This is a genomic window from Sphingomonas sp. S2M10 (assembly GCF_012650175.1).
Classification (GTDB): Bacteria; Pseudomonadota; Alphaproteobacteria; order Sphingomonadales; family Sphingomonadaceae; genus Sphingomonas.
Genome location: NZ_JAAILI010000029.1, coordinates 1 through 98,530 on the forward strand (window position 1 = coordinate 1; position 98,530 = coordinate 98,530).

Annotated in this window: 100 protein-coding genes and 1 tRNA gene; 54 read left to right on the forward strand and 47 right to left on the reverse strand. The window is 67.4% G+C overall.

The window, feature by feature from the left end:
* Nucleotides 1-10: 10 nt before the first annotated feature.
* The 5 genes from S2M10_RS07535 to S2M10_RS07555 form a co-directional block, all read right to left on the reverse strand.
* Nucleotides 11-784: a hypothetical protein gene (locus tag S2M10_RS07535; RefSeq protein ID WP_168845582.1), complete on the reverse strand. Its 774-nt coding sequence runs from the start codon at nt 782-784 to the stop codon at nt 11-13.
* Nucleotides 785-797: 13 nt separating this feature from the next.
* Nucleotides 798-2,018 (reverse strand): caspase family protein, encoded by a 1,221-nt coding sequence (locus S2M10_RS07540; RefSeq protein WP_168845583.1) that lies wholly within the window; start codon nt 2,016-2,018, stop codon nt 798-800.
* A complete protein-coding gene (locus S2M10_RS07545) occupies nt 2,015-3,139 on the reverse strand; it encodes a hypothetical protein (protein ID WP_168845584.1) in 1,125 nt (374 codons plus the stop codon). The genes S2M10_RS07540 and S2M10_RS07545 overlap by 4 nt, the downstream gene beginning before the upstream one ends.
* A 27-nt stretch (nt 3,140-3,166) precedes the next feature.
* A complete protein-coding gene (locus S2M10_RS07550; protein WP_004211452.1) occupies nt 3,167-4,006 on the reverse strand; it encodes a hypothetical protein in 840 nt (279 codons plus the stop codon).
* 253 nt (nt 4,007-4,259) lie between these two features.
* The gene (locus tag S2M10_RS07555; protein WP_168845585.1) at nt 4,260-4,760 is read right to left on the reverse strand and encodes an N-acetyltransferase; all 501 of its coding nucleotides are present in this window, start codon (nt 4,758-4,760) and stop codon (nt 4,260-4,262) included.
* Nucleotides 4,761-5,270: 510 nt separating this feature from the next.
* Here S2M10_RS07555 and S2M10_RS07560 point away from each other — a divergent pair.
* From S2M10_RS07560 to S2M10_RS07570, 3 genes are all read left to right on the forward strand, one after another.
* The gene (locus S2M10_RS07560) at nt 5,271-6,491 is read left to right on the forward strand and encodes an NADP-dependent isocitrate dehydrogenase (protein ID WP_168845586.1); all 1,221 of its coding nucleotides are present in this window, start codon (nt 5,271-5,273) and stop codon (nt 6,489-6,491) included.
* Nucleotides 6,492-6,671: 180 nt separating this feature from the next.
* The gene (locus S2M10_RS07565; RefSeq protein ID WP_168845587.1) at nt 6,672-8,465 is read left to right on the forward strand and encodes a cation:proton antiporter; all 1,794 of its coding nucleotides are present in this window, start codon (nt 6,672-6,674) and stop codon (nt 8,463-8,465) included.
* A complete protein-coding gene (locus S2M10_RS07570) occupies nt 8,465-8,980 on the forward strand; it encodes a hypothetical protein (protein ID WP_168845588.1) in 516 nt (171 codons plus the stop codon). The genes S2M10_RS07565 and S2M10_RS07570 overlap by 1 nt, the downstream gene beginning before the upstream one ends.
* 9 nt (nt 8,981-8,989) lie before the next feature.
* On the opposite strand, the gene alaS is transcribed toward S2M10_RS07570, so the two are convergent.
* Both alaS and S2M10_RS07580 read right to left on the reverse strand, forming a co-directional pair.
* Nucleotides 8,990-11,641 (reverse strand): alanine--tRNA ligase, encoded by a 2,652-nt coding sequence (gene alaS, locus S2M10_RS07575; RefSeq protein ID WP_168845589.1) that lies wholly within the window; start codon nt 11,639-11,641, stop codon nt 8,990-8,992.
* 76 nt (nt 11,642-11,717) lie between these two features.
* Entirely contained in the window at nt 11,718-12,971 is a 1,254-nt protein-coding gene (locus S2M10_RS07580; RefSeq protein WP_168845668.1) for a Xaa-Pro peptidase family protein, read from the reverse strand.
* Between the two features lie 180 nt (nt 12,972-13,151).
* Here S2M10_RS07580 and S2M10_RS07585 point away from each other — a divergent pair, with 180 nt between their 5' ends.
* Nucleotides 13,152-14,474 (forward strand): dicarboxylate/amino acid:cation symporter, encoded by a 1,323-nt coding sequence (locus S2M10_RS07585; RefSeq protein ID WP_168845590.1) that lies wholly within the window; start codon nt 13,152-13,154, stop codon nt 14,472-14,474.
* A gap of 15 nt (nt 14,475-14,489) precedes the next feature.
* Here S2M10_RS07585 and S2M10_RS07590 read toward each other — a convergent pair whose 3' ends face one another.
* The 4 genes from S2M10_RS07590 to recA form a co-directional block, all read right to left on the reverse strand.
* Entirely contained in the window at nt 14,490-15,116 is a 627-nt protein-coding gene (locus tag S2M10_RS07590; protein ID WP_168845591.1) for a glutathione S-transferase, read from the reverse strand.
* Nucleotides 15,117-15,214: 98 nt separating this feature from the next.
* Nucleotides 15,215-17,302 (reverse strand): catalase, encoded by a 2,088-nt coding sequence (locus S2M10_RS07595; protein WP_168845592.1) that lies wholly within the window; start codon nt 17,300-17,302, stop codon nt 15,215-15,217.
* 42 nt (nt 17,303-17,344) lie between these two features.
* Complete coding sequence (locus S2M10_RS07600) at nt 17,345-17,677, reverse strand: hypothetical protein (protein ID WP_168845593.1); 333 nt, start codon at nt 17,675-17,677, stop codon at nt 17,345-17,347.
* 91 nt (nt 17,678-17,768) lie between these two features.
* Complete coding sequence (recA, locus tag S2M10_RS07605; protein ID WP_064312673.1) at nt 17,769-18,839, reverse strand: recombinase RecA; 1,071 nt, start codon at nt 18,837-18,839, stop codon at nt 17,769-17,771.
* A gap of 139 nt (nt 18,840-18,978) precedes the next feature.
* On the opposite strand from recA, the gene S2M10_RS07610 reads away from it, so the two are divergent.
* Entirely contained in the window at nt 18,979-19,698 is a 720-nt protein-coding gene (locus tag S2M10_RS07610) for an MOSC N-terminal beta barrel domain-containing protein (RefSeq protein ID WP_168845594.1), read from the forward strand.
* A gap of 71 nt (nt 19,699-19,769) precedes the next feature.
* On the opposite strand, the gene S2M10_RS07615 is transcribed toward S2M10_RS07610, so the two are convergent.
* From S2M10_RS07615 to S2M10_RS07630, 4 genes are read right to left on the reverse strand one after another with little or no spacing between them, the layout of a single operon-like run.
* A complete protein-coding gene (locus S2M10_RS07615; RefSeq protein WP_168845595.1) occupies nt 19,770-21,815 on the reverse strand; it encodes a S9 family peptidase in 2,046 nt (681 codons plus the stop codon).
* Between the two features lie 45 nt (nt 21,816-21,860).
* On the reverse strand, nt 21,861-22,316 hold the full coding sequence (locus S2M10_RS07620; protein ID WP_211090922.1) for a DUF2497 domain-containing protein: 456 nt from the start codon (nt 22,314-22,316) through the stop codon (nt 21,861-21,863).
* Nucleotides 22,317-22,356: 40 nt separating this feature from the next.
* The gene (locus S2M10_RS07625; protein ID WP_168845596.1) at nt 22,357-23,910 is read right to left on the reverse strand and encodes a TolC family outer membrane protein; all 1,554 of its coding nucleotides are present in this window, start codon (nt 23,908-23,910) and stop codon (nt 22,357-22,359) included.
* A 17-nt stretch (nt 23,911-23,927) separates the two neighbouring features.
* A complete protein-coding gene (locus S2M10_RS07630) occupies nt 23,928-24,611 on the reverse strand; it encodes a protein-L-isoaspartate O-methyltransferase (protein WP_247650692.1) in 684 nt (227 codons plus the stop codon).
* 164 nt (nt 24,612-24,775) lie between these two features.
* Between S2M10_RS07630 and S2M10_RS07635 the strand changes: the two genes are divergently transcribed.
* Both S2M10_RS07635 and S2M10_RS07640 read left to right on the forward strand, forming a co-directional pair.
* Nucleotides 24,776-24,849 (forward strand) — tRNA-Cys (locus S2M10_RS07635).
* 135 nt (nt 24,850-24,984) lie between these two features.
* Nucleotides 24,985-25,164, forward strand: coding sequence for a RebB family R body protein (locus S2M10_RS07640; RefSeq protein ID WP_168845597.1), 180 nt, complete (start codon nt 24,985-24,987; stop codon nt 25,162-25,164).
* A 108-nt stretch (nt 25,165-25,272) separates the two neighbouring features.
* Here S2M10_RS07640 and S2M10_RS07645 read toward each other — a convergent pair whose 3' ends face one another.
* Nucleotides 25,273-25,665: a glycine zipper 2TM domain-containing protein gene (locus S2M10_RS07645; RefSeq protein ID WP_168845598.1), complete on the reverse strand. Its 393-nt coding sequence runs from the start codon at nt 25,663-25,665 to the stop codon at nt 25,273-25,275.
* Nucleotides 25,666-25,866: 201 nt separating this feature from the next.
* Between S2M10_RS07645 and S2M10_RS07650 the strand changes: the two genes are divergently transcribed.
* The 4 genes from S2M10_RS07650 (at nt 25,867) to S2M10_RS07665 (ending at nt 28,377) form a co-directional block, all read left to right on the forward strand.
* Nucleotides 25,867-26,085 (forward strand): hypothetical protein, encoded by a 219-nt coding sequence (locus S2M10_RS07650; protein WP_168845599.1) that lies wholly within the window; start codon nt 25,867-25,869, stop codon nt 26,083-26,085.
* A 3-nt stretch (nt 26,086-26,088) separates the two neighbouring features.
* Nucleotides 26,089-26,379: a hypothetical protein gene (locus S2M10_RS07655; RefSeq protein WP_168845600.1), complete on the forward strand. Its 291-nt coding sequence runs from the start codon at nt 26,089-26,091 to the stop codon at nt 26,377-26,379.
* Between the two features lie 56 nt (nt 26,380-26,435).
* Nucleotides 26,436-27,866, forward strand: a complete 1,431-nt coding sequence (gene cysS / locus S2M10_RS07660; protein ID WP_168845601.1) for a cysteine--tRNA ligase — start codon at nt 26,436-26,438, stop codon at nt 27,864-27,866.
* A 79-nt stretch (nt 27,867-27,945) separates the two neighbouring features.
* Entirely contained in the window at nt 27,946-28,377 is a 432-nt protein-coding gene (locus S2M10_RS07665; protein WP_168845602.1) for a TM2 domain-containing protein, read from the forward strand.
* On the opposite strand, the gene S2M10_RS07670 is transcribed toward S2M10_RS07665, so the two are convergent.
* The 3 genes from S2M10_RS07670 to S2M10_RS07680 are packed head-to-tail and all read right to left on the reverse strand — an operon-like array spanning nt 28,378 to nt 31,384.
* A complete protein-coding gene (locus tag S2M10_RS07670) occupies nt 28,378-29,619 on the reverse strand; it encodes an adenosylmethionine--8-amino-7-oxononanoate transaminase (protein WP_168845603.1) in 1,242 nt (413 codons plus the stop codon). It abuts the gene before it with no gap.
* The gene (bioD, locus tag S2M10_RS07675; RefSeq protein ID WP_168845604.1) at nt 29,619-30,245 is read right to left on the reverse strand and encodes a dethiobiotin synthase; all 627 of its coding nucleotides are present in this window, start codon (nt 30,243-30,245) and stop codon (nt 29,619-29,621) included. Before bioD ends, S2M10_RS07670 begins: the two co-directional genes overlap by 1 nt.
* Nucleotides 30,242-31,384: an 8-amino-7-oxononanoate synthase gene (locus S2M10_RS07680; RefSeq protein WP_168845605.1), complete on the reverse strand. Its 1,143-nt coding sequence runs from the start codon at nt 31,382-31,384 to the stop codon at nt 30,242-30,244. The genes bioD and S2M10_RS07680 overlap by 4 nt, the downstream gene beginning before the upstream one ends.
* Nucleotides 31,385-31,716: 332 nt before the next feature.
* Here S2M10_RS07680 and S2M10_RS07685 point away from each other — a divergent pair, with 332 nt between their 5' ends.
* Nucleotides 31,717-33,087, forward strand: coding sequence for a 3-deoxy-7-phosphoheptulonate synthase class II (locus S2M10_RS07685; protein ID WP_211090927.1), 1,371 nt, complete (start codon nt 31,717-31,719; stop codon nt 33,085-33,087).
* Between the two features lie 19 nt (nt 33,088-33,106).
* Here the strand turns inward: S2M10_RS07685 and S2M10_RS07690 are convergent, their stop codons facing one another.
* On the reverse strand, nt 33,107-33,622 hold the full coding sequence (locus S2M10_RS07690; protein ID WP_168845607.1) for a PilZ domain-containing protein: 516 nt from the start codon (nt 33,620-33,622) through the stop codon (nt 33,107-33,109).
* Between the two features lie 275 nt (nt 33,623-33,897).
* Nucleotides 33,898-34,329: a DUF488 domain-containing protein gene (locus S2M10_RS07695; protein WP_168845608.1), complete on the reverse strand. Its 432-nt coding sequence runs from the start codon at nt 34,327-34,329 to the stop codon at nt 33,898-33,900.
* A gap of 46 nt (nt 34,330-34,375) precedes the next feature.
* Between S2M10_RS07695 and trmFO the strand changes: the two genes are divergently transcribed.
* Nucleotides 34,376-35,689 (forward strand): methylenetetrahydrofolate--tRNA-(uracil(54)-C(5))-methyltransferase (FADH(2)-oxidizing) TrmFO, encoded by a 1,314-nt coding sequence (gene trmFO, locus S2M10_RS07700; RefSeq protein WP_168845609.1) that lies wholly within the window; start codon nt 34,376-34,378, stop codon nt 35,687-35,689.
* Between the two features lie 215 nt (nt 35,690-35,904).
* On the opposite strand, the gene S2M10_RS07705 is transcribed toward trmFO, so the two are convergent.
* From S2M10_RS07705 to S2M10_RS07720, 4 genes are read right to left on the reverse strand one after another with little or no spacing between them, the layout of a single operon-like run.
* Nucleotides 35,905-37,401 (reverse strand): Ppx/GppA family phosphatase, encoded by a 1,497-nt coding sequence (locus tag S2M10_RS07705; protein ID WP_168845610.1) that lies wholly within the window; start codon nt 37,399-37,401, stop codon nt 35,905-35,907.
* Between the two features lie 4 nt (nt 37,402-37,405).
* Nucleotides 37,406-39,574: an RNA degradosome polyphosphate kinase gene (locus S2M10_RS07710; protein ID WP_168845611.1), complete on the reverse strand. Its 2,169-nt coding sequence runs from the start codon at nt 39,572-39,574 to the stop codon at nt 37,406-37,408.
* Nucleotides 39,571-40,185: a DnaA/Hda family protein gene (locus S2M10_RS07715; protein WP_168845612.1), complete on the reverse strand. Its 615-nt coding sequence runs from the start codon at nt 40,183-40,185 to the stop codon at nt 39,571-39,573. The genes S2M10_RS07710 and S2M10_RS07715 overlap by 4 nt, the downstream gene beginning before the upstream one ends.
* Nucleotides 40,182-41,420, reverse strand: a complete 1,239-nt coding sequence (locus S2M10_RS07720; RefSeq protein WP_168845613.1) for a heavy-metal-associated domain-containing protein — start codon at nt 41,418-41,420, stop codon at nt 40,182-40,184. The genes S2M10_RS07715 and S2M10_RS07720 overlap by 4 nt, the downstream gene beginning before the upstream one ends.
* A gap of 64 nt (nt 41,421-41,484) precedes the next feature.
* Here S2M10_RS07720 and purM point away from each other — a divergent pair, with 64 nt between their 5' ends.
* The 14 genes from purM (at nt 41,485) to S2M10_RS07790 (ending at nt 53,851) form a co-directional block, all read left to right on the forward strand.
* Complete coding sequence (gene purM / locus S2M10_RS07725; RefSeq protein WP_168845614.1) at nt 41,485-42,591, forward strand: phosphoribosylformylglycinamidine cyclo-ligase; 1,107 nt, start codon at nt 41,485-41,487, stop codon at nt 42,589-42,591.
* Between the two features lie 132 nt (nt 42,592-42,723).
* Entirely contained in the window at nt 42,724-43,290 is a 567-nt protein-coding gene (gene purN / locus S2M10_RS07730; protein WP_168845615.1) for a phosphoribosylglycinamide formyltransferase, read from the forward strand.
* A gap of 69 nt (nt 43,291-43,359) precedes the next feature.
* Nucleotides 43,360-43,557 (forward strand): hypothetical protein, encoded by a 198-nt coding sequence (locus S2M10_RS07735; protein WP_168845616.1) that lies wholly within the window; start codon nt 43,360-43,362, stop codon nt 43,555-43,557.
* Nucleotides 43,558-43,598: 41 nt separating this feature from the next.
* Nucleotides 43,599-44,291 (forward strand): endonuclease/exonuclease/phosphatase family protein, encoded by a 693-nt coding sequence (locus S2M10_RS07740; protein WP_168845617.1) that lies wholly within the window; start codon nt 43,599-43,601, stop codon nt 44,289-44,291.
* Nucleotides 44,291-46,567: a patatin-like protein gene (locus S2M10_RS07745; protein ID WP_168845618.1), complete on the forward strand. Its 2,277-nt coding sequence runs from the start codon at nt 44,291-44,293 to the stop codon at nt 46,565-46,567. The genes S2M10_RS07740 and S2M10_RS07745 overlap by 1 nt, the downstream gene beginning before the upstream one ends.
* Nucleotides 46,568-46,630: 63 nt before the next feature.
* The gene (locus tag S2M10_RS07750; RefSeq protein WP_168845619.1) at nt 46,631-46,954 is read left to right on the forward strand and encodes a LapA family protein; all 324 of its coding nucleotides are present in this window, start codon (nt 46,631-46,633) and stop codon (nt 46,952-46,954) included.
* Nucleotides 46,951-47,625: an orotidine-5'-phosphate decarboxylase gene (gene pyrF / locus S2M10_RS07755; protein ID WP_168845620.1), complete on the forward strand. Its 675-nt coding sequence runs from the start codon at nt 46,951-46,953 to the stop codon at nt 47,623-47,625. The genes S2M10_RS07750 and pyrF overlap by 4 nt, the downstream gene beginning before the upstream one ends.
* Before the next feature lie 153 nt (nt 47,626-47,778).
* Entirely contained in the window at nt 47,779-48,285 is a 507-nt protein-coding gene (locus S2M10_RS07760; protein WP_168845621.1) for a GNAT family N-acetyltransferase, read from the forward strand.
* A 17-nt stretch (nt 48,286-48,302) separates the two neighbouring features.
* Nucleotides 48,303-48,941 (forward strand): phosphoribosylanthranilate isomerase, encoded by a 639-nt coding sequence (locus S2M10_RS07765; protein WP_168845622.1) that lies wholly within the window; start codon nt 48,303-48,305, stop codon nt 48,939-48,941.
* Nucleotides 48,938-50,167: a tryptophan synthase subunit beta gene (gene trpB, locus S2M10_RS07770; protein ID WP_168845623.1), complete on the forward strand. Its 1,230-nt coding sequence runs from the start codon at nt 48,938-48,940 to the stop codon at nt 50,165-50,167. The genes S2M10_RS07765 and trpB overlap by 4 nt, the downstream gene beginning before the upstream one ends.
* Nucleotides 50,164-50,976 carry a tryptophan synthase subunit alpha gene (gene trpA, locus S2M10_RS07775; protein ID WP_168845624.1) on the forward strand — a complete coding sequence of 271 codons (813 nt, stop codon included), beginning with the start codon at nt 50,164-50,166 and terminating at the stop codon, nt 50,974-50,976. Before trpB ends, trpA begins: the two co-directional genes overlap by 4 nt.
* The gene (gene accD, locus S2M10_RS07780) at nt 50,973-51,833 is read left to right on the forward strand and encodes an acetyl-CoA carboxylase, carboxyltransferase subunit beta (RefSeq protein ID WP_168845625.1); all 861 of its coding nucleotides are present in this window, start codon (nt 50,973-50,975) and stop codon (nt 51,831-51,833) included. The genes trpA and accD overlap by 4 nt, the downstream gene beginning before the upstream one ends.
* 193 nt (nt 51,834-52,026) lie before the next feature.
* Nucleotides 52,027-53,343 carry a bifunctional folylpolyglutamate synthase/dihydrofolate synthase gene (locus tag S2M10_RS07785; protein WP_168845626.1) on the forward strand — a complete coding sequence of 439 codons (1,317 nt, stop codon included), beginning with the start codon at nt 52,027-52,029 and terminating at the stop codon, nt 53,341-53,343.
* Nucleotides 53,344-53,419: 76 nt separating this feature from the next.
* Complete coding sequence (locus tag S2M10_RS07790; protein WP_168845627.1) at nt 53,420-53,851, forward strand: DUF6628 family protein; 432 nt, start codon at nt 53,420-53,422, stop codon at nt 53,849-53,851.
* 4 nt (nt 53,852-53,855) lie between these two features.
* Here S2M10_RS07790 and S2M10_RS07795 read toward each other — a convergent pair whose 3' ends face one another.
* Nucleotides 53,856-55,178: an MFS transporter gene (locus S2M10_RS07795; protein WP_348770550.1), complete on the reverse strand. Its 1,323-nt coding sequence runs from the start codon at nt 55,176-55,178 to the stop codon at nt 53,856-53,858.
* A 460-nt stretch (nt 55,179-55,638) separates the two neighbouring features.
* On the opposite strand from S2M10_RS07795, the gene S2M10_RS07800 reads away from it, so the two are divergent.
* Together S2M10_RS07800 and S2M10_RS22930 are read left to right on the forward strand one after the other, a co-directional pair.
* Entirely contained in the window at nt 55,639-56,832 is a 1,194-nt protein-coding gene (locus S2M10_RS07800) for an aromatic ring-hydroxylating dioxygenase subunit alpha (protein WP_168845628.1), read from the forward strand.
* 27 nt (nt 56,833-56,859) lie between these two features.
* Entirely contained in the window at nt 56,860-56,991 is a 132-nt protein-coding gene (locus S2M10_RS22930; protein WP_282098033.1) for a hypothetical protein, read from the forward strand.
* A gap of 6 nt (nt 56,992-56,997) precedes the next feature.
* On the opposite strand, the gene S2M10_RS07805 is transcribed toward S2M10_RS22930, so the two are convergent.
* Nucleotides 56,998-57,429 carry a response regulator gene (locus tag S2M10_RS07805; RefSeq protein ID WP_168845629.1) on the reverse strand — a complete coding sequence of 144 codons (432 nt, stop codon included), beginning with the start codon at nt 57,427-57,429 and terminating at the stop codon, nt 56,998-57,000.
* A 126-nt stretch (nt 57,430-57,555) separates the two neighbouring features.
* Here S2M10_RS07805 and S2M10_RS07810 point away from each other — a divergent pair, with 126 nt between their 5' ends.
* Together S2M10_RS07810 and rsmD are read left to right on the forward strand one after the other, a co-directional pair.
* A complete protein-coding gene (locus tag S2M10_RS07810) occupies nt 57,556-59,061 on the forward strand; it encodes a pseudouridine synthase (protein WP_168845630.1) in 1,506 nt (501 codons plus the stop codon).
* Nucleotides 59,061-59,600 (forward strand): 16S rRNA (guanine(966)-N(2))-methyltransferase RsmD, encoded by a 540-nt coding sequence (gene rsmD, locus S2M10_RS07815; RefSeq protein ID WP_168845631.1) that lies wholly within the window; start codon nt 59,061-59,063, stop codon nt 59,598-59,600. The genes S2M10_RS07810 and rsmD overlap by 1 nt, the downstream gene beginning before the upstream one ends.
* A 4-nt stretch (nt 59,601-59,604) precedes the next feature.
* Here rsmD and S2M10_RS07820 read toward each other — a convergent pair whose 3' ends face one another.
* Nucleotides 59,605-60,867, reverse strand: a complete 1,263-nt coding sequence (locus S2M10_RS07820) for an MFS transporter (protein WP_168845632.1) — start codon at nt 60,865-60,867, stop codon at nt 59,605-59,607.
* Between the two features lie 125 nt (nt 60,868-60,992).
* Here S2M10_RS07820 and S2M10_RS07825 point away from each other — a divergent pair, with 125 nt between their 5' ends.
* Nucleotides 60,993-61,166: a hypothetical protein gene (locus S2M10_RS07825; RefSeq protein ID WP_168845633.1), complete on the forward strand. Its 174-nt coding sequence runs from the start codon at nt 60,993-60,995 to the stop codon at nt 61,164-61,166.
* A 55-nt stretch (nt 61,167-61,221) separates the two neighbouring features.
* Here the strand turns inward: S2M10_RS07825 and S2M10_RS07830 are convergent, their stop codons facing one another.
* Together S2M10_RS07830 and S2M10_RS07835 are read right to left on the reverse strand one after the other, a co-directional pair.
* On the reverse strand, nt 61,222-62,862 hold the full coding sequence (locus tag S2M10_RS07830; protein ID WP_211090925.1) for an inorganic phosphate transporter: 1,641 nt from the start codon (nt 62,860-62,862) through the stop codon (nt 61,222-61,224).
* A 62-nt stretch (nt 62,863-62,924) separates the two neighbouring features.
* The gene (locus S2M10_RS07835; protein ID WP_168845634.1) at nt 62,925-63,068 is read right to left on the reverse strand and encodes a hypothetical protein; all 144 of its coding nucleotides are present in this window, start codon (nt 63,066-63,068) and stop codon (nt 62,925-62,927) included.
* A 216-nt stretch (nt 63,069-63,284) separates the two neighbouring features.
* On the opposite strand from S2M10_RS07835, the gene S2M10_RS07840 reads away from it, so the two are divergent.
* A complete protein-coding gene (locus S2M10_RS07840) occupies nt 63,285-65,594 on the forward strand; it encodes a UvrD-helicase domain-containing protein (RefSeq protein ID WP_168845635.1) in 2,310 nt (769 codons plus the stop codon).
* A 9-nt stretch (nt 65,595-65,603) separates the two neighbouring features.
* Here S2M10_RS07840 and S2M10_RS07845 read toward each other — a convergent pair whose 3' ends face one another.
* Nucleotides 65,604-65,945 (reverse strand): WYL domain-containing protein, encoded by a 342-nt coding sequence (locus S2M10_RS07845; protein ID WP_168845636.1) that lies wholly within the window; start codon nt 65,943-65,945, stop codon nt 65,604-65,606.
* Nucleotides 65,946-66,120: 175 nt separating this feature from the next.
* On the opposite strand from S2M10_RS07845, the gene S2M10_RS07850 reads away from it, so the two are divergent.
* The 5 genes from S2M10_RS07850 to cysK all read left to right on the forward strand — a co-directional run bounded on the left by S2M10_RS07850 (nt 66,121) and on the right by cysK (nt 70,994).
* The gene (locus S2M10_RS07850) at nt 66,121-66,642 is read left to right on the forward strand and encodes a glycine zipper 2TM domain-containing protein (protein ID WP_168845637.1); all 522 of its coding nucleotides are present in this window, start codon (nt 66,121-66,123) and stop codon (nt 66,640-66,642) included.
* A gap of 233 nt (nt 66,643-66,875) precedes the next feature.
* Nucleotides 66,876-67,070 (forward strand): YdcH family protein, encoded by a 195-nt coding sequence (locus S2M10_RS07855; RefSeq protein WP_247650693.1) that lies wholly within the window; start codon nt 66,876-66,878, stop codon nt 67,068-67,070.
* 225 nt (nt 67,071-67,295) lie between these two features.
* Entirely contained in the window at nt 67,296-68,690 is a 1,395-nt protein-coding gene (locus tag S2M10_RS07860; RefSeq protein ID WP_168845639.1) for an MFS transporter, read from the forward strand.
* Between the two features lie 64 nt (nt 68,691-68,754).
* The gene (locus S2M10_RS07865) at nt 68,755-70,077 is read left to right on the forward strand and encodes an MFS transporter (protein ID WP_168845640.1); all 1,323 of its coding nucleotides are present in this window, start codon (nt 68,755-68,757) and stop codon (nt 70,075-70,077) included.
* Nucleotides 70,074-70,994 carry a cysteine synthase A gene (cysK, locus tag S2M10_RS07870; protein ID WP_168845641.1) on the forward strand — a complete coding sequence of 307 codons (921 nt, stop codon included), beginning with the start codon at nt 70,074-70,076 and terminating at the stop codon, nt 70,992-70,994. The genes S2M10_RS07865 and cysK overlap by 4 nt, the downstream gene beginning before the upstream one ends.
* Here the strand turns inward: cysK and S2M10_RS07875 are convergent.
* Nucleotides 70,958-71,617 (reverse strand): OmpA family protein, encoded by a 660-nt coding sequence (locus tag S2M10_RS07875; RefSeq protein ID WP_168845642.1) that lies wholly within the window; start codon nt 71,615-71,617, stop codon nt 70,958-70,960. The two genes, cysK and S2M10_RS07875, sit on opposite strands and share 37 nt — an antisense overlap.
* Nucleotides 71,614-73,431: a sodium:proton antiporter gene (locus tag S2M10_RS07880; protein WP_168845643.1), complete on the reverse strand. Its 1,818-nt coding sequence runs from the start codon at nt 73,429-73,431 to the stop codon at nt 71,614-71,616. Before S2M10_RS07880 ends, S2M10_RS07875 begins: the two co-directional genes overlap by 4 nt.
* 165 nt (nt 73,432-73,596) lie before the next feature.
* On the opposite strand from S2M10_RS07880, the gene S2M10_RS07885 reads away from it, so the two are divergent.
* Complete coding sequence (locus S2M10_RS07885; RefSeq protein WP_168845644.1) at nt 73,597-74,943, forward strand: cell wall hydrolase; 1,347 nt, start codon at nt 73,597-73,599, stop codon at nt 74,941-74,943.
* Here the strand turns inward: S2M10_RS07885 and S2M10_RS07890 are convergent.
* From S2M10_RS07890 to S2M10_RS07915, 6 genes are all read right to left on the reverse strand, one after another.
* The gene (locus tag S2M10_RS07890) at nt 74,940-76,742 is read right to left on the reverse strand and encodes an acyl-CoA dehydrogenase C-terminal domain-containing protein (protein ID WP_168845645.1); all 1,803 of its coding nucleotides are present in this window, start codon (nt 76,740-76,742) and stop codon (nt 74,940-74,942) included. The genes S2M10_RS07885 and S2M10_RS07890 overlap by 4 nt on opposite strands.
* 43 nt (nt 76,743-76,785) lie before the next feature.
* A complete protein-coding gene (locus tag S2M10_RS07895; RefSeq protein ID WP_168845646.1) occupies nt 76,786-77,214 on the reverse strand; it encodes a MerR family DNA-binding transcriptional regulator in 429 nt (142 codons plus the stop codon).
* Nucleotides 77,215-77,257: 43 nt separating this feature from the next.
* Entirely contained in the window at nt 77,258-77,626 is a 369-nt protein-coding gene (locus S2M10_RS07900) for a hypothetical protein (RefSeq protein ID WP_168845647.1), read from the reverse strand.
* 73 nt (nt 77,627-77,699) lie between these two features.
* Complete coding sequence (locus tag S2M10_RS07905; protein ID WP_168845648.1) at nt 77,700-78,197, reverse strand: hypothetical protein; 498 nt, start codon at nt 78,195-78,197, stop codon at nt 77,700-77,702.
* Nucleotides 78,194-78,556, reverse strand: coding sequence for a phosphoribosyl-AMP cyclohydrolase (gene hisI / locus S2M10_RS07910; RefSeq protein ID WP_168845649.1), 363 nt, complete (start codon nt 78,554-78,556; stop codon nt 78,194-78,196). Before hisI ends, S2M10_RS07905 begins: the two co-directional genes overlap by 4 nt.
* A 76-nt stretch (nt 78,557-78,632) precedes the next feature.
* On the reverse strand, nt 78,633-78,881 hold the full coding sequence (locus tag S2M10_RS07915; RefSeq protein WP_168845650.1) for a Rho termination factor N-terminal domain-containing protein: 249 nt from the start codon (nt 78,879-78,881) through the stop codon (nt 78,633-78,635).
* Nucleotides 78,882-79,012: 131 nt separating this feature from the next.
* Here S2M10_RS07915 and purF point away from each other — a divergent pair, with 131 nt between their 5' ends.
* Both purF and S2M10_RS07925 read left to right on the forward strand, forming a co-directional pair.
* Nucleotides 79,013-80,476, forward strand: a complete 1,464-nt coding sequence (gene purF / locus S2M10_RS07920; RefSeq protein WP_168845651.1) for an amidophosphoribosyltransferase — start codon at nt 79,013-79,015, stop codon at nt 80,474-80,476.
* A 4-nt stretch (nt 80,477-80,480) separates the two neighbouring features.
* Entirely contained in the window at nt 80,481-81,191 is a 711-nt protein-coding gene (locus S2M10_RS07925) for an SDR family NAD(P)-dependent oxidoreductase (protein ID WP_168845652.1), read from the forward strand.
* 4 nt (nt 81,192-81,195) lie between these two features.
* On the opposite strand, the gene S2M10_RS07930 is transcribed toward S2M10_RS07925, so the two are convergent.
* Nucleotides 81,196-81,690 carry an EF-hand domain-containing protein gene (locus S2M10_RS07930; RefSeq protein ID WP_168845653.1) on the reverse strand — a complete coding sequence of 165 codons (495 nt, stop codon included), beginning with the start codon at nt 81,688-81,690 and terminating at the stop codon, nt 81,196-81,198.
* 59 nt (nt 81,691-81,749) lie between these two features.
* A complete protein-coding gene (locus tag S2M10_RS07935) occupies nt 81,750-82,454 on the reverse strand; it encodes a squalene/phytoene synthase family protein (protein WP_348770549.1) in 705 nt (234 codons plus the stop codon).
* A gap of 75 nt (nt 82,455-82,529) precedes the next feature.
* Between S2M10_RS07935 and S2M10_RS07940 the strand changes: the two genes are divergently transcribed.
* From S2M10_RS07940 to S2M10_RS07950, 3 genes are read left to right on the forward strand one after another with little or no spacing between them, the layout of a single operon-like run.
* The gene (locus S2M10_RS07940) at nt 82,530-84,464 is read left to right on the forward strand and encodes a Tad domain-containing protein (protein ID WP_168845654.1); all 1,935 of its coding nucleotides are present in this window, start codon (nt 82,530-82,532) and stop codon (nt 84,462-84,464) included.
* The gene (locus tag S2M10_RS07945; RefSeq protein ID WP_168845655.1) at nt 84,461-85,033 is read left to right on the forward strand and encodes a TadE family protein; all 573 of its coding nucleotides are present in this window, start codon (nt 84,461-84,463) and stop codon (nt 85,031-85,033) included. Before S2M10_RS07940 ends, S2M10_RS07945 begins: the two co-directional genes overlap by 4 nt.
* Nucleotides 85,024-85,764, forward strand: a complete 741-nt coding sequence (locus tag S2M10_RS07950) for a histidine kinase (RefSeq protein WP_168845656.1) — start codon at nt 85,024-85,026, stop codon at nt 85,762-85,764. Before S2M10_RS07945 ends, S2M10_RS07950 begins: the two co-directional genes overlap by 10 nt.
* 60 nt (nt 85,765-85,824) lie before the next feature.
* On the opposite strand, the gene S2M10_RS07955 is transcribed toward S2M10_RS07950, so the two are convergent.
* From S2M10_RS07955 to eno, 4 genes are all read right to left on the reverse strand, one after another.
* Complete coding sequence (locus S2M10_RS07955; RefSeq protein ID WP_168845657.1) at nt 85,825-87,216, reverse strand: pyruvate dehydrogenase complex E1 component subunit beta; 1,392 nt, start codon at nt 87,214-87,216, stop codon at nt 85,825-85,827.
* Between the two features lies 1 nt (nt 87,217).
* Nucleotides 87,218-88,267 (reverse strand): pyruvate dehydrogenase (acetyl-transferring) E1 component subunit alpha, encoded by a 1,050-nt coding sequence (gene pdhA / locus S2M10_RS07960; RefSeq protein WP_168845658.1) that lies wholly within the window; start codon nt 88,265-88,267, stop codon nt 87,218-87,220.
* A 142-nt stretch (nt 88,268-88,409) separates the two neighbouring features.
* The gene (locus S2M10_RS07965; protein ID WP_168845659.1) at nt 88,410-88,733 is read right to left on the reverse strand and encodes a septum formation initiator family protein; all 324 of its coding nucleotides are present in this window, start codon (nt 88,731-88,733) and stop codon (nt 88,410-88,412) included.
* A gap of 57 nt (nt 88,734-88,790) precedes the next feature.
* Entirely contained in the window at nt 88,791-90,071 is a 1,281-nt protein-coding gene (gene eno, locus S2M10_RS07970) for a phosphopyruvate hydratase (RefSeq protein WP_168845660.1), read from the reverse strand.
* Between the two features lie 113 nt (nt 90,072-90,184).
* Here eno and S2M10_RS07975 point away from each other — a divergent pair, with 113 nt between their 5' ends.
* The 5 genes from S2M10_RS07975 to S2M10_RS07995 all read left to right on the forward strand — a co-directional run bounded on the left by S2M10_RS07975 (nt 90,185) and on the right by S2M10_RS07995 (nt 92,082).
* Complete coding sequence (locus S2M10_RS07975; RefSeq protein WP_168845661.1) at nt 90,185-90,778, forward strand: hypothetical protein; 594 nt, start codon at nt 90,185-90,187, stop codon at nt 90,776-90,778.
* 18 nt (nt 90,779-90,796) lie between these two features.
* The gene (locus tag S2M10_RS07980; RefSeq protein ID WP_168845662.1) at nt 90,797-91,138 is read left to right on the forward strand and encodes a phage holin family protein; all 342 of its coding nucleotides are present in this window, start codon (nt 90,797-90,799) and stop codon (nt 91,136-91,138) included.
* Nucleotides 91,135-91,467, forward strand: a complete 333-nt coding sequence (locus S2M10_RS07985; RefSeq protein WP_168845663.1) for a DUF3618 domain-containing protein — start codon at nt 91,135-91,137, stop codon at nt 91,465-91,467. Before S2M10_RS07980 ends, S2M10_RS07985 begins: the two co-directional genes overlap by 4 nt.
* A 4-nt stretch (nt 91,468-91,471) precedes the next feature.
* On the forward strand, nt 91,472-91,777 hold the full coding sequence (locus tag S2M10_RS07990) for a hypothetical protein (RefSeq protein ID WP_168845664.1): 306 nt from the start codon (nt 91,472-91,474) through the stop codon (nt 91,775-91,777).
* Nucleotides 91,778-91,854: 77 nt separating this feature from the next.
* The gene (locus tag S2M10_RS07995; RefSeq protein ID WP_093295174.1) at nt 91,855-92,082 is read left to right on the forward strand and encodes a DUF4170 domain-containing protein; all 228 of its coding nucleotides are present in this window, start codon (nt 91,855-91,857) and stop codon (nt 92,080-92,082) included.
* A gap of 178 nt (nt 92,083-92,260) precedes the next feature.
* Here the strand turns inward: S2M10_RS07995 and S2M10_RS08000 are convergent, their stop codons facing one another.
* A complete protein-coding gene (locus S2M10_RS08000; protein WP_247650694.1) occupies nt 92,261-92,626 on the reverse strand; it encodes a hypothetical protein in 366 nt (121 codons plus the stop codon).
* An 83-nt stretch (nt 92,627-92,709) separates the two neighbouring features.
* Nucleotides 92,710-94,311, reverse strand: a complete 1,602-nt coding sequence (locus tag S2M10_RS08005; protein ID WP_168845665.1) for a phosphoenolpyruvate carboxykinase — start codon at nt 94,309-94,311, stop codon at nt 92,710-92,712.
* Between the two features lie 207 nt (nt 94,312-94,518).
* Between S2M10_RS08005 and S2M10_RS08010 the strand changes: the two genes are divergently transcribed.
* From S2M10_RS08010 to S2M10_RS08030, 5 genes are read left to right on the forward strand one after another with little or no spacing between them, the layout of a single operon-like run.
* On the forward strand, nt 94,519-95,229 hold the full coding sequence (locus S2M10_RS08010) for a response regulator transcription factor (RefSeq protein WP_168845666.1): 711 nt from the start codon (nt 94,519-94,521) through the stop codon (nt 95,227-95,229).
* Nucleotides 95,222-96,772, forward strand: a complete 1,551-nt coding sequence (locus S2M10_RS08015) for a stimulus-sensing domain-containing protein (RefSeq protein WP_247650695.1) — start codon at nt 95,222-95,224, stop codon at nt 96,770-96,772. The genes S2M10_RS08010 and S2M10_RS08015 overlap by 8 nt, the downstream gene beginning before the upstream one ends.
* Nucleotides 96,773-96,810: 38 nt before the next feature.
* Nucleotides 96,811-97,743, forward strand: a complete 933-nt coding sequence (rapZ, locus tag S2M10_RS08020) for an RNase adapter RapZ (RefSeq protein WP_168845675.1) — start codon at nt 96,811-96,813, stop codon at nt 97,741-97,743.
* Between the two features lies 1 nt (nt 97,744).
* The gene (locus tag S2M10_RS08025) at nt 97,745-98,149 is read left to right on the forward strand and encodes a PTS sugar transporter subunit IIA (RefSeq protein WP_064312096.1); all 405 of its coding nucleotides are present in this window, start codon (nt 97,745-97,747) and stop codon (nt 98,147-98,149) included.
* Nucleotides 98,146-98,418: an HPr family phosphocarrier protein gene (locus tag S2M10_RS08030; RefSeq protein ID WP_141985319.1), complete on the forward strand. Its 273-nt coding sequence runs from the start codon at nt 98,146-98,148 to the stop codon at nt 98,416-98,418. The genes S2M10_RS08025 and S2M10_RS08030 overlap by 4 nt, the downstream gene beginning before the upstream one ends.
* The last annotated feature ends 112 nt before the right edge of the window (nt 98,419-98,530 follow it).

Sequence of the window (98,530 nt, forward strand, 5' to 3'; positions counted from 1 at the left end):
CTCTTCGGCCCTATCGGGCACATCCCGCCCGCTGAGGCCGAAGACAATTACTATGCAGCCCTCGAGAACCTCGATATGGCTGCATAGCCAAATGAAAACTGCCTCCTGAAAACCCGGGGCGCTTCAAAGCAGTACGATCACGCGCGTTCGAGAAAGCGAGCGGCCACGGTCCGACATAAGGCCGCCAACCACCATAGCCCATCGGCCTTGTATCGACCGAGAGGCCAATCGAAAAACGGCGTGGCTGTAAAGGCGCGCTTGTGTCTTCATGCCCAAGAGGCGATTGGCTGTCGTCCACCAACGCAGACTTGTTTGCATGTCCGGATGGTGAACTCAAATCGACATGGTCATCGATGTCGTCGAACCCCGCACCAGCCTCAATGTCGTCATCACCCCGTGGAGAGGCAGCGCGCATCTCCCGTGCCTGCGATCCTGTCGTCGAGAAACCGTCAACGGGCTTCGACCAGACGCTGCCGGAAAACTGCTCGAGCCAATCCCTGGAAACCGATGATGCGGAAAGCTCCGATAGCGCTGGCGCGTCAATTCTGTCGGTAAGGTCATCGACCACGAAGGAATAGAAGGTCGGCGCCTCTCCGAGCGGTTCGATGACAGCCGCATAGGCACCGGGAACCGCGCCCTGGATCAGCACCTCGCGATTCGAGGGGGTGGTCATGCTCTCAGAGCCGACGCCGCGCCTTTCGAGTTGCATCTCACCCTCCGGACCCAGAATCCGAATACGGGCAGCGGCAGCGTCGGGTGGCGCCAGAAAGGACACGGTTTTCAAGCGCTGCCTCCACTCATCGGACATTGACCAGATGATGATAGAGCGACCGATTGGGGCAGAACACCTGCTCGACATCGCGATAGCCGCTACCGTTTGTGAACGACGCGCTGACGAAATGCGGATAGATGCTCGCGCGCATCGGCTGAAGCCAACTGTCCGCGCCCGTCCCGGGACAAGTGTGCAACGTTGCGCCTTGCGGGTCCCGGATACTCACGGTCCCGATCGCAAGCGCCTGTGTCGGGTCGAGCACCACATTGACCGTCACGTGCGGTGGTTCAGGATAGGTCACAATCGCCGCAGTCGTGGTCGGTAGCATCGGCGACACAGGCTCGAAAGGTTGCCGCTGCCAACGTTGCTCAAGTGAATAGAGGCTCTTCAAATCCTCATGAATCGCGATGGGATAGGCTCCCCATTGCGCGGTTCCGGACGGGTTGCGCGCGGATTTTCCACGAAGTGCGCTCAACAAGGTTTGCGTAAAACGACCTCCCGTTGCCGGGCTGTCTTCATAAGTGAAATAGCTGCTCGCGGCCGCCGCCATCAGCGTGACCTTTTCAGTGCCCCCGACAAATGGATTGGAACGAATGAACTTCGCACCGACGCCAGGGTTTTGGACATTCAAGTCCGTTACCATCTCACCGCAGGCATCGACGAAAAGATACGCAGCGGACACATTGGGTGCCTGCTTGAGGCCGACCCCTAGGTCGTACATGTTGATGAATGCTCCCCACGGATTGATCGGATTCTGATTCAGATCAGCCAGGAGCACGAAGGGTTGCGAGGTCACGGCGACGCCGTGCCCGCAGATGAAGACGATCCCGACATTTCCAGCTACGGCATTCAGCCGCGCGAGCCATTGGGTGCCGGCAGCAGTGACATTGGCTGTGTTCGGCACGCCAACCGCAGGATTGCCGCGCGGGTCTCCGGGCGCATTGTCGTTTACTTGCGCTGGCGGGACACGGCCAAGCCAGTCATAGTGACCATGGGCCGGCGCCGGGCCGTTGGACAGCATCTCGATGGAAGCAAGTGGCTGCTCAAGCGCGGCCTCGCCAATCAGCCAGTCGCAGAATGCGGCAGCGCCCGCGGCGGCGCTAGGAAGGTCGCGCACGTCCTTGAGCAATTCGGGCGTGGTGCCGGGCACGAACTTGTCCATCTTGGCGTCTGGATAGGCGCCGACTCCGATGATCAAGGCATGCGTCGCCGGACCATTGACCTGCCGTTGGTAGATAAGCGTCATGCAAGCGCCTGCAGTCGCGACCGCAGACGCTCGAAGAAGCGAGGACGCATGAAATAGCTGGTATGGGCATCGATCACGCCGGTCATCGAACTGAACATGAAATCTTCGACGCCATCGAAGATACCCTGGCAACGGAAGCTAAGGACATCGACAGGGTCATAGACATTCCACCAACGAGCCACCGCTGCCGGCTTTGCTGCCAGCGGACGGCCAGGCGACGGAATCGACTTGTCGCTTGCCGCAAACAGCTTGAGTTCCTCAAAGAAACCGGGTTGCGATCCCACAGTCAGCAGCACGTCGATGGCGAAGCCTTCTGGTAGTCCGGCACCGGCTGGATCTGTCAGGAGATCGTACAGGATGACCCCGCCCAGGCTATGACCGACAACCACCAGCGGCTCGTCCTTTGCGGTTGCATCGGCCCGTGCGGCGAGTAATTCCGCCACCACCCGATGGCGAATATCGGCTCGAACAGCCCCGCCACGTAGATAGACGAACACGTCGCCGATGAACCTGGCTGCCATCGGGTTGAGCTTGTCGCGGGTAAGCCCAAGAACGCCCGATGAAACAAGGTTCCTGCCGCGATCCAGGACAGTGCCGGCCGCCGCCTTCAGGCGATCGAGCAGACCATAGGCCGCAGGAGGCTCGCGCTGAAGGCGCTCTCGCAAGGCGTCGATAAAAGCCGCGTCGGTCATGTCGGGCTTGACCCAAGTCGGGGCAGTATGGACCTCGGCATAGGCGGCGGCCGCCTGCATTTCCGAAAACTCTTCGGGATCGAGTTGGCGGTTTTGCGTCGCTGCGGTTTCAATCAGCACTGCGTAGAGCGTGTCCACCGCAGCTGGAAAATCCACGGCCGCAATCTCTGCGATCGATACACCACCGGTTGCGCCAAGTATCTCGCCGCCTCCCCCGAGACTGAACGGCGTCGGCACGTCGCCACTGCGCGGCAGGCATTGCTCCCCAAATGCGAAGGACGCGCCTAGGTCTCCCCAGAAGGGGTTGCGAATGCCCGCCTCTTTTCCGAGAGCAAGCTTGCGGAACCGATCATCACGGAGCTGGACTTCTGCTGCATATGCCGGAGTTTGCCGCGTAGCGACGCCATGCACGAACACCAATTGGGTCATTTTCTAGCTATCCCGCCTCTTGCTTGGTCAGGCGATCAGTTCACCTTCGCCGAGTTCTGCCGGATCGACCGTCTTGAGTTCTGGAAGCGCACCTTCAAAATCAGCGAACACGACACCTTGCCCCGCGCCGACACCAAAGCTGACCGTACCGGCCTTCACCGGGCGGAAAACGAGATCAAACTCACCATCGTCACCACGATCACCGGCGGAAAGCTCGATCGCCACGAAACCGAAGGCGAGATTCTTATCGCCTTCGTATGTGACGGTCGTGGTCGTCTCCGTCTCCTTGCCAACCGATAGCGAGCCACCGACCAATTCCTTGATCACGGGCACTTCCAGTTTGATGCTGCTATTATCGTGGTTGTAAGCTGTGACCCCCAGCTTCTTTGACGTCACAATCTCAGTGAGTATGTAAAGACGCCCCTTACCGAACAGATATTTCTTCAGGATCGGATGATCCCACCGCACCTTGGACGCCTCCAGATAATCGCCGATCTCGATCGTATTAGCGCGGTGGCGTGTCACCCCAGCGTAACTGAACTCGACTTTGCTGGCGCGCTCATAGGCTGCTTTCACGCCAAGATTTCCGCCCATGGCACCGATGATGTTGCCGAGTATATCGAGTCCAAGCTCAATGGGCAGCTTGCTGCTCTTCTGCCCGTTGATGTTGGCGGCTTCGCCCGATGTGATCTTCGGGAGGTTGCCATCCTGTTCTTCGGTAAGCTGACTCAGCGTACCAATGATTCCGCGAGCACCTTTATATTCTCCAAGCAGGGCCAGAGGCTCCAAATCTTCGAGAGGATGCAATACCACATTGAGATTCAATGATTTCAGATAATTAACCGAACGGTCTGAACAAATACCCATCGAAGCCCCCTACGGTTCATGCCACCGGCCGATCGACTGTCCTGGAAATGCCCCTCAGAATCGATATGGAATCATTCTGGACGTCTATTCTGCCCTATTATTGGGGACACTTCTGCAGAGAAAATTGGCAAAGAATTTTTTCGCGAATGAAGTGATGAGATCGAGGTGCGCCAATGTGGCGCTTTGCCATCACATTCTCAGGATGCGAATTTCCTCGATTCGGACCACCTCTCGCCGGCAGCCCAACTTTCCTTCACTTCCGCTGATCCAGTCCGAACGCCGGATGATGGATAAGTTCTCCGTGAGGCTCGACGCTGTCGAATGGTAAGGCTTGGACCACCTCTGGGGGACAGCCAGCCACGCCCAGACCGGGAAAAGCCCGGAAGCCGAACCGGCTGTAGTAGACGGGATCGCCCACCAGCGCCGCGCCCCTGCTCGACGCCCGAAGTTGGCTAAGGGCTTCCGCCATCAGGGCCGACCCGATACCTTGACGTTGCCTTGAGGGCAGAACCGCAAGCGGACCAATCAGACCCCAGCCGTCCTGCTTCCCCGCCCGTGCTTTTGAGGCGGCCAGAAAGCCGATTATCTCGCCTTCATCCTCCGCGACAAGCGAGAGGACGAGCGCGTCATCGTCCCGCAGTCTCTCGACGATGGCCGCTTCGGCTCCTGTGGATTGGGCAAGCATCTTGAAAGCGTCGGTGACAACGCGACGGATAGCCGGATCGTCACCTATCTTGTCGTTGCGAATCAACATTTGGCTTTTCCTTAGCGATTGTCGAGTTGAGCGCGACGTTCATGCTGCCCGCAGGCATCCGTGTTCATCGCCTCGGTTGGGGGACATGCGAAGCCCATGGTGTGAAAAAAAGAGCATCGACTCCATCAGTTCAAAATTGCCACTGGTAGAAGGGCTGCAGGACTTCGAATTGCCATTTTACCGGGCCCCTTTTTGGGCCCCATTTAGGGCAATGAGGGGGATGCGAGGGGAATCTCGCTATTGCAAAATCAATTACTTAGATCCCCTTCGGTCCCCTCAAATACCTTGCGTCCCGGGTTCGATTCCCGTAGGGGTCACCACGGCTTGACGGCTCGCCGAGCCGCAGCGCGGGTGCTTCACCGAAATCTCCGGATCATCGCGCGGGCGCTGTGTACAGCGCGCGCCGCCTGCGCGATTCCATCGTCGCCGCGGCCATCGCAACCGCTTGATCCCCCCTGCCCTTGCCCCTAGACGCTGCCGGGAACCAACCTGTCTCAGGAAAGCGAGCTTATGGCGAAGATCAAGGTAGCAACGCCCGTCGTGGAGATCGACGGCGACGAAATGACGCGGATCATCTGGGAATGGATCCGCGAGCGCCTGATCCTTCCGTACCTCGACATCGATCTGAAATATTACGACCTCTCGGTGCAGAAGCGCGACGAGACCAACGACCAGATCACCATTGATTCGGCCAATGCGATCAAGCAGTACGGCGTCGGCGTGAAGTGCGCGACGATCACCCCGGACGAGCAGCGCGTCGAGGAATTCAGCCTCAAGAAGATGTGGAAGTCGCCCAACGGCACGATCCGCAACATCCTGGGCGGCGTGATCTTCCGCGAGCCGATCGTGATCTCGAACGTGCCGCGCCTGATCCCGGGCTGGACCAAGCCGATCGTCGTCGGCCGTCACGCCTTCGGCGACCAGTACAAGGCGACCGACTTCAAGGTGCCCGGCAAGGGCAAGCTGACCATGAAGTGGGAAGGCGAAAACGGCGAGACGATCGAGCACGAGGTCTTCGATTTCCCGCAGGCCGGCGTCGCCATGGGCATGTACAATCTCGACGAGTCGATCCGCGATTTCGCGCGCGCCTCGATGAACTATGCGCTCGGCCGCAACTGGCCGCTGTACCTGTCGACCAAGAACACGATCCTCAAGGCCTATGACGGCCGCTTCAAGGACATCTTCGCCGAGGTGTTCGAGACCGAGTTCAAGGACCAGTTCCAGAGCGCCGGCATCGTCTACGAGCACCGCCTGATCGACGACATGGTCGCCTCGGCGCTCAAGTGGCACGGCGAATTCGTCTGGGCCTGCAAGAACTATGACGGCGACGTCCAGTCGGACCAGGTCGCGCAGGGCTTCGGCTCGCTGGGCCTGATGACCTCGGTGCTGATGACCCCGGACGGCAAGACGATCGAGGCGGAAGCGGCGCACGGCACCGTCACCCGCCACTATCGCCAGCACCAGCAGGGCAAGGCGACCTCGACCAACCCGATCGCGTCGATCTTCGCCTGGACCGGCGGCCTCAAATATCGCGGCAAGTTCGACAACACCCCCGAGGTGACCCGCTTCGCCGAGACGCTGGAGAAGGTCTGCATCGAGACCGTCGAGAGCGGCAAGATGACCAAGGATCTGGCGCTGCTGATCGGCCCGGACCAAGCCTGGATGACCACCGAGCAGTTCTTCGAGGCGATCCGCGTCAACCTCGAAACCGCGATGGGCAGCTGGCAGTAAGCCGCTTCCCTCTACGTAAAGCTACGGAAAAGCCCGCCTCTGGCGGGCTTTTCTACTTGCAATGCCGGTCCCTGCATCGTCTCTAGGGGCCATGACCGAGCGAGCTAAACCCGCCACCGGCCATCGGCCTTTCTGTTCCTCCCGCCCTTGCCCCGCGCCGCTTCGCCCCCTGGGTGCAGCATGCTGAACCTTTCCAACCATGGCTTCAGCGACACGCTGGTGATCCTCGGTGCGGCCGGGCTCGTCATCCCCGCCTTTGCGCGCTTCCGCATCAGCCCGGTGATCGGGTTCATTCTCGCCGGGCTGGTGGTCGGGCCGTTCGGGCTCGGCAGCCTCGTCGATCGGGCGCCATGGCTCTATTACCTGACCATCTCCGACGCCCACTCGATCGAGCCCTTTGCCGAGTTCGGCATCATCCTGCTGCTGTTCTCGATCGGGCTGGAGCTCTCGTTCAAGCGGCTCTGGGCGATGCGTTCGCTGGTGTTCGGCACCGGCGCGGCCGAGCTGTTCGGGTCGGGGCTGATCCTCGCCGCCTTGCTCTATCTCACCGGGCTCAGCACCGGCGGGGCGATCGGGCTGGGCCTGGCGCTGGCGCTCTCGTCCACCGCGCTGGTCATCCCGATCGCGGGCACCACCAGTCCGGTCGGCCGCGCCGCCTTTGCGATGCTGCTGTTCGAGGATCTCGCGCTGGTGCCGATCATCTTCGGGCTCGGCGCGCTGGCGCCGACACCGGATGGCGCGGGCGTCACCAAATTGCTGACGACCCTCGGCATCGGCGCGGCGACCGTGGCGGCGCTGTTCGTCGGCGGCCGCATCGTGCTGCCCCGAATGTTCGCGCAGGCCGCGCGCACCAAGAGCCCCGAGCTGTTCCTCGCCGCCAGCCTGCTGGTGGTGATCGTCGCCAGCCTCGCCACAACCGCCGCCGGCCTCTCGCCGATCGTCGGTGCGCTTATCGCGGGCCTGCTGATCGCCGAGACCGAATATCACGGCGAGGTCGAGGCGATCACCGCACCGTTCAAGGGCCTGGCGCTCGGCGTGTTCCTGCTCACCGTCGGCATGCGGCTCGATCTCGGCTTCGTCTGGGAAAATTGGGCGGCGCTGCTCGGTGCGAGCCTGCTGGTGATGGTGGTCAAGGTGGCGGTGACGACGACGCTGCTGCGGCTCTCGGGCGCGCGCATGGGCACTGCAGCGGAAACCGGCGTGCTGATGGCCAGCCCGTCCGAAACCACGCTGATCGTGCTCGGCGTCGCCGGCGCGGCGGGGCTGATCGCGCCGGGTACCGCCGCCTTCTGGAGCGCGGTCACCGCGATCGGCCTCACCGCCACCCCGCTGCTCGCCCAGGCCGGCCGCCGGGTTGCGCGCAAGATCGAGGGCAAGGACGGCGCGCTGATCGCCGACGAGGATCTCGCGGCGGTGGAGGGCGGCACCGTCGTCATCGGGTTTGGCCGCGTCGGCCGCACCGTGGCGGAGATGCTGCGCCGGCACGACAAGCCCTATGTCGCCGTAGACGCCGACATCGACAGCGTCGTGCGCGGCCGCCGCGCAGGCTTCCATGTGCTGTTCGGCGACGTCACCCGCGCCGAACTGGTCGATCAACTCCAGCTCGGGCGCGCCAAGGCGCTGGTGCTGACGATGGACGATCCGGTGCTGACCGTGCGGCTGACCAAGCGGGTGCGCGGCTGGGTGCCGACGCTGCCGATCATCGCCCGCGCGCGCGATGCGGCCCATGCGGCCGAGCTCTATCGCGCCGGCGCCACCGATGCCGTGCCGGAGGCGCTGGAAAGCTCGCTCCAGCTATCCGAGGCGTTGCTGGTCGATCTCGGCCTCGGCGTTGGCCCGGTGATTGCATCGATCCACGAAAAGCGCGACGAGATGCGCCGCTCGATCAAGGAGGCCGCCGGGCTGCAGCGCGAACCGCGTCTCACCCGCTCCCGCCTGAACGCGAGCACCGACCCAACCGAGGCCCTATCCTGATGCTGCTCTCCCTCGTTATTGCCCTGCTCGCCCCCGTCCAGGCCGATGCCGCTACCGATCCGCTGACACCCGCCAGGGCGGGTCGGATCCGGTGCATCGATCCCGATCGTGCCGCGCGGACCTGCGGCACGATCGTCCACTACACGCTTCGGGGCGACGGCGCCTTCGACGCGCAGGTGACCGGCGTGGTCAATCGCGAGCCGTTGATCATCTTGGAGTATTCGACCTTCGGCCAGGTGCGCGACGGCGCGGTGTGCAGCCGCATCCGCCCCGCCGACTTCAACGCCGGCAAGCTGACCAGCAACGGCACCGCACTGAGCCCCGCGCTGGAGACCAACACCCGCCTGAAGCTGATGGACGCGCTCCAGCCGCTCGCCGGGCATGAGCGCTGCTACCGCGACGCCGGCGCGGGCGAGCTGACCGTCAACGTCACCATCGACGGCCTTCTGCGCCCGGAGATGAGTCAGTCGGCGATCTGGGTGCTGCCCGAGGACGGCTACGCCCCCGGGCGCTGACCCTTGCGATCAGGCGGCGACGGCAGCCTCTGCCAGCGCCGCCTTCACCGCCGCGAGCGCCTCGGCACCCTTGGCCCCGTCCGGACCGCCGCCCTGCGCCATGTCCGGACGGCCGCCGCCGCCCTGACCGCCGAGCACCGCCACGGCGACCTTCACCAGGTCCACCGCGCTCACGCCGATCCCGTCGGACACGCCGACCGCGACCGACGCGCGCCCCTCGTTCACCGCAACCAGCGCGACCACGCCGCTGCCGATCCGCGCCTTGGCTTCGTCGACCGCGCCGCGCAGCGCCTTGGCCTCCAGCCCGTCGAGCACCTGGCCGACGAAGTTGATGCCGTTCACATGCTCCGGACCCGCCGGTGCCGCACCGGCACCGCCGCCAAGCGCCAGCGCCTTCTTGGCCTCAGCCAGCTCGCGCTCGAGCTTGCGGCGCTCCTCGACCAGCGCCGCGACGCGCGCCGGCACGTCGTCGGGCGCCGTCTTGAGCACCGCCGCCGCCTCGCGCAACCGCTCGTCACGGGCGTTGAGCCAGAGCCGCGCGCCCTCGCCGGTCAGCGCCTCGATCCGGCGCACACCCGAGGAGACGGCGCTTTCGGAGACGATCTTGAAGATCGCGATGTCGCCCGTCGCGTTGACGTGCGTGCCGCCGCACAGCTCGACCGAGTAGGACACATCCTCGCCCAGCCCCATCGAGAGCACGCGGACCTCGTCGCCATATTTCTCGCCGAACAGCGCCATCGCACCGGCGGCGATCGCGTCGTCGGGGGTCATCAGGCGCGTCTCGACCGTGCCGTTGTGGCGGATCTGCGCGTTCACGTCCGCCTCGACCTGCGCGATCTGCTCGGGCGTAAGCGCCGAGGGATGCGAGAAGTCGAAGCGCAGCCGCTCGGGCGCCACGAGGCTGCCCTTCTGGCTAACATGGGTGCCCAGCCGCTTGCGCAGCGCCGCGTGCAGCAGGTGCGTCGCCGAATGGTTGGCGCGGACCTGGTCGCGATGCTCGACATCGACCGACAGGTGGACGGCGTCGCCCACGGCAACTTCGCCGCTTTCGATCTTGGCATGGTGCGCGTGCAGGCGCCCGAGCGGCTTCGACGTATCGTCGACGAGCGCGCGCAGCTTGTCGCTGGAGATCACGCCCACATCGCCCATCTGCCCGCCGCTCTCGCCATAGAAGGGCGTCTGGTTAGTCAGGATGGTCACCGTGTCGCCGGCGACTGCCTTCTCCACCCGCGCGCCATCCTTGACCAGCGCGACCACCTGGCCCTCGCCCTCGGTGCTGACATAGCCGGTGAATTCGGTGCCGCCGAGCTCGTCGGCAAGATCGTACCACAGCTCTTCCGAAGCCTTTTCGCCCGAACCCTTCCAGGCCGCACGCGCGGCGCGCTTCTGCTCGGCCATCGCCGCATCGAAGCCGGCGCGATCGACGCCGATCTCGTTGGCGCGCAGCGCGTCCTCGGTCAGATCATAGGGGAAGCCGAAGGTGTCGTAGAGCTTGAACGCGGTCGCGCCCGGCAGCGTGTCGCCGGCCTTCAGGCCCACCGTCGCCTCGTCGAGCAGCCGCAGGCCATTGGCGAGCGTCTGGCGGAAACGGGTCTCCTCCTGGAGCAGCGTCGCCTCGATCAGCGGCTGCGCGCGGACGAGTTCGGGGAAGGCGGCGCCCATCTCGGCGACCAGCGACGGAACCAGCCGGTGCATCAGCGGATCCTTGGCGCCGAGCAGGTGCGCATGGCGCATCGCACGGCGCATGATGCGGCGGAGCACATAGCCGCGGCCCTCGTTGGCCGGCAGCACGCCGTCCGCGACGAGGAAGCCCGACGAGCGCAGGTGATCGGCGATCACGCGGTGGCTTGCGACCTGCTCGCCGCTCGCCGAGGTGCCGGTCAGCGCCGCCGACTGGTCGATCAGCGCCTTGAACGTGTCGATGTCGTAATTGTTGTGGACGCCCTGGAGCACGGCCGCGATGCGCTCCAGCCCCATGCCGGTATCGATGCTCGGCCGCGGCAGGTCGCCGATGATCTCGTCATTTTCCTGCACGAACTGCATGAAGACGAGGTTCCAGATCTCGACGAAACGGTCGCCATCCTCCTCGGGCGAGCCCGGGGGGCCGCCATAGATGTGCTCGCCGTGATCGTAGAAGATTTCCGAGCAGGGGCCGCACGGACCGTCCGAGCCCATCGCCCAGAAATTGTCCTTGGTCGGGATGCGGATGATCCGGTGGTCGGGGAGCCCTGCGATCTTCTTCCACAGGTCGAATGCCTGGTCGTCGGTGTGGTACACCGTGACGGTCAGCTTCTCGGCGGGCAGGCCCCATTCCCGGGTGAGGAGCGTCCAGGCATGGGTGATCGCCTGCTCCTTGAAATAGTCGCCGAACGAGAAATTGCCGAGCATCTCGAAGAAGGTGTGGTGCCGGGCGGTATAGCCGACATTGTCGAGATCATTATGCTTGCCGCCTGCGCGCACGCACTTCTGGCTGCTGGTCGCGGTGCTGTAGGGGCGCGATTCCAGGCCGGTGAACACGTTCTTGAACGGCACCATGCCCGCATTCACGAACATCAGCGTGGGATCGTTGTGCGGCACCAGCGGCGCGCTGGGGACGCGGGCATGGCCCTGGCCCTCGAAATAGTCGAGAAACGAGCGGCGGATATCATTGGTCGACGTCATTACGCCGACTTAGGGGCGGAGCGGCGTTCGCTCAAGCGAAACACGTCGATCATGCGGATCGTTCCGCGATCCGGGATCAGCCCATCGGCCGGTCTAGCGCGGTCGGCGGGGTGGAAAACCAGCTCGGCCCCGTTTCGGTCATGTGGAAACAATCCTCCAGCCGCACGCCGAAGCTGCCCGGGATGTAGATGCCGGGCTCGTTCGAGAAGCACATGCCCGGCGCCAGCTTCGTCTTCTCGCCGCGCACCAGGTTGACCGGCTCGTGCCCGTCCAGCCCGATGCCATGGCCCGTGCGGTGCGACAGGCCGGGCAGCTGGTAGTCCGGCCCATAGCCGAGCGACGCGTAATAGCCGCGCACCGCATCGTCGACGTTCCCCGCCGGCGCGCCGAGCTTCGCCGCGGCGAACGCCACCTGCTGCCCTTTTGCGACCGCGTCCCACACCTTGCGCTGCTCTGCGCTTGGCGTGCCATGGACGAAGGTGCGCGACACGTCGGATTGATAGCCCATCACATTGCAGCCGCAGTCCATCAGCACGATCGCACCGTCGCTCACCGGCGAAGGCGTCTTGGTGCCGTGCGGATAGGCCGCGCCCTCACCGACCAGCACCATGCTGAACTCCGGGTCGCCGCCCAGTTTGCGCGTCGCCGCATCCATCAGCGCGGAGACGTCACGCTGGCGCATGCCCGTCTCGACGCGGGCATGGACGAACCGATAGGCGGCGATCGTGACATCGGTGGCGAGCTGCATCAGGGCCAGTTCGGCCGGGCTCTTGATCATCCGGCAGCCGCGGACGACGGGGTTGGCGGAGGTTACGCGCAATCCGTTCTTCTGCAGCCCGTCCACCGCGAAGAAGCGCACCGTCTCCTCGATGCCGACCGGCAGGCCCGCCAGCTTGCGATCCTTGAGGAAGCCCGCCACGATCTTCAGCGGATCCTCGTCCTCCTGCCACACGCGGATCTCGGCGGGGATCGCCAGCGTCTCGCGGGTGCGCGGCTCCTCGAAGAAGGGGGTGACGATGCAGGGCTCGCCCTCGGCGGGCAGGATCGCGGCGGTGAGCCGCTCGCTGCGGCCCCAGCGGATGCCGGTGAAATAGACCAGGCTCGCGCCGGGCTCGATCAGCACCGCGCCGATTCCGTTCGCCTTCATCAGCGACTGTGCCTTGATGAGCCGCGCGCGCCGCTCCTCGGCGCTGATCGGGCGGGCATTGCCGGTCATGTCCTGCAGTTGCGCGAGGTCCGGCTCGGCCGCGCGGACGACCGCGGGAAGGCCCAGCAGCGGCAATGCCGCCATGCCGCCGATCAGATTTCGCCGCGTCGTCGCCCAAGCCATTGTCATGCGCCCCTCGTCTATCGTTCGCCCGACGGGTAGGACGAAGCGGATCGCGGCGGCAAGCGCCATGCGGCGGAAACGGCCGATCCCGGAGCTCCGAACCGCCTCCGCCACGCCCCCGGGCTTGACCCGGGCGCAACAATCCCCTTCCCTCCCGCGACGATTCTTCGGGGAGCATGTGTGGGTAAACGACTAACCTGGTTCATCCTGGCGGCGCTGCTGCTGGGCGGGCTGATCGGCTGGGGGCTGAACCTCGGCTATGGGGGTACCGCGGCGGGCAAGGCGACGCTGGAGTCGATCGCCTATGGCCTGGACATCCCCACCCAGATGTTCCTCCATCTGATCAAGATGATCATCGCGCCGCTGGTGGTCTCCACCCTCGTCGTCGGCATCGCGCACATGGGCGGCGGCGGCGCGATCGGGCGCGTGGGGCTGAAGGCGTTCTTCTGGTTCGTCTGTGCGAGCCTCGTGTCGCTCACCCTGGGGCTGCTGCTGGTCAACCTGCTCCAGCCGGGCACGGGGCTGCACCTGCCGCTGCCGCCCGCCAATGCGTCGAGCGGGGTCGATCGCTCGTCCTTCGATGCCGCCAAGTTCTTCACCCATATCGTGCCGACCAGCGCGATCGAGGCGATGGCGAGCAACGACATCCTCCAGCTGGTAATCTTCTCGCTGTTCTTCGGCGTCGGCATGGCGGCGGTGGGCGACAAGGCCAAGCCGCTGCTGCGCGGGCTGGAGGCGCTCGTCTCGGTGATGCTGACGGTCACCGGCTATGTGATGCTGTTCGCGCCGGTCGCGGTGTTCTGCGCGGTCGCGCGGACGCTGGCGACCAAGGGGCTGGGCGTGGTCGGCGATCTCGCCTTCTTCATGGGCAGCTTCTATATCGGCCTGGCCGCGCTCTGGGCGGTACTGCTCGGTGCCTGCTTCCTGGTGATCGGGCCGCGCACCGGCCTGCTGTTCCGCTACCTCCGCGATCCGATCCTGCTCGGCTTCTCGACCGCCTCGTCCGAGGCCGCCTATCCGCGCACGCTCGACGCGCTGGATCGCTTCGGGGTGCCGCCGCGCATCGCCAGCTTCGTGCTGCCGCTCGGCTATTCGTTCAATCTGGACGGATCGATGATGTACATGACCTTCGCGTCGATCTTCATCGCCCAGGCCTACGGCATCCCGCTCGACTGGGCGACGATGATCCAGATGCTGCTGATCCTGATGGTCACCAGCAAGGGCATCGCCGGCGTACCGCGCGCCAGCCTGGTGGTGATCACCGGCACGCTCGCGCATTTCAACATTCCCGAGGCTGGCGTGCTGCTGATCCTGGCGGTCGACCATTTCCTCGACATGGGCCGCACCGCCACCAACGTGGTCGGGAATGCCGTGGCGGCGGCGGTCGTGGCGCGCTGGGAAGGCAAGCTCGACGCACCCGACGAGGCCGAGCCGAAGGTGCGGCCGCTCCCTGCCGGAGGGCCGCACGATGCCGAGAGGTTCGAGGATTATGCCGGGCGCTGAACGCTCCCGGCCGCATCACGCATAGGCATAAGGCCCGCCCGCCTTCAGCGCGCGCTGATAAGCCGGGCGGGCATGAATCTTGTCCAGGAAGGCCGCGATATGCGGGCGGCCTTCGAGGATGCCCGCGCGCTTGACGGCAGCCTCGATGGGAAAGCTCATCATCACATCCGCGGCGGTGAAGCTATCGCCGGCAAACCAGGGACGGCTGGCCAGCTCGCCCTCGACATAGTCGAAATGCACCTCCGCCATCGGGCGGAACTTCTTGAGGCCGAGCTTGCCGAACAACGGCACTCGGGCAAGCACCAGCATCACCAGCAGCGGCGGCATCAGCGAGCCCTCGGCGTAATGCAGGAAGTGCCGGTAGCGTAGCGCGTCCTCGCGGTTGGCCGGTGCGCCGAGCTTCCCCTCGGCCTTGTCGACCAGATATTGCAGGATTGCGCCCGTTTCGGCGACCACCGTGCCGCCATCCTCGATCACGGGCGACTTGCCCAGCGGATGGACCTGCTTGAGCTCGGAGGGGGCGAGCATCGTCGCCTTGTTCCGCTCGTAGCGCTTCACTTCATACGGAAGCCCGAGCTCCTCGAGCAGCCAGAGCACGCGCTGCGAACGCGAATTTTCGAGATGGTGGACGATCATCGTCAAGTCGGCCCCTCCGGTCGGCGCGGCGTCTGACGCCGCTTGCTGCACAGGCCTGCAGCTTGCGCGACGGCGGGGCGCCGCGCAAGCTGCAGTGGTGCCCGTCAGGCGAGCGTGCGCACCTTGGGTTCGCGGTCCCAGTAACGCTGCTTCGCCGCCTCGACGAAAGCGCCGAGATCGGTGACGCCCTCATCGGGCTCCACACCCGCCTTGTCGAGCAGCGGCTGGGCGGCGGCATTGGCGCCGATCGCCTTGAGATGACCGAACGCGTCCATCACCCACTGGACGGCGGCGCCTTCCTTGACGAGCTTGGCGGCCGCTTCCTCGGACAGGATCACCGCGCAGGCGTCGACCGTCACCGAGGGCTGGCCGAACAGCTGCGCATCGGCGGCAATCTTCGAGCCGTCGGAGAGCGGCACCGCGCCGACCTTGGGCGCTATCGTCATCGTATTGCCGCCGGCAGCTTCGATCGCATCCTTGAGCGTCGCCAGGTCGTCCGCATCGGTGCCGTCCGCGATGAGGATGCCGACGGTGCGGCCTTCCAGCGTGTGCACCTCACGCGGCCCCCGGATGATGCGGAGCGCCGGCGAGGGGTCCATGTCGAGCACCGGTGCCGCAGTCTTCGACGCGTTAGGCAGGTCCATGGCGAGCCCATCGGCGACACGCTGCGCCAGCGTCTCGTCGACGTTGCGCAGATTGGCCATGACCTGCACGCGGATATGCTCGAGGCTGACCTTGGACAGCTCGAACACCAGCGCCGAGGCGATATGCGCCTGCTCGGCCGGATCCATCGAGCGGAAGAACAGCCGCGCCTGGCTATAATGGTCGGCGAAGCTTTCGGGGCGGATGCGGAGCTTCTGGCCCTGCTCCTCGGACGGGAAGGTCTTGTAGCCCTTCTCCGGATCCTCGCGTGCGCCGCCTTCCTCGCCGGCCTTGGCGAGGCTGTTGGGCTCGTAATTGGCGCGGCCCTTGGGCACCGCCATCTGCATATGGCCGTCGCGCTGCTGGTTCAGGAACGGGCAGCCCGCCGCCTCGGCGCGCCCCTTGGCGGCATTGATCGGCAACTGATGGAAATTGACCGAACCCAAACGCGAGAGCTGCGTGTCGGTATAGCTGAACAGCCGGCCCTGAAGCAGCGGATCGTTGCTGAAGCCGATGCCGGGGACGACATGGCTCGGCACGAACGCCGCCTGCTCGGTCTCGGCGAAGAAATTGTCGGGATAACGATCGAGCACCATGCGACCGACGATGCGCACCGGCAGCACTTCCTCGGGGATCAGCTTGGTCGCATCGAGCACGTCATAGGGCTGTGCGTTGGCGAATTCCTCGTCGAACAGCTGCACGCCGAGTTCCCATTCCGGATAGTCGCCGCGGTCGATGCGCTCAAACAGGTCGCGGCGCTGGAAATCGGGGTCGGCGCCGGCGATCTTCACCGTCTCGTCCCATATCGTCGAGGCGAGCCCGGCCTTGGGCTTCCAGTGGAACTTGACGAAGGTGCTTTTCCCCTCGGCATTGATGAAGCGGAAGGTGTGCACGCCGAAACCCTCCATCGTCGCGAAGCTGCGCGGCAGCGTCCGGTCGGACATCGCCCACATGATCATGTGGGTCGATTCGGGCATCAGGCTGATGAAGTCCCAGAAGGTATCGTGCGCGGTCGCCGCCTGCGGATAACCGCGATCGGCTTCCATCTTGGCGGCGTGGATCAGGTCGGGGAACTTGATCGCGTCCTGGATGAAGAACACGGGAATGTTGTTGCCGACCAGATCCCAATTGCCTTCGCGGGTGTAGAACTTGACCGCGAAGCCGCGCACGTCGCGCGGCGTGTCGACCGATCCGGCACCGCCTGCGACAGTCGAGAAGCGGACGAACACCTCGGTGCGCTGGCCCTTCTTCTGGAAGAGATCGGCGACGGTGACGTCTGCGAGACTGTCGGTCACCTCGAAATAGCCGTGCGCGGCCGATCCGCGAGCATGGACGATGCGCTCGGGGATGCGCTCGTGATCGAAATGGTTCATCTTCTCGCGGAAGACTTCATCCTCGATCAGCACGGGGCCGCGCGCGCCCGCCTTCAGCTGGTTCTGGTTGTCGCTGATCGGCGTGCCATGGTTGGTGGTGAGCACCGGATGCTCGGCGTCGGTCACCTGATGGGTTTCGCCACCGGCTGGGGCGTTGCGGTCGTTCTGATCGGTCATGGGATATCCTCGCGAGAGTGCGAGGGACCAACGACCCATGGATCAGGCAGTTGCGCCAGGTTGATAATCTATGTCGTTTTCCATCGCGGACGGGAGGCTTGCTGTCGCCGCCTCAATCAACGCGAGGAGCGCGGGAAACTCCTCTCTGGCCAGCGCACCGAGGCAGACATAGCGGCCGCGCCGCCCCTCGCCCCGCAACAGTCCTGCCGGATCGTACAATATGGCGCCCGCGGCAATGTGAAGCAGCAGGTTGGGCGGATCTGCGACCAGCCGCAGCACCGCCGCGCCCCCATCCGGCGGCGCGTAGAGAAAGATCCGCCCCGCCCCGCGCGCCGTCTCCCGCTCTATCGCCTCGGGCCATGCCGATCGCAGCATGGCCCGGGCAGCAGCGAGCCGGTCGGCGAGATCCGTCGAGCACGTAGCACTGCACGCCCCGAACGCCCCCGCCGGCGCAGCGATCGCCCGATCAGATATCGTCGTCGGGCTCCGGACCGGCCATCAGGCCCTCGGCGACCTGCTCGGTACGACCGCGGATCGCGGCTTCGAGCCGATTGCAGACCTCCGGGTTCTCGCGCAGGAAGTTCTTCGAATTCTCGCGCCCCTGGCCGATGCGGATGCTGTCATAGCTGAACCAGGCACCCGATTTCTCGACCAGCCCTGCCTTGACGCCGAGATCGAGGATCTCGCCGATCTTCGAGATGCCCTCGCCGTACATGATGTCGAATTCGACCTGCTTGAACGGCGGTGCCACCTTGTTCTTCACCACCTTGACGCGGGTGGCGTTGCCGATGATCTCGTCGCGATCCTTGATCTGGCCGGTGCGGCGGATGTCGAGGCGGACCGAGGCGTAGAACTTGAGCGCGTTGCCGCCCGTGGTCGTCTCCGGGTTGCCGTACATCACGCCGATCTTCATGCGCAGCTGGTTGATGAAGATCACCATGCAGCGCGAGCGGCTGATCGAGCCGGTCAGCTTCCGCAGGCTCTGCGACATAAGCCTTGCCTGCAGGCCGACATGGCTGTCGCCCATCTCGCCCTCGATTTCGGCGCGCGGCACGAGTGCTGCGACCGAGTCGACCACCAGCACGTCGATCGCGTTCGAGCGGACCAGCGTGTCGGTGATTTCCAGCGCCTGCTCGCCGGTATCGGGCTGCGAGACGATCAACTCGTCGATGTTGACGCCCAGCTTCTTGGCATAGACCGGATCGAGCGCGTGCTCGGCGTCGACAAAGGCCGCCACGCCGCCATTCTTCTGCGCCTCGGCGATCACGTGCAGCGCCAGCGTGGTCTTGCCCGAGCTTTCCGGACCATAGACTTCGATCACGCGGCCGCGCGGCAGGCCGCCGACACCGAGCGCGATGTCGAGCCCCAGCGACCCGGTGGAAATCGCCTCGACCTGCATCGTCTCCTTCGAGCCCAGCCGCATGGCCGAGCCCTTGCCGAAAGCACGATCGATCTGCGCGAGGGCGGCGTCGAGCGCCTTCTGCTTGTCCGTGGGATTGGCCATATTGCCGTCGATCACCTTGAGAGATGCTGCCATTGGGAAGCCCCGTCGCTAGAGAGTTTGCACGCCGCGTTCAACACTGTTGGGAGTCATGTATCACCTTTGTTCTCATGGAACAAGAGTGGAACGCCCCGGAAAATTTGCAGCGATGCCCCGGGCTGGCTAGCGATGTGCGATGACCATGATCGTCGGCCATGTTTCTGCACTTGCCCGCTTCCCCGTAAAGTCCATGGCGGGCGAGACCCTGTCGGTGGCGGAAATGGACTGGCAGGGCATCGAGGGCGACCGCCAGTACGCCTTTGTCCGCGCGCAGAATGGCACTCGATTTCCGTGGCTTACCGCGCGCGAAGTGCCGGGCATGGTGCTCCACCGCGCCCGCTTCGCCGATCCGGCCGCGCCCAAGACCAGCGCGATCACGGTGGAGGCACCCGATGGCGGCGTTCGCGTGCTGCACGACCCCGGCCTGCACGCGCACCTGGCGGAGGCCGCGCGCGAGCCGGTGTCGCTGCTCCAGGTGGCGCGCGGCGTGTACGACTCCATGCCGGTCTCGCTTCAGACCAGCGCCGGGCATCGCGCCTTGGAGACCGCGCATGGCGACCGGATCGACCCGCGTCGCTTCCGCATCAACGTGACGATCGAAAGCGAACTGGTGCCCGAACAATGGCAGGGACTGCGCCTCGCTTTCGGCGACCCGGGCGAGGACGGCGCGATCGTCCAGTGCGCCGATCCGATCCAGCGCTGCGTGCTGGTCACGATCGATCCGGATACCGGCGCCAAGGACCCGCAGATCCTGCGCACCGTCGCCCAGCGCTTCGCCGCTTGTTACGGGCTCTATTCGGCACCGGCGCGGCCTGGGCTGATCCGGGTGGGCGATCCGGTGCGGGTGCTCGGGTAAGCTGCGGGACCGTCATCCCGGCGGAAGCCGGAATGACGGGAAAAGGAGGGGCCGGAACCCCTCCCTATCGCCTACTTCGCCGCCTTGCCCGTCCACTGGTCCATCCAGCCGAGCACCTCGCCATACCATTGCAGCGAGTTCTTCGGCTTGAGCACCCAGTGGTTCTCGTCCGGGAAGACGAGCAGCTTGGACGGGATCTCGCGGCGCTGGAGCGCGGTGAAGGCGGCGACCCCCTGGGTATAGGGGATGCGGAAGTCCTTCTCGCTGGTGATCACCAACTGCGGGGTCTTCCAGGCGCTGACGTAATTGACCGGGTTCCAGCGCTCGAACGCGGCGGGATCCTCGAAATAGGCCTTGCCGCCATGTTCCCACTCGTCGAACCACAGCTCTTCGGTCTCGTAGGCCATGGCGCGCGCGTCGAACACGCCGTCATGCTGGACGATGCACTTGAAGCGATCGGGCCACTGGCCCTCGATCCAGTTCATCATATAGCCGCCATAGGAGGCGCCGAGCGCGCAGGCCTTGTCGCCGTCGAGAAAGGCGAAGCGATCGGTCGCGGCGCGCAGACCCTTCTTCAGGTCTTCGAGCGGAGCGCCGCCCCAATTGTTGCGGATCGCATCGGTGAAGGCCTGGCCATAACCGGTCGAGCCGTGGAAATCGACCGCGACCACCGCATAGCCCGCGCCCGCGAACACCGCCGGGTTCCAGCGATAGGACCAGCTATTGCCCATGCTGCCCTGCGGCCCGCCATGGACGATGAACGCGATCGGTGCCTTGGCCCCCGTCGCCAGCCCCGCCGGCTTGGCGACATAGCCCCAGACGGTGTCGCCATTGGCGCCGTTGAAGCTGTAGCGGGTCACCTCGGGCATCGCGATGCCGGCCAGCTTCTCGGCGTTGACCGCGGTGAGCCGCGTGCTCTTCTTGCCCTTGAGCCAGAAGAAATCGTCCGGCGCGGTGAGGCTGTTCATCGCATAGACGAGCCCGCCCCTGGTCGGCACCACCGCCGAGACGCTGCCTCTCTCGGTCAGCCGCTCGACCTTGCCCGCCAGCGACACGGCGAAGACCGGCTCTTCCTGCACGTCCTGCGCGGTGACGTAGATCGTCTTGGAATCCGCACCCCAGGCGATCGACGCAACCGAGCGATCCCAGTCCGCGGTCAGCGCGCGAACATCGCCGGTGGCGAGGTTGCGGAGCATCAGCACCTGGCGATCGGCCTCATAGCCCGGCCGCGCCATCGCAAACCAGGCCAGCCACTTCCCGTCAGGCGACGGCGTCGGCAGATTGTCCATGCCGCCATTGCCCTGGGTGAGGTTGACCGGCGCCGACGAACCGTCCGCAGGCGCGGCGAAGATGTCGAGATTGGTCGAGAGCGGTTCGATCCGCCCCGCCTCGCGCAGCGCGAAGTAGATGGTCTTGCCGTCGGCGCTCCAGGCGACTTCCTCGCCGCCGCCCGAGGGCTTGGAGGGCGTGTCACCGACCAGCCCGCCTTCGATCGCGACGCCGTCCCCGGTCGCGCCCTGCGGCCCGAAGGGCAGGACGAAGAGCTGCGAGCGGGTGCCGTCGGCCCAGCTGTCCCAGTGGCGCACGAACAGCTGCTGATAGACGCGGCCCGAGCCGGCGTTCGAATCCTTCTTCTCCATCGCCGGGGCGACCGTGGGCGCGCCCGGCTTGCGATCCGCCCAGACGAGCAGCTTCGACCCATCGGGCGAGACCTTGAAGCCGCTGAAGCCGCCCTGGATATGGGTCAGCTGGGTGGGCGTGCCGCCGGTGATCGCGACGCCCCAAACCGCGTCCTCGCCACCCTTGTCCGACTGGAACCAGACGGTCTTGCCGTCGGCGGAGAATTGCGGCGCGGTCTCGTTGACCAGCGGCTCGGCGGCCAGCTTCTCGGGCTTGGCACCCTTTACGGTCAGGTCGAGCCGCCAGAGGTCATAGCGGCCCTTGTTGGCGGCGAGATCGGTCTCGCGCTGCTGCCAGACGAGCCAGTGGCCGTCGGGCGACACCGCAGGCGCCCCTACGCGCGAAAGGCCGATGACGTCCTGGATGGTGAGGTCTCGCGCCGATGCCGGCGCTGCGATGGCGGCGAGCGCGACGCTCGCGACGAGGAACTGCTTCATGCGCCCGACGATAGCCGGAACGTATCGCCCGATACAATCGGGCGATTATCGGCCGCCGGTGATGCGTGCAATCTCGCGCGCGACAATCTGCTCGACCAGTTGGGGAAGGTTCTGGTCCAGCCAGTCGCGCAGCATCGGCTTCAGCATTTCGCGCACCAGCCCTTCAAGCGTATCCGATCCAGACACCTGCGGCTTCACCACCAGCCGCGACAGCGCCTCCAGCTTCTCGCGGCTTGCCTCGGCTACGCGATCCGAAAGGATCGGGTCGACCGGCCCCGCCTTGGCAGTCGTCACGGGTGCCGGCGCTTCCGCGATCGGCTCGCGCAGTTCGAGCACGTCCTCCGCCGGCGATGCTGCCGCGAGTTCATCCTCCGGCTCCGGCTCGGGCACCGCGCGCAACGGACGCCCGCGAGCGAAGGCGCCGGGCTCGTCATCGGCGATGATCCGTTTGATCGATGCGAGGATCTCCTCCATCGACGGCTCGCTGCTGGCAGTCCCCATCGCGTCCATCCTGGCGTTCGAGCGGTACGAGCGCCCTCAATCAGGGATTGGGACGGTCGCTGTCAACCGAACGCTGCAGCGTCGGGTCCAGCGGCGCGCCGATTACCTCGGCGCCCTGGGCTGGCGTACCACGAGTGCTGCTCGCCACCGGCGCGGGCGTCTTGTCGTCGCGCCAGTCGTTGATGCGGTTGCGCACACGCGTGTAGTTTACCGCCGGATCGTAGAGCAGGCGGCTGTCGAAGCTGAGATCCTTGGCCTGGGCGCGCCCCATCGCGGCGAGCAGGCTGAACCCGGCGACATAGGCATCGCGCTCCGCCGTGACATATTGGACCTGCGAGTTGAGCAGTTCCTGCTCGGCGTTCAGGATGTCGAGGATGGTGCGTGTACCGACGCTGTTCTCCGCGCGCACACCTTCGAGGCTCAGCTGGTTGGCCTGCACCGCGGTGCGCGACGATTCGATCACGCGCAGCGCCGCCTGGTAGCTGGCATACGCCGAGCGTGCCTGCGCGATCACGCCGCGCTCGGTGAGGGTAACCTGCTCGATCGCGGCGCCCTCGCGCGCCTGCGCCTGGCGGACCTGCGCGGCCGGCCGGCCGGCCTGGAACAGCGGCAGCGTCACCTGCACGCCGACGGTGGCGTTCGTGCCGTTCGGATTCAGACCCGCGCGCTGACCAACCTCCCCGACCGAACCGAGATAATTGTAATAGTTGCCGCCGAGGCCCAGGCTCACCTGCGGCAGCCGACCCGCCCGCGCCACCCGCGTGTCAAAGCGGGTCGCGTCCCGCGCGAGCTGCGCGGCCTCGAGAAACGGATTGTTGGCAAGGGCGACCTGCTCGGCGGTCTGCACGTCCTGCGGCAGATTCGGCAGCGGCGGCGGCGGGGCGAGGACGCCGGGCGGCGTGCCCACGACGCGAATATAGGTCTCGCGGCTTCCGATCAGCTGCGCCTCGGCGCTGCGGAGCTGCGACTGGGCGAGTGCCAGACGGGCTTCGGACTGGGCGACGTCGGTCCGGGTCAGATCGCCGACCTGGAAGCGGTCGCGCGTGGCCTGGAGGTTCACCTCCAGGACGTGGACATTTTCCTGGTTGAGCCGGACAATCGATTCGTCGCGAATGACGTTGAGATAGGCCGTTACCGTCTGGGTGAAGATGTCCGCCTCGGTGCCGCGCAGATTGGCACGGCCCGCGTTCACCCGAACCTCGGCGGCACGCACCGAGTTGCGGATACGACCACCATTGTAGATCGGCTGTGAGAGGTTGAGCCCCAGCTGCGCCTGGCGCGACGGCGTCAGCGCCGTCGCGTCGGTATTGTACAGGCTGTCATTGGCGCTGCCGGTGGCGTTCAGCCCTGGCAGCCCCTGCGAACGGGCGATCGGAACATTCTCGTCATTGGCGCGCTGGTTTGCGCGTTCCGATTGAAGATCGGGATTGGTTGCATAGGCTTGGGCCAGCGCATCCTGCAGCGTCGTGGTCGGCGCCGCCGTCTTGGCGCCGGGGGATGGCACGTCCTGGCGACCGCTGGGCGCGGTCTGGGCGAATGCCGGCGCCCCGAGGGAAACGAGGCTCACACCAATGAGCAGAATGTTCAGTCGCATGAGCCCCGCTTTTAAGGTTAAAAGGTAAATTTTCTCGGTTTTTCAAAGCCCGGCAGCGTCGCTACTTCGATGTCGAGGAAGTCGACAAGACCGAAGCCCCCCTCGGTCCGGCGGCCGAGCGCAAGCCGGGTAACGCCGCGGTCAATCACGCCGGTGACGATGCGACCGCCAATCTTCACCTGATCGATGATGGGCTGCGGCAGTTCCTCGACGGCACCGTCGATGATCACGAGATCGTACGGCCCGCGTGCGGCCCAGCCGGCGTTGAGCTGCCCCTGTACCAGTTCGACATTCGCGGAGCCGGCGAGCCCGCCGCGCGCGATCGCGAGCAGCGCAGGCTCCTCCTCCAGCGCGACAACCGACGCGACGAGACCGGAGAGCAACGCCGCAGCATAGCCGCCTGCGGCACCGATCAGCAGGACGTGATCGCTCGGCTGCAGTTCCGCCTCGGTCAACAGCCGGCCGGTGGCCAGCGGCGAATCGTGACGGCGGCCATTGCCCAGCGGCAGCAGCGCGTCGCGATAGGCGAGCGCGCGCTGTTCGGTGGGCAGGAACACTTCGCGTGGGACTTGCGACATCGCCGTCACCACGCGAGGATCGTTCACCGCGTTGGTACGCAGCTGGCTCGCCACCATGGCGTGGCGCATCGCTTCGAAACGGGGCGCTTCGAGGGGCGCAGGGTCGACCATAAGGGCCATCATCACTCCGCTTGTCGCACAACCGTATTAGTTGCGCAATACACTTGTTGCTATCCCGAGGCTTCTATCGCGCCCTTCGGGACTCGCCAAGCGAGCGCGGCGTTATTTTGAAACTGTGTTGACAGGGACCCACCCCCGGGGGCATTGGCCGCGCCTCACCTCCGGTTGGCCCGATGGCGGAATGGTGACGCAGCGGACTGCAAATCCGTATATGCCGGTTCGATTCCGGCTCGGGCCTCCACCTTCCCGAACGACATCCGGATGGCGCGCGTTCTGCCCGCCGTTCGCATCCGCCCCGCGATTCGCGCCGTGCAGTAGGTTGTGGCAGAATCGTTCGGCCAGCGGCTGGCGCCGCGGACACGGAGGGACTTTGCCGATGACCAGCAACGTCGACGACGCAATCACGGAATCGGTGACGCAAGCCAATGTCAAAAAGGGTAGCGAAGCGCCGGCCATGGCGATCGACCCGCATCAAGGCGCGGGTCCGGCGATGGATGCGGAAGCCCTGAGGCAGATGATGGAACAGCGACGCCGGGATGCAGGGCCGCGTGGCTGACCAGATAGGCGCGGTAGGCGCACGTCGCTCGCTTCTCGGATGCACCGCCTATGCGAAGGGCGCCCGCTGCCCCGTGCAGCGGACGCCCTCTCTCTTGCGCGGCCGTGCTTAGCGGCGGCCGCGGCAATCGCCACCGTCGATCGCTCGACCGGCTAGTGCGCCGGCACCCGCGCCGATGATCGTCCCGGTGCCACTGCGGCGATAGGAACTGCCCCGGCCGATCTCGCCGCCGAGCAGGCCACCCGCGATCGCACCCAGAATCGTGCCCGTGGTGCCGTCGCTGCAACGCTGGCGATAATAGCGGTCACGATAAGCGTAGCGCGGACGATCGCCCCGATAGTCGCGGTACTCGCGATAATCCCGATAGTCGCCGCGATAGCCGCGGTCGTAATGGCTGTAGCCGTCGCGATAGCCCCAGTCCTGAGCGGCCGCCGGCGTCGCGGCGATCGAACCGGTCATCAGCGTGGCTGCCATGGTGGCGCCGATCAGAAACTTCTTCATGTCTTCATCTCCTCGCGGTGGCAGCTCGTGCCGCCGTCTGAGGACTGATTCGCACAAATCGACTGTTCCCACCCTGAATGCACCCGTTAGCTCATGTTCAGCTAACCGACCGACCCGGATCGGGACGCGCAGCCGCCATGTCCGCACGGAACCATGACACTTGGGAAACGTTCTTTTGGCCTATTGGAGGGAACCTTCCGCATGTATGATTTCGGCATCCGCCGCGCGCTGACCGGCTATCGCCCGGACTATCGCCCGCACGAGACCAATCCCTGCCCCGGCTGCGGCCAGTCGCACTGGATGGTGGGTCGGATGACGGCAGAATGCGCGTTTTGCGGGACGGCCTTGCCGCTCCACCACGGCGCCGTCGGCGGCAGCGCGCTCCATGCCCGCCCCGCCCATCCGCCACTGGCTGCCTGAACCATGCCGAGCATCGCCTCCACCTCGCCGATCGAGCGAATCGCCCGAGTCATCGCCGCCGAGATGCTCAGCCCCAATGCCGAAGGCGCGGGAGAACTTAGCCGGCCGGTGAGCGAGATTGTCGACACGATCTGGTCGCGCGAAACCGACCGCGCCCTTGCGGTGCTGCGGACGCTGCGCGAGCCGACCCGCACGATGATCGAGGCTGGACGCGCCGCCGGGGACGACCCCGCGCGCATCTGGAGCGCGATGGTCAACGCCGCCATCGCCGAGATGCCCGCGCTAACGGACTGAGCCCGCGCCGGCGTTGCCGGGTTTGTCGCGGGCATTTTGTTCGCTATGCGCGGACCATGCACGACGCACCGCTGACGCTCTACAATTCGCTTTCCCGTTCGCTCGAGCCGTTCCAGCCGCTCGACCCTGCCAGGGGCGTGCGCGTCTATTCCTGCGGACCGACGGTCTACAACTACGCCCATCTCGGGAACCTCCGCGCCTATGTGTTCACCGACACGCTGAGCCGGGTGCTGCGCTGGAAGGGCTATTCGCTCACCCACATCATCAACATCACCGATGTCGGCCACCTCACCTCGGACGCGGATGCCGGCGACGACAAGATGGAAGCTGCCGCGCGCGCCCAGGCAACGAGCATCTGGGACATCGCCGCCCATTACACCGCCGCCTTCAAGCAGAATATTCGCGATCTCAACATCACCGAGCCGAGCAAATGGTCGGTGGCGACCGACCACATCCAGCAGATGATCGCCTTTGCCGAGAAGATCGCGCCCGCGCATTGCTATGAGCTTGAGTCGGGCCTCTACTTCGACATCTCGACCGTGCCCGACTATGGTCGCCTCGCCGGCGCCGCTGATGATGCAGCGGAAGGCCGGATCATGCCGGTCGACGGCAAGCGGCACCCCCAGGACTTCGCCATCTGGCGCAAGTCACCGCCGGGCGAGCAGCGGCAGATGGAATGGGATTCGCCCTGGGGCAAGGGTGCACCGGGCTGGCATCTCGAATGCTCGGTGATGAGCATCCAGTATCTGGGGGCGCCGTTCGACATCCACACCGGCGGCATCGACCATCGCGAGATCCACCACCCCAACGAGATCGCGCAGAATCAGGCGTTCTGCGGCTGCGGCGACACCGGCGCCAAGTTCTGGATGCACAACAACTTCCTGGTCGACCGCCAGGGCAAGATGTCCAAATCCAAGGGCGGGTTCACCACGCTGCAGTCGCTGATCGATGCGGGCGTGCACCCCCTCGCCTATCGCCTGCTCTGCCTACAGGCCCAGTATCGCAGCGAGCTGGAGTTCTCGGCCGAGAATCTCGCGGCGGCGCTCACCCGCCTGAAGCGGCTGGTGATGACGGTGACTGCGCTGCGCGCGCGCGCCGAGGGCGAAGGCACCGCACCGGCGGCATGGCTGGAGAAGCTCGACGCGGCGGTGTCGGACGATCTCAACACGCCCAAGGCACTGCCGGTGCTGGACGAGCTGCTGGCCGACAAGCGTACCTCGCCGGCCGACCGGCTGGCCGCGCTGGCGGAGTTCGACAAGGTGCTGGGACTGCGGCTCTCCGAGCTCAGCCGCGAGGAACTGCGGATGCAGCCCAAGGGCGCGACGATCACGGCCGACGCAATTTCGGACCTGCTGGTCGAGCGCAAGGAAGCCCGTGTCGTGAAGGATTTCCAGCGCTCCGACCGCATCCGCGAGGCGCTTGCTGCGGCGGGCGTCGAGGTGATGGACGGCGATCCGCTCGGCTGGGACTGGAAGCCCGTGCTGTAAGGGCGCCGGGCGCGCGAAATCCGCTTGCGTTACGGCGGCAACCTCCGCCACAAAACGCGACGAATTTGCGGGGGAAGCGATGCGCGGGCAAGTGTTGGGCGTTGATCGGTCGAGCGGGGAAGGCCAGATTTCGGGCGAGGACGGCAGCCGCTATGTCTTCACCCAGGAAGACTGGAGCGACAGCCGCCACCCGGCAGCCGGCGTCAAGGTCGATTTCGATGTCGACGGCAAGCGCGCCCGGCGCATTTTCCGCCTGCTCGACGGCGCGGAAGCTCCCGTGCCGGCGGGCGAGCCGCGCAACAAGGTCGTCGCTGCCGTGCTGGCGTTTTTCCTCGGCACGCTCGGCATCCATCGATTCTATCTCGGCCGCACCGGATCGGGCGTGGTGATGCTGCTGCTCACCTGCACGATCATCGGCGCGCTGGTCACGGGAATCTGGGCGTTCGTCGATGCCGTCCGCTATCTGCTGATGAGCGACGCCGAGTTCGCCCAGCGCTACCCGCGCCGCTGATTATCGGCCGAGAAACGCGGGCACCAAGTCCCAGACCTTGGCAAGCTGGTCCTGCGTGATGCTGTACGGCGGCATCACATAGACCGTGTTGCCAAGCGGGCGCAGGAGCACCCCGTTCTCCCGCGCGAAGGCCATCAGGCGGGGAGCGACGGCAGAGAGATAGCCGCTTTCCGGCTGCTCGATTTCCAGCGCTGCGATCGTTCCCATCCGGCGATGGCCGATGAGGCCGGGCACGCCGGCGAGGCCGTCCATTGCCGCTTGCTGCCAATCGCCCAGCCGGGCAATGCGCTCCAGCACCGGCTCGTCGCGCCAGATGGCGAGGTTCGCGACGGCGGCAGCGCAGGCGATCGGATTTGCGGTGTAGCTTGAAGAGTGAAAGAACATCCTCCCCCGGTCATCAGACCAGTGCGCCTGGAAGATGGGCGCCGTCGCCAGCGTCACTGCAAGCGGGATCGCACCACCGGTGATGCCCTTCGACAAGCACAAGATGTCAGGCACCACGCCCGCCTGTTCGCAGGCGGTGAGCGTACCGGTACGGCCCCAGCCGGTCATCACCTCGTCGGCGAGGAACAGCACCGCGTGCCGCGCGCAGATCGCCCGCATCTCGGCGAGCAGCGCAGGCGGGTAGAACAGCATGCCGCCGGCGCCGAGCACCAGCGGCTCGACGATGAACGCGGCGGCACCGGCGCGGCATTCGGCCTCCAGCGCGTCGAGCGTGGCCTGCTCGGCGCCGGCCGCCGGGTACGGGATGGTGCCGACATCGAACAGCAGTGGCTGATAGGGCCGGTTGAACACCCCGCGCGCGCCGACCGACATGCCGCCGATCGTATCGCCATGATAGCTGTGCTCGAGCGCCAGGATGCGGCTGCGGTCCTCGCCGCGATGATGCCAATAGCCGAGCGCCATCTTGAGCGCGACTTCCACCGCCGTAGAGCCGCTGTCGCTGAAGAAGACGTGTTCCAGCGCGTCCGGCAGGATCGCCCGCAGCCCGGCGGCGACCGCCTCGGCAGGTTCGTGTGTCCAGCCTGCGAAGATGATCTGGTCGAGCTTGCCCGCCTGCTCGGCGATCGCCGCCATGATGCGCGGGTTGCAATGGCCGTGCGTCGTCACCCACCAGGAGGAGATCGCGTCGATGAAGCTGCGCCCGTCGGCGGTGTGGATCAGCGCGTCCTTGGCGTGGCGGACCAGCGGGATCGGCTCGCCCAGCCCGTGCTGGGTGAAGGGGTGCCAGACCGACGACATCAGGCGAAATCCGCCAGGTCGAAGGCGTCGGCGAAGGCTTGCGCCAGCGCCTCTGGGGTGAGGTCCGCCAGCATCGGGAGACGCCCGAGTCGCTTGACCTTGCCGATCGCGGCGATGGTCGCCTCGCTGTCCTCGACGGAATCGCCGACAAAGGCGATGCCGTGGATCGGCACCTCCCGCGCACGCAGCGCCTCGATCGAGAGCAGGCTGTGGTTGATCGTACCCAGGGACGTGCGTGCAACCAGCACCACCGGCTTGCCCCAACGGGCGAACATGTCGGCGTAGAGGATCTCGCGCGTGACCGGCACCAGCGCGCCGCCCGCGCCCTCCACCACCAGCGGGCCATCGACCGCCGGCAGGGCGAGGCGATCGGGATCGATCGTCAGGCCGTCGATTTCGGCTGCCAGATGCGGTGAGCAAGGCGTGATCAGACGATAGGCCTCGGGGAGGATGTGATCGGCCGGCAGCCCGGAGAGAGCCGCCGTACGCTCGCTGTCGCTGCCGTCGTCGAGGCCGCTCTGGATCGCCTTCCAGTACCGAGCGCCGAGCGCGCCGGCGAGGGCTGCGGCAAAAACGGTCTTGCCGATGCCGGTATCGGTTCCGGTGACGATAAAGGTCTGGGTCATGCTGCAACGACTTCGGTTGGGGGGAGAAGGGAGGCCAGCCGCTCCGCCAACGCGGCGATCTGGCTCGGCGACACGTTGTTGGTGATCGAGATGCGCAGCCGCGAGGTGCCCGCGGGAACCGTGGGTGGCCGAATGCCGCGCACGTCGAAGCCGGCCTCCTGCAGCGCGCCCGCAACCGCCATGGTACGCACATCATCCCCGAGGATCAGCGGCAGGATCTGCGTGTCGCCGGCAGGAACGCCGAGCGGCGCCAGCGCGGTCCGGGCGGCCATGATCCGCTCGACCAGCGCGGTCCGCAGCGAAGTTCCCTCGGCGACCATTCGCAGCGATGCCCGCACGGCTGCCGCCATCAAGGGCGAAGGCGCGGTCGAGAAGATGAACGCGCGGCCGCGATTGACAAGAAACTCGCGCACGATTGCGGGCCCGGTCACCAGCGCGCCCTCGCAGCCCAGCGCCTTGCCGCAGGTGTGCAGCGTGACCAGATTGGCGGTCGGGAGCCCATGGGCCAGCCCCTGCCCCTGCGGCCCATAGACGCCGGTTGCATGCGCCTCGTCGACGATCAGCGCCGCGCCCTCCGCCGCGGCCAGGGCCGAGAGCGCGGCGAGCGGCGCGACGTCGCCGTCCATGCTGTACAGGCTCTCCACCGCAATCCACACCCGGCCGCTGCCGCCCGCGCGTCGCCAGTCGGTGATCGCCTCGGCAAAGGCGGCAACGTCGTTGTGCGCCGCCTGCCGCACCTCGGCACGCCCCAGCCGCATGCCCTCGTGTGCGCTGGCGTGGACGAGTTCGTCGAACAGCACGAGGTCGCCGCGCTGCGGCAGCGTGCCGAGCAGCGCCGCATTGGCGGCATAGCCGCTGGAAAAATAGAGCGCCGACTCGCGCCCGAAAAACGCCGCCGCCTCGGCCTCCAGCGCTTCATGCTCGGGATGATTGCCGCGCAGCAGCCGCGAGCCGCCTGAACCGATCGGCACGCCGCGCGCCAGCGCCGTCGCCACCGCCTCGCGCAGCAGCGGCGAGTCCGCAAGGCCCAGATAATCGTTGGAGGCGAAGTCGGCGCCTGCGCGCGCGACCAGGCGACGCCCCCGCCCGCGCGCCGTGAGATCGGCAAGGTCGCGCGCCTGTGCTTCGAATGCATGCATCGCGGGGCGGCTACACCCACCCGCGCCGCTTCGCAATTCTGCATGGAATCGATTACCCTGACCGGGTAAATTTACGCTTGCGTCGCGTTACCCCGTCCGGGTAAGGCCGTCGAATGACGACGTTAGCCGGTTCCAAGATCCGCCAGTATCGCGAAGAACGCACCCTCACCCGCGCAGCCTTTGGCGCCTGGTTCGACACGCCGGGCTCGACCGTGCAAGGCTGGGAAACGGACGGCAAGCGCGCCAATACCAAGGTGATGAACCAGATTGCGGCGATGGGAATCGCCGAGCATGCGGACTGGCACGTCGCCGTCCGCGACGTGGAGAGTGCAATGGCAAGCTGGACCCCCGATAGCTGGACGCGCGCCGAAGCGCGCCAGATGCCGCAATATTCGGACCAGGGGGCGCTCGACGCCGCCACCCGCCAGCTGAGCAGCTATCCGCCGCTGGTCTTCGCCGGCGAGGCGCGCGAACTCACCACCGAACTTGGCAAGGTCGCGCGCGGCGAGGCCTTCCTGCTCCAGGGCGGCGACTGCGCGGAAAGCTTCGCCGAGTTCCACCCGAACAACATCCGCGACACCTTCCGCGTGATCCTGCAGATGGCGGTGGTGCTCACCTTCGCCTCCAAGCTGCCGACGGTGAAGCTCGGCCGCATGGCGGGCCAGTTCGCCAAGCCGCGCTCGGCCGATACCGAGGTGATCGACGGGGTCGAGCTGCCCAGCTACCGCGGCGACAATGTCAACGACATCGCCTTCACGCCCGAGGCGCGGATCCCCGATCCGCAGCGGATGGTGCAGGGCTACAGCCAGTCGGCGGCGACGCTCAACCTGCTGCGCGCCTTTGCAAATGGCGGCTATGCCAATTTGCATCAGGTGCATAAGTGGACGCTCGACTTCATGGGCAAGAGCCCCTGGTCGGCCAAGTTCGCCGATGTCGCCGACCGGATCGGCGAGGCGCTCGATTTCATGGAGGCATGCGGGATCAACCCCGATACCGTGCCGCAGCTCAAGGGCACCGATTTCTACACCAGCCACGAGGCGCTGCTGCTCCCCTATGAGCAGGCGCTGACCCGGCAGGACAGCCTGACCGGCGACTGGTACGATACCTCGGCGCATTTCCTGTGGATCGGCGACCGCACCCGCTTCGAGGGCTCGGCGCATGTCGAGTTCCTGCGCGGCATCGGCAACCCGATCGGGATGAAGTGCGGGCCGAGCCTGGAGCCCGACGCGCTGCTGCGGCTGCTCGACACGCTCAACCCGGGCCGGGTGGCGGGGCGGATGACGCTGATCACCCGCTATGGCCATGACAAGATCGAGGCGGGCCTGCCCAAGCTGGTTCGCGCGGTGAAGCGCGAGGGCCATCCGGTGGTGTGGAGCTGCGACCCGATGCACGGCAATGTCGTCAAGGCGGCGAACGGCTACAAGACGCGGCCGTTCGACCGGATCCTCGCCGAGGTGCGCGGCTTCTTCGCCGTCCACCGCGCCGAGGGCACCTTCGCCGGCGGCATCCATGCCGAGATGACCGGACAGAATGTAACGGAGTGCACCGGTGGCGCGATCGCGATCACCGAACAGGGTCTGGCCGATCGCTATCACACGCATTGCGACCCGCGGCTGAATGCGGGTCAGAGCCTGGAACTGGCGTTCCTGCTCGCCGAAATGCTCAACGACGAAATGGCCGAGCGCCGCAAGGCCGCCGCCTGACGCCCGGAGGGCGCGGTGCTCAGCCGAGCAGCGCGCCCGCCAGCGCCCACAGGCCATAGCCGAGCGCAAACACCAGCATCCAGGCGAGCACCGCGCTGCCGACGATGATCGCAAGTCGGGTACGGACCGAGAATTTCTGCTCCTGCGCGGTCCCTTGCCAACCCTCTACCACCGGCGCGGTAGCCTGCGGCGTCGGCAACGGCGTCTTGGGAAAGGCGATTGGGGTCGCGGCGGGGCCGGACACCGCATTGCGCAGGTCCGCATCGCTGAGCGGCGCGAGGAACTCGCAGCCATAGATGCCGGCGGTGCCCCACACGACCCTGGCCTCGCGCGTGCCGATCCCGGCGATGCCGAGCGCGATCGCGTCACCGACCTTGAGCTCGGCACCCGCGACGACGCGAAAGCCCCCATGCGACAGATCCTCGATCGTCACATCGACCGGCGCCCAGTCCGAATCGCGCAACGTGGCTTCCAGCTCCACGGCGTGCCGTTCGGCCCAGCGCCCGTCCTGATACAGTCGTGCCGCGATACCCATAAGCGCTCCACTGGCGTGCATTGGCCCCCGCTTTGCACCGGCAGGCGTTGCGAGGGAGTAAACGCGGCAAAAATAATCTTAAGATTTCATGGTTAATGAAGGCTTGCAGATCCCGGGTGCCACAATTTTTCCATGCACTCGCAACGAAGCGACACGCGGTTGCAACATGGCGGCGGCAGAGGGAGCGGGTCGGCGCGTTTCGTTCCCCCTCGCGTCGACTCTCCCCGAACTAGCGGGGCAGTCCCACGGGACTGCCCCGGCCTTTTTCGGGACGCTCAGGCGTAAAGGTCGATCACCTCCGCACCTTCTCCCTCTGCTTCCAGCAGCAGCGTGCGGTGGCAATGGCACGGATCGCGTTCGTAGCAGAGCAGTGCGCTCGGCTTTTCCGCCGCCAGCACCCGCATCTGTGCGACCTGCGCCTGCGCCTCCGGCAACCCCAGCTGGATATCATAGACTTCGCGTAGCGTAGCCACGTCGCCCTTCTTGGCCGCGTCGCGCCCGCGCTTGGGGGTGCCGAGCTGCTTGAGATGGACATAGTCGATCCCCGCCTCGCGCAGGCTTGCGGCCAGGCTCGATTTGGAGAAGCCCGGACGGCGCGACAGCGGCAAGGCGCGAACGTCGATGACGCGCTGCACACCGGCGCTCGTGAGCGCGGCGAGGAACTCGGCCATGGTCGTGGCTTCATAGCCAATGGTGTAAATTCGCATCCGCGTTCCTTTGTCATCTTGCCGTCATGCCGCTATGGGCGCGGTCGTGACTCACGACATCCATATCATCGGCGGCGGCCTCGCCGGATCGGAAGCCGCATGGCAGCTCGCCCAGGCGGGATATAAGGTCCAAATCTCCGAAATGCGCGGCTCGGGTGAGATGACCCCGGCGCACCAGAGCGATCGGCTGGCGGAACTGGTCTGCTCGAACAGCTTCCGCTCGGACGATGCCGACAGCAACGCGGTCGGGCTGCTCCACCAGGAGATGCGCGCGCTCGGCTCGTTGATCCTCACCCAGGGCGATATCCACAAGGTCCCCGCCGGATCGGCGCTGGCGGTGGACCGCGACGGCTTTGCCGACGGGGTGACCGCCGCGCTGGAGGCCCACCCCAACATCACCATCGTCCGCGAGCGGGTCGACACGCTGCCCGCCGACGGCCGCACGATCGTCGCCACCGGGCCACTGACCGCGCCGATGCTGGCGGAAAGCATCGGCCGCGCCACCGGCAAGGACAGCCTCGCCTTTTTCGATGCGATCGCCCCGATCGTCCACCGCGAGTCGATCGACATGGAGACCGCGTGGTTCCAGAGCCGCTGGAACAAGGGATCGGGCAAGGATTACATCAACTGCCCGATGTCCAAGGAGCAGTATCTGGAATTCCACGCCGCGCTGATGGCGGGCGAGAAGACCGAGTTCCGCGAGTGGGAGAATGTCCCCTATTTCGAAGGCTGCATGCCGGTGGAAGTGATGGCCGAGCGCGGGGTGGACACGCTGCGCTACGGGCCGATGAAGGGCGTCGGGCTCGACGATCCGCGCACCGGGCGCTGGCCCTATGCGGTGGTGCAGCTGCGGCAGGACAATGCCAGCGGGACCTTGTGGAACATGGTCGGCTTCCAGACCAAGCTCAAATATGCCGAGCAGGTGCGGCTGTTCCGCACCATTCCCGGGCTGGAGAATGCCGAGTTCGCCCGGCTAGGGGGCTTGCACCGCAACACCTTCCTGCGCTCGCCCGAGCTGCTCGACGGCACGCTGCGGCTGAAGAGCGCGCCCCATATCCGCTTCGCCGGGCAGATCACCGGCTGCGAGGGCTATGTGGAGAGCGCCGCGATCGGGATGCTGGCGGGGCGCTTCGCCGCGGCGGAGATTGCGGGCACCGACCTGCCCGCGCCGCCGCGCGAGACCGCGCTGGGTGCGCTGCTGTCGCACATCACCGGCGAGGCGGAGATCGAGACCTACCAGCCGATGAACGTCAATTTCGGGCTGTTCCCGCCGATCGAGGGGCGCACCAAGAAGGCCGATCGCAAACGGATGTATACCGATCGGGCGCGGGCGGCGCTGAAGGACTGGCTAGCGGCCTGACGTTCGGGTCGGCGACCACCCTCACCCTTCCGCCGCTTTGCGGCTCCCTCCCTCTCCCACAGGGAGAGGGGATAAGCGCCCTCTCCCTTTGGGAGAGGAGCATCGGGTGAACAGCGCCCCGCGCTGTTCAGGCCCTGCCGGGGGCAGGGCCGGCCCGATGCTGACCCGCCGCCGCAGGCGGTGGGGAGGGTGAGGGTGCGTGTGCCCCTACCCCCTCAAGTCTCCAGCACCGGCTCCTTCCCCAGCGCCACCGCCAGCGCCCGGTGGCGCTTCTCCACGGCCTCGCCGTAGAGCGGCTCGTCGCCATCGGCGAGGCTGAGCACCAGCGCATTCCCCTCCAGCCGCAGCCGCGAGCGCTGGAGCGGCCGCGCCACCCCGCCGCTCAGCCGCTGGCCGAGCCGCATCGCCAGGCCCCAGCGCTTGGCCTCGGCCAAGGCTTCCGGCGACGCCAGCCGTTCGAGCGGCGCGGGGCTGTCGGTCGCCCCGCCCAGCGAGGTATAAAGCGCCTGCGCGACGATCGCGCGGCCCGCCGCATCGATGCCCACCCAATTGCCGTGCAGCCCGATCTCCATGCCCCGTTCGGCGCGAAACTCCGGGTTCGCGCGCCAGCCCACATCCGCCAGCAGGCAGGCGGCATGGCGCAGCCGTGCCCAGTCCGGCCCGTCGCGGAACAGCGGGGCGAGCCAGGCATCGAGCAGGTCGCCATGTTCGGGGAAGCGCCCCGAGCGTTGCCCCTCCTCACGCGCGGCGACGATCAGCGGGTCCTGCAGCCGCTCTTCCGGCGACAGGCGCTGGAACAGCAGCCCCTCGCGCAGGCCGTAGGCGGAGACGATCGTCCCGCTGCTGCCCAGCTGCTTGGTCACCGCCACCAGCAGCGCCGCGGCATCCCCCAGCGAGGGGATGCGCGCGCTCGACAGGTCGGGCACGGTCTTGAGATCGGCCTTGGTGGCGCCCTCGACCCGGCGGCCGAGCTCCTCCACCCGGTCGATCGCGAGCGGGTATTGATGGACGATCGGCAGCGGATAATCGGTCAGGTGCATGTCGAGCTTGGCGAGCGAGCGCCACGAGCCGCCGACCATGTAGAAGGGCAGGCCCTTCCCCCGGCCCTTCCAGCCCGCCGCGTCGATCATGCGGGTGACCTCGCGCTCCAGCACGCCCCTGCCCCGCGCGCGGATCGCGCCTAGGCGGAGCACGCCGAGCGGGAATGACACCCGATCGGTCACCGTGCCGGCCACCACGCGCACCAGCTCCAGGCTCCCGCCGCCGAGATCGCCGACCACGCCGTCCGCTTCGGGAATGCCGGAAAGCACGCCGAAGCCGGAAGCCGTCGCCTCCTCGACGCCGGAGAGCAGCTCCACCGCCAGCCCGAAGCCCTCGGCCATCGCCAGCAGCTCGCCGCCGTTCGAGGCGTCGCGCACCGCGGCGGTGGCGACGGTGCGCAATTCGCTGACCCGCATCTCGCGGGCGAGCAGCGCGAAGCGGCCTAGCGCGGCGCGCGCGCTGGCGAGGCCGCCGGCATGGATCGCGCCGGTCTCCGCCAGGCCCTTGCCGAGCCCGGCCATCACCTTCTCGTTGAACAGGATCGCGGGCAGCCGCGCCGGGCCCTCATAGACGACGAGGCGGATCGAGTTGGAACCGATGTCGATGATCGCGGTACGCGGCCGGGCGCTTTTGGAAACGGCGCCCGGCGTAGGAAGCAGGATGGTTGCCACGCGATCAGGCGCCCTTTGCGGCGAGTCGCTGCTTGCGCGGCGACAGCTTGGGCACCGGCTTGCGCGATCCCATCGCGGCGCCGCGCCCCGAGAGCGACGGATTGGTCATGAAATAGCGGTGCAGATTGAATTCCCCGTCTTCGCCCGGCACGATCCGGTCGTAATGGCCGTCGGGCGCGAGCAGCCAGCTCTGTTCGTTGTCGAGCAGGTTGGCGACCATCACTTGGTCCAGCACCTGATCGTGCACGGTCTTGTTGAGCAGCGGCAGCATGAACTCGACGCGGCGATCGAAGTTGCGCTGCATCCAGTCGGCCGAGGAAATATACAGCTTGGCGCCGTCGTTCGGCAGCGTCTTGCCGTTGCCGAATACCCAGATGCGGCTGTGCTCCAGGAAGCGGCCGACGATCGATTTCACCCGGATATTCTCGCTCATCCCCGCGACGCCGGGCCGCAGGCAGCAGATGCCGCGCACCACCAGCTCGATCTGCACGCCGGCGCTGCTCGCCTGGTAGAGCTTCTCGATGATCGCGGGATCAACCAGCGAGTTCATCTTCGCCCAGATCGTGCCGGGGCGCCCGGCGCGGACATGGGCGATTTCCTCCTCGATCAGGTCGCTCAGCCGATGGCGAAGGTCGCGCGGCGAGATGCCGAGCAGTTCCAGATGCTGCGGTTCGACATAGCCGGTCACATAGTTGAAGATCTGCGCCGCATCGCGGCCGATCCGTGGATCGGCAGTGAAGAAGCTGAGATCGGTGTAGATGCGCGCGGTGATCGGGTGATAATTGCCCGTGCCGAAATGGCAGTAGGTGCGATAGCGATCGCCCTCGCGCCGCACGACCATCGAGACCTTGGCGTGCGTCTTCCAGTCGATGAAGCCATAGACGACCTGCACGCCGGCCCGCTCCAGCGCGGTCGCCCAGTAGAGATTCTGTTCCTCGTCGAACCGCGCCTTGAGCTCGACGACGGCGGTGACCGACTTGCCGGCCTCGGCCGCGGCGATCAGCGCGTTGATCACCGCCGACTGCTTGCCCGCGCGATACAGCGTCTGCTTGATCGCCACCACATCGGGGTCGGCGGCGGCCTGCTGGAGGAAGCTGAGCACGACGTCGAAGGTCTCGTACGGGTGGTGGACGACGATGTCCTTGGCGCGGATCGCCGCGAAGCAGTCGCCGCCATATTCGCGGATCCGCTCGGGGAAGCGCGCCGAGAAGGGGGTGAACTTGAGGTCGGGCCGATCCTCGTCGACCAGCATCGACAGGTCGCCGACTCCGAGAAAGCCGCCGGTTTCGGTGAGCAGCGCGTCGCTGCCGCCCAGCTCTTCCTTCAGCACCGCTTCGAGATCGGGGGCGATGCCCTCCTCCATTTCGAGACGGATGACGCGGCCGCGACGCCGCCGCTTGATCGCCGAGCGGAAGGTGAGGACGAGGTCCTCGGCCTCTTCCTCGATCTCGATATCGCTGTCGCGCAGCACCCGGAAGGTGGCGGCGGCGAGCATTTCATAGCCCGGGAAGAGCAGCCCCCAGAAATGCTTGATCAGCGTCTCGATCGCGACATAGCGGGCCGGGGCACCGGGCAGCCGGACGAAGCGCTTGAGCGTCGTCGGCAGCATCACCAGTTCCTGCACCGGCTCGCGATCCGAGGTGCGCAGCAGGTTGAAGATCACGCTCGATCCCTGGTTGGGGATGAACGGGAAGGGATGCGCGGGATCGAGCGCCTGCGGGGTCAGGATCGGGAAGATCTGCTCGCGGAAATGGTTGGCGAGCCATTCCTCGGTCTCACCCTCGATCGCATCGGCTTCGAGCACGAAGATGTTCGCGAGCGCCAGTTCGGCGCGGATGTCCACCCACACCGCCTGCTGCTCGTCGGCGAGCGTCGCCGCTTCGGCGGAGATCGCCTCCAGCTGCTGCGCAGGGGTGAGGCCGTCGGCCGAGCGCGTGTCGATATTCTGCAGCTGCTGGCCCATCAGGCCGGCCACGCGAACCATGAAGAATTCGTCGAAATTGCTGCCGGAAATCGACAGGAAGCGGAGGCGTTCCAGCAGCGGATGGGCGGGGTTGCACGCCTCCTCCATCACGCGGCGGTTGAAGGCCAGCCAGGAAAGCTCGCGGTTGAAATAGCGCGGCGCGTTGGGATCGGCGGGGGCGATGGTCGCAGGGGCGGCGGATTCGGTCATTCGCTCTCGCTATCGTCGTTATGCGTCAAAAGGCTTGCAGCCTGGAGTGTAGTCTTCACCACCGGGATCGACAAACGGCCGTCGGTCTCCATTTCCAGCACATCGGCAACGCGCAGGATCGCGACATGGCTGCGCTCGATCCGCCTGGCGATCCAGGCGATCACGGCGGGCGTGGCATGCAGCAGGTGGCGGGTGAAGACCCGCTCCAGCAAGAGCGGGACCAACGCGTCGTCGGGCGGGCCGATCTCGAGCAGCGGCGAGGCGGCGAGGCGCGATCGCAGATCGGGCAGCGTCACTTCCCAGCGCGGCGGTGCGGCATCGGCGACGATCAGCAGCGGGCGGCGCTCACCCTGGGCGCGATTCCAGGCGTGGAAGATATCCGCTTCGTCGACGCGCTCGGCATCGTCGATGATCGCGGCTCCAGTCTTTGCCGCGAAGATCCGCGCGAGCAGGCTGCGACCGGACTTTCGTGGCCCCACCAGCAGCGCCGCCATCACCGGCCAGGTCGCCCAATGTTCGAGCTGATGGACGGCGCGCGCGTTCGAGGCGCTGACCAGAAAGTCCGTCTCGCTCGCCTCGGGCAGGCCCAGCGGCAGGCGGAGCTGGCTCATTGCGCCTTGGGCGTCGGCGAAGCCTGGGGCGCGGCGCCCCGACGGATGCGGAGCACGCCCGGCCCTTCCTGCACGCTCCAGCCGCGCGATTCGAGCGCGGCGCGCAAGGCGGCCTGCGATCCGTCGTAGCTGACGCGCAGCACCGAGATGCCGCCGAGCGCCAGGCTGGTGGTGGTGGCGCTGCGCACGCCGGGCACCCCGCGAACCGCACTTTCCGAGGCGGTGACGGCGGCGGCGTTGGGCGTTTCGACCTGCACCGAAAGCGCGGTCGTTGCCGCACCGCTCGCCTCGATGCTGGGCAAGGGGGTCGGCAGCGGGGTTTCCTCGGGCGCGGGCGCTTCCGGCTGCGCGACCGGCGGGCGGGCGGCGAGCACGGCATCGGTATGGAGCCGGCCCTCGCTCAGCGCCTTCTGATAGGCCTTGTCGATACGCGCCACGGCGGTGTCCAGCAGCGCGTCGATCGCGTCGCCATTGTCGATGCGCAGCGCGAAGCTGGTGATCGGCAGCTTGTCCGGCCCGTGCGTCGCCGAGAAGATGCCGACGATCGGCCCGCCCGGATAGTCGCGGCGCAGCTGCACTTCCGGCACCAGCATGTCGACCGCGCCATATTGGTCGAGGATCGTCCGCCACCAGTTGCGGCCATGGCGCAGCGTCTGGCCGGTATTGACCAGCAGCCGGTCCGCCCCGGTGCCGCGCAGGCGGACATAGTCGATCGTGCTGCCCGCGGCGCGCAGCCGGTTCCAGGCGCGCGCCCAGGCGGTGTCGCGCTCGAACACCTGGCCGACGCCGCCCGAATATTGCAGCGGCACCAGCAGCATCGGCGGCGAATGGGTGACCGCGATCGAGACGCCGAGGATCGACCCCGCCTTGGCGCGATCGAACTGCACGCCCAGGCTGGCGATATAGCGGCTGGGCCCGATCTGCTCGCGCTCGACGACGATGCCGGTGACGATCGCGTCGAGGGCCGAATCGGAGAGCGAGCCCGGCTTGCCGGTGAGCTGCTGCGACAGCATTGACCAGCCCTTGCGCTGGGCGATCCTCCAGCCGCCCTGGCGGGCGATCTCGGCGCTCTTGCCCGACACGTCGACCTTCACGCCGCTCACTTCGAAGCTGTTTGCGACACCTGCGGGTGCGGCGGGAGCGCCGCCCTGCCCCCGCGCCGTCAGGGTGCCCGCACCGGCGAGCGCGAGCGCGGCGACGGCGCCAATTACGGTTTTGGGACGGCGAAACTGCATGCGGGCGCCCTTTTGGCGAACCGGGCGTGGAAATCCAAGCGCGTTGTGGCTAGGGCCATCGCCCATGAGCGAGACCAAGGCGGGCGACGGCCCTTACACCTATGCCCAGGCGGGCGTTTCGATTGCGGCGGGCAATGCGCTGGTGCGCGCGATCGGCCCGCTTGCCCGTTCCACCCGGCGCGCCGGCGCGGACGCCGATCTGGGCGGCTTCGGCGGCATCTTCGACCTGAAGGCCGCGGGCTTCACCGATCCGCTGCTGGTTGCGGCGAACGACGGCGTCGGCACCAAGCTGAAGCTGGCGATCGAGCATGACCGGCACGACGGCGTCGGCATCGACCTCGTCGCGATGTGCGCCAACGATCTGATCGTCCAGGGCGCCGAACCGCTGTTTTTCCTCGACTATTATGCGAGCGGCAAGCTCGACAACGCGGTTGCCGAGCGGGTGATCGCCGGAATCGCGGAGGGCTGCCGCCAGGCGGGCTGCGCGCTGATCGGCGGCGAGACCGCCGAGATGCCGGGCATGTATGCCGATGGCGATTACGACCTTGCCGGCTTCTGCGTCGGCGCGGTGGAGCGCGACCGGCTGCTCGACGGCAAGAAGATCGCCCCCGGCGACGTACTGCTCGGCCTCGCCTCGAACGGCGTCCACTCGAACGGCTTCTCGCTGGTGCGGCGACTCGCGGCGGACAAGGGCTGGAAGCTCGATCGCCCGGCGCTGTTCGACCAGGAGCGGCTGCTGATCGACACGCTGATGGCGCCGACGCGCATCTATGTCGCCAGCCTTCTGCCCGAACTGCGCAAGGGCACGATCCACGGCCTCGCCCATATCACGGGCGGCGGCCTGCTCGAGAACGTCCCTCGCGTTCTCCCCGAGGGCAGCCATGCCCGGATCGACGCCGATGCCTGGCCGCTGCCCCGGCTGATGGCGTTCCTGCAGGCGCAGGGCAATATCGAGCCCGAAGAGATGGCGCGCACCTTCAACTGCGGCATCGGCATGGTCGCGGTGGTCGCGGCGGAGCAGGCGGAAGCCGTCTCGGCAGCGCTGACCGAAGCGGGCGAGACGGTGTTCGCCATCGGCACGGTCGAAGCCGGCGAGCGCGGCTGCACCGTGGTCGGCGGCGACGAGACCTGGAGCGCGCGTGCGCCGTGGAGCGCCACGCACTATGGCTGATTGCGGGGCGCTATCCACCGGCGCTCCCCTCCCACCTGCGGGAGGGGTCCGGAACGGGGCTGAGCGGTACCGCCATCCTGCCCTCTGCATGTCAGCCCCTCCCCGAGCCCTTTCCGCAGGCGGGAGGGCGATTTGAAGAAGCGACTCGGCATTCTGATTTCGGGCCGCGGCTCCAACATGGCTGCGCTGATCGAGGCCGCGGCGGCGCCGGACTGCCCCTATACGGTCGCGCTCGTCGCCAGCGACAAGCCCGAAGCGGCCGGACTCGCCTGGGCGGCCGAGCGCGGCGTGGCGACCTTCGCGCAAAGCCCGAAAGGCATGCCCAAGGCCGAATATGAGGCAAAGATCGATGCGGCGCTGCGAAATGCAGGCGTCGAGGCGATCGCGCTCGCGGGCTATATGCGGCTGCTCTCTGACGATTTCGTCGCGCGCTGGCGGGGGAGGATCGTCAACATCCACCCCTCGCTGCTGCCCAAGTACAAGGGTCTCGATACCCATGCGCGGGCGATCGCGGCCGGCGATGTCGAGGCGGGCGCCTCGGTGCATATCGTTACCGAGGAACTGGATGGCGGCGAGGTGCTGGGCCAGGCACGGGTGGCCATCCTGCCCGGCGACACTGCCGATACGCTTTCGGCGCGCGTGCTGGCCGAGGAGCACAAACTCTACCCAAAAACCATCGCAGCATGGCTTTGCGGCTGAAATCTGCGGATATTTGGTTCCGATGCCGCGTTCTCCCCCGTCAATACTCCAGAACGGGAAGCCACGGACATGGCCAAGGACTCGGCGCTGACGCCGGAGGAAGAAGGCGGAATTGCCACCGCTGAACTCGGCCTCGTGCTGCTCGACGGCCCGAACGGGGTAGCGGTGGCGATGACGCCCGAAGCGGCGGAGGCTACGGGCCGCAGCCTGCTCGCGGCTGCCGAGGCGGCGATCGGGCAGCGCGAACGTGGCGAAACGGGTTATTGAGACTTGTGCTGCCAGGGTGCCCGCGTCGATAAGGTGCGCGGATGATCAAGGTCGCCAGCTACAACATGCGCAAGTCGATCGGCACCGATCGACGACGCCGACCGGAGAGGACGCTCGAGGTACTGCTCGAGGTCGGTGCCGATGTGATCGCCTTGCAGGAGGCGGATCGCCGCTTCGGCGCGCGCGAGGCGGTCCTCGCGCACCATCTGCTCGCCGAGCATAGTCCCTGGAAAGCGGTGCAGTTCGGGATGCGCGCGCGATCGATGGGATGGCACGGCAACGCGCTGCTGGTGCGCAAGGAGGCCGAAATCCTGAGTTGCGCGGCGCTCCATCTGCCCACGCTGGAGCCCCGCGGCGCGGTGATGGCGGAGCTTCGCATGCATGGGCGGCCCTTGCGCGTGCTGGGCATGCACCTTGATCTGTCCGGCCTGTGGCGGCGGCGGCAGGCGCACGCGATCCTCACCCAGCTTGCGAACCTGCCGGCCATGCCAACGGTCATGATGGGCGACCTCAACGAATGGAGCGCCGAGCGCGGCTGCCTGCGCGATTTCGCCCAGCATTTCGCCTTCGCGCCCACCGGCAAGAGCTTCCACGCCCGCCGCCCGATGGCGCGGCTGGACCGGATCATGGCGTCGCCCGATCTCGCGATTGGCGACGCCGGGGTGCATTGCAGCCTCGCGGCGCGCACCGCCTCCGATCATCTGCCTGTCTGGGCGGAGGTGCGGCACCGCTGATGCAGGAGGGGCAGGAAAAGGAGCTGCGGCTGGCGCTGGTCTGCTATGGCGGGATCAGCCTCGCCGTATACATGCACGGCATCACCAAAGAAGTGTGGCACCTCGCCCGCGCCAGCTGCGCCGAGCGCGAGGGCACGCCGCTTCACAGCGTCTACCGCGATCTGATCGAGGATATTCGTGATCGCAGCGGGCTCAACCTGCGCGTGCTGGTCGATATTCTCTCCGGCGCCAGCGCGGGCGGGATCAACGCGGTGTTCTTGGCGCAGGCGATCGCCAGCGGCCAGTCGCTCGATCCGCTCACCGCCATGTGGCTGGACTATGCCGATGTCGAGGCGCTGCTCGCCCCCAGCCAGGGCCCATCGCACCGCTTCGCCAAGATCTGGGCGAAGCCGATCGCCTGGATGCTCTCCAACCGCTCGCATGCGATCGACGAAACGGTGGAAGCGGGCACCCGCGCGGAGGTGCGCGAGAAGCTCGAGCGGTTCGTCCGGTCGCGCTGGTTCGAGCCGCCCTTCGGGGGCGAGCAGCTGCTCAAGACGCTGCTCAATGCCTTCGATGCGATGGCGTCCGGCCCCGCCGAGCGGCGACTGCTGCCCGACGGCCAGCCGCTCGACCTGTTCGTCACTGCCACCGATTTTGGCGGCCATGCCGAGACGCTGCGGCTCAACAGCCCCGCCGAAGTGGTGGAGACCGAACATCGTCTGGTGTTCAGCTTCACCGATCATGGTCGCGGCGCCGGCATCGCCCATCCCGCCGCGCTGGGCTTCGCTGCCCGCGCGACGTCGAGCTTCCCGGGCGCTTTCCCACCGCTGATGGTGGAGGAACTTGACAAGGTGCTGGCGGAACGCGGCACGCCCTGGGCCGGCCGCGATGCATTTCTCCAGCGCGTGCTCCCCGAGCAATGGGCCGAAAACCGCGCCGAAAAAGCCGTGCTGATCGACGGCTCGGTGTTGGCCAACGCGCCTTTCGAGCCCGTGATGGCAGCGCTGCGCGAGCGTCCCGCCCGGCGGCAGGTCGACCGGCGCTTCGTGTTCCTGGATCCCACGCCGGACATGCGGTTCGATTTCTACGGCCCACGCCGCGAACGGCCGGGCTTTTTTTCGACGCTGATCGGCGCGCTTTCCGAACTGCCGCGCAAACAGCCGATTCGCGACAATCTCGACGCGATCGCCGCCCGTTCGGACCGGATCGAGCGGATGCTCGCTATCGTTTCCGAGATTCGCGCCGAGGTGGAGGCACAGGTCGAATCGCTGTTCGGCTACACGTTGTGGCTGGACTATCCCACGCCCAAACGCCTCGCTGCATGGCGAAAGCGGGCGCAGGTCGCCGCCGCCGCCAAGGCAGGCTATGGCCACACGGCCTATGCGCTGCTCAAGGTCGATGGCGCTGTCGACCGCACGGCGCAACTGCTCCAAGCGCTTGTCGGCCAGCAGGACGGTCGTCGGCTGCGGTCGCTGGGTCGCCGGCTGCGCGAGACGGTGCGGACGCGCGGTGCCGACCGATTCGGCGCCTCGCTGCCCGGCGGCGCCTCGCCCGAGGCGCTCGATTTCCTGCGGGGGCACGATCTCGGCTTCCGCATCCGCCGCCTGCGCCTGCTCGCGCGGCGGCTTGCCGAACTGGAGCAATCCGCCCCGCGCGGCGCGATGCGGCCGATGCGCGATGCGATCTACAGCGCGCTGGCGGCCTATCTGGAGCTCAAGCGCTCCGACACCTTCGCCGATCTGCCTGCGCGGCTTGGCGACGATCCCGGCGCAATGCTCGACATGCTGGCCGAGCGCATGCAACTGCGCGCGCTCGACCGGCAGACGGACGAGGTGCTGTCCGCCGGTTTCAGTGCATTGTCGAAGGAATTGCGGCGGCCGATGCTGCTCGCCTATCTGGGCTTCCCCTTCTTCGACATCGCCACGCTGCCGCTGCTCCAGGGCGAAGGAATGGACGAGTTCGATCCGATCCGCGTCGACCGCATCTCGCCCGAGGATGCCAAGGCGATCCGCGCCGGCGGCGTCGCGGCGATGCTCAAGGGCAATCAGTTCAACAATTTCGGCGCGTTCTTCAGCCGCGCCTATCGCGAGAACGATTATCTCTGGGGCCGCCTCAACGGCGCCGACCGGCTGATCGACATCGTGCTGTCCACGATCGACAGAGCGGCCCAGCCGGACGCGGCGCATGTCGCCGCGCTCAAGCGGCGCGCCTTTCACGCGATCCTGGACGAGGAGGCCCCTGCCCTTACCGCGATCCCGGGACTGATCGCCGAGTTGCGAACCGAAATCGGCTGAGCCTTGGCAAGCGGGGCCGCTCGGGCCTAGAAGGCGCTCAGGGTTTGCCAGGAAGGGAGCGGAATGCGGTTTCTGAAGGTGCTGTTGTGGCTCCTGCTCGGCGGCGTGATCGCCGGGTTCGTGATCTACAATGGCGAGCAGCGCGTGAGCATCCAGCTCTGGGGCGGTCTCGTCGCCGATATCAGCCTGCCGCTGTTGCTGATCGTCGTGTTCCTCGCCGGATTCCTGCCGATGCTGGTCGCCTATCAGACGCTGCGGTGGCGGATGCGGCAGCGCTTCACGGGGCTTGAACGGGCGCTCGCCGATCTGCGCGCGATCCCGGCGACCCCGGCACCGCGCTTCGAGCCGGTCACGGAAACGCCGGCGATCGAGGAGCCGCGCGCATGAGCAGCCGGATCTATGTCGCGCTCGACACGCCCGATCTGGAAAAGGCCAAGGTGCTGGCCCAGAAGGTCCACCACCATGTCGGCGGCATCAAGCTGGGCCTGGAGTTCTTCATGGCCAATGGCCGCCACGGCGTGCACGAGATGGCCGAAATCGGCGTGCCGATCTTCCTCGACCTCAAGTTCCACGACATCCCCAATACGGTCGCCAAGGCGGTCCAGGCGCTGCGTCCGCTGAACCCCGCGATCCTCACCGTCCATGCCGCCGGCGGCCGGGCGATGCTGGAGGATGCCAAGGCCGCCGCGCCAGAGGGCACCAAGGTGGTCGCGGTGACGATGCTCACCAGCCTCGACGGCGACGACATGACCGCGATCGGGCTCAAGCCCGATCCGCATGAGCAGGTGATGCGCCTCGCCGAGCTGGCCCGCTCCGCCGGGGTGGACGGCATCGTCTGCTCGGGTGAGGAAGTGAAGGCGGCGCATGCAGCCTGGAAGGACGGCTTCTTCGTCGTCCCCGGCGTGCGGCCGGCCGATGCGCAGGTCGGCGACCAGAAGCGGGTGGTGACGCCGCGCAGTGCGGTGGATGCGGGTGCGTCGATCCTGGTGATCGGGCGACCGATCACCCAGGCCGAGGATCCCGACGCGGCCGCGCGGGCGATCGCGGCGACGTTGTAATCAGGCCACCAGCCACCCTCACCCTCCCCACTGCCTCCGGCACGGGTCCCCTCCCTCTCCCAAAGGGAAAGGGCGAAAGAATCCCTCTCCCCTTGGGAGAGGGAGGGAGCCGCGAAGCGGCGGAAGGGTGAGGGTGATCGCGTAGGAACAGCCATGCCCATCACCATCCGCCCCGCCACCACCGCCGACCTGCCGGCGATCCACCCCGTGATCGAGCGCGCCTATCGCGGTGAAACCGCGCGCCAGGGCTGGACGCATGAGGCGGACCTGATCGAGGGGCCGCGTACGGATCTCCCGACGCTCACCGCCATCGTCGAAGACCCGGCGCAGGTGCTGCTCAGCGCCTGGGAAGACGGCACCGCGATCGGCTGCGTCAACGTCGCGAACCGGGGCCATGGCACGGCCTATCTCGGCCTGCTCTGCATCGATCCGCTCCGCCAGGCGGGCGGGCTCGGCCGCCAGCTGATCGCCGCCGCCGAAGCGCATGCCCGCGACGTGTTCGGCTGCAGCCGCATGGAAATGACGGTGATCGAGCAGCGCCGCAAGCTCATCGAATATTATCTCCGCCGCGGCTATGCCGAAACCGGCGCGCGCCGCGACTTCCCGATCCCGCTCGACCCGCCGCTGTTCATGACGGTGCTGGCCAAGACGCTGGTCTAACGCCTACAGGGCAGACCATGCCCGCAACCGCGAAAATCTGTGGCCTGTCCACGCCCGATACGCTCGACGCCGCAATTGCCGGCGGAGCGAGCCATATCGGCTTTGTCTTCTTCCCACCCAGCCCGCGCCACCTGAGTTTCGACAAGGCGCTGGGACTCGCCGCCCGCGTTCCGGGCCAGGTCGGCCGGGTCGGCGTGTTCGTCGATCCCGACGACGCGCTGCTCGATGCCGCCATCGCCGCCGGGCGGCTGGACGTGATCCAGCTCCACAAGGTCACCCCCGCGCGCGCCGCCGCCGTGAAGACACGGACCGGCCGCGAGACCTGGGCCGCGCTCGCGGTCAAGATCCGCGCCGACCTCGCCCCGGCCGCGGCGTTCCGGGGCGCCGCCGACCGGCTGCTCTACGACGCCAAGGCCCCGGAGGGCGCCAAGGTGCCCGGCGGCACCGGGCTGCGCTTCGACTGGACCCTGCTGGACGGCTTCGACAACCCGCTGCCCTGGATCCTCTCCGGCGGGCTCGATGCCGGCAATGTCGGCGAGGCGATCCGGGTAACCGGGGCAAGCCTGGTCGATGTCTCTTCGGGCATCGAGACGGCGCCAGGCATCAAGGATGTGGACAAGATCGCCGCTTTCCTTAAAGCCGTGGCCCGATCATGACCGCACCAAATTCCTTCCGCGCCCAGCCCGACGACCGCGGGCATTTCGGCCAGTTCGGCGGACGCTTCGTCGCCGAGACGCTGATGCCGCTGGTTCTCGACCTGGAGCGCGAATACACCGCCGCCAAGGCCGATCCCGCCTTCCAGGCCGAGTTCGACGACCTGCTCGAACATTATGTCGGCCGCCCGAGCCCGCTCTATTATGCCGAGCGGCTGACCGACGCGCTGCGCGAGAACGCGCCCGAAGGCATGGGCGCCGAGATCTGGTTCAAGCGCGACGAGCTCAACCACACCGGCGCGCACAAGATCAACAATTGCATCGGCCAGATCCTGCTCGCCCGCCGCATGGGCAAGACGCGGATCATCGCCGAGACCGGTGCCGGCCAGCACGGCGTGGCCACCGCCACCGTCTGCGCACGCTTCGGCCTGCCCTGCGTGATCTATATGGGCGCGACCGACGTCGCGCGGCAGCAGCCCAACGTGTTCCGCATGAAGCTGCTCGGCGCCGAAGTGGTGCCGGTCACCAGTGGTGCTGCGACACTCAAGGACGCGATGAACGAGGGCCTGCGCGACTGGGTCGCGAACGTCGAGGACACCTTCTACATCATCGGCACCGCCGCCGGCCCGCACCCCTATCCGGAGCTGGTCCGCGACTTCCAGTCGGTGATCGGCCGCGAGGCGCGCGCGCAGATGCTCCAGCGCACCGGCAAGCTGCCCGACCTGCTGGTCGCCGCGATCGGCGGCGGATCGAACGCGATCGGCCTGTTCCACCCGTTCCTTGACGATGCCGACGTGAAGATGCTCGGCGTCGAGGCAGCGGGCGAAGGGCTGGAGAAGCGCCACGCCGCCAGCCTCGCCGGCGGCGCGCCGGGCATTCTCCACGGCAACCGCACCTATCTGCTGCAGGACGAGGACGGCCAGATCACCGAGGCGCACTCGATCTCGGCGGGTCTCGACTATCCGGGTATCGGCCCCGAGCATGCCTGGCTGCGCGACATCGGCCGCGTGGAATATACCGCGGTGACCGACACCGAGGCGCTCGACGCGTTCCAGCTGCTCTGCCGCACCGAGGGCATCATCCCCGCGCTCGAGCCGAGCCACGCCATCGCCGCGGTGGCCAAGGTCGCCCGCACGATGCCGCGCGACAAGGTGATCCTCGCCAACCTTTGTGGTCGCGGCGACAAGGACATCTTCACCGTCGCCGAGGCGCTGGGAGTGCAGATGTGACCCGGCTCGCCAACGCCTTTGCCCGCGCCTCCGAGCAGGGCCGTGCCGCGCTGGTGACCTTCGTCACCGCCGGCGATCCTGCGCCCGGCGCCACGGCTGCTATCCTCGACGCGCTCGTCGCGGGCGGTGCCGACGTGATCGAGCTCGGCATGCCGTTCACCGATCCGATGGCCGATGGCCCGGCGATCCAGGCGGCGAACCTGCGCAGCCTCGCCGCCGGCACCACCACCGCCGACGTGCTCGCCATCGCCACCGCGTTCCGCGCGCGCCATCCGGACGTGCCGCTGGTCCTGATGGGCTATGCCAATCCGATGACCCGGCGCGGACCCGAATGGTTCGCGAACGCCGCACGCGCGGCCGGCGTCGACGGCGCGATCTGCGTCGACATTCCCGCCGAGGAAGACGACAGCCTGGGCGAAGCGCTCCGCGCCGCCGGGCTGGGCAATGTCCGCCTCGCCACACCCACCACCGATGCCGCCCGGTTGCCGGCGGTGCTGGCGGGCGCGTCCGGGTTCCTCTATTATGTCTCGGTCGCCGGGATCACCGGGCTACAACAGGCTGCCACCGCCTCGATCGAGGCCGCGGTTGCCCGCCTCAAGGCCGCGACCGACCTGCCGATCGCGGTCGGCTTCGGCGTCCGCACCCCCGAACAGGCCGCCGCCATCGGTCGCGTCGCCGACGGCGTGGTCGTCGGCAGCGCGATCGTCGAGCTGGTCGGCCGCCACGGCACGGATGCGGCGGAGCCCGTCCGCGCCTATATCGCTACGCTGAAGACGGCGCTGGTCGCCGCACGCAAGGAAGTCGCATGAGCTGGATTACGCGCGTTCGCAACGCGCTCGCCTATGTCACCACCCGTGGCGAGGAGAGCCCCGACAATCTCTGGCACAAGTGCAAGGGATGCGGACAGATGGTCTTCATGAAGGAGTTCGAGGAAAACCAGAATGTCTGCCCGCATTGCGATTTCCACGATCGCATCGGCGCGACGAAGCGCTTCGAGCAGCTGTTCGATGACGGCGCCTACAAGCTGCTGCCGAACCCCAAGGTCACCGAGGACCCGCTGAAGTTCCGCGATTCCAAGCCCTATGCGGCGCGGATCAAGGCGGCGCGGGCGACGACCGGCGAGCAGGACGCGTTCCAGAACGCCAGCGGCACGATCCACGGCCACAAGGCGGTGATCGGCGTGCAGGACTTCGCTTTCATGGGCGGATCGATGGGCCAGGCGGTCGGCGAGGCGTTCATCGCCGGCGTCGAGACCGCGATCGCCGCGCGCTCGCCCTATATCGTCTTCACCGCCTCGGGCGGCGCGCGCATGCAGGAAGGCATTCTCAGCCTGATGCAGATGCCGCGCACCACCGTCGCGATCGAGATGCTGCATGACGCCGGGCTGCCCTATATCGTCGTGCTGACCGATCCGACCTCGGGCGGCGTGATGGCGGCCTATGCGATGCTGGGCGACGTCCAGATCGCCGAGCCGGGCGCCACGCTTGCCTTCACCGGCCGCCGCGTGATCGAGAACACGATCCGCGAGAAGCTGCCTGACGACTTCCAGACCAGCGAATATTATCGCGACCACGGCCTCGTCGACATGGTGACGCACCGCCGCGACCTGCGCGACACGCTGGGCCAGCTGATCGGCCTGCTCTGCGAGGCGCGCGCGGCGGCGTAATGCTTCACTTTAGCCCCTCCCCTTCAGGCGCATCAGGCCGGCGCTGCCCCCGGCAGCGCCTGAACAGCGCGGGGCGCTGTTCACCTGATGCGGGGTTGGGGTGGGGCAGAGTCTCACCGAGACCAAAAGACGTTCTGGAATCCCTCCACCTCCAACCCCTCCTCCAAGGAGGAGGGGCTCAAATAAGCGCGACATGCCCGACTTCGCTCGGTCCACCGACCCCGCCGTGCAAGCCCAGCTCGACCGGCTGACCCTGCTCTCCCCCGGCGCCGACATCCTCGGTCTGGAGCGCATCACCTGCCTTCTGGAGCGCGTCGGCAACCCGCACCTCCGCCTGCCGCCGGTGCTGCACGTCGCCGGCACCAACGGCAAGGGATCGACCTGCGCGTTCCTGCGCGCCGCGCTCGAAGCCGCCGGCCTCAGCGTCCATGTCTATTCCAGCCCTCACCTCGTCCGCTTCAACGAGCGCATCCGCCTCGCCGGTACGCTGATCGACGACGCCACCCTCGCGCCCCTGCTCGCCGAGGTGCTCGATGCCGGCGGCGATATCGGCGCGAGCTTCTTCGAGGTGACCACCGCTGCCGCCTTCCTCGCCTTCGCCCGCACGCCGGCGGACGCGTGCGTGATCGAAGTCGGTCTGGGCGGGCGGCTCGACGCGACCAACGTCATCGCCGCGCCGATCGCGACCGCCATCGCCCAGCTCGGCATCGACCATCAGGCCTTCCTCGGCGACACGCTGCCGCAGATCGCGCGCGAAAAGGCAGGCATCGCCAAGCCCGGCGTGCCGCTGGTGACGATGCGCTACGATGCAGAGATCGCCGCCGTGGTCGCGGCCGCCGGCGCCCCCGTCCTCGCGCAAGGGGCCGCCTGGGACTATGCGGTGGAAGGCGACCGCCTCGTCTATCGCGACGCCAATGGCGTGATCGCGACGCCGCTGCCGGTGCTTTCCGGCCCGCACCAGCCGGGCAATCTCGCGCTCGCCATCGCGATGCTGCGCCACCAGACCGTGCTGGCGATCCCCGATGCCGCGCTCGCCGCCGCCGCGACCCGCGCCCGCTGGCCCGCGCGGATGCAGCGGCTCGGCCAGGGGCCGCTCACCGCATGGTTGCCGGAAGGCACCCCGGTCTGGCTCGATGGCGGGCACAATGCCGCAGCCGGCGCCGCCATCGCCGGCACCGTTGCCGAAGTCGCTGCCGGTCGGCCCTGCCATCTCGTGCTCGGTATGCTGGCCAACAAGGATCCCGAGGGACTGCTCGCCCCCCTCGCCGCACGGCTGGCAAGCGTCACCACCGTGCCGATCCCCGGCCATGCCCATCACGCACCCGACGCGCTGGCGGCGCTGGTCCAGGCGCTTGGCGTACCCGTTGCCACGACCGCCGACGATGTGGCGGGCGCCCTGCGCGCAATAGCCGGCCGCGGTACCGGCCAGTCGCCGGCCACCGTGCTGATCCTCGGTTCGCTGTATCTCGCCGGCGTCGTTCTCGCCGCGAACGGAGAATTGCCCGACTGATCGCAACCCGCGCTTATTGCGATTGACTATTAATAACAGAACGGCATGATTGCTCCGACGCCCATCGGAGAATCACATGCAGCCGTCCGTCCAGACCCTCGTCACCGCCCTGCCCCAGCTCCAGCCCGAGGATCCGGGCGTGCGGCTGCTGCTGTTCGGCGTTCGCCAGACCGGCGGCAACGGTCTGCACGATGCCAGCACCGCGCACGCCTTCCTCGTCGCGTTCGGCAAGGGGTTCCGCCGCCCGCTGATGCTGCTGCGCGCGCTGATGCACGAAATGTCCGCCATGGCGACCGGTCCGGTGCAGATCGCGCCCTGGTGCTGTCCGCGCATGACCGCGTCCGAAGCGGCGCTGGTCGTCGCGCTGGGCAAGGTCCGCACCAATCCGGAAGTGGCGGCGCTGCTCCTCGCCGACCTGATCGGCGTCCGCGACGCGACCGGCCTGCTGCCGACCGCGCACGCGCTGGCGCAGAGCTTCGCCGATCTCGCCCTGCCGCTGGAACCCTGAGGCGTCAGCGCTCCTGCCCGGCGCTGCCGATCGAGCGATCGACCAGCCCGCTGCGCATCATCCACCAATAGAGCGCGACACCGGGCAGCGCGATGACGGTGGTGAACAGGTAAAAGTCGACATAGCCCATCGCCTCGATCAGGCTGCCCGCCGTCGTGCCGGTGATGAACCGGCCGACGATGCTCGCCCCCGCCGAGATCAGCGCATATTGCGCGGCGGTGAAACGCAGGTCGGTCAGCGCCGAGAAATAGGCGATCACCACCACCCCGCCGATGCCGCTGGCGATGTTCTCGAAGCCGATCGCGCCGGCCATGCCGAGGTTCGAGTGCCCCGCTGCCGCCAGCGCGGCGAAGCTGAGGTTGGAAACCGCCATCAGGATCAGGCTGACCATCACCGATCGCTTCATCCCCATCCGCGCGTACATCATGCCGCCGAGGAAGATGCCCAGCATGTACGCCAGAAAGCCGAGCGACACGTCGTAAAAGGCGATCTCGTCGTTCGAGAAGCCGAGATCGTTGAACAGCAGCCGGAAGGTGAGGTTGGCCAGCGTATCGCCGATCTTGTGGACCAGGATGAACAGCAGAACGATCAGCGCGCCTTCGCGGGCGAAGAACTGGAGAAACGGCCCCCAGATCCCGGCCGCCACCGTCGCGATGCTGCGGCGCTCGGCGGGCGCGCGGTGCCGCTCGGGCTCGCCGACGATCAGCCCGGTGAGGATCGCGGGCAGCGCGAAGACGGCGCAGGCGGCATAGCCCGCGGTCCACCCCGCCTGCCCCGCCACGACCAGCGCGATCGCACCGGCTGCGACCGAGCCGATCCGCCAGCCATATTGCGACATGCCCGAGCCATAGCCGAGCTCGTGCGGTTGCAGCACTTCGATCCGATAGCCGTCGATGACGATGTCATAGGTCGCGCCCGCCGCGCCCATCAGCACCGCGGCGGTGACCGTCGGCCAGATGTTCGCCGGATCGGGGACGACCAGCGCCAGGTTCACCGTCGCCGCGACGACCAGCAGGCCGGCCACGATCAGCCACGACACCCGCTGGCCCAGCCGCCCCAGGATCGGGATCGGCACGCTGTCGACGATCCACGCCCAGAGAAACTTGAAATTATAGACCAGGATCGCGAGCGTGAAGGCGGTGACGGTCGACTTGTCGATGCCCGTCTGCGCCAGCCGGGTCGTGAGCGTCGCGCCGATCATCGCGAACGGGAAGCCCGAGGACACGCCGAGCGCGAAGGACGCCAGCGGCCCCTTCGCGAAATAGGGCCGCACGCCTTCGGGAAGCTCCGCGCGCCAATCTGCCGGAGCAGCCGCGCGGCCGAGCACGAACGCGCCGAGAAAGGCGATCAGCGCCGCGGCACCGCCCCAGTCGAGCGCCAGCGGCGCCCCGGCCAGCGATTTGGGCGGGGAGAACAGCGTGAACAGCACCGCCAGCGCGAGCAACGCCGCGCCGACCACACTCCCTGCCACGATCAGGCTCGCGCCGCCGCGACGCCGCCAGGCGATGCTCAGCACCAGCGTCGCCCCGATCGCGAGCAGGCCGAGCAGGAATGTCATCGAGGGCGCGAGCCGGGCGGTCCCGTCGCTCCAGCCCGCCGCGAAGCAATAGCCCGGCACCGGCGCGCCGCCGACGCGGGCCCATGGCACCGCCAGCAGGGCAAGGCCGGCCGCGAGGGCCAGTTGGGCGAGGACATAGGGGGTGGTGGCGCGGCCGCGCGCCGCGATGGGGGCTTGTTCGTTGGGCATGGAAGGCGGAAACTAGCCGAAAATTCGGGAGAGGATAGCCATGAACGCACCGACGCAAGGCCAGCGCGCGCTCGCGACGATGCTGGCGCGGGGCAGCGACGCGGGCACGGGCCCGATCACCCATGTCGATGCGAGCGTCTATACCAGCCCGGAGCGTTTCTCCGCCGAGCGCGAGCGCATCTTCCATCGCGCACCGCTGGTGCTCGCGCCTTCCGCCTTGCTGCCCGAACCCGGCATGGCGATCCCGCATGACGGCTTCGGCAAGCCGCTGCTGATCACGCGCGACAAGCAGGGCGAGGCGCATGTCTTCCTCAACGTCTGCCGGCATCGCGGCACGCGGCTGGTGGAGGGGTGCGACGCCGTGACCGCCCCGCGCCTCGTCTGCCCCTATCATGCCTGGAGCTACACGCTCGACGGCAGGCTGGCGGGGATCCCGCGCGCCGAGGCGTTCCCCGGCCTCGACAAGGCCGCCTTCGCGCTGCGCCGTATGCCCACGCACGAAGCCGGCGGGCTGATCTGGTTCGCCTTCGATGACGCCGCGGACTTCGGCCATGCCGACACGCTCGCGCAGGATTTCGCCGCCTTCGACCTTGCCGGCCAGCATTGTTTCCGCAGGCGTACCCACCGGGTACCGGCCAACTGGAAGCTGGTGATGGACGCCTTTCTGGAGAGCTATCACATCCAGCGGCTCCACGCGGAGAGCATTGCGCCCTTCTTCCAGGACGGCATCTCCGCCGCCGACCGGATCGGTCCGCACCAGCGCTCCGCGGTCGGCCGCGCCGCCAGCATCGCCGAGCTCGAGTCGGACGACTGGCCCACTCTGCGCGGGGCGATCACCTATACCTATCAGATGTTCCCCGGCGCGGTGCTCGCGGTCAGCCCCGATTACATCAACCTGATGGTGCTGATGCCGCGGGCGGTGGACGAGGTCTGGGTCGAGGATTTCATGCTGATCCCCGAGGCGCCCGCGACCGAAAAGGCGCTGGCCCATTGGGAACGCAGCTGGCAGCTGCTCGACGAAGGGGTGTTCGCGGCGGAGGATTTCCGCGCCTGCGCGCTGGCGCAGCAGGGGCTGGCAGCGGGCGCGATCGAGCAGGTAACGCTCGGCACGCTCGAACAGGGGGTCCGCGTTTTCCACGATGCGGTCGATGCGTGGGTTTCGTGCGACGATGCGCCTGCAACCGGTGCGACTCGGCCCGCTGGGCAGGCTTCTGTTCAGGAAGGGGTGGTATAACACCGGCGTCGTACAAAGGAGTTCACCATGTCCAGCACCCGCACACGCGCCGCCCCAGCCCCCAAGCAGGCCTCGCCGTCGGAAACGGTCGCGCATCTGGCGGTCTTGGCCTCGGTGTTCGCCTGGGCGGGTGTGGTCGTCTCGCTGTTCGTGCGCTAAGCGGCGTCAGCCGCCCAGGAACAGGTTGAAGCTGCCCGGCAGGCGGCGCGGCACCTTGCCGCCTTCCAGCACCGCCTCGATGGCATCGATCGCCAGCAGCAGATCGCGCTGGGCATAGGGTTTGGAGAGGCACCCTGCCGCCAGCGCGCGTGCGTCCGCCGGGCACGCGCCCGTCACGAACAGCACCGGCACCCCGCGCGCGAAAGCGGTCCGCGCCACTTCCACCCCGCTGCCGTCGGCGAGGTTGATATCCGCCAAGACCAGGTCAAGCGGTTCCTCGGTGTCCACGATCCGGGTCGCATCCGCGACCGAATCGACCGTCGCCACGATGGTGAAACCCGACTCGCGAAGGAAATGCTCGGTGTCGAACGCCACCAGCGGCTCATCCTCCACCACGAGAAGATGTTCGATTCGCCGCTTCTTCCTTCCGAACAACATGCCCTTTGTGCCCCGAATCAACCGCCTGGCGAAGTCCGTAACGCGCCAGTCACGAACTGGCACCGCATAAATTTTTGCCAGCCCCGCTGAAATCGCTATAGCGCTGCGGTGTCTGACTCCAAGCCTATGAAAACCACCGGTACGCCGCAGCGTATCGCCAAGCTCCTCGCCCGTGCCGGCATCGCCTCGCGGCGCGAGATCGAGCGGATGATTGCCGAGGGCCGCATCGCCCTCAACGGCGCCACGCTCGATACCCCCGCGACCATCCTCACCTCGCTGCACGGCGTCACCGTCGACGGCAAGCCCGTGGCGGCGGCAGCGCCCGCGCGGCTGTTCCGCTACCACAAGGCCGCCGGCCTGCTCACCGCCGAGCGCGATTTCACCGGTCGGCCGACCATCTATGACCGCATGCCGGAAGGGCTGCCCCGGGTGATGCCGGTCGGACGACTCGATCTCAACACCGAGGGGCTGCTGCTGCTCACCACCGATGGCGAGCTCAAGCGCGAGATGGAGCTGCCGGCGAGCGGCGTCGAGCGCACCTACCGCGCCCGCGCCTATGGCCAGGTGAGCCAGGAGCAGCTCGAGGACCTGATGCTCGGCATCGAGATCGAGGGCGTCCGCTACGGCCCGATCAACGCCAATATCGAGCGGCGGACCGGCGCCAATCTCTGGATCGAGATGACGCTGACCGAAGGCAAGAACCGCGAAGTCCGCAACGTCCTCGAGTTCCTCGGGCTTCAGGTGAGCCGCCTGATCCGCACCCGCTACGGCCCCTTCTACCTGTACGACCTGCCCGCCGGCGACGTCGACGAGATCCGCCAGGCCGATCTGATCACCTTCCGCACCGTGCTGGGCAAGGCCGGCGGCGGCAAGGCGGCGTCCAACCTCCAGTTCGCCACCCGCCAGCGTGCGATCGAACCGGTCGAGAAACCGGCCAAGGTCGAGCCCGAGGGGCGTCGCCGGATCGCCAAGCCCGCACCGGTGGCCAAGGGCCCGGTGTTCACCGCGCGCGCCACCCCCAAGGCCAAGCCCAAGGACGGCGAGGACCGGCCGCGAACCGGCGGCCGGCTCGGCGTGCGCGAGGGCAGCGAGGGCGCTGTCGGCAAGCCTGCCCGCGCCGCCCGTGCAAAGTCCTTCCGCGACACCCGCGAGCCGCGCGCCGGCGATCTGGTCGATCGCCCGCGTGGCCGCCGCGATGCGCGCGGCGATCAGGGTGCCGAGCGCCCGCGCACCCCGCGCGGCGGCGAGAGCGGCCGTCCCGCCGGCCCGTCGCGCTTCGGCGGTGCCGACGGGGATCGCCCGCGCGGACCGCGAACGGCGCGGGCAAGCGGAGACTCGGCTGAGCGCAACAGCGGACCACGGCCCTCTCGCTTCGGCGGTCAGGATGGCGAACGTCCGCGCGGGCCACGCAGCACGGAGCAGCGCGGCGACGGCGCCGAGCGCAATCGCACGCCGCGCCCGTCGCGGTTCGGCGGCGACGAGGGCGAACGTCCGCGCGGTCCCCGCACGCAGCGTCTCGGCGGTACCACCACGTCCGAACGTCCGCGCACGCCCCGGCCCGGTGGCAGCGGCGGCGGCAATCGTCCGCAGCGGCCCGGCGGCCCCGGCCGTCCGCCGCGGGAGCGCGGCTGATGCGGATCATCGCCGGAGACTGGCGCGGCCGACCGCTCGCCGCCCCCAAGGGCGACACTACCCGTCCCACCGCCGATCGCACCCGCGAGGCGCTGTTCTCGATGCTTGCCTCCAGGCTCGGCAGTTTCGAGGGCCTCGCCGTCGGTGACTTTTTCGCGGGTTCGGGCGCGCTCGGGCTGGAAGCCCTGTCGCGCGGCGCCGCCTCGTGCCTGTTCGTCGAGCAGGACCGGGCGGCGCTGGACGCGCTCAAGGCCAATATCGCCAAGCTCGGCGCCAAGGGCACCGATGTCCGCCCAGGATCGGTGATGGCGCTGGGCCCAGCCCGCGCGCCGCTCGACCTGATCCTGATGGACCCGCCCTATGGCACCGGCGCCGGCGTCGTCGCGCTCGACAAGCTGGCCCGGCTCGGCTGGACCGGCCCCGGCAGCTGGATCAGCATCGAGACCGGCAAGACCGAGGATGTCGAACTTGCCGGCTTCGTGATCGATGCAGACCGGGTGTACGGCAAGGCGAAGCTGACGCTGCTCCGCCCCGCCTGAAGGATCAGCGCCGCCGGGTGAGCAGCAGGCCGATCAGGCTGAGCCCGGCGGCCCCCGCCAGATACCAACCGACCATGCCGATCCCGCCGCGCTCGACCAGCGTCTGCGCGATCAGCGGGGTGAGCCCGCCGCCGAGGATGCCGCCGAGGTTGAAGGTCACCGAAACGCCGGTGTAGCGGACCTGCGCCGGAAACAGGCTCGGCAGCCAGCCGCCGAGCGGCCCATAGACGAAGCCCATCACGAACAGTCCGGCGGCAAGCCAGACGAACACCGCGAGCAGCGACCCCGGCACCAGCAGCACGGGCATCGCCAGCCCCAGCGGCACCATCGCGATGCAGCCGAGCGCGAGCACCAGGGTCGCGCCGCGCTTGTCGGCCAGCCAGCCGGCGACGCCGATGCCCAGCGCCATGAACAGGATCGCGGCCAGCTCGGCACCGAGAAAGGCTTCGCGCGGATAGCCGAGCGTCTTGGTGCCGAAGCCGATCGCGAACAGCGTGGCGACGTAGAACAGCGCGAAACAGGCGACGGTGCCCAACGTCCCCGCCAGCGTCGCGCCGAGATGCTCGCGCAGCAGCACGCCCAGCGGCACCTGCGGCGGCGGGGCATGTTCGGCCGCCTCGACAAAGGCCGGAGTCTCGGCAATGCGCAGGCGCACCCACAGGCCGAGCCCTACCAGCGCCGCGCTCGCCAGGAACGGCAGGCGCCAGCCCCAGTCGCGAAAGGCCTCGTCGGTGAGGAACGCGCCGAGCAGCAGGAAAAGCCCGTTGGCCGCGATGAACCCTACCGGCGCGCCGAGCGGCGGGAAGCTGCCATAGCGGTATGCCCAGCCCTTGGGCGCATATTCCACCGCGAGCAGGCTCGCCCCGCCCCATTCGCCGCCCAGCCCCAGCCCCTGGCCGAAGCGGAGCAGGCAGAGCAGCAAGGGCGCCACCCAGCCGATCATCGCGTGCCCGGGCAGGCAGCCGATCAGCACGGTGGAGGCGCCCATCAGCATCAGCGAGGCGACCAGCGTCGACTTGCGCCCGAGCCGGTCGCCGAAATGGCCGAACACCAGCCCGCCCAGCGGCCGCGCGAAAAAGGCGACGCTGAAGCTGGCATAGGCCGCGACCTGCTGCAGCCACGGCTCCTGCGCGGGGAAGAACAGCGGGCCGAACACCAGCGCCGTCGCGGTTGCGTAGATGTAGAAATCGTAGAACTCGACCGACGTCCCCACCAGGCTCGCGAACAGGATGCGGCGGTGGGAGACGGGCGTGGCGGCATGGGCCATGTGCGATCCTCCGGCCGCCTCCCTCGGACCAGTCGTCGCGCGGGTCAAGCCGCGTTCAGCGGAGCGACAGTTTCGGCACGGTATCGACGGTCGCACTCGCTGCACCGGAATTAGGGAGTCGGGATATGCGCGAATCGCCGATCAAGCGGATGGTCTATGCGGCCTTTTTCAGCCTGCTGGCGGGCGGGCTGGTCGCAGCCTACAACCCCGTGGAGCATGTGAAGGCAGACCTTCGCGCCGACACCAGCGGCGTGCGGGCGGGCTTGCATCTCGCCGTTCACGACCTGCTGCACGGCTGACACGAAAAGGGCGGGACCCGCGTCCCGCCCTCCAAACGCCCGGTGGTGCCGGCCCTTACAGGCCGAAGATCCGCACCGCGTTCAGCATCAGCCAGTAGAGGCCGCCCGACAGCAGCATCGCGGCGGGCAGCGTCATCAGCCAGGCAAGCGCCATGTTGCGGATGGTCCGGAACTGCAGCCCGGCACCGCTGCCGACCGAGGCGCCGGCTACGCCCGAGGACAGGATGTGCGTGGTTGAGACCGGTACGCCGAGATGGTCGGCGCCCATGATCGTCGCGGCAGCGACGATCTCGGCTGCGGCGCCCATTCCATAGGTCATGTGCTGCTTGCCGATCTTTTCGCCCACCGTCACCACGATGCGCTTCCACCCGATCATCGTGCCCAGGCCCAGCGCGATCGCGACGACGATCTTGACCCAGAGCGGGATGAAGCGCGTGCCGCCTTCGAGATCCTTCTGATAGGCCTTCAGCGTCTCCCGCTCGGCCGGGTTGAAGCCATCTGGCTTCTTCGTGGCCAGCCGGGTGGTGTCGAGCACCAGATACATGTCGTTGCGAACGTTCGAACTCGCCCGCGCCGGCACCTTGCTGAGCGAGCCGTAGCTCGAAACCTGTTCGGTCAGGCTGGCGGACAGTGAATCCAGCGCGGCATAGACCTTGGGGCCTTCCGCCTTGCGGTGCTGAAGTGCCTCGGTCAGCGTCGCCCGCGCGTCGACCGGGGTCAGCGCCACGCCGCCGCTGCGCGCACGGAAAACCGCATTGGCGGCATAGGAGGTCTGGACGAACGCCGCCGTCGCGCTCGCAGGCAGCGTGCGGTTCAACGCATAGGCGGTGGGCGCGCAGCCGATCAGGATCAGCATGATCAGGCCCATGCCCTTCTGGCCGTCGTTCGATCCGTGGAAGAACGAGACCGCGGTGCAGGTGCCGATCAGCAGCGCGCGGATGCCCCGCGGCGGCGGCGTATTGCCAGACGGCGCCTGGAACAGCTGCGGGCTCTTCATGAAGACCACCCGCATCGCCAGCAGCAACAGCAGCGCGCCGGCAAAGCCCAACAACGGGCTCCACAACAGGGCCGAGAATACCTTGCCCGCCTGGCTCCAGTCGACACCCGCCGTGCCCCCGCGCGAACCGCCGAGAATCAGCTGGTTGGCGAAGCCGACGCCCAGCACCGATCCGATCAGCGCATGGCTGGAGGAGTTGGGCAGGCCGACATACCAGGTGGCCAGGTTCCAGAGCACCGCGGCGAACAGCAGCGCGAAGATCATCGAGAAGCCGGCCGCCGAGCCGACGTTGAGGATCAGGTCTACCGGCAGCAGGGTGATGATCGCATAGGCAACTGCGCCGCTCGACAGCATCACGCCCAGGAAGTTGAAGAAGCCGGACCACACCACCGCCAGCTGCGCCGGCATCGAATTGGTGTAGATCACCGTCGCGACGGCGTTGGCCGTGTCGTGAAACCCGTTCACGAACTCGAAGGCAAGTGCGATGATCAGCGCGAGCCCGAGAAACGCGAAGACGCCGAGCGCCATCTGTTCACCGGCCGCACGGGTATCCAGCAGGATGCTCCAGCCGGCAAAGCCAAGGCCGCCGATCAGCACGACGGCGAACAGCAGCTTCGCTACAGGATGGGTTTTTTCGTTAAATCGAGGACTTCGCGGCAAGTCTGCCGTCGCGGCCTGTTCCATTGCGAGCGTCGCCATGATGTTAGCGCCTTTGGGTTTGGCTTATGACAGGATAATGACAAGTGGTCGGGAACATGCGTTCAACGCAGGCATTCAGTATGCGTGATCCGCACGAGCTTGCCGCCAGCATCGCGTTCCTCGTGTCGCCCCGCCGTACATGCGGTCTCGGACAACGGCGCCGAACGCCACGCGACAACGGCCGCGATGATCGCGAGCGTCAGCACGACTGCAAGGCGCACCTTCAGTCGGCGGGAGGCGTTGGGACTTGTCACGGGTTGATCTCGCGGCACCCCATAGTCGTCCGAGGGATGGGAGGCAATGCGAACATCCCCGGTTTTGCGGTAATATGCTCTTGATGCGTTCGAAACCTGTCGGTGCCGGGCCCGGGCGGCGTTGCGTAAAGCTTGCGGGCCGCGGCCACGTTCCCTAGTTGTTCACGCATGTCGCTTGCCCCCTCTTCCCAGGACGCCCCCTATCTTCAGGGTCTGAACGATCCTCAGCGCCAGGCCGTGCTCACCACCGAGGGGCCGGTGCTGGTCCTCGCCGGGGCCGGGACGGGGAAAACCGCGGCGCTCACCGCGCGACTGGCGCATCTGCTGTGGACTCGGCGGGCCTATCCGTCCGAAATCCTGTCCGTCACCTTCACCAACAAGGCCGCGCGCGAAATGAAGGAGCGCGTCGGCCGGCTGGTCGGCGACGCGGTGGAGGGCATGCCGTGGCTCGGCACCTTCCACGCGATCGGCGCCAAGATGCTCCGCCGCCATGCCGAACTGGTCGGGCTGGAGAGCAACTTCACCATCCTCGATACCGACGACCAGCTGCGCCTGCTCAAGCAGCTGATCCTCGCCAACGACCTCGACGAGAAGCGCTGGCCCGCGCGTCAGCTCGCCGGGCTGATTGACGGCTGGAAGAACCGCGGCATGATCCCCGCCGACCTCGACGCTGGCGAATCGGAGAGCTATGCCAATGGCCGCGGCCAGTCGCTCTACGCCCAGTATCAGGAGCGGCTGCGGCTGCTGAACGCCTGCGATTTCGGCGACCTTCTGCTCCACATGCTCACGATTCTTAAGACCAATCGTGAGGTGCTGGAGCAATATCAGAAGCGCTTCCGCTACATCATGGTGGACGAGTATCAGGACACGAACTCGGTCCAGTATCTCTGGCTGCGGCTGCTCGCGCAGGAGCGCAAGAACATCTGCTGCGTCGGCGACGACGACCAGTCGATCTACAGCTGGCGCGGTGCGCAGGTGGAGAATATCCTGAAGTTCGAGAAGGACTTCCCCGGCGCCGTCGTGATCAAGCTGGAGCAGAATTACCGCTCCACCCCCCACATCCTCGGCGCCGCCTCGGGCGTGATCGCCAACAATGGCGGGCGGCTCGGCAAGACGCTGTGGACGGAGATGGACGTCGGCGAGAAGGTGAAGGTGCTCGGCGTGTGGGACGGGCCCGAGGAGGCGCGCCGCGTCGGCGAGGAGATCGAGGGGCTGCAGCGCGGCGGGCTCAGCCTCGACGCGACCGCGATCCTGGTCCGTGCGCAGCACCAGACCCGCGAGTTCGAAGACCGGTTCATCGCGATCGGCCTGCCCTATCGAATCATCGGCGGCTTCCGCTTTTACGAGCGCCAGGAAATCCGCGACGCGCTCGCCTATCTGCGCATCGTCGCCCAGCCGGCCGACGACCTCGCCTTCGAGCGCATCGTCAACGTCCCCAAGCGCGGGCTGGGCGACAAGGCGCTGGCCAAGGTGCACCAGTTCGCCCGCGCGCAGGGGCTGCCGCTCGCCACCGCCGCGGCGCGCATCCTCGATACCGACGAGCTGACCCCGCAGGCACGGCGATCGCTCGGCAACCTGATCGGCGACATGGCGCGCTGGCGGAGCATGGGGGACGACCTCCAGCACCCCGACCTTGCCCGCATCATCCTCGACGAGAGCGGCTATACCGCGATGTGGCAGGCCGATCGCACCGCCGAGGCGGCCGGACGACTCGAAAATCTGAACGAACTCGTCCGCGCGATGGAGGAATATGAGAGCCTCTCGGCCTTTCTCGAGCATGTCAGCCTGGTGATGGACAACGAGGCCTCGGCCGAGGAGCCCAAGGTCACCATCATGACCATCCACGCCGCCAAGGGGCTGGAGTTCGACACCGTGTTCCTCGCCGGCTGGGAGGAAGGCATCTTCCCCTCGCAGCGCGCGCTCGACGAGGGCGGGCTCGCCAGCCTGGAGGAGGAGCGCCGGCTCGCCTATGTCGCGATCACCCGGGCGCGGCGGCGCGCGATCATCCTCCATGCCGCCAATCGGCGAATCTATGGCCAATGGACGTCAAGCCTGCCGAGCCGCTTCGTCGGCGAACTGCCCCCCGAGCATGTCGAATCCGAAAGCTCGATGACCGGCGGCGAGAGCCTGTGGCGGGCGAACTGGAGCGAGCGGAGCGACCCCTTTGCCGATGTGGCGCGCGGCGCAGGTCGCGGTCCTGGCTGGCAGCGTGCGGCGGGGGTCGATCCGACCAACCCCGGCGGCGGCTTCACCCAGCGCACCTTCACCCGCGACCAGCCGCGCGTGCTGGAGAGCCGTGCCTCGGCCGTCAGCTTCGGCGCCAAGCCGCGCGGCGACCTTTCGCTAGGCATGCGCGTGTTCCATCAGAAGTTCGGCTATGGGCTGATCGCCGAGATCGAAGGCAACAAGCTCGAGATCGATTTCGAACAGGCCGGCCGCAAGCGGGTGATGGACAGCTTCGTCAGCGTGCCTGACTGAACCGCCGGGTCAGGCCGCCGGCTCGACCTGCATCAGCGTCACGCCGGCATATTTTTCGAGCTCGGGATCGAACAGATCGCTGATCTCGAACGCGCGGTCCAGCACCGCCACTTCCCGAAGGCCGTCGACCTTGAAGGTCGCCATTTTCGGCTCGCGCGGCAGCATGCCCTCGCGCGACACGATGAACGCGTCGGTATAGAGCGACTCGTTGCGCGTATAGAGGATGTGCGGCGCCACGATCATCCGCGTGCGATTATAGGTTACCTGCAGGCAGCGCAGGCGCACGATGCCCTCAAGGACGAACGGAGTGTTGTTGACGGGAGCTTCGGTCACGGCTGCGCTAACGTTCATGGGACAAATATGATACCAATGCTGCAGAGCAGCAAGAGCAAAGCGCATAGACCATGGAACAGCCCTCTCCCAGCCCTGTTTTGTCCCAGCTTCGTTCAGCCGCGCTTCACGCGCAAGACCGGATGACAGCGGCGTTCCCGGCGGCTGCGCCGGCGTGTTGATGAAGGAGACTCGCATGAAGCATGTTCTGGCCCTGGTCGCGCTGACGGCCGCTGGCCTTTCGGTCGCCGCGCCGGCGTCGGCCCAGCAATATGCCTCGCCCGATCAGGAGCGCGCCCGCTTCGAAGCAGCGCGGGACCGGTTTGATCGTGAGTACCGGCTGTTCCAGCAGGCATCGGAGCGCTACGCCAACTACAGCGACTGGCTGGCGCATGCACCGCCGCCGCCGCGCCTCGACATCCGCGACGAAGGCGATTACGAGCCCTCGCGCTATTATCGTCCGGGCGGCAGCGAACGGGTGCTCAGTGCAAACGACCGCGTCTACCGCGGCGATGACGGTCGTTATTATTGCAAGCGTCCCGATGGCACGACCGGCCTGATCGTCGGTGCGGCGGCGGGCGGCCTGTTCGGCAACGTGATCTCCGGCCGCCGCTCCAGCACGGTCGGGACGCTGCTTGGTGCGATCGCCGGCGGCGCGATCGGTAACTCGGTCGATCGCAACAACCAGATGAACAACCAGGACGTGCGCTGCCGCTGAGGCTTGCGGGGGCTTCGCACGGTTCGTCGCGAAGCCCCTTGCGCGCAACGATGACGTGCCTATGTTGATCGGGCGGGACCGGGCCCCTCTGGCGGCGGCTTCACCTGAAGCCCCGTGATGTCGGACCGCATCGAGCGTGCTCGGTGCAGGATCGACGGTGTTTCCACTTCCTCGCACCCCTGTTTCATCGGGCCGCTCGATCGATGCACTTCCATCGATGTGGAGCCATGACGATGACCATTGTAGAACGCCTGATCGCCACGCACCGGATGCTCGAGCGCGAGATCGGCCGCGAGCTTCGCCGCCGCATGCCGGATGCATTTCGGGTGGCACAGCTAAAGAAACACAAGCTTGCCGTGAAGGATCGGCTGCACCTGCATCTGCCCGCCCCGGCGGCACGGCTGGCGCTGGTCGCCCGTCGGCACTGATCCGACGGCAGTGGGGCCGCCGCGATCGCCGCGGCCCCGCCATCCTCAGTGCCAGAAGATCAGCAGGAGGATGATGATGGGAAGAGGAATTCCCAGCAACCACAACAAGATGCCCTTACCCATTTCGATCTCCTGACAGCGTCGTTTCGGTTGTTCACTAAACCCGGCGGCGGTCCTGGAGTTCCGGGCTGGGAACTGCGGGCGGCCTGGTGCACTAAGCCCGCGATGCAGACCGACGGCCTCCCCATGCCGCGCCGCCTTACCGCCATCGCCGCCGTTTCGTTCGGTACGGCGCTGGTGGTGATCGACGGCGCCATCGCCACCGTGGCGCTCCCCACCATCGCGCGCGATCTGCGCGTCGATTCTTCCGCCGCGGTTGCGGTGGTGACCGTCTACCAGCTGGTGCTGGTGATGCTTCTCCTGCCCTTTTCGGGGCTGGGCAATCGGATCGGGCTCAAGCGACTGTACCAATGGGGGCAGATCGTGTTCACCGTCGCCACGATCCTGTGCTTCTTCGCCAAGAGCCTGCCCTTCCTGCTGATCGTGCGCGCCGCGCAGGCCACGGGTGCGGCGGCGGCGCTCAGCGTCTCCTCGGCACTGGTACGGCAGATCTACCCGACAAAGCAGCTCGGGCGCGGGCTGGGCGTCAATTCGGTGGTGGTGTCGGTTTCCGCCGCGATCGCGCCGACGCTGGGCGGCCTGGTCCTGGCGGTGGGGCCGTGGCCCTGGGTGTTCGCCTCCGCCGTCCCGTTCGCGATCGCCAGCTTGCTGCTCGGCCGTTCGCTCCCCGACGTCGCCCGCTCCGAGGCTCCGTTCGACGTGCTCGGCGCGGTGCTGTGCGCGGCGATGTTCGGGCTGGTGATTGGCGGCGCCGAAAGCGGCGTGCATGGCGACAGCCCGGTGGTGTCCGCCGCCATCGTGTTCGCCGGCGTCGCGATCGGCGTGATCTTCGTGCGCCGTGAACGGGCCGAAGCCGAGCCGATCCTGCCGGTGGACCTGCTCGCGCGGCCCGTGCTGGCGCTTTCCACGATCGGCGCCTTCACGGCTTTCATCGCCACCATGACCCTGTTGCTCTCGCTGCCCTTCCGCCTCCAGCACGGCTATGGCTTCGCGCCCTCCGAAGTCGGCGCGGCGATCGCGCCCTGGCCGCTGACGACGATGTTCGTGGCCCCGCTCGCCGGCAGCCTGTCCGATCGCTATCCCGCCGGAGCGCTGGGCGGCATCGGCATGGCGATCGCCATTTCGGGGCTGCTCGCGCTTGCCTTCCTGCCGCACGATCCGAGCTATTTCGACATCGCCTGGCGGATGTCGCTGACCGGCGCGGGATTCGGCATGTTCCTGTCGCCCAATGCGCGGCTGATCATCGGCTCGGCGCCGGTGGAGCGCGCGGCGGCGGCGGGCGGGCTGATCTCGACGACCCGCATGGTCGGCCAGACGACGGGCGCGACGCTGGTCGCCGCGCTGCTGGCGGCGGGCGTGGGCGCCGGCATGACCCCCGCGCTGGTCGCCGCCGGTCTGGCGCTGGTCGCCGGCCTCTGCAGCCTCGCCCGCCTGCGGCCGTCGCTCCGCAATCCGGGCAAGGTGGAAGCGGACCAGGCCCAGCCGGCGCAGATGGGGTAAAGCTTTATCATCTGAAACCATCGAAGCATTGCGTGGCGCCCGGCCGCGCGCCAAGAGCGGCACCATGTCTCCCCATCCCTTCGCCATCGGCAATTTCCGCGCCTATTTCGTCGCTCGCCTTGCCGCCACTTTGGGGCAGATGGCGATGGTGATCGTGATCGGCTGGCAGGTCTATGACATCGCCCGCCGGACGATGAGCATCAAGGAAGCGGCCTTTCAGCTCGGCATGATCGGGGTCGCGCAGTTCCTGCCGCTCCTGTGCCTGTCGCTGTTCGCCGGCTGGGTGGCGGACCGGATCGACCGGCGCTGGATCGCGCGTGCCGCGGTGGCGCTGGAGGCGTTCTGCGCGCTGAGCCTCGCCTGGCTGACCTGGCAGCACACCATCACCCTCCCCGCCCTGTTCGGCATCGCAGCCCTGCTCGGCGTCGCGCGTGCCTTTGCCAGCCCGGCGCTGGGTGCGCTGGCGCCCAACCTCGTGCCCAAGGCGGTCCTGCCGACCGCGATCGCGCTGAGCTCGCTCGCGTGGCAGAGCGGCACCGTGATCGGCCCGGCGATGGGCGGCTATCTCTATGCCGCGGCCTCGTGGCTCGCCTATGCCGTGTCGGGCGGGCTGTTCCTGGTCTCGCTGCTGATGCTGTTCCTGATCGGCCCGGTGCCGGTCGCCAATCGCAAGTTCACCGGCAGCCCGTTGTCGCAGATGGTCGACGGCCTCCACTATGTCCGCCGCAACCGGCTGGTCCTCGGCGCGATCTCGCTCGACCTGTTCGCGGTGCTGCTCGGCGGCGCGACGGCGATGCTGCCGGTCTATGCCCGCGACATCCTCCAGGTCGGGTCCGAGGGCCTGGGGCACCTTCGCGCCGCGCCTGCGTTGGGTGCGGTGGTGACGGCCCTGTTCTTCTCGTGGCGCCCGCTCAAGACCAATGTGGGCGTGAAGATGCTGGTCGCGGTCGCCTTGTTCGGCCTGGCGACGGTGGTGTTCGGCGCGGCCGCGCCGCTGCTGGTGCCGGTGCTCGGCCCCAAGGCGGTCGGCACCGACCTGTCGCCCGCCGTGCTGATCTCGCTGGCGGCGCTGTTCGTGCTGGGCGCGGCCGATATGGTGTCCGTGTACGTCCGCCAGTCGCTAATCCAGCTCTACACGCCGGACGAGATGCGCGGCCGGGTCGGCGCGGTGTCCACTTTGTTCATTTCCGGCTCCAACGAGCTGGGCGAAGCCGAAAGCGGCTTCCTCGCCGCGCTGATCGGGCCGGTCGCCGCGGTGATCGGCGGCGGCATCGGCGCGATCCTTGTCACGCTGCTGTGGTCGAAGCTATTTCCTGAGCTCAAGCGGGCTCGAACCTTCGATCCTCCGGCCACCCTCGAAGTGCCTCCCAAGGAGATGACGACATGAAGGCCAACACGATCCTCGAGACGATCGGCAACACGCCGCACGTCCGCATCAACAACCTGTTCCCCGGCGCCGAGGTGTGGATCAAGTCCGAGCGGTCGAACCCGGGCGGCTCGATCAAGGACCGCATCGCGCTGGCGATGGTCGAGGCGGCCGAGAAGGACGGCAGCCTCCAGCCCGGCGGCACGATCGTCGAGCCGACCAGCGGCAATACCGGTGTCGGCCTGGCGATGGTCGCGGCGGTGAAGGGCTACAAGCTGATCCTGGTGATGCCGGAGAGCATGTCGCTCGAGCGCCGACGGCTGATGCTGGCCTATGGTGCGAGCTTCGATCTCACCCCGCGCGAAAAGGGCATGAAGGGCGCGATCGAGCGCGCGCTCGAAATCGTCGAGAGCACGCCGGGCGCCTGGATGCCGCAGCAGTTCGAAAACGCTGCGAACATCGACGTGCATGTGCGTACCACCGCGCAGGAAATCCTCAACGATTTCCGCGACACGCCGATCGACGTGATCATCACCGGCGTCGGTACCGGCGGCCATATCACCGGCGTCGCCGAGGCGCTCAAGAAAGAGTGGCCGAACCTCAAGGTGTTCGCGGTCGAGCCGGAACTGTCGCCGGTGATCTCGGGTGGCCAGCCGGGTCCGCACCCGATCCAGGGCATCGGCGCGGGCTTCGTGCCCAAGAACCTCCATACCGATGCGATCGACGGCGTGATCAAGGTCGATGCCGCCGTCGCCAAGGACATGGCGCGCCGCTCCGCCGCCGAAGAGGGCATGCTGGTCGGCATCTCCTCGGGGGGCACGCTGGCGGCGATCCTGCAGAAGCTGCCCGACCTGCCCGACGGCGTGCGCGTGCTCGGCTTCAACTACGACACCGGCGAGCGTTACCTGAGCGTGCCGGACTTCCTGCCCGAGAGCTGAGAAGCTTCCGGCGTTTCGGCCGTCCCGTTCTGCGGGGCGGCCGGGGCCGTCTCCGCCGGCACGGTCTGCGGCAGCGCGACCTGGACTTCGACCCGGCGGTTCTTCGCTCGCCCCTCCGGATCGTCGCTGCCGTCCGCCTTGGCATTCGGCACCAGCGCGCGGGTCTCGCCAAGCGCGACCACCGTCATCCGATCCGCCGCGACGCCCTTCGACAGCAGATAGTCGCGCACCGCCTCGGCCCGCTTGCGCGAGGCGATGAGATTGTCGCGGTCATTGCCGCGCGTATCGGTATGGCCGCTGATCGTGATCGTGCCGCCTGCGGCGGTCGTCGGGTTCGCCAGCACTTCGTCGAGCAGCGCGCGGCCGGCATCGTCGAGCTTGAGCCCCGACGTGCCGAAGGGCACGACAAGATCCACGGGCTTCAGCTCGGGCTTCTCCGGTTCGTCGGGCACCACTTCGGGGCGGAGGATCGACTTGGGTGCCTCGGCCGCGCTGTTGTTCGCGAGGCCGTCTTCCTCGGCGAGGATGCTCCGGTTCGCCGTCGCCGCATTGTCGCGCGCGGGCGCGCGGGCCTCGCACCCCGCCAGCAACCCCATGAGCGCCAGCATCGCCCATCTGCTCATGCAACCTCCTCCTCGAGCCGCCGCGCCGCCGCCACGGGCGGCACATAGGAAATGATCGTGTCGCCCGGCTGCGGCGTCGGCCGGCTGGCGTGCGAGAAGAAGCGGAGCATCCCGTTCTTGCGGACCAGCAGCAGCATGTCGGCGGCGTCGGGCAGGTCGGCTTTGGCGGCGTCGAAGTCGAACTGCTCGGTCAGCCGCGTCTTGCGGAAGCTCCAGCCGTCGCGCTCGCGCTCCACGATTTCGTCGACGCCGTGGCCACTGGTGAACAATGCGCGCCCCCGAAGGGCTTCGGGCAGCGCCCGCGCGTCTTCGTCATGCCCGCCGCTGCCGAGCTGGTAGACATTGTCCCGCCCCATTTCATGGGCGAATTCGTTGCAGACGAGCGCGTTATACGCCTCGTTGTCGCTCGTCGCGGCGAGCACCTGGAATTGCGACATGTCGAGCCGGTCCTCGGTCGCCTCGGCGAGGATCTCGCCATGATAGGTCGCGATGCCCGCCTGCCGCGCCGCGCGCAGCCGCTGCCAGCTGGTGTCGCAGATCGTCACCGGCACCTCTAGCTGGCGCAGCTGCTCGGCCAGCGCCTGGCTCCACGGCGTGCCGCCGACGATCAGCAGCCCGCGCTCGGTGGCGCCGGTCACCTTGAGCAGCTTGGCCACCGGCCCGATCGAGAAGCCGTGCGCGACGATCGTCGCCACCACCACCGCGAAGGACAGGGTCACCAGGATCGAGCCGTCGCTATAGCCCAGCTTGTCGAGCCGCAGCGCGAACAGCCCCGAAATCGCCACCGCGACGATGCCGCGCGGCGCGATCCAGGCGAGCAGCAGTCGCTCGTTCCACGGCACCTTGGTGAAGGCGAGGCTGAGCAGCACGGTCGCCGGCCGCACCAGGAACAGCAGCGCGGCGAGGAAGGCGAGGAAGCGCCACTCGAAGTGCCGCAGCACCTCGAAATCGAGCGAGGCGGAGAGCAGCACGAACACGCCCGAGATCAGCAGGACGGTGACATTCTCCTTGAACGGATGAATGTCACGCAGCGAGTCGAGTCGCATATTGGCGAGCGCCACGCCCATCACCGTCACGGTGATCAGTCCGGTCTCCTGCTGGATCAAGTTCGAGCCGACGAACACGCCGATCACCGCCACGAGCAGCACCGGCGCCTTCAGATATTCGGGCACATGGCCGCGCGGAAAGGCCCATCCGATCGCCTTGGCGGCGCCCCAGCCGATCAGCCCGGCGACGACGCTGGCGGCGAGCAGCGAGCCGAGCACGCTGACCAGCGTGCCGCCGTCGCCGACGCGGCGGAGATATTCATAGGTGACGAGGCCGCACAGCGCGCCGATCGGATCGTTGACGATCGCTTCCCATTTGAGGATCGCCCGCGGCCGCTGCGCGACGTTGCTCTGGCGGAGCAGCGGCAGCACGACGGTGGGGCCGGTGACGACCAGGATGCCGGCGAACAGCGTCGCCACCGGCCATACCAGCCCGGCGGCATAATAGAGCGCCAGCGTCCCCAATCCCCAGCCGATCGGCACGCCGAGCAGGACTAGGCGCGTCACCGCGCCGCCGGTGCGGCGCAGCTCGCGGAAATTGAGGCTCAGCCCGCCCTCGAACAGGATCAGCGCGACGGCGATCGAGACGATTGGCTCCAGCAGTTCGCCGAACACCGCATGCGGTTCGATCACCCCCGCCACCGGCCCGGCGAGCACGCCGGCCACCAGCATCAGCGCAATGGCGGGCCAGCCGGTCCGCCACGCGATCCATTGCGCCCCGATGCCGAGCGCCCCGATCAGCGCGATGACGAGCGCGGGTTGATGCATGCGGAGAAAACCACCTTCAATCGTTCGCTGAGTAAAATCTGGCTGCGACAATACGGTCGCGGCACCGTATCGGTTCCGTTTCAACTGCCGGCCGCGCGCCTGTTTCCTTGCGCGATGCTTTGAGATAAGGGCGACCACCCTCGATCGAGAACGCCACAACCGCCTGTGACGCCCAGCATTTCCAACCTCTCCGCCCCCACGCCCGCCTGGCTCCGCCTGGTCACCGGCACCGTCGCGCTCGCCGCGCTGGGGATTCCCACCCTGCTGGTGGTGAACGCGCCCAGCACGCCGCACCGAGCCCACCGGGTGCCGCCGGTGGTGCTGCCGAACCGCGTTGTTCCTAAGGAGGAACTGCCGCCGGTCGAGCCGATCGCCATCGCCGATCTCTCGCCGGACGACGCCCGCGCGTTCAACGAGTCTATCCCGTTTTCCAGCGACCCCAATCCGACGGCGCGGCCTTTCCACCTCATCGGCGCGGCGGACAGCCAGGAGCGCGCGGTGGACTGCCTAGCCGCCGCCGAGGTGTACGAGGCCGGCGACGACGCCCTGGGCGAGCGCGCGGTGGCGCAGGTGGTGCTCAACCGCGTCCGCCACCCCGCCTTCCCCAAGACGGTGTGCGGGGTGGTGTTCCAGGGATCGGAGCGCAGCACCGGCTGCCAGTTCACCTTCAGCTGCGACGGCGCGCTCGCCCGCTGGTCCCCCACGCCCGCCGCCTGGACACGCGCCCGCGAGATCGCGAAGATGGCGCTGCACGGCACGGTGTTCCGCCCGGTCGGTCATGCGACGCACTATCACACCGACTGGGTGGTGCCCTATTGGAGCGCGAGCCTCGACAAGATCGTCGCGCTCCATACCCATTTGTTCTTCCGCTGGGCAGGCTGGTGGGGGACGCCCCCCGCCTTCAACCGCGGTTATGTCGCCGACGAACCGAACATCCCGCAGCTCGCAAGGCTTTCGCCCGCACATATGGGCGGGGCAAGCGAGGCGCCGGGACCGGCCGGCGATCCCGGCGCTACCGGGCTGCTCTTCGACGTCAACAAGGCGGCTGGCGCAATCCCGGCGAGCGCGGTGCCGGCCGCCGTGGCCGGCGACCAGAACGTGTTCCTGGTGACGCTGCCCGACGACATGGTGCCGGATCTCTATCCCGCACTGGCGCTGCGCACTTGCGGCGATCGGCCCTATTGCAAGTTCATGGCGTGGCTCGATTCGTCGAAGAAGCCCGCCCGCCTGCCGCCGACCGGCGATCAGGCCGCCGCGATGTCGTTCAGCTATTTGCGCGACGAGAAGGTGCAATATGTGAAGGCACTGTGGAATTGCGAACAGTTCCGCCGCCCGAGCCTTGCCCAGTGCATGCGTCGTCAGCTGCCGCCCGCCCCGGCCGCCACGCCGACGCCGGCAGCAACGGCCGAGCCCGCCCCGCTGGACGGTGTTCGCCGTAAGCAGCCCGCGCAGAACAAGGCCGGCGCTGCGGCTCCCGCATCGCCGGCCTCGTCCGTGCCCAGCAGCGATTAGGCTGCCTTGAACATCTCCGGGTCGAGCGCCATCACCGCCTCGCTGCCCGCCTCGATCTTGCGGCGCAGGCCGCTGGCATCGGGGAGGAACCGCTCGGCATAGAAGCGCGCGGTGACCAGCTTGGCCTCGAGGAAGGCGACGTCCTCGGCGCCCTGCGCCAGCGCCTCGCTCGCCGCCTTGGCCATGCGCAGCCACATCAGGCCGAGCGCGACCAGCCCGGTCAGCTGCATGTAAGGATAGGCACCTGCGCCGACCTCGTTCGGGTTCTTGAACCCGTTCTGCGCCAGCCACATGGTCGCGCCCTGAAGATGGCCCAGCGCCTTTTCCAGCGCCTCGGCAAAGCCCGCGAGCTTCGCATCGCCCTTCGCCGCCGCGACTTCTTCGCTCACGACGCGGAAAAACGCCTGCACCGCGCGGCCGCCGTTCAGCGCCAGCTTGCGGCCGACCAGGTCCATCGCCTGCACGCCGTTGGTGCCTTCGTAGATCATCGCGATGCGGGCATCGCGGACATACTGCTCCATGCCCCATTCGGCGATATAGCCATGGCCGCCATAGACCTGCTGGCAATCGGTCGCGACCTTGTAGCCGATATCGGTGCCGACGCCCTTAATCACCGGGGTCAGCAGCCCGATCAGGTCGCCGGCAAGCTGGCGCTCTTCCTCGGTTGCGGCGGCATGCTCCATGTCGACCTGGAGCGCGCCCCACAGGCACAGCGCGCGCAGGGCCTCGATCTGCGCCTTGGCCTCCATCAGCATGCGGCGGACGTCGGGGTGGACGAACAGCGTGTCCGCCTTCTCCGCCGGCTCGGCCGGACCGGTCAACGCGCGCCCCTGGCGGCGGTCACCCGCGTACTGGACGGCGTTCTGCATCGCGACTTCGGCAATGCCGAGGCCCTGCAGGCCGACGCCGAGGCGCGCCGCGTTCATCATGATGAACATCGCGGCGAGGCCCTTCATCTCGTCGCCGACCAGCCAACCCTTGGCGCCGTCATAGTTCATCACGCAGGTCGAGTTGGCATGGATGCCCATCTTGTGCTCGATCGAGCCGCAGGTCACCGGGTTGCGGTCACCCAGCGACCCGTCGTCGTTGACCAGGAACTTGGGCACCACGAACAGCGAGATGCCCTTGGTGCTGTCCGGCGCGCCCGGCGTCTTGGCCAGCACCAGATGGATGATGTTGCTGGTCAGGTCATGCTCGCCCGACGAGATGAAGATCTTGGTGCCGGTGATGCTGTAGGAGCCGTCGGCATTGGGCTCGGCCTTGGTCTTGATGAGGCCGAGGTCGGTGCCGCACTGCGGCTCGGTCAGGTTCATCGTGCCGCCCCATTCGCCCGAGACCATCTTGGGGACATATTTGGCCTTCTGCTCGTCCGACCCCTTGACCAGCAGGGCCGCGATCGCGCCGTGGGTGAGGCCGGGATACATGGCGAAGGCCATGTTCGAGGCGATCATATATTCCTCGAATGCGGTCGCGACGACGTGCGGCATCGCCTGGCCACCGAACTCGGCCGGCGCGCTGAGCGTGCCCCAGCCGCTCTCGACGAACTGCTTGTACGCTTCCTTGAATCCCTCGGGCGTCGTCACGCTGCCGTCGGAGTGGCGGGTGCAGCCCTGCTGGTCGCCGCTATGGTTGATCGGGAACAGGACTTCGGCGACGAACTTGCCGCCTTCCTCCAGCACCGCGTCGACCACGTCCGGGGTCGCCGCCTGGAAGTGCGGCAGGTTGGTGTAGCGATCGAGCCCGATGACCCGATCCAGAATGAAGCGCGTATCGCGCACGGGGGGCGTAAACTGCGGCATTTCAGGTTCCTCAGTGCTCGTTGTCTTTTGGGACTCGTCGGCTTTAGTGTTCGTGGTCTTTGCTTTTGATCAGATCGACAAATTGCGCCAGCTCCGCGATGTGCGCGTCGATGTCGCGTTTCTGCGCTTCCAAATGGCGGATGCGATCCATGCAGCGCTCCAGCGTCACCTGGCGCTGCACGCGCCGGCCATCGCCGAGATCGTAGAGATCGATCATCTCCTTGATCTCGCCCAGGCTGAAACCGACCCGCTTGCCACGCAGGATCCAGGCCAGCCGCGCGCGGTCGCGGTGCGTGTAGATGCGCTGGGTGCCGCGCCGCTCGGGGGCAATCAGACCCTCGTCCTCGTAGAAGCGTAGCGCACGAGGGGTCACGCCAAATTCGGCGCACAGGTCGGAAATAGAGAAGGCGTCGCGATCGGGACGCGGTTCGATCGGCGCCAGGGCCTCGATCGGAGCGGCAGCAGCGGTCATGCTGCTCTTGTAGTTTCCCTTTACGTGAACGTCAAGTGCGAACCTAGTTCTTCGGGGGTCTGGCGTCGCCATTGAAACGGACGCGAACGATGTCCTCATGGAGCAGCGTGTCGCGGACATCGAGCTCCGCTGCCTCGGCGGCGGACAGCCCATCGCTCGCAAGCCGGTTAGCGATGGCGCTGTTGACGGCATTCGCCCTTCGTAGCTGCCGCGCTTCTTTACGGGTGAGCTGACCGCTGCGTTCACCGGCCCGAATCTCGCTGCGCGCGGTACGGGGCTGCACGGGAAGATGGATACCGCGCCCGGCGAAGCTGCCGCCGGCGCTCGAGGGCACGGGGCCGCCCCAGATCTGGGCGGAGGCGGGAAATGCAGCCACAAGGCAGGCGGCGCTTGCAAGGAACAGAATACGCAACGGCGCTCTCCTCACAGGTCTGCCGGTCGGTCTCGGCAGTCATGGGAGATGCTATCACATGCAGCCGCCGCGTCTACGCTCCGCAAAGCGCTTGGCCATCGGCATCGCGCATCGCCTGCGCCTCGGGAAGCGACTCGCCCAAGCGCGCGAACTGCGCTCCGGCCAGCGCGGCGCGGCCGGTGCAGAGCCGCGCGCAGGCCTTCGGCAAGGCACCCGGCAACGCGAGGTGCTCCCCATCATAGCGCGCAGCAAAGCGGCAGCCGCCGTCGGATCCGAGGGTCAGGATGAGCCCCTCCCCGTCCCGGCGTACCGATCCGGTTGCGCGGCAGCCATTGCCCTCGCCATAGTCGATGACGATGCCGATCCGATGCGTGGCCGCCGCGGCCACGATGCACAGCCGGTCCGGCCCGCGTGCATAGGCGCCGGCGATGTTCGCGTCCTTCGGATCACGCACCAGGCCGCGCTCGATCGCAGCGGTTTCCAAATCGACGGCGACATCGGCAGAGGGCGCAGGCGCAGGCCCCCCGCACCCGGCGAGCCCCAGCAGCAGCACCGGTCCGGCCAGCTTCATGCGTCGCGCACCAGCGCTCCATTCTCGATCCGGCGGTAGAAGCAACTCGGCGCACCGGTGTGACAGGCGGGGCCGTGCGGCTCGACCCGCAGCCACAGCGCGTCCTGGTCGCAATCGATCCGCATCTCGACGACGTGGAGGAAGTGACCCGAGGTCTCGCCTTTCGTCCAAAGCCGCCCGCGGCTCCGCGACCAGAAGGTGGCCTTGCCGGTGTCCAGCGTCATCGCCAGCGCCTCGGCATTCATATGCGCCAGCATCAGCACCTCGCCGGTGCCGGCATGGGTGGCGACGGCGGTGATCAGGCCGTTGGCATCATATTTCGGGTCGAGCGTGGCGCCCGTTTCGCGGAAGTTGGTCACCCGGTCCCTCTAGCGGTATCGGTCGAGCGCGTCACGGTAGATGCGCAACCCGCCGTATGTCACCGGCCGTGGTGGATCAATGCTTCCGGATCGCCTCGATCAGCGTGTCCTTGTCCATCTTCGATCGTCCCTCGATGCCGATCTCCCGCGCCTCGTCGTAGAGGTCCGCCTTGGTCCGGTCCTCCAGCCGTCCGTCGCCCGAATCGAGGCTGCCGTTCGCCTGCGCGTTGGCGATCCGGGCCGCCTTTTCCTTTGAGGCGCCCTCGTCCCGTAGCTTCTCGTACAGATCGTCGTTCTTGATCTGCGCGCCGTGGTCCTTCGCCATGATCGCTCTCCTTTCTCAGGGGGTTAACCTGCAAAAAGCGTAAACGGTCCTTTTCCCTGTTACAGACCGGAGACAAAGCAGGATGAAGCGCCTATATGCCCGCCCATCGTCCCCGTTCCCCCCGAGGGCCAATGCTTACCACACACCCGTTCGATGACGACAAGCTGCGCGAAGAGTGCGGCGTATTCGGCGTTTTCAACAGCGAAGGCGCGGCCGCGATGGTCGCGCTCGGACTGCACGCACTCCAGCACCGCGGCCAGGAGGCAGCGGGCATAACCAGCTGGGACGGCCATCAGTTCCACACCCATCGCGCCATGGGCCATGTCGCCGGCAATTTCGACCGCGACGACGTGATCCGTTCGCTCCCCGGACTGTCGGCCTGCGGCCATGTGCGCTATGCCACCACCGGCGGCTCGGCGATCCGCAACGTCCAGCCGCTCTATGCCGAGCTGGCCAGCGGCGGCTTTGCGATCGCGCATAACGGCAACATCTCGAACGCGATGCGGCTGCGGCGCGACCTCGTCCGCCGCGGCGCGATCTTCCAGTCGACCTCGGATACCGAGGTGATCATCCACCTCGTCGCCACCTCGCAATATCGCACGCTGATCGACCGGTTCATCGATGCGCTCAAGCAGGTCGAGGGCGCCTATTCGCTGATCGTGATGACGCCCGAAGGCATGATCGCCTGCCGTGATCCGCTCGGCATCCGCCCGCTGGTGATGGGCAAACTCGGCGATTCGCTGATCTTTGCCTCGGAGACGGTCGCGCTAGACGTGGTCGGCGCGGAATATGTCCGCGATGTCGAGCCGGGCGAACTGGTGATCGTGAAGGGCAATGGCGAGCTGTCGAGCCACAAGCCGTTCGCGCCGCAGGCCGCGCGGCCGTGCATCTTCGAATATGTCTATTTCTCGCGCCCCGACTCGATCAGCGACAGCCGCTCGGTCTATTCGGTGCGCAAGGCGATCGGCGCGCAGCTGGCGATCGAATCGCCGGTCGAGGCCGATCTGGTCGTGCCGGTGCCCGACTCGGGCGTGCCGGCAGCGATCGGCTATGCCCAGCAATCGGGCATTCCTTTCGAGCTGGGCATCATCCGCTCGCACTATGTCGGCCGCACCTTCATCCAGCCGGGCGACAAGGTCCGCCACCTGGGCGTCAAGCTGAAGCACAACGCCAATCGCGAGCTGATCGCCGGCAAGCGCATCGTGCTGATCGACGACTCGATCGTGCGCGGCACCACCAGCCTCAAGATCGTGCAGATGATGCACGAGGCGGGCGCCAAGGAAGTGCATATGCGCATTGCCTCGCCGCCGACGCGGCACAGCTGCTTCTACGGCGTCGACACGCCCGAGCGCGCCAAGCTGCTCGCCGCCAAGCTGGACGTGGACGGGATGACCGACTTCATCCATGCCGACAGCCTCGCCTTCGTCTCGATCGACGGCCTGTACAAGGCGCTGGGCGAGGCGCGTCGCGCGGACATCCATCCGAAATATTGCGACGCTTGCTTTACCGGCGACTATCCGACGACGCTGACCGACCAGGACGAGTTGGCGCCGCCGCCGGACCAGCTGGCGCTGCTCGCCGAGAAGGTCGGCTGAGCCGGTGAGCGACGGATCGCTGGCGGGACAGACCGCCCTCGTAACCGGCGCCAGCCGCGGCATCGGCGCGGCGACCGCGATCGCGCTGGGCGCGGCCGGCGCGCACGTGATCCTTACCGCGCGCACCGCGGGGGGGCTGGAGGAGGTGGAGGACGCCATCTTCCAGGCCGGCGGCAGCGCAACGATCGCACCGCTCGACCTTGCCGAGCATGATGCGATCGCACGACTCGCCGGTGCGATCGGCGAGCGCTGGCCGGTGCTCGACATGCTGGTGCTCAATGCCGGCATGCTCGGCACGCTGAGCGCGATCAATGCGATCGACTTCGCCGAATTCGCCAAGGTGCTGACGCTCAACGTCGCCGCGCAGGGCGCGATGCTGGCCGCGTTCGATCCGATGCTCCGCAAGGCACCCGGCGCGCGGGTGCTGGGCATCACCTCCAGCGTCGGCCGCACCCCCCGTGCCTATTGGGGCGTCTATGGCGCGTCCAAGGCGGCGTTCGAGAATCTGCTGCTCAGCTATGGGCAGGAACTGGAGAATGTCAGCCAGGTTCGGGTGGGCATCGTCGATCCGGGTGCCACGCGCACCAAGATGCGCGCGCGCGCCTTTCCGGGCGAGGATCCGGCGACGGTGAAGGCGCCCGAAGTCGTGGCCGAGCGGATCGTCGCGCTGATGGCCGCCGGATTCGCGCGCGGCCATTTCGAGCGGGTCGGCTGACGGCCTAGTTTTCGTCCTCGCCGTCCCTGGCGGCGGGGCTTGGTGCCGGGGCGGGCCTGACGCAGGCGCAGCGGGCGCTCGCCGGTCGGCGCGGCGGCGCGGTCGTTGCGAACTCGGTGCGGGTAAGCGTACCCGATTTGTCACCATCGGCGCCGGTGAACTTCGCGACGGACTTGGCCGCCCATTCCTCGAAGCTCAGCCGACCGTCGCCATTGGCGTCGAGCTTGGCGAACGCCTTGCGGCGCGCAGCGAAATATTCGTCGCGGCTCACCGTGTCATCGCGATCCTTGTCATAGCGATCGAAGCGCTTCCGCTCGCGGGTCTTGGCGTCGGCCTCGGGAGCTTTGCCTGGCAAGGGCGTCACCGCGCCCGCCGCTTTCACCGGCGCCGGTGGCAACACCGCCGCGAGCGGCGTTGGCGCCGGCCCATGCCCGAACAGCAGAAATCCCCCGAACGCCAGCAACAGCGCCGCGCCGGCGCCCACCGCATATCGCCACATGCCAAGCTCCCCCCGGAACGTCGGCCTTTCCTACACCTTCAAGGGGATGCAGCCAAGCCTTACCGTCCGCTGAGGCGGTGCCACAGCAACCGGGCCACGCGGCGCGGGGCGCCGATCGGCAGCGGCGAATCGACCGGCTCGCGCAAATCCATCCGCGCCCGATGCGCAAGTGCGCCCAGCGCCCGCCCGTTTCGGCTCCATCGCACGGCCAGAGCCTGGGCGAGTCTCGGCGCAGCGGCGCTGCGCGCCGCGTCCGCTTCCGCGCCGTCACCGAGATGGCGGGCAAGATCGGCCAGCGCCCAGCCTTCGCCGCCCAGCGTCAGCGGATCGCCGGCCGCGCCCAGCGCGGCGCCGGCTGCGGCGAACAGGGCACCCCTCCCCGCCCCATAGCGGGCGAGCGCCAGCCCATCCAGCGCCTCTTCCTCGACCAGCACTTCCCAGCCATGGACGATCGGCACCAGCGACGCGCCGGTCACGCCACGCGGCAGCACGTCCGTCGCCAACCCGCGCAGCACCGGCTCGGCGGGCGGCGGCGCAGTGTCGAGCTTGGCCAGCGCTTCGCGCCACCAGGCGAGCCGCAGCTGGCCGACCGCAGGTTGGCTGGTGGTGCGCAGCAGCTGCGCCAGCGCCTCGTCGAGCGCCAGCAGCGCGGAAAGGGACGCGCGTCCGTCGGCCGGCGCGTAGGAGAGGATCAACGCCCGTTCAGGATCCTCGGGCAACGCCCGGTCGGGATCCTGGGACAGCGTGTTTAGCGAAGCGTTCACCCGTTCCCTCTATGGCCGGAGGATCGGCGAAGGAAGAGCCAGGACTTCCTCGCCCAAGGGTTTCGAACGATCGCCATGCGCAAAACGGTTCTAGAGCGGTTTCAGCGATGCTTTCCCGGTCCGCGCGACGGGGCGAGCCTGCTTGCCCGACTTCGCCGCAACCGGGCCGGCAACGTGCTGGCGATGATGGCGATCGCGCTGATCCCGCTGTTGTTCATCGCCGGTTCGGCGGTCGATACCGCCCGGCTTTACCTGGTGAAGAACCGGCTGCAGCAGGCCTGCGACGCGGGCGCGCTGGCCGGGCGGCGTTTCATGGTTTCGACGAGCGCGACGACGCTGGACGCAACGGCGACTACGCAGGCAAACGCCTTTTTCAGTAACAATTTCAAGCTTGGCTTGTTCGGCACCACTTCGGTCAGTTTCACCCCTTCCAAAACCAGCGAGAATCAGGTCGCCGGCATCGCCACCGCCAGGGTACCGATGACGCTCACCGGCATGATGGGCTTCGGCGATCAGGCGCTCACGGTGACCTGCGAGGCGCGGTACGACGTGGCGGACACGGACATCATGTTCGTGCTGGATACCACCGGATCCATGGCGTGCCTCAGTTCCGAGACCTCGGGCTGCAACCAGGGCGTCAACCCCTATGTTCGGCCCGACGTGGCCGGCGCGCCCGGCTATGGCGGCACCCCCGGCTACTACACCGTGGAGAAGACCGGCTCCAAGCTTTCCGGTCTGCGACAGGCGGTGCTCAGCTTCTACGACACGCTGGCCGCCGCAGTCGATCCGACGACGCACCTCCGCTACGGCTTCGTCACCTACACCTCCACCGTGAACGCGGGCTATGCCGTGACCGCGCTCAACCCCGGCTACCTCGTCGACAGCTGGACCTATAACAGCCGCAGGATCGTCGACACCAACAACGGCAAGGCGACGACGAACACCATCACCTCCACCGCCGAGGCGACGTGCAACGCCAAGGCGGGGCGTAGCCCGGCCGCCGGCTATGGCAGCGACGGTACCGCTACCGTTACGACCGTGACCTGGTCGTCGAACAGCAACGGCACCTGCACGGTCAAGAGCCAGCCGGTCAAACGGACGTGGAGCTACGAGCCCGTTCGCTATGACACCAGCCAGTTCAAGCTTGGCGTTGCGGTTTCCGATCCCTCGAAGATCGACGGATCGACCTCGAAGTGGCAGGGCTGCATCGAGGAACGCAAGACGGACGCCGTCAGCAGCTTCAACTATTCCAGCCTGCCCGCCGATCTGGACCCGGACCGGGTGCCGATCGACGACGACACGCGGTGGCGGCCGATGTGGCCGGACGTGGTCTATTATCGCGGTAACAAGAGCAGCGCGACCAACTGGGGCAACAGTGCCAACCCGCCGGGCGACAGCACCAGCACCAATGCGCTCACCCAATATACCGCGCTGGCCCTCGCCGACACCATGTCCAAGGGCTATGTCTCCTGCGGCAAGCCGGTGCAGCGCCTGGCGGTGATGACCAAGGCCGAGGTGAACAGCTACATCACCGCCAGCGACTTCGTGCCGCAGGGCGGCACCTATCACGATACCGGCATGATCTGGGGTACGCGGCTGCTCTCCCCCACCGGTCTGTTCGCGGGGGATACGGCGGCGTGGCCGGGCCGCAATCCGCCCAAGCGCTACATCGTGTTCATGACCGATGGCGACATGGCGCCCAACATGTGCCTGTACGGAATGTACGGCATCGAGAATTACGATCACCGCGTAACGAGTGCGAGCTATCAGTCCGATTGTTCGAACAGCTCCCAGCTCGACAACCACAATGCCCGCTTCCTGGCCGCCTGCGCCGCTGCCAAGGCGCGCAACATCTCGATCTTCGTGGTCGGTTTCGGGCAGACGCTCACCAGCCAGCTGACCCAGTGCGCCTCGCCCGGCCAGGCCTTCTACGCCGCCGACAACACGTCGCTGACCGCGGCCTTCCAGACCATCGCCAAGCGCGTGGCCCTGCTGCGGATAAGCCGATGAAGCGCACGTTGCTTTGCGACGAACGCGGCGCGACGCTTGTGGAGTTCGCCATTCTGCTGCCCGTGCTGCTGGCGCTGCTGATGGGGCTGATGGACCTTTGCTACCAAGCCTATGTCCAGGCCGTATTGGAGGGTGCGGTGCAGAAGGCGGCACGCGATGCAACCATCGAGGCAGCCGATACGACAACCATCGACACGCGCGTCACCAACACTATCCGACAGGTCGCCGGCAAGGCGACCGTCATCCCCAGCCGGCTGTTCTACGCCAGCTTCAGCCTGATCAAGCCCGAGGCATTCGAGGACAAGAACAGCAACGGCAAATATGATGCGGGTGAGTGTTTCTACGACGTCAACGACAACGATCAATGGGATCTCGACCCCGGCCGCGCCGGCCAGGGCGGCGCCAGCGATGTCACGATCTACCGCGTCTCGGTCCGCTACACGCGGCTCTTCCCGCTTGCGGGACTGCTCGGCTGGAGCAGCCAGGTCGTGCTGAACGCCTCCACCCGCTTTAAGAACCAGCCCTATGGCGCGCAATCGATCCCGGAGGTGCGCAAGCTGTGCAAATAAGCGCGCCCGCCCTGCTCCGCCGCCTGGGGGCCGCGCGCTCCGGCGCAGCGCTGCTGGAGTTCGCGCTCGGATTGCCGATCGTGCTGACCGCCGGTCTATGGGCGGTGGAACTGACCAACTTCGCGATCACCAACCAGCGGCTCAGCCAGATCGCACTCGCGCTGGCGGACAATGCCAGCCGTGTCGGCCTGTTCAGCGGTACCGGCGTCACCCAGCTGCGCGAGGTGGACATCAACGACGTGCTGCTCGCCGCCAAGCAGCAGGGCACGCCCTTCCATCTCACTACCAACGGGCGCATCACCCTCTCCAGCCTGGAGAACAGCGGCGGTACCCAGCGTATCCATTGGCAGCGATGCATGGGCGCCAAGGGGGGTGCCACCTATGACTCGCATTACGGCAAGACGGTGAAGGCCGACGGCGTCACCTATGACCCGACGGCTGGCGTGAACACGGCTTCCAGCGGCGACAACAGCGCGCAACATCCGGGCACTCTTGCACCCAACGGCATGGGCGAGAACGGCGCACAGGTGAACGCACCAGTCGACTCCGGCGTCATGTTCGTCGAGATCAACTATCTCTACACGCCGCTGGTGGGCAAAGGCTGGTTCACCGATACCAAGACGCTGCGCTATGTCGCGTCCTTCGTGGTACGCGACAACCGCGACTACACGCAGGTCTATAATCCCGAGACGACGACCAACCGCTCCACCTGCGACCAGTACGGCGCCTGACGAAAAAGGCCCGCCCGACGGGACGTCGGACGGGCCGGTTTTCCGCTGGCAAGCAGAAGATCAGCGATAGGTGACCTTCTTCACCACGGCGACCACCTTGTCGGCGTTCACCAAAGCGAGCTTCTCCAGGTTCGCGGCATAGGGCAGCGGCACGTCCTCGTTGGTCACGCGCAGTACCGGCGCGTCGAGGTCGTCAAAGCCCTCTTCCATCACGAACGCGGCGACTTCCGACGCGATCGAGCAGACCGGCCAGCCTTCCTCGACCACCACGATGCGGTTGGTCTTCTTCAGGCTCTCCAGCACCGTCTGCTTGTCGAGCGGGCGCAGCGTGCGCAGGTCGATCACCTCGGCGTCGATGCCCTCGCCCGCCAGCTTCTCGGCGGCTTCGAGCGCAACGCCCACGCCGATCGAGTAGCTGACCAGCGTCACGTCCTTGCCCTCGCGCATGATCCGGGCCTTGCCGATCGGCAGGACATAATCGTCGAGCTTCGGCACGTCGAAGCTGCGGCCGTACATCAGCTCGTTCTCGAGGAACACGACCGGGTCTTCCGAGCGGATCGCCGCCTTGAGCAGACCCTTGGCATCGGCCGAATCATACGGCGCGATCACGATCAGGCCGGGGACGCTGGCGTACCACGGGCCATAGTTCTGGCTGTGCTGCGCGCCGACGCGGCTGGCCGCGCCGTTCGGACCGCGGAACACGATCGGGCAGCGCATCTGGCCGCCGGACATGTAGTTGGTCTTGGCCGCCGAGTTGATGATGTGGTCGATCGCCTGCATGGCGAAGTTGAACGTCATGAACTCGATGATCGGCTTGAGGCCGCCCATCGCCGCACCGGTGCCGACGCCGGCAAAGCCGTATTCGGTGATCGGCGTGTCGATAACGCGCTTGGGGCCGAATTCGTCGAGCAGGCCCTGGGTCACCTTGTAGGCGCCCTGATACTCGGCGACTTCCTCGCCCATCACGAAGATGCGCGGATCGCTCCGCATCTCCTCGGCCATCGCGTCGCGCAGCGCTTCGCGGACCGTCGTCTTCACCATTTCGGTGCCGGCGGGCACGGCGGGGTCGGCCGGGCGGGTCTTCTCGACCGCGGCAGTCAGCTGCGCGGTGCCGGTTTCCGGGGCCTGGTCGGCCGGCGGCGGGGTCGGCTCGGTCTGCTGGCTGGCAGGCTGCGGAGCGGCCGGTGCGGCAGCGGAGGATGCATCCTCGCCCTCGCCCGCGATCATCGCGATCACGGTGCCGACCTTCACGTTATCCGTGCCCTCGGTTACCAGGATCTTGGCGATCGTGCCTTCGTCGACGGCCTCGAATTCCATCGTCGCCTTGTCGGTCTCGATCTCGGCGAGGATGTCGCCGGACTTCACGACATCGCCTTCCTTGACGAGCCACTTGGCGAGCGTGCCCTCTTCCATGGTCGGCGAGAGCGCCGGCATCTTGAGTTCGATCGCCATCTCAGTAGGTCTCCACCAGTACGTCGGTATAGAGTTCGGCCGGATCGGGCTCCGGCGTCTGTTCGGCGAAGTCCGCCGATTCGTTCACGATCTTGCGGATCTCGGCCTCGAGCGGCTTCAGCTGCTCTTCGGTCACGCCCATGATCTCGAGCTCGCGCTTCACCGCCTCGATCGGGTCCGACTTGTCGCGAACCGACTGGACTTCCTCGCGGCTGCGATATTTGGCCGGATCGGACATCGAGTGGCCGCGATAGCGATAGGTCTTCATCTCGAGGATGATCGGGCCCTTGCCGGCGCGCACCCAGGCGAGCGCTTCCTCGGCCGCACCGCGGCAGGCGAGCACGTCCATGCCGTCCACCTGGATGCCGGGGATGCGGAAGCTCTCGCCGCGCTTGTACAGCTGGTCCTCGGCCGAGGAGCGGTTGACGCTGGTGCCCATGGCATACTGGTTGTTCTCGATCACGTAGATGATCGGGAGCTTCCACAGCTCGGCCATGTTGAACGATTCGTACACCTGGCCCTGGTTCGCGGCGCCGTCGCCGAAATAGGCCATGGCGACGCCGCCATCCTCGTTATACTTGTGCGCGAAGGCGAGGCCCGTGCCGAGCGAGACCTGGGCGCCGACGATGCCGTGGCCACCGTAGAACTTCTTTTCGGTCGAGAACATGTGCATCGAGCCGCCCTTGCCGCGCGAGATACCCGCGCCGCGGCCGGTCAGCTCGGCCATGATCACCTTGGGGTCGATGCCATAGGCGAGCATGTGGCCATGGTCGCGATAGCCGGTAATCACCGAGTCCTTCTCGCCATCCAGCGCCGACTGCAGGCCGACCGCCACGGCTTCCTGGCCGATGTACAGGTGGCAGAAGCCGCCGATGAAGCCGAGGCCGTAGAGCTGGCCCGCCTTCTCTTCGAAGCGGCGGATCAGCAGCATCTGGCGGTAGAATTCGAGCAGCTGTTCCTTCGAGGCCTTGAACCGTTCCGGTTCGCTGGGCCGCTCGCGATTCGGTACGGCGGGTGGGGTCGGTGCGTTGCGTGCCGGTGCTTTGGCCACGATCAGATATTCCTCATCCGGGGAGGGGAAAGGCGGGTGCCTATACGCGCGTTTTCGCAAGGCTTGCAACCAACGCGCGGGTTCGGACCACGTTCATCCGCCCTAAGGCGCTCCGCCGTAGCTGGCAACTGCCCCTACGGCATCACTTCTTGTCGTCGAGCGGGATGATCACTTCGTCGGGGCGGACGACGTTGAGCTGCTTGCGGGCAAGCTCGTCGACCATGTCGGGATCGGCGCCGCGCTTCGGGTCGAGCAGGTCGACTCGATTCTTGAGCTCGGCACGCTTCTTCTCCAGCAGCGCATATTCGCGCTGCTTGGCGGCAAGCTCGTGCCGCACTTCCTTGGCGGCGACGATCCCGTTGGGCCCCAGAACCGCGTTATAGGCGAAGAAGCCGATGGCGATCAGCGCCGCGGCGGGAAGCCCCGCGCGGCGCAGCAGCGTGGACATGGGCGAAGCGCGCTTCATGCCCGTGTTTTTCGCTGATCGATCGGCGCTTAGCAAGATTGCGGTTCCTACTGAGGGTCAGGCGCGGCGCAGCACCGAACGGCCGGCATAGACCGCCGCGTCGCCCAGCTCTTCCTCGATGCGGATCAGCTGGTTGTACTTGGCGAGCCGGTCCGAGCGCGCGAGGCTGCCGGTCTTGATCTGGCCGCAGTTGGTGGCGACTGCGAGATCGGCGATCGTCGCGTCCTCGGTCTCGCCTGAACGATGCGACATGACCGCGGTGTAGGACGAGCGCTGGGCGAGGCTGACGGCCTCCAGCGTCTCGGTCAGCGTGCCGATCTGGTTGACCTTGACGAGCAGCGAGTTGGCATAGCCGCCCTCGATGCCGCGCTGCAGGCGCTGCGGGTTGGTGACGAACAGATCGTCGCCGACCAGCTGGACCTTGCCGCCCAGCAGGTCGGTCAGCGCCTTCCAGCCTTCCCAATCGTCCTCGGCCATGCCGTCCTCGATCGAGAAGATCGGATAGTCGGCGGCGAGCTTGGCCAGGAACTCGGCGTTCTCGATCGACGAGAGCGTCTTGCCCTCACCCACCATCTTGTAGGCGCCGTCCTTGAAATATTCGGTGGCGGCGCAGTCGAGCGCGAGCATCACGTCGTCGCCGGGCGTGTAGCCGGCGGCCTCGATGCTGCTCATGATGAAGTCGAGCGCTTCGGTGGTCGAGGCGATGTTCGGCGCGAAGCCGCCCTCGTCGCCCACGCCGGTCGCCAGGCCCTTCTCGTGCAGCTTCTTCTTCAGCGTGTGGAAGATTTCCGAACCGCAGCGCACCGCCTCGACGATGTTCTCGGCGCCGACCGGCACGATCATGAATTCCTGGAAGTCGATCGGATTGTCGGCATGCTCGCCGCCGTTGATGATGTTCATCATCGGCACCGGCAGGACGTGCGCGTTGACGCCGCCGACATAGCGATAGAGCGGCAGCCCGCGCGCATCGGCCGCGGCCTTGGCGGCGGCGAGGCTGACGCCGAGGATCGCGTTGGCGCCCAGGCGACCCTTGTTGGCGGTGCCGTCGAGCTCGATCATGGTGCGGTCGAGATCGGCCTGGTCTTCGGCGTCGAGGCCGAGAACTGCCTCGGCAATCTCACCGTTCACCGCATCGACGGCGCCTTCGACGCCCTTGCCGAGCCAGCGGGACTTGTCGCCATCGCGCTTTTCCACGGCCTCATGGGCACCGGTGGAGGCGCCCGAGGGCACGGCGGCGCGGCCGAAGCTGCCATCGTCCAGCAGGACATCCACTTCCACCGTGGGATTGCCACGGCTGTCGAGAATCTGGCGGGCGTGGACGTCGATGATTGCGGTCACGTCATGGTCTCCGTAACATGTCAGGGATGAGGCGCGCGGTGCCTCTAGCGGTTCATGAGGGAACTCGCAAACGGGGCCGTTGTTGTTTCGGCGAGCATGGAGGGTTTTTGATCATGGTAGACGAAACGACCAGCATTTCGGGCGATCCGCTCGCAGGCAATATGGGTGCGACCGGCGCGGCAAGCGGCGGCACCGAGGATGCGGGCACCAAGCGCACCGCGTCGGACACGATTCGCGAGGAAGCGTCGAAATATGCCGACCAGGCGCGGGAGCACATCCTGGGCTTCGCCGGCACCGGCAAGGAACGCGCGACCACGGCGCTCGACGAAGTCGCCGAGATGATGCGGACCGCCGCGGGCGATGTCGATGCCAAGCTCGGCGCGCAATATGGCCAGTATGCCCGCACCGCCGCCGACGGCATCGCCGGCTTCGCGGACTCGCTGCGCGGCAAGGAAGTGAACGAACTGCTCGACGAGGCGACCGAGTTTGTCAAAAAAAGCCCGGCAATCGCGGTCGGCACGGCGGCGGCGCTCGGCTTCGTGCTGGCGCGGGTGATCAAGTCGGGCATCGAGGCTTCGGGCACGACCACCACGAGCGACACCGTTTCCACCCCGACCGGCAATTCGCCGTCGACCGACGACCTGACGGTCGCGCCCGCCGGCTTCGGCGACGGGCCGTCCGTGTCCCCCGGCACCACCCAGAGCTAAGGACGGGCAGCCCAGGGCATGGACGCCCCCCGAACGGAAGACGCCGGTATCGGTGAGCTGATCGGCCAGCTCACCGAAGACGCCAAGGATTATGCCCGCGCCGAAGTCGACTATGTCAAGGCGGTCGCCCAGGCCAAGCTGGCCGAGGTCAAGGGCGCGGCGATCGCCGCCGTCCTTGCGCTCGCCCTCGCTTTGGCCGCGGCGATCGGGCTGGTCGTCGGCGCGATCCTGACGCTGGCGACGCTGGTCGGCCCCGGCTGGGCGACGCTGATCGTCGTGGGCGTCAGCCTAGTCGTAGCGGCGCTGCTCGGCTGGGCGGCGGCGCGTGGCATCCGCAAGGCCATGGGAGCGCAAGCATGACTTTACCCCGCGATCCCGACGCCGCCCGGGCGCGTGCCCGCGCGGCGCGCGACAAGCTAATGGCGACGGTCGGCACGGTTCAGGAACGGCTCAAGCCGCGCAATATCGCGCACGAGGCGATGGAGAATGCCAGGCAGAGCGTCACCACCATCGCGCGCGAAGGCACCGAAGCGGTCCGCGAACGTCCGTGGCTCGCCGCCGCGGTGACCAGCGGGATCGGGCTGGTGCTGGCGCGGGGCTGGATCGTCGACATTTTCCGCAAGGGCAAACACGAAACTGCCGAGCCTGCAAAGGGTTTGGACCACAAAGACAGCAATGCAGAAGGATGACGCCATGAGCACCGAAACCGAGACCGGATCGCGCCTCACCGAAAACCCCGCGCTGCTGCTCGCCGGCGGCGTCACGGTGGGCGTGGTGATCGGCATGCTGCTGCCGCGCTTCGAGCGTGAAAGGGCTGCACTGGAGCCGATCGGCCGCAAGCTTGCCGACGGCGCCGCTGCGGCGGTGCAGGCCGCCAAGGACAGCGGCCGCGAGCAGATCGAATCGCTGATCCCGAACAGCGATGCCACAAAGGAGCGCGTGTCGGCGTTGTTCGGCACGGTGATCGACGCCGCCAAGGACGCGACCGCCAAGCGCTGAGCGGCCTATAAGGGGGTTGAGTGCGATGCTGCAGTGCCGGTAAGGGCTGCGGCATCCCCCCACCCCCAGGAGGCGCAATGAGCAAGCTTCACCTGGTCTTCGGCGGCCGCGTTGCCGATCCGACGACCCTCGATTTCGTCGATCCGTCCAAGCTCGACGTGGTCGGCATCTTTCCCGATTATGCGAGCGCCGAAAAGGCGTGGCGCGCCGCCGCGCAGCGCACCGTCGACGATGCCGAGATGCGCTATGTGGTTGTGCACCTCCACCGCCTGCTCGATCCGGATGTCGAAGCCGGCAAGGCCTGACGTCGGCTTGCCGATCCTCTTTTGAAGGACGGCGATCGCATTGACGAAATGCTCGTCATCCCCGCGAAGGCGGGGATCCATTGGCGCCGGTGTCTCGGCTCTTGCTGCAACGCACAGGCGAATGGATCCCCGCCTTCGCGGGGATGACGGTGGTTTTCCTGATATTTACGTCCGCCCCTTACGGCAGCGGCGCCAGATCCGGCTCCACGAAGCCGCGCCGAGCCGCCACCGAGAACAGTCGCTCCCGGCTGTAGAAGCGCAGGGGCCAGTCGCGTCGGCCCATCGGCGACGCCAGCAAGCCGTTTACCCGCGCCAACAGATCTTCCTCCCGCGCGTCGGCCAGGAACAGACGCACGCCGACGACGTAGCTGCGCGTGATCGTCTCGTGATAGCCGCTGCTATCGTCGTTCACCCCACCGACGCTCTCGTTAAACCGGCGGATGAGCCCGCCGATCTCGGCATCCACATCCACATCGGGCCGCTCGGTCAGCAAATACAGGCACGCCGCAAGATGGGCCTCGTGCGTCCAGTCCGCGCGCTGCAAGGTGCAGGCGAGTAGCCCCTCCCCGATCCGAACGATGGCCGCGGCGCTGGCGAAGCACCGCGGCGGAAGGTCGGCCGGGTCGCTCAGGCGAGCGCCCGCGCTTTGGGCGCGGCAGCGCGCACGCCGGCTTCGACATGATCCTCGAACTGCGCGAAATTCTCGACGAACTGGTCGACCAGCCGCTCCGCCGTCGCGTCATAGTCGGCCTTGTCGGGCCAGGTCGCGCGTGGGTCGAGAGTCGCCGTGTCCACGCCCGGCACCGCCACCGGCACCTCGAAGCCGAAATACGGATCGACGCGAAACTCGGCCGCAGCGAGGCTGCCGTCGAGCGCGGCATTGAGCAGCGCGCGCGTCGCCTTGATCGGCATCCGGTGCCCGATGCCGTACTTGCCGCCGGTCCAGCCGGTATTGACCAGCCAGCAGGCGACATTGCCCTCGGCAATCCGCTTCTTGAGCAGATTGCCATAGACCGAGGGGTGCCGCGGCATGAACGGTGCGCCAAAGCAGGTCGAAAAGGTCGCCTCGGGCTCGGTCACCCCGATCTCGGTGCCCGCCACCCGTGCGGTATAGCCCGAGAGGAAGTGGTACATCGCCTGCTCGGGCGTCAGCCGCGCGATCGGCGGGAGCACGCCGTACGCATCGGCGGTGAGGAAGATCATGTTCTTCGGCACCGGGCCGAGATTGTCCGCCGAGGCGTTGGGGATGAAGTCGATCGGATAGGAGCCGCGGCTGTTCTCGGCGAGGCTCGCATCGTCGAGATCGAGCGCGCGCGTCTCCGGGTCCATCACCACATTCTCCAGCACCGTGCCGAAGCGCCGGGTTGTGGCGAAGATCTCGGGCTCCGCCTCGGGCGAGAGCCGGATCATCTTGGCGTAGCAGCCGCCCTCGAAGTTGAAGACGGCGGTGTCGGACCAGCCATGCTCGTCGTCGCCGATCAGCGTGCGGGCGGCATCGGCGGAAAGCGTCGTCTTGCCGGTGCCCGACAGGCCGAAGAAGATCGCGGTATCGCCCTTGGGCCCGATATTGGCCGAGCAGTGCATCGGCATGATGCCCTGCTCCGGCAGCAGATAGTTGAGCAGGCCGAACACGCTCTTCTTCATCTCGCCGGCATAGGCGGTGCCGCCGATCAGGATCAGCTTGTCGGTGAAGTTCACCGCGATCACCGTCTCGCCGCGGGTGCCGTGGCGCGCGGGATCGGCGCGAAAGCTCGGCAGGTCGATGATCGTGTATTCGGGGACGAAGTCGGCCAGCGCCTCGGCCTCGGGCCGCACCAGCATCGTGCGGATGAACAGATTGTGCCAGGCCAGCTCGTTGATCACCCGCACCCGCACTCGGTGCTCGGGCTGCGAGCCGCCATAGAGGTCCTGTACGAACAGTTCGTCGCGCTTGCCCAGTTCGGCAAGGAAATCGGCCTTGAGCGCGGCGAAATGCGCCGGCGTCATCGCCTGGTTGGTCTTGCCCCACCAGACATTGGTCTCGGTCTCGGCATCCCGGACGATGAACTTGTCCTTCGCCGAGCGTCCGGTATGCTTGCCGGTAGCAACCACCAGCGGGCCTTCTGCGGCCAGGCTGCCCTCACCCCGCCGGATCGCGTGCTCGACCAGCGGCGCGGTAATCAGGTTCCAGTGGAGCACTGCCGACGTGGCAATCCCCTGCTCGCCAAGACCATGGCGCGACTGACGCATGTTCAAACCACCCTCCTCAAACACTGTCGCGCTATTTATATGACAAAGCAGATGATTGCTTTGCAGCGCAACTTTATTTCGAGGTCCTCCCTGACATGGGCGCGGCGAGGGGGTCAATCCGGGTAAGCGTTGTCGGTCGGTTGAGGCGGAAGAAACTTTGGTCTAACGGGTGGAGATGCTGATTTTGCGCCAGCCCCGGGTTGCCGGATGACCGCCACGATCGCGCTGGTCGATGACGACCGCAACATTCTCACCTCGGTGTCGATCGCGCTCCAGACCGAGGGTTTCCTGACCCGCGTCTATTCGGACGGCGAAAGCGCGCTCAAGGCGCTGATCGAGAACCCGCCCGAGCTGGCGGTGCTCGACATCAAGATGCCCAAGATGGACGGGCTGGAGCTGCTCCGCCGCCTGCGCGAGAAGAGCCAGATCCCGGTGATCTTCCTCACCAGCAAGGACGACGAGCTGGACGAGGCGCTGGGCCTGGCCATGGGTGCGGACGACTATATCGCCAAGCCTTTCTCGCAGCGCCTGCTGATCGCCCGCATCCGCGCGATCCTGCGCCGCACCGAACCCGCCCAGCCGGCGGCCGAGGGCGCCGCGCCCGCCGAGCCCGCCGAAGCGCTAGAGCGCGGCCGCCTGAGCATGGACCCGGCGCGCCACAAGGTCACCTGGGGCGGCGTAAACGTCACGCTGACCGTCACCGAATTCCTGATCCTGGAAACGCTCGCCCAGCGCCCGGGCATCGTCAAGACGCGCAACCAGCTGATGGACGCGGCCTATCAGGACGACATCTATGTCGACGACCGCACGATCGACAGCCACATCAAGCGCGTCCGCCGCAAGTTCCGGCAGGTAGATCCGGCGTTCGATGCGATCGAGACGCTGTATGGCGCCGGATACCGCTTCTCGGATGAATGACGAGCGCGACCTGGCGCTGCGATGGTCGGGCCGGGTCAGCCTCACGCCGCGGATACTGGCGGTCAACATCTTCGCGCTGGCGCTGCTGTGCGGCGGCTTCTTCTATCTCGACAGCTATCGCAGCCGGATCGTCGACAGCCGCGTCGAGCAGACCAGCCGCGAGGTGCGGCTGATCGCCCAGGCGCTGGCCTCTGCCACCGACAAGCGGCGCGACCTGCTGGTGCTCAGCCTCGCCCGCGACATGGGCACGCGGATCCGCCTCTATGATCCCCAAGGCAAGCTGCTCAGCGACAGCCGCGAGCTCGGCCTGCGCAACCTGGTGCTGCGCGATCCGGACAAGGATCCGGTGGGCCAGACGATCGCGCGCTTCCTCGACGCGGTGATCGACAAGGTCGCGGGTGCCGACCGCGTGCCGCTCTACCGCGAGCATCCGCGCGATGCCGGGCTCGACTGGCCCGACGTCAAGACTGCGCTGGAGACCCACGCCGCGGCCGCGTCCGTGTGGCGTGCCCCCGATCGCACGCCCGTTATCACCGCCGCGGCGCCGATCACCGGGCTCGGGGTGGTGATGACCGCGTTCAACGCGCGCGACATCACCCAGACGGTGCGGCTCGAGCGGTACCGGCTGGGGGTGGTGCTAGGCATCGTTTCGCTGGTCTCGGTGCTGCTGTCCCTCTTCCTCGCGCGCACCATCGTGCGGCCCTTGCGGCGGCTGGCACTGGCGGCGATTCGGGTGCGGCTCGGCCGCGCGCGTGAGGTCGTGGTGCCCCGCCTGCCCGAACGCCGCGACGAGATCGGCATGCTCGCCCGCGCCCTCTCGGACATGAGCGGCGCCCTGCGCGCGCGGATCGACGCCACCGAAACCTTCGCCGCGGACGTTACGCACGAGCTCAAGAACCCCCTCGCCTCGCTCCGCTCCGCCGTGGAGGGGCTCTCGACCGTCAAGGACCCGGCCTTGCGCGACCAGCTGCTCGACATCGTCCGCGACGACGTCCACCGGCTCGACCGGCTGATCACCGATATCTCGGAAGCGTCGCGCATCGACGCCCAGCTCAGCCGCACCACCTTTGAGGCGTTCAACCTGGGCGACCTGATCGCCGCCCTCATCGGCCAGCGCGAGACGCGCGGCGTGCCCGAGGAGATCCGCCTCCGCTTCGATCGCCCGCGCGGCCAGTCGATGGAAGTGATGGGCGATCCGACCCGGCTCGAGCGCGTGTTCGAGAACCTGATCGAGAACGCCCTGTCCTTCTCGCCCCCCGGCGGGCTGATCGCGATCTCCGCGCAGGAAGAGGACGACACGCTCGCTATCTGGGTGGAGGACGAAGGCCCCGGCGTGCCGGAAGAAGCCCGCGAGGCGATCTTCCGCCGCTTCCACTCGGTCCGCCCCTCCGGCGAAGCGTTCGGCCAGCATTCGGGGCTCGGGCTTGCCATTGCCCGCACCATCGTCGAAGGCCATCAGGGAAGCATAACGGTGGAATCGCGGGAGGATCGATCGCAGGGCGCGCGCTTCGTGGTCCGGCTGCCGCTGGCGGCGCGCGCATGACCGCCCCCGCCGATTCTGCCGTCTATAACGAGAGCAGCATGCAACGGCGTCGCCCCAAACATATCCTGCTCGTCACCGGCATGTCCGGCGCCGGCAAGTCGACCGTACTGCGCACGCTGGAGGATCTCGGCTGGGAGGTGGTGGACAATCTCCCCCTGCTCCTCCTCAACCGGCTGCTCGATACCGCGCCCGGCGCCGATGGCGGCGACGACGAGCGCCCGCTGGCCCTCGGCCTCGGCACCCAGACCCGCGGCTTCGATGCGGAGAGCATCGTCCAGCGCATCAAGAAGCTGCGCGAGGAGCAGGGCCTGGATGTCGGCACGCTGTTCCTCGAATGCACCGGCGCCGAGCTGATCCGCCGCTTCTCCGAGACCCGCCGCCGCCACCCGCTGGCGCAGGATCGCCCCGCCGAGGACGGAATCGCGCGCGAACGCGAGCTGCTCGGCCCCTTGCGTCGCTGGGCCAACCGGCTGATCGACACCAGCGACATGAAGGCCAACCAGCTGTCGCAGACGATCCGCGGGATCTTCTCCGAGGATGGCGGCAAGACCACCTTCAGCGTCACCTCGTTCGGCTTCTCCCGCGGGCTGCCGCGCGACGCCGACCTCGTCCTCGACATGCGCTTCCTGCGCAACCCGCACTGGGACCCGGTGCTTCGTCCCGGCACGGGACTCGACGCCGACGTCTCCGCCTATATCGCCGCCGATCCGGCCTATGACGCCGCCATGGCGCAGATCGAGTCGCTGCTGCTGCTCCTCCTCCCGCGCTACCAGGCGGAGGGGAAGGCCTATGTGACGATCGCGTTCGGCTGCACCGGCGGGCGGCACCGCTCGGTGCATGTCGCCGAGCGGATGGCCGCCCGGTTGCGCGACGAAGGATTTTCGCCCACGGTGACGCACAGAGATTTGCAGACCGCGCCACAGGACTCCCTGGAGGGGGCGCCGGTGTCCATGGCTAGGGGCGGAGAATAGAATGATCGGGTTGGTGCTCGTGACGCACGGACGACTCGCCGAGGAGTTCGTCGTCGCGATGGAACATGTGGTGGGGAAGCAGGAGCAGGTCGCCGCGATCTGCATCGGCCCCGAGGATGACATGGAGGGCCGCCGCGCCGACATCGCCAGCGCCATCGGCGCGGTCGATTCGGGCGAAGGCGTGATCGTGCTGAGCGACCTGTTCGGCGGCACCCCCTCCAATCTCGCCATCTCGCTGATGAAGGCGGGCAAGGTCGAGGTGATCGCCGGCATCAGCCTGCCGATGCTGATCCGCCTCGGCAGCGCCCGGAAGACCATGTCCGTCACCGACGCGGTGCTCGCCGCACGCGACGCCGGCCGCAAGTATGTGACGGTCGCGTCGGAAATGCTGGGGCCGCCGCAATGAGCCGCGTGTCGCGCGCGGTCCTGATCGAGAACCAGCGCGGCCTCCACGCCCGCGCGAGCATGGCGTTCGTCACGCTCGCCAGCACCCAGCCCTGCGAACTGACCGTCGAGAAGGACGGCAATAGCGCCGCCGGCACCTCGATCCTCGACCTGATGATGCTCGGCGCGGCCAAGGGCGACACGATCACGATCTGGGCCGAAGGCGACGGCGCCGAAGGCGCGGTGCAGGCGCTGGTGGCGCTGGTCGAAGCGCGGTTCAACGAGGAGTGATCCCAACTTAAGCCCCTCCCCTTCAGGGGAGGGGTTTGGGGTGGGGCAGTGTCTCACCGAGACCAACGTACGTTCTGGAATCCCTCCACCCCCAACCCCTCCCCTGAAGGGG

Bases quoted from the DNA above. Each gene is read 5' to 3' on its own strand.
- S2M10_RS07650 (WP_168845599.1), top strand. From the start codon at position 25,867: ATGTATGATTTCGGCATCCGCCGCGCGCTGACCGGCTATCGCCCGGAC.
- S2M10_RS07680 (WP_168845605.1), bottom strand. From the start codon at position 31,384: ATGCATGCATTCGAAGCACAGGCGCGCGACCTTGCCGATCTCACGGCG.
- bioD (WP_168845604.1), bottom strand. From the start codon at position 30,245: ATGACCCAGACCTTTATCGTCACCGGAACCGATACCGGCATCGGCAAG.
- S2M10_RS08010 (WP_168845666.1), top strand. From the start codon at position 94,519: ATGACCGCCACGATCGCGCTGGTCGATGACGACCGCAACATTCTCACC.
- S2M10_RS07720 (WP_168845613.1), bottom strand. From the start codon at position 41,420: ATGCAGTTTCGCCGTCCCAAAACCGTAATTGGCGCCGTCGCCGCGCTC.
- S2M10_RS07765 (WP_168845622.1), top strand. From the start codon at position 48,303: ATGCCCGCAACCGCGAAAATCTGTGGCCTGTCCACGCCCGATACGCTC.
- rsmD (WP_168845631.1), top strand. From the start codon at position 59,061: ATGCGGATCATCGCCGGAGACTGGCGCGGCCGACCGCTCGCCGCCCCC.
- S2M10_RS07895 (WP_168845646.1), bottom strand. From the start codon at position 77,214: ATGACCGCTGCTGCCGCTCCGATCGAGGCCCTGGCGCCGATCGAACCG.
- S2M10_RS07570 (WP_168845588.1), top strand. From the start codon at position 8,465: ATGCTGCTCTCCCTCGTTATTGCCCTGCTCGCCCCCGTCCAGGCCGAT.
- S2M10_RS07990 (WP_168845664.1), top strand. From the start codon at position 91,472: ATGAGCACCGAAACCGAGACCGGATCGCGCCTCACCGAAAACCCCGCG.
- alaS (WP_168845589.1), bottom strand. From the start codon at position 11,641: ATGACGTCGACCAATGATATCCGCCGCTCGTTTCTCGACTATTTCGAG.
- S2M10_RS07645 (WP_168845598.1), bottom strand. From the start codon at position 25,665: ATGAAGAAGTTTCTGATCGGCGCCACCATGGCAGCCACGCTGATGACC.
- S2M10_RS07930 (WP_168845653.1), bottom strand. From the start codon at position 81,690: ATGTGGCGATATGCGGTGGGCGCCGGCGCGGCGCTGTTGCTGGCGTTC.
- S2M10_RS07615 (WP_168845595.1), bottom strand. From the start codon at position 21,815: ATGAAGCAGTTCCTCGTCGCGAGCGTCGCGCTCGCCGCCATCGCAGCG.
- S2M10_RS07600 (WP_168845593.1), bottom strand. From the start codon at position 17,677: ATGCTGCGATCGGCATGGCCCGAGGCGATAGAGCGGGAGACGGCGCGC.
- S2M10_RS07805 (WP_168845629.1), bottom strand. From the start codon at position 57,429: ATGTTGTTCGGAAGGAAGAAGCGGCGAATCGAACATCTTCTCGTGGTG.
- S2M10_RS07580 (WP_168845668.1), bottom strand. From the start codon at position 12,971: ATGGCTTGGGCGACGACGCGGCGAAATCTGATCGGCGGCATGGCGGCA.
- S2M10_RS07940 (WP_168845654.1), top strand. From the start codon at position 82,530: ATGCGCAAAACGGTTCTAGAGCGGTTTCAGCGATGCTTTCCCGGTCCG.
- S2M10_RS08015 (WP_247650695.1), top strand. From the start codon at position 95,222: ATGAATGACGAGCGCGACCTGGCGCTGCGATGGTCGGGCCGGGTCAGC.
- S2M10_RS07630 (WP_247650692.1), bottom strand. From the start codon at position 24,611: ATGATGGCCCTTATGGTCGACCCTGCGCCCCTCGAAGCGCCCCGTTTC.
- S2M10_RS07595 (WP_168845592.1), bottom strand. From the start codon at position 17,302: ATGACCGATCAGAACGACCGCAACGCCCCAGCCGGTGGCGAAACCCAT.
- S2M10_RS07890 (WP_168845645.1), bottom strand. From the start codon at position 76,742: ATGCCGCAGTTTACGCCCCCCGTGCGCGATACGCGCTTCATTCTGGAT.
- S2M10_RS07555 (WP_168845585.1), bottom strand. From the start codon at position 4,760: ATGTTGATTCGCAACGACAAGATAGGTGACGATCCGGCTATCCGTCGC.
- S2M10_RS07690 (WP_168845607.1), bottom strand. From the start codon at position 33,622: ATGGGTATCGCGGCACGACTGTATCAGGACGGGCGCTGGGCCGAACGG.
- S2M10_RS08030 (WP_141985319.1), top strand. From the start codon at position 98,146: ATGAGCCGCGTGTCGCGCGCGGTCCTGATCGAGAACCAGCGCGGCCTC.
- S2M10_RS07710 (WP_168845611.1), bottom strand. From the start codon at position 39,574: ATGACCGAATCCGCCGCCCCTGCGACCATCGCCCCCGCCGATCCCAAC.
- trpB (WP_168845623.1), top strand. From the start codon at position 48,938: ATGACCGCACCAAATTCCTTCCGCGCCCAGCCCGACGACCGCGGGCAT.
- S2M10_RS07850 (WP_168845637.1), top strand. From the start codon at position 66,121: ATGAAGCATGTTCTGGCCCTGGTCGCGCTGACGGCCGCTGGCCTTTCG.
- S2M10_RS07995 (WP_093295174.1), top strand. From the start codon at position 91,855: ATGAGCAAGCTTCACCTGGTCTTCGGCGGCCGCGTTGCCGATCCGACG.
- S2M10_RS07820 (WP_168845632.1), bottom strand. From the start codon at position 60,867: ATGGCCCATGCCGCCACGCCCGTCTCCCACCGCCGCATCCTGTTCGCG.
- S2M10_RS07735 (WP_168845616.1), top strand. From the start codon at position 43,360: ATGGCCAAGGACTCGGCGCTGACGCCGGAGGAAGAAGGCGGAATTGCC.
- S2M10_RS07945 (WP_168845655.1), top strand. From the start codon at position 84,461: ATGAAGCGCACGTTGCTTTGCGACGAACGCGGCGCGACGCTTGTGGAG.
- S2M10_RS07785 (WP_168845626.1), top strand. From the start codon at position 52,027: ATGCCCGACTTCGCTCGGTCCACCGACCCCGCCGTGCAAGCCCAGCTC.
- cysS (WP_168845601.1), top strand. From the start codon at position 26,436: ATGCACGACGCACCGCTGACGCTCTACAATTCGCTTTCCCGTTCGCTC.
- accD (WP_168845625.1), top strand. From the start codon at position 50,973: ATGAGCTGGATTACGCGCGTTCGCAACGCGCTCGCCTATGTCACCACC.
- S2M10_RS07540 (WP_168845583.1), bottom strand. From the start codon at position 2,018: ATGACGCTTATCTACCAACGGCAGGTCAATGGTCCGGCGACGCATGCC.
- S2M10_RS07800 (WP_168845628.1), top strand. From the start codon at position 55,639: ATGAACGCACCGACGCAAGGCCAGCGCGCGCTCGCGACGATGCTGGCG.
- purF (WP_168845651.1), top strand. From the start codon at position 79,013: ATGCTTACCACACACCCGTTCGATGACGACAAGCTGCGCGAAGAGTGC.
- S2M10_RS07560 (WP_168845586.1), top strand. From the start codon at position 5,271: ATGGCGAAGATCAAGGTAGCAACGCCCGTCGTGGAGATCGACGGCGAC.
- S2M10_RS07790 (WP_168845627.1), top strand. From the start codon at position 53,420: ATGCAGCCGTCCGTCCAGACCCTCGTCACCGCCCTGCCCCAGCTCCAG.
- S2M10_RS07875 (WP_168845642.1), bottom strand. From the start codon at position 71,617: ATGAGCAGATGGGCGATGCTGGCGCTCATGGGGTTGCTGGCGGGGTGC.
- S2M10_RS07640 (WP_168845597.1), top strand. From the start codon at position 24,985: ATGACCAGCAACGTCGACGACGCAATCACGGAATCGGTGACGCAAGCC.
- S2M10_RS07830 (WP_211090925.1), bottom strand. From the start codon at position 62,862: ATGGCGACGCTCGCAATGGAACAGGCCGCGACGGCAGACTTGCCGCGA.
- pyrF (WP_168845620.1), top strand. From the start codon at position 46,951: ATGAGCAGCCGGATCTATGTCGCGCTCGACACGCCCGATCTGGAAAAG.
- S2M10_RS07855 (WP_247650693.1), top strand. From the start codon at position 66,876: ATGACCATTGTAGAACGCCTGATCGCCACGCACCGGATGCTCGAGCGC.
- S2M10_RS07845 (WP_168845636.1), bottom strand. From the start codon at position 65,945: ATGAACGTTAGCGCAGCCGTGACCGAAGCTCCCGTCAACAACACTCCG.
- S2M10_RS07550 (WP_004211452.1), bottom strand. From the start codon at position 4,006: ATGGGTATTTGTTCAGACCGTTCGGTTAATTATCTGAAATCATTGAAT.
- S2M10_RS07905 (WP_168845648.1), bottom strand. From the start codon at position 78,197: ATGAAGCTGGCCGGACCGGTGCTGCTGCTGGGGCTCGCCGGGTGCGGG.
- S2M10_RS08025 (WP_064312096.1), top strand. From the start codon at position 97,745: ATGATCGGGTTGGTGCTCGTGACGCACGGACGACTCGCCGAGGAGTTC.
- purM (WP_168845614.1), top strand. From the start codon at position 41,485: ATGAGCGAGACCAAGGCGGGCGACGGCCCTTACACCTATGCCCAGGCG.
- S2M10_RS22930 (WP_282098033.1), top strand. From the start codon at position 56,860: ATGTCCAGCACCCGCACACGCGCCGCCCCAGCCCCCAAGCAGGCCTCG.
- S2M10_RS07715 (WP_168845612.1), bottom strand. From the start codon at position 40,185: ATGAGCCAGCTCCGCCTGCCGCTGGGCCTGCCCGAGGCGAGCGAGACG.
- S2M10_RS07670 (WP_168845603.1), bottom strand. From the start codon at position 29,619: ATGTCGTCGGTCTGGCACCCCTTCACCCAGCACGGGCTGGGCGAGCCG.
- S2M10_RS07695 (WP_168845608.1), bottom strand. From the start codon at position 34,329: ATGCGAATTTACACCATTGGCTATGAAGCCACGACCATGGCCGAGTTC.
- S2M10_RS07980 (WP_168845662.1), top strand. From the start codon at position 90,797: ATGGACGCCCCCCGAACGGAAGACGCCGGTATCGGTGAGCTGATCGGC.
- S2M10_RS07985 (WP_168845663.1), top strand. From the start codon at position 91,135: ATGACTTTACCCCGCGATCCCGACGCCGCCCGGGCGCGTGCCCGCGCG.
- S2M10_RS07685 (WP_211090927.1), top strand. From the start codon at position 31,717: ATGGCAAGCTGGACCCCCGATAGCTGGACGCGCGCCGAAGCGCGCCAG.
- S2M10_RS07810 (WP_168845630.1), top strand. From the start codon at position 57,556: ATGAAAACCACCGGTACGCCGCAGCGTATCGCCAAGCTCCTCGCCCGT.
- S2M10_RS07620 (WP_211090922.1), bottom strand. From the start codon at position 22,316: ATGGGGACTGCCAGCAGCGAGCCGTCGATGGAGGAGATCCTCGCATCG.
- S2M10_RS07565 (WP_168845587.1), top strand. From the start codon at position 6,672: ATGCTGAACCTTTCCAACCATGGCTTCAGCGACACGCTGGTGATCCTC.
- S2M10_RS07975 (WP_168845661.1), top strand. From the start codon at position 90,185: ATGGTAGACGAAACGACCAGCATTTCGGGCGATCCGCTCGCAGGCAAT.
- S2M10_RS07840 (WP_168845635.1), top strand. From the start codon at position 63,285: ATGTCGCTTGCCCCCTCTTCCCAGGACGCCCCCTATCTTCAGGGTCTG.
- S2M10_RS08005 (WP_168845665.1), bottom strand. From the start codon at position 94,311: ATGCGTCAGTCGCGCCATGGTCTTGGCGAGCAGGGGATTGCCACGTCG.
- S2M10_RS07955 (WP_168845657.1), bottom strand. From the start codon at position 87,216: ATGGCGATCGAACTCAAGATGCCGGCGCTCTCGCCGACCATGGAAGAG.
- S2M10_RS07750 (WP_168845619.1), top strand. From the start codon at position 46,631: ATGCGGTTTCTGAAGGTGCTGTTGTGGCTCCTGCTCGGCGGCGTGATC.
- S2M10_RS07665 (WP_168845602.1), top strand. From the start codon at position 27,946: ATGCGCGGGCAAGTGTTGGGCGTTGATCGGTCGAGCGGGGAAGGCCAG.
- S2M10_RS07545 (WP_168845584.1), bottom strand. From the start codon at position 3,139: ATGACCCAATTGGTGTTCGTGCATGGCGTCGCTACGCGGCAAACTCCG.
- S2M10_RS07610 (WP_168845594.1), top strand. From the start codon at position 18,979: ATGACCATGATCGTCGGCCATGTTTCTGCACTTGCCCGCTTCCCCGTA.
- S2M10_RS07825 (WP_168845633.1), top strand. From the start codon at position 60,993: ATGCGCGAATCGCCGATCAAGCGGATGGTCTATGCGGCCTTTTTCAGC.
- S2M10_RS07760 (WP_168845621.1), top strand. From the start codon at position 47,779: ATGCCCATCACCATCCGCCCCGCCACCACCGCCGACCTGCCGGCGATC.
- S2M10_RS07625 (WP_168845596.1), bottom strand. From the start codon at position 23,910: ATGCGACTGAACATTCTGCTCATTGGTGTGAGCCTCGTTTCCCTCGGG.
- S2M10_RS07880 (WP_168845643.1), bottom strand. From the start codon at position 73,431: ATGCATCAACCCGCGCTCGTCATCGCGCTGATCGGGGCGCTCGGCATC.
- S2M10_RS07745 (WP_168845618.1), top strand. From the start codon at position 44,291: ATGCAGGAGGGGCAGGAAAAGGAGCTGCGGCTGGCGCTGGTCTGCTAT.
- S2M10_RS07915 (WP_168845650.1), bottom strand. From the start codon at position 78,881: ATGGCGAAGGACCACGGCGCGCAGATCAAGAACGACGATCTGTACGAG.
- S2M10_RS07860 (WP_168845639.1), top strand. From the start codon at position 67,296: ATGCAGACCGACGGCCTCCCCATGCCGCGCCGCCTTACCGCCATCGCC.
- recA (WP_064312673.1), bottom strand. From the start codon at position 18,839: ATGGCAGCATCTCTCAAGGTGATCGACGGCAATATGGCCAATCCCACG.
- S2M10_RS07965 (WP_168845659.1), bottom strand. From the start codon at position 88,733: ATGAAGCGCGCTTCGCCCATGTCCACGCTGCTGCGCCGCGCGGGGCTT.
- S2M10_RS07865 (WP_168845640.1), top strand. From the start codon at position 68,755: ATGTCTCCCCATCCCTTCGCCATCGGCAATTTCCGCGCCTATTTCGTC.
- rapZ (WP_168845675.1), top strand. From the start codon at position 96,811: ATGCAACGGCGTCGCCCCAAACATATCCTGCTCGTCACCGGCATGTCC.
- cysK (WP_168845641.1), top strand. From the start codon at position 70,074: ATGAAGGCCAACACGATCCTCGAGACGATCGGCAACACGCCGCACGTC.
- S2M10_RS07655 (WP_168845600.1), top strand. From the start codon at position 26,089: ATGCCGAGCATCGCCTCCACCTCGCCGATCGAGCGAATCGCCCGAGTC.
- S2M10_RS07740 (WP_168845617.1), top strand. From the start codon at position 43,599: ATGATCAAGGTCGCCAGCTACAACATGCGCAAGTCGATCGGCACCGAT.